The sequence below is a fragment of the Pseudarthrobacter niigatensis genome (assembly GCF_030812615.1).
GTDB lineage: Bacteria > Actinomycetota > Actinomycetes > Actinomycetales > Micrococcaceae > Arthrobacter > Arthrobacter niigatensis.
Genome location: NZ_JAUSTB010000008.1, coordinates 1 through 115343, shown reverse-complemented (window position 1 = coordinate 115343; position 115343 = coordinate 1). Strand labels below are relative to the sequence as shown.

104 protein-coding genes, 1 tRNA gene and 1 riboswitch (1 of these 106 running past the window's edge) are annotated in these 115343 nt (G+C 66.7%); of the genes, 70 read left to right on the top strand and 35 right to left on the bottom strand.

The window, feature by feature from the left end; translation table 11 throughout:
- The 3 genes from mmsB to J2T23_RS13265 all read right to left on the bottom strand — a co-directional run.
- Positions 1 to 493, bottom strand: the beginning of a protein-coding gene (mmsB, locus tag J2T23_RS13275; RefSeq protein WP_018761952.1) for a multiple monosaccharide ABC transporter permease. It extends 791 nt beyond the left edge of the window; the window shows 493 of its 1284 coding nt (coding positions 1-493); the start codon lies at positions 491 to 493; its stop codon lies off the left edge, out of view.
- 45 nt (positions 494 to 538) lie between these two features.
- On the bottom strand, positions 539 to 2098 hold the full coding sequence (gene mmsA / locus J2T23_RS13270) for a multiple monosaccharide ABC transporter ATP-binding protein (RefSeq protein WP_307360620.1): 1560 nt from the start codon (positions 2096 to 2098) through the stop codon (positions 539 to 541).
- Positions 2099 to 2229: 131 nt separating this feature from the next.
- Positions 2230 to 3420, bottom strand: a complete 1191-nt coding sequence (locus J2T23_RS13265) for an ROK family transcriptional regulator (RefSeq protein ID WP_141161231.1) — start codon at positions 3418 to 3420, stop codon at positions 2230 to 2232.
- Between the two features lie 228 nt (positions 3421 to 3648).
- On the opposite strand from J2T23_RS13265, the gene J2T23_RS13260 reads away from it, so the two are divergent.
- A complete protein-coding gene (locus J2T23_RS13260) occupies positions 3649 to 4506 on the top strand; it encodes a nitrilase-related carbon-nitrogen hydrolase (protein ID WP_307360617.1) in 858 nt (285 codons plus the stop codon).
- A 7-nt stretch (positions 4507 to 4513) separates the two neighbouring features.
- Here the strand turns inward: J2T23_RS13260 and J2T23_RS13255 are convergent, their stop codons facing one another.
- Complete coding sequence (locus J2T23_RS13255; RefSeq protein ID WP_307360615.1) at positions 4514 to 6118, bottom strand: PucR family transcriptional regulator; 1605 nt, start codon at positions 6116 to 6118, stop codon at positions 4514 to 4516.
- Between the two features lie 197 nt (positions 6119 to 6315).
- Here J2T23_RS13255 and J2T23_RS13250 point away from each other — a divergent pair, with 197 nt between their 5' ends.
- Together J2T23_RS13250 and J2T23_RS13245 are read left to right on the top strand one after the other, a co-directional pair.
- On the top strand, positions 6316 to 7842 hold the full coding sequence (locus J2T23_RS13250) for an amino acid permease (RefSeq protein ID WP_307360612.1): 1527 nt from the start codon (positions 6316 to 6318) through the stop codon (positions 7840 to 7842).
- Positions 7839 to 9575 carry a flavin monoamine oxidase family protein gene (locus tag J2T23_RS13245; RefSeq protein WP_307360610.1) on the top strand — a complete coding sequence of 579 codons (1737 nt, stop codon included), beginning with the start codon at positions 7839 to 7841 and terminating at the stop codon, positions 9573 to 9575. The genes J2T23_RS13250 and J2T23_RS13245 overlap by 4 nt, the downstream gene beginning before the upstream one ends.
- A 16-nt stretch (positions 9576 to 9591) precedes the next feature.
- Here the strand turns inward: J2T23_RS13245 and J2T23_RS13240 are convergent, their stop codons facing one another.
- Positions 9592 to 10110 (bottom strand): gamma carbonic anhydrase family protein, encoded by a 519-nt coding sequence (locus J2T23_RS13240; protein WP_141161227.1) that lies wholly within the window; start codon positions 10108 to 10110, stop codon positions 9592 to 9594.
- 81 nt (positions 10111 to 10191) lie between these two features.
- The gene (gene purU / locus J2T23_RS13235) at positions 10192 to 11052 is read right to left on the bottom strand and encodes a formyltetrahydrofolate deformylase (RefSeq protein WP_307360608.1); all 861 of its coding nucleotides are present in this window, start codon (positions 11050 to 11052) and stop codon (positions 10192 to 10194) included.
- 43 nt (positions 11053 to 11095) lie between these two features.
- Positions 11096 to 11181, top strand: a riboswitch (ZMP/ZTP riboswitch).
- A 147-nt stretch (positions 11182 to 11328) separates the two neighbouring features.
- Here purU and glyA point away from each other — a divergent pair.
- The 10 genes from glyA to J2T23_RS13185 all read left to right on the top strand — a co-directional run bounded on the left by glyA (position 11329) and on the right by J2T23_RS13185 (position 20282).
- Entirely contained in the window at positions 11329 to 12627 is a 1299-nt protein-coding gene (gene glyA, locus J2T23_RS13230; RefSeq protein ID WP_141181010.1) for a serine hydroxymethyltransferase, read from the top strand.
- Between the two features lie 3 nt (positions 12628 to 12630).
- Entirely contained in the window at positions 12631 to 13533 is a 903-nt protein-coding gene (locus J2T23_RS13225) for a bifunctional methylenetetrahydrofolate dehydrogenase/methenyltetrahydrofolate cyclohydrolase (RefSeq protein WP_307360605.1), read from the top strand.
- Positions 13534 to 13716: 183 nt separating this feature from the next.
- Complete coding sequence (locus J2T23_RS13220) at positions 13717 to 14862, top strand: sensor histidine kinase (RefSeq protein WP_307360602.1); 1146 nt, start codon at positions 13717 to 13719, stop codon at positions 14860 to 14862.
- The gene (locus tag J2T23_RS13215; RefSeq protein ID WP_307360600.1) at positions 14837 to 15502 is read left to right on the top strand and encodes a response regulator; all 666 of its coding nucleotides are present in this window, start codon (positions 14837 to 14839) and stop codon (positions 15500 to 15502) included. Before J2T23_RS13220 ends, J2T23_RS13215 begins: the two co-directional genes overlap by 26 nt.
- Positions 15503 to 15652: 150 nt before the next feature.
- Positions 15653 to 15985 (top strand): SHOCT domain-containing protein, encoded by a 333-nt coding sequence (locus J2T23_RS13210; protein WP_141161221.1) that lies wholly within the window; start codon positions 15653 to 15655, stop codon positions 15983 to 15985.
- An 87-nt stretch (positions 15986 to 16072) separates the two neighbouring features.
- Positions 16073 to 16636: a hypothetical protein gene (locus J2T23_RS13205; protein ID WP_141161220.1), complete on the top strand. Its 564-nt coding sequence runs from the start codon at positions 16073 to 16075 to the stop codon at positions 16634 to 16636.
- A 10-nt stretch (positions 16637 to 16646) separates the two neighbouring features.
- On the top strand, positions 16647 to 17480 hold the full coding sequence (locus J2T23_RS13200; protein WP_141161219.1) for an exodeoxyribonuclease III: 834 nt from the start codon (positions 16647 to 16649) through the stop codon (positions 17478 to 17480).
- 16 nt (positions 17481 to 17496) lie between these two features.
- Entirely contained in the window at positions 17497 to 18540 is a 1044-nt protein-coding gene (trpS, locus tag J2T23_RS13195; protein WP_141161218.1) for a tryptophan--tRNA ligase, read from the top strand.
- A gap of 4 nt (positions 18541 to 18544) precedes the next feature.
- Complete coding sequence (locus J2T23_RS13190; RefSeq protein WP_141161217.1) at positions 18545 to 19249, top strand: 2'-5' RNA ligase family protein; 705 nt, start codon at positions 18545 to 18547, stop codon at positions 19247 to 19249.
- Between the two features lie 109 nt (positions 19250 to 19358).
- Positions 19359 to 20282 carry a YihY/virulence factor BrkB family protein gene (locus tag J2T23_RS13185; RefSeq protein WP_141161216.1) on the top strand — a complete coding sequence of 308 codons (924 nt, stop codon included), beginning with the start codon at positions 19359 to 19361 and terminating at the stop codon, positions 20280 to 20282.
- Positions 20283 to 20315: 33 nt separating this feature from the next.
- On the opposite strand, the gene J2T23_RS13180 is transcribed toward J2T23_RS13185, so the two are convergent.
- From J2T23_RS13180 to sdhC, 5 genes are all read right to left on the bottom strand, one after another.
- The gene (locus J2T23_RS13180; protein WP_141181014.1) at positions 20316 to 21089 is read right to left on the bottom strand and encodes an alpha/beta hydrolase family protein; all 774 of its coding nucleotides are present in this window, start codon (positions 21087 to 21089) and stop codon (positions 20316 to 20318) included.
- Between the two features lie 131 nt (positions 21090 to 21220).
- Entirely contained in the window at positions 21221 to 22003 is a 783-nt protein-coding gene (locus J2T23_RS13175; RefSeq protein ID WP_141161215.1) for a succinate dehydrogenase iron-sulfur subunit, read from the bottom strand.
- Position 22004: 1 nt separating this feature from the next.
- Positions 22005 to 23804: a succinate dehydrogenase flavoprotein subunit gene (gene sdhA, locus J2T23_RS13170; protein ID WP_141161214.1), complete on the bottom strand. Its 1800-nt coding sequence runs from the start codon at positions 23802 to 23804 to the stop codon at positions 22005 to 22007.
- Positions 23805 to 23912: 108 nt separating this feature from the next.
- Complete coding sequence (locus J2T23_RS13165; RefSeq protein ID WP_141181015.1) at positions 23913 to 24374, bottom strand: succinate dehydrogenase hydrophobic membrane anchor subunit; 462 nt, start codon at positions 24372 to 24374, stop codon at positions 23913 to 23915.
- Positions 24375 to 24377: 3 nt separating this feature from the next.
- Positions 24378 to 24758: a succinate dehydrogenase, cytochrome b556 subunit gene (gene sdhC / locus J2T23_RS13160; RefSeq protein ID WP_141161212.1), complete on the bottom strand. Its 381-nt coding sequence runs from the start codon at positions 24756 to 24758 to the stop codon at positions 24378 to 24380.
- 274 nt (positions 24759 to 25032) lie between these two features.
- Here sdhC and J2T23_RS13155 point away from each other — a divergent pair, with 274 nt between their 5' ends.
- The 28 genes from J2T23_RS13155 to J2T23_RS13020 all read left to right on the top strand — a co-directional run bounded on the left by J2T23_RS13155 (position 25033) and on the right by J2T23_RS13020 (position 54358).
- A complete protein-coding gene (locus tag J2T23_RS13155; RefSeq protein ID WP_141161211.1) occupies positions 25033 to 26166 on the top strand; it encodes a mannose-1-phosphate guanylyltransferase in 1134 nt (377 codons plus the stop codon).
- 96 nt (positions 26167 to 26262) lie between these two features.
- Positions 26263 to 27480, top strand: a complete 1218-nt coding sequence (locus J2T23_RS13150) for an amidohydrolase (RefSeq protein ID WP_141161210.1) — start codon at positions 26263 to 26265, stop codon at positions 27478 to 27480.
- A gap of 124 nt (positions 27481 to 27604) precedes the next feature.
- Positions 27605 to 28039, top strand: a complete 435-nt coding sequence (locus J2T23_RS13145) for a MarR family winged helix-turn-helix transcriptional regulator (protein ID WP_141161209.1) — start codon at positions 27605 to 27607, stop codon at positions 28037 to 28039.
- Positions 28040 to 28083: 44 nt separating this feature from the next.
- Positions 28084 to 28515, top strand: a complete 432-nt coding sequence (locus J2T23_RS13140; protein WP_141161208.1) for an organic hydroperoxide resistance protein — start codon at positions 28084 to 28086, stop codon at positions 28513 to 28515.
- Complete coding sequence (locus J2T23_RS13135; RefSeq protein ID WP_141161207.1) at positions 28512 to 29528, top strand: NADP-dependent oxidoreductase; 1017 nt, start codon at positions 28512 to 28514, stop codon at positions 29526 to 29528. The genes J2T23_RS13140 and J2T23_RS13135 overlap by 4 nt, the downstream gene beginning before the upstream one ends.
- Before the next feature lie 264 nt (positions 29529 to 29792).
- Positions 29793 to 30905, top strand: coding sequence for a BMP family lipoprotein (locus tag J2T23_RS13130; protein ID WP_141161206.1), 1113 nt, complete (start codon positions 29793 to 29795; stop codon positions 30903 to 30905).
- 224 nt (positions 30906 to 31129) lie between these two features.
- Complete coding sequence (locus tag J2T23_RS13125) at positions 31130 to 32725, top strand: ABC transporter ATP-binding protein (protein ID WP_141181018.1); 1596 nt, start codon at positions 31130 to 31132, stop codon at positions 32723 to 32725.
- On the top strand, positions 32718 to 34115 hold the full coding sequence (locus J2T23_RS13120; protein ID WP_307360581.1) for an ABC transporter permease: 1398 nt from the start codon (positions 32718 to 32720) through the stop codon (positions 34113 to 34115). Before J2T23_RS13125 ends, J2T23_RS13120 begins: the two co-directional genes overlap by 8 nt.
- Positions 34112 to 35620: an ABC transporter permease gene (locus J2T23_RS13115; protein ID WP_141161203.1), complete on the top strand. Its 1509-nt coding sequence runs from the start codon at positions 34112 to 34114 to the stop codon at positions 35618 to 35620. Before J2T23_RS13120 ends, J2T23_RS13115 begins: the two co-directional genes overlap by 4 nt.
- 5 nt (positions 35621 to 35625) lie before the next feature.
- Complete coding sequence (locus J2T23_RS13110) at positions 35626 to 36069, top strand: cytidine deaminase (protein WP_307360577.1); 444 nt, start codon at positions 35626 to 35628, stop codon at positions 36067 to 36069.
- Positions 36066 to 37388: a thymidine phosphorylase gene (locus J2T23_RS13105; protein ID WP_141161201.1), complete on the top strand. Its 1323-nt coding sequence runs from the start codon at positions 36066 to 36068 to the stop codon at positions 37386 to 37388. The genes J2T23_RS13110 and J2T23_RS13105 overlap by 4 nt, the downstream gene beginning before the upstream one ends.
- A 6-nt stretch (positions 37389 to 37394) precedes the next feature.
- The gene (locus J2T23_RS13100) at positions 37395 to 38024 is read left to right on the top strand and encodes a DedA family protein (protein ID WP_141161200.1); all 630 of its coding nucleotides are present in this window, start codon (positions 37395 to 37397) and stop codon (positions 38022 to 38024) included.
- Between the two features lie 134 nt (positions 38025 to 38158).
- On the top strand, positions 38159 to 38884 hold the full coding sequence (locus J2T23_RS13095) for a DedA family protein (protein WP_141161199.1): 726 nt from the start codon (positions 38159 to 38161) through the stop codon (positions 38882 to 38884).
- A 53-nt stretch (positions 38885 to 38937) separates the two neighbouring features.
- A complete protein-coding gene (locus J2T23_RS13090) occupies positions 38938 to 40074 on the top strand; it encodes an adenosine deaminase (RefSeq protein ID WP_141161198.1) in 1137 nt (378 codons plus the stop codon).
- 79 nt (positions 40075 to 40153) lie between these two features.
- On the top strand, positions 40154 to 40744 hold the full coding sequence (locus J2T23_RS13085) for a MazG nucleotide pyrophosphohydrolase domain-containing protein (protein WP_307360715.1): 591 nt from the start codon (positions 40154 to 40156) through the stop codon (positions 40742 to 40744).
- Positions 40745 to 40862: 118 nt separating this feature from the next.
- Entirely contained in the window at positions 40863 to 42143 is a 1281-nt protein-coding gene (gene eno / locus J2T23_RS13080) for a phosphopyruvate hydratase (RefSeq protein WP_141161197.1), read from the top strand.
- A 149-nt stretch (positions 42144 to 42292) separates the two neighbouring features.
- Positions 42293 to 42973, top strand: coding sequence for an FtsB family cell division protein (locus J2T23_RS13075; RefSeq protein ID WP_141161196.1), 681 nt, complete (start codon positions 42293 to 42295; stop codon positions 42971 to 42973).
- 27 nt (positions 42974 to 43000) lie between these two features.
- Positions 43001 to 43672 carry a DUF501 domain-containing protein gene (locus J2T23_RS13070; RefSeq protein ID WP_307360569.1) on the top strand — a complete coding sequence of 224 codons (672 nt, stop codon included), beginning with the start codon at positions 43001 to 43003 and terminating at the stop codon, positions 43670 to 43672.
- Positions 43669 to 44616, top strand: a complete 948-nt coding sequence (locus J2T23_RS13065; protein WP_307360566.1) for a Ppx/GppA phosphatase family protein — start codon at positions 43669 to 43671, stop codon at positions 44614 to 44616. Before J2T23_RS13070 ends, J2T23_RS13065 begins: the two co-directional genes overlap by 4 nt.
- 3 nt (positions 44617 to 44619) lie before the next feature.
- Entirely contained in the window at positions 44620 to 46026 is a 1407-nt protein-coding gene (locus tag J2T23_RS13060; protein ID WP_307360563.1) for a S8 family serine peptidase, read from the top strand.
- A 34-nt stretch (positions 46027 to 46060) separates the two neighbouring features.
- Positions 46061 to 47527 carry an NAD(P)/FAD-dependent oxidoreductase gene (locus J2T23_RS13055; RefSeq protein ID WP_307360561.1) on the top strand — a complete coding sequence of 489 codons (1467 nt, stop codon included), beginning with the start codon at positions 46061 to 46063 and terminating at the stop codon, positions 47525 to 47527.
- A 114-nt stretch (positions 47528 to 47641) separates the two neighbouring features.
- A tRNA-Leu gene (locus tag J2T23_RS13050) sits at positions 47642 to 47715 on the top strand.
- A 247-nt stretch (positions 47716 to 47962) separates the two neighbouring features.
- Positions 47963 to 49195, top strand: coding sequence for a branched-chain amino acid ABC transporter substrate-binding protein (locus J2T23_RS13045; protein ID WP_141161191.1), 1233 nt, complete (start codon positions 47963 to 47965; stop codon positions 49193 to 49195).
- Positions 49196 to 49347: 152 nt separating this feature from the next.
- Positions 49348 to 50355 (top strand): branched-chain amino acid ABC transporter permease, encoded by a 1008-nt coding sequence (locus J2T23_RS13040; protein ID WP_141161190.1) that lies wholly within the window; start codon positions 49348 to 49350, stop codon positions 50353 to 50355.
- Positions 50352 to 51599: a branched-chain amino acid ABC transporter permease gene (locus tag J2T23_RS13035; protein ID WP_307360556.1), complete on the top strand. Its 1248-nt coding sequence runs from the start codon at positions 50352 to 50354 to the stop codon at positions 51597 to 51599. The genes J2T23_RS13040 and J2T23_RS13035 overlap by 4 nt, the downstream gene beginning before the upstream one ends.
- On the top strand, positions 51596 to 52591 hold the full coding sequence (locus J2T23_RS13030; RefSeq protein WP_141161188.1) for an ABC transporter ATP-binding protein: 996 nt from the start codon (positions 51596 to 51598) through the stop codon (positions 52589 to 52591). Before J2T23_RS13035 ends, J2T23_RS13030 begins: the two co-directional genes overlap by 4 nt.
- Positions 52578 to 53291: an ABC transporter ATP-binding protein gene (locus J2T23_RS13025; protein WP_141161187.1), complete on the top strand. Its 714-nt coding sequence runs from the start codon at positions 52578 to 52580 to the stop codon at positions 53289 to 53291. Before J2T23_RS13030 ends, J2T23_RS13025 begins: the two co-directional genes overlap by 14 nt.
- A 149-nt stretch (positions 53292 to 53440) precedes the next feature.
- A complete protein-coding gene (locus tag J2T23_RS13020; protein ID WP_307360552.1) occupies positions 53441 to 54358 on the top strand; it encodes a Bax inhibitor-1/YccA family protein in 918 nt (305 codons plus the stop codon).
- An 88-nt stretch (positions 54359 to 54446) separates the two neighbouring features.
- On the opposite strand, the gene galK is transcribed toward J2T23_RS13020, so the two are convergent.
- Together galK and galT are read right to left on the bottom strand one after the other, a co-directional pair.
- The gene (gene galK / locus J2T23_RS13015) at positions 54447 to 55628 is read right to left on the bottom strand and encodes a galactokinase (protein ID WP_307360549.1); all 1182 of its coding nucleotides are present in this window, start codon (positions 55626 to 55628) and stop codon (positions 54447 to 54449) included.
- Positions 55625 to 56782, bottom strand: a complete 1158-nt coding sequence (gene galT, locus J2T23_RS13010) for a galactose-1-phosphate uridylyltransferase (protein ID WP_307360547.1) — start codon at positions 56780 to 56782, stop codon at positions 55625 to 55627. The genes galK and galT overlap by 4 nt, the downstream gene beginning before the upstream one ends.
- Positions 56783 to 56884: 102 nt before the next feature.
- Between galT and J2T23_RS13005 the strand changes: the two genes are divergently transcribed.
- The 4 genes from J2T23_RS13005 to J2T23_RS12990 are packed head-to-tail and all read left to right on the top strand — an operon-like array spanning position 56885 to position 61107.
- Positions 56885 to 57847: an aldose 1-epimerase family protein gene (locus J2T23_RS13005; RefSeq protein WP_307360545.1), complete on the top strand. Its 963-nt coding sequence runs from the start codon at positions 56885 to 56887 to the stop codon at positions 57845 to 57847.
- Between the two features lie 36 nt (positions 57848 to 57883).
- Positions 57884 to 59227 (top strand): AI-2E family transporter, encoded by a 1344-nt coding sequence (locus tag J2T23_RS13000; RefSeq protein ID WP_307360543.1) that lies wholly within the window; start codon positions 57884 to 57886, stop codon positions 59225 to 59227.
- A gap of 3 nt (positions 59228 to 59230) precedes the next feature.
- Positions 59231 to 60469, top strand: coding sequence for a threonine ammonia-lyase (ilvA, locus tag J2T23_RS12995; protein ID WP_307360541.1), 1239 nt, complete (start codon positions 59231 to 59233; stop codon positions 60467 to 60469).
- Positions 60470 to 60477: 8 nt separating this feature from the next.
- Positions 60478 to 61107, top strand: coding sequence for a rhomboid family intramembrane serine protease (locus J2T23_RS12990; protein ID WP_307360538.1), 630 nt, complete (start codon positions 60478 to 60480; stop codon positions 61105 to 61107).
- Between the two features lie 111 nt (positions 61108 to 61218).
- On the opposite strand, the gene greA is transcribed toward J2T23_RS12990, so the two are convergent.
- Together greA and J2T23_RS12980 are read right to left on the bottom strand one after the other, a co-directional pair.
- Complete coding sequence (gene greA, locus J2T23_RS12985; protein WP_141161181.1) at positions 61219 to 61713, bottom strand: transcription elongation factor GreA; 495 nt, start codon at positions 61711 to 61713, stop codon at positions 61219 to 61221.
- Between the two features lie 151 nt (positions 61714 to 61864).
- Positions 61865 to 62323, bottom strand: a complete 459-nt coding sequence (locus tag J2T23_RS12980; protein WP_141161180.1) for a DUF4307 domain-containing protein — start codon at positions 62321 to 62323, stop codon at positions 61865 to 61867.
- 130 nt (positions 62324 to 62453) lie between these two features.
- Here J2T23_RS12980 and mca point away from each other — a divergent pair, with 130 nt between their 5' ends.
- Together mca and J2T23_RS12970 are read left to right on the top strand one after the other, a co-directional pair.
- Positions 62454 to 63359, top strand: a complete 906-nt coding sequence (mca, locus tag J2T23_RS12975; protein WP_141161179.1) for a mycothiol conjugate amidase Mca — start codon at positions 62454 to 62456, stop codon at positions 63357 to 63359.
- Between the two features lie 97 nt (positions 63360 to 63456).
- Positions 63457 to 63798 (top strand): hypothetical protein, encoded by a 342-nt coding sequence (locus J2T23_RS12970; protein ID WP_141181033.1) that lies wholly within the window; start codon positions 63457 to 63459, stop codon positions 63796 to 63798.
- A 28-nt stretch (positions 63799 to 63826) separates the two neighbouring features.
- Here J2T23_RS12970 and trhA read toward each other — a convergent pair whose 3' ends face one another.
- Positions 63827 to 64570: a PAQR family membrane homeostasis protein TrhA gene (gene trhA / locus J2T23_RS12965; RefSeq protein ID WP_370871397.1), complete on the bottom strand. Its 744-nt coding sequence runs from the start codon at positions 64568 to 64570 to the stop codon at positions 63827 to 63829.
- Between the two features lie 148 nt (positions 64571 to 64718).
- Here trhA and J2T23_RS12960 point away from each other — a divergent pair, with 148 nt between their 5' ends.
- Together J2T23_RS12960 and phoH2 are read left to right on the top strand one after the other, a co-directional pair.
- Positions 64719 to 65480 carry an isoprenyl transferase gene (locus J2T23_RS12960; RefSeq protein ID WP_141161648.1) on the top strand — a complete coding sequence of 254 codons (762 nt, stop codon included), beginning with the start codon at positions 64719 to 64721 and terminating at the stop codon, positions 65478 to 65480.
- A gap of 239 nt (positions 65481 to 65719) precedes the next feature.
- Positions 65720 to 67138, top strand: coding sequence for an RNA 5'-3' helicase PhoH2 (gene phoH2 / locus J2T23_RS12955; protein ID WP_141161177.1), 1419 nt, complete (start codon positions 65720 to 65722; stop codon positions 67136 to 67138).
- Positions 67139 to 67336: 198 nt separating this feature from the next.
- Here phoH2 and J2T23_RS12950 read toward each other — a convergent pair whose 3' ends face one another.
- Together J2T23_RS12950 and J2T23_RS12945 are read right to left on the bottom strand one after the other, a co-directional pair.
- On the bottom strand, positions 67337 to 67984 hold the full coding sequence (locus J2T23_RS12950; protein WP_141161176.1) for a GNAT family N-acetyltransferase: 648 nt from the start codon (positions 67982 to 67984) through the stop codon (positions 67337 to 67339).
- 42 nt (positions 67985 to 68026) lie between these two features.
- On the bottom strand, positions 68027 to 68821 hold the full coding sequence (locus tag J2T23_RS12945; RefSeq protein ID WP_307360531.1) for a hypothetical protein: 795 nt from the start codon (positions 68819 to 68821) through the stop codon (positions 68027 to 68029).
- A gap of 60 nt (positions 68822 to 68881) precedes the next feature.
- Between J2T23_RS12945 and J2T23_RS12940 the strand changes: the two genes are divergently transcribed.
- Positions 68882 to 69427 carry a prepilin peptidase gene (locus J2T23_RS12940; RefSeq protein WP_307360528.1) on the top strand — a complete coding sequence of 182 codons (546 nt, stop codon included), beginning with the start codon at positions 68882 to 68884 and terminating at the stop codon, positions 69425 to 69427.
- A gap of 42 nt (positions 69428 to 69469) precedes the next feature.
- Positions 69470 to 69940 carry an NUDIX hydrolase gene (locus J2T23_RS12935; RefSeq protein WP_141161173.1) on the top strand — a complete coding sequence of 157 codons (471 nt, stop codon included), beginning with the start codon at positions 69470 to 69472 and terminating at the stop codon, positions 69938 to 69940.
- Between the two features lie 129 nt (positions 69941 to 70069).
- On the opposite strand, the gene J2T23_RS12930 is transcribed toward J2T23_RS12935, so the two are convergent.
- The 5 genes from J2T23_RS12930 to J2T23_RS12910 all read right to left on the bottom strand — a co-directional run bounded on the left by J2T23_RS12930 (position 70070) and on the right by J2T23_RS12910 (position 75377).
- Positions 70070 to 71755, bottom strand: a complete 1686-nt coding sequence (locus J2T23_RS12930) for an MDR family MFS transporter (RefSeq protein WP_307360523.1) — start codon at positions 71753 to 71755, stop codon at positions 70070 to 70072.
- A complete protein-coding gene (locus J2T23_RS12925) occupies positions 71752 to 72417 on the bottom strand; it encodes a TetR/AcrR family transcriptional regulator (protein WP_141181036.1) in 666 nt (221 codons plus the stop codon). Before J2T23_RS12925 ends, J2T23_RS12930 begins: the two co-directional genes overlap by 4 nt.
- A 139-nt stretch (positions 72418 to 72556) precedes the next feature.
- Positions 72557 to 73984, bottom strand: a complete 1428-nt coding sequence (locus tag J2T23_RS12920) for a class II fumarate hydratase (protein WP_109863457.1) — start codon at positions 73982 to 73984, stop codon at positions 72557 to 72559.
- A gap of 87 nt (positions 73985 to 74071) precedes the next feature.
- Positions 74072 to 74686 carry a carbonic anhydrase gene (locus tag J2T23_RS12915; RefSeq protein WP_141161170.1) on the bottom strand — a complete coding sequence of 205 codons (615 nt, stop codon included), beginning with the start codon at positions 74684 to 74686 and terminating at the stop codon, positions 74072 to 74074.
- A gap of 10 nt (positions 74687 to 74696) precedes the next feature.
- Entirely contained in the window at positions 74697 to 75377 is a 681-nt protein-coding gene (locus J2T23_RS12910) for a DUF4245 domain-containing protein (RefSeq protein ID WP_141183300.1), read from the bottom strand.
- A 225-nt stretch (positions 75378 to 75602) separates the two neighbouring features.
- On the opposite strand from J2T23_RS12910, the gene glpX reads away from it, so the two are divergent.
- Together glpX and J2T23_RS12900 are read left to right on the top strand one after the other, a co-directional pair.
- Complete coding sequence (gene glpX, locus J2T23_RS12905) at positions 75603 to 76625, top strand: class II fructose-bisphosphatase (RefSeq protein ID WP_210411426.1); 1023 nt, start codon at positions 75603 to 75605, stop codon at positions 76623 to 76625.
- Positions 76626 to 76709: 84 nt separating this feature from the next.
- Positions 76710 to 77765, top strand: a complete 1056-nt coding sequence (locus J2T23_RS12900) for a lipid II:glycine glycyltransferase FemX (RefSeq protein WP_307360520.1) — start codon at positions 76710 to 76712, stop codon at positions 77763 to 77765.
- An 89-nt stretch (positions 77766 to 77854) separates the two neighbouring features.
- Here J2T23_RS12900 and manA read toward each other — a convergent pair whose 3' ends face one another.
- From manA to J2T23_RS12880, 4 genes are read right to left on the bottom strand one after another with little or no spacing between them, the layout of a single operon-like run.
- Positions 77855 to 79099 (bottom strand): mannose-6-phosphate isomerase, class I, encoded by a 1245-nt coding sequence (gene manA, locus J2T23_RS12895; RefSeq protein WP_307360518.1) that lies wholly within the window; start codon positions 79097 to 79099, stop codon positions 77855 to 77857.
- A gap of 42 nt (positions 79100 to 79141) precedes the next feature.
- Positions 79142 to 80788 carry an LCP family protein gene (locus tag J2T23_RS12890; RefSeq protein ID WP_307360516.1) on the bottom strand — a complete coding sequence of 549 codons (1647 nt, stop codon included), beginning with the start codon at positions 80786 to 80788 and terminating at the stop codon, positions 79142 to 79144.
- Between the two features lie 10 nt (positions 80789 to 80798).
- The gene (gene purE / locus J2T23_RS12885; RefSeq protein ID WP_141161164.1) at positions 80799 to 81383 is read right to left on the bottom strand and encodes a 5-(carboxyamino)imidazole ribonucleotide mutase; all 585 of its coding nucleotides are present in this window, start codon (positions 81381 to 81383) and stop codon (positions 80799 to 80801) included.
- Positions 81380 to 82576 carry a 5-(carboxyamino)imidazole ribonucleotide synthase gene (locus tag J2T23_RS12880; RefSeq protein WP_141181041.1) on the bottom strand — a complete coding sequence of 399 codons (1197 nt, stop codon included), beginning with the start codon at positions 82574 to 82576 and terminating at the stop codon, positions 81380 to 81382. Before J2T23_RS12880 ends, purE begins: the two co-directional genes overlap by 4 nt.
- A 174-nt stretch (positions 82577 to 82750) precedes the next feature.
- Between J2T23_RS12880 and J2T23_RS12875 the strand changes: the two genes are divergently transcribed.
- Positions 82751 to 83311 (top strand): GtrA family protein, encoded by a 561-nt coding sequence (locus tag J2T23_RS12875; RefSeq protein WP_141161162.1) that lies wholly within the window; start codon positions 82751 to 82753, stop codon positions 83309 to 83311.
- A 16-nt stretch (positions 83312 to 83327) separates the two neighbouring features.
- On the opposite strand, the gene J2T23_RS12870 is transcribed toward J2T23_RS12875, so the two are convergent.
- Positions 83328 to 84029, bottom strand: coding sequence for a TIGR03089 family protein (locus J2T23_RS12870; protein WP_141161161.1), 702 nt, complete (start codon positions 84027 to 84029; stop codon positions 83328 to 83330).
- Positions 84030 to 84418: 389 nt separating this feature from the next.
- Here J2T23_RS12870 and J2T23_RS12865 point away from each other — a divergent pair, with 389 nt between their 5' ends.
- From J2T23_RS12865 to J2T23_RS12855, 3 genes are read left to right on the top strand one after another with little or no spacing between them, the layout of a single operon-like run.
- A complete protein-coding gene (locus J2T23_RS12865) occupies positions 84419 to 84949 on the top strand; it encodes a WhiB family transcriptional regulator (protein ID WP_141161160.1) in 531 nt (176 codons plus the stop codon).
- A gap of 29 nt (positions 84950 to 84978) precedes the next feature.
- Entirely contained in the window at positions 84979 to 88350 is a 3372-nt protein-coding gene (locus J2T23_RS12860; protein WP_370871398.1) for a glycosyltransferase, read from the top strand.
- Positions 88343 to 90190 carry a DUF5719 family protein gene (locus J2T23_RS12855; RefSeq protein ID WP_307360510.1) on the top strand — a complete coding sequence of 616 codons (1848 nt, stop codon included), beginning with the start codon at positions 88343 to 88345 and terminating at the stop codon, positions 90188 to 90190. Before J2T23_RS12860 ends, J2T23_RS12855 begins: the two co-directional genes overlap by 8 nt.
- Before the next feature lie 39 nt (positions 90191 to 90229).
- Here J2T23_RS12855 and J2T23_RS12850 read toward each other — a convergent pair whose 3' ends face one another.
- Entirely contained in the window at positions 90230 to 90742 is a 513-nt protein-coding gene (locus J2T23_RS12850) for a metallopeptidase family protein (protein WP_141161158.1), read from the bottom strand.
- Between the two features lie 117 nt (positions 90743 to 90859).
- On the opposite strand from J2T23_RS12850, the gene J2T23_RS12845 reads away from it, so the two are divergent.
- From J2T23_RS12845 to J2T23_RS12830, 4 genes are all read left to right on the top strand, one after another.
- Positions 90860 to 91246, top strand: coding sequence for a DUF3499 domain-containing protein (locus J2T23_RS12845; protein WP_141161157.1), 387 nt, complete (start codon positions 90860 to 90862; stop codon positions 91244 to 91246).
- An 80-nt stretch (positions 91247 to 91326) separates the two neighbouring features.
- Positions 91327 to 91554 (top strand): Trm112 family protein, encoded by a 228-nt coding sequence (locus J2T23_RS12840; RefSeq protein ID WP_141181045.1) that lies wholly within the window; start codon positions 91327 to 91329, stop codon positions 91552 to 91554.
- A gap of 75 nt (positions 91555 to 91629) precedes the next feature.
- On the top strand, positions 91630 to 93096 hold the full coding sequence (gene ahcY, locus J2T23_RS12835; protein WP_141181046.1) for an adenosylhomocysteinase: 1467 nt from the start codon (positions 91630 to 91632) through the stop codon (positions 93094 to 93096).
- Positions 93097 to 93160: 64 nt separating this feature from the next.
- Positions 93161 to 94399, top strand: coding sequence for a L,D-transpeptidase (locus J2T23_RS12830; RefSeq protein WP_141161154.1), 1239 nt, complete (start codon positions 93161 to 93163; stop codon positions 94397 to 94399).
- 1 nt (position 94400) lies between these two features.
- Here J2T23_RS12830 and J2T23_RS12825 read toward each other — a convergent pair whose 3' ends face one another.
- Entirely contained in the window at positions 94401 to 95201 is an 801-nt protein-coding gene (locus J2T23_RS12825; protein WP_307360505.1) for an RDD family protein, read from the bottom strand.
- An 87-nt stretch (positions 95202 to 95288) separates the two neighbouring features.
- Between J2T23_RS12825 and J2T23_RS12820 the strand changes: the two genes are divergently transcribed.
- Positions 95289 to 96281 carry a stage II sporulation protein M gene (locus J2T23_RS12820; protein ID WP_307360502.1) on the top strand — a complete coding sequence of 331 codons (993 nt, stop codon included), beginning with the start codon at positions 95289 to 95291 and terminating at the stop codon, positions 96279 to 96281.
- Between the two features lie 124 nt (positions 96282 to 96405).
- Positions 96406 to 97593 carry a TIGR01906 family membrane protein gene (locus J2T23_RS12815; protein WP_307360500.1) on the top strand — a complete coding sequence of 396 codons (1188 nt, stop codon included), beginning with the start codon at positions 96406 to 96408 and terminating at the stop codon, positions 97591 to 97593.
- Here J2T23_RS12815 and J2T23_RS12810 read toward each other — a convergent pair.
- Positions 97584 to 99413: an AMP-dependent synthetase/ligase gene (locus J2T23_RS12810; RefSeq protein WP_307360495.1), complete on the bottom strand. Its 1830-nt coding sequence runs from the start codon at positions 99411 to 99413 to the stop codon at positions 97584 to 97586. The two genes, J2T23_RS12815 and J2T23_RS12810, sit on opposite strands and share 10 nt — an antisense overlap.
- Positions 99414 to 99480: 67 nt before the next feature.
- Positions 99481 to 101208, bottom strand: a complete 1728-nt coding sequence (locus J2T23_RS12805) for a dolichyl-phosphate-mannose--protein mannosyltransferase (protein ID WP_307360494.1) — start codon at positions 101206 to 101208, stop codon at positions 99481 to 99483.
- Between the two features lie 45 nt (positions 101209 to 101253).
- Between J2T23_RS12805 and rsmI the strand changes: the two genes are divergently transcribed.
- Positions 101254 to 102129, top strand: a complete 876-nt coding sequence (gene rsmI, locus J2T23_RS12800; RefSeq protein ID WP_141161150.1) for a 16S rRNA (cytidine(1402)-2'-O)-methyltransferase — start codon at positions 101254 to 101256, stop codon at positions 102127 to 102129.
- Positions 102130 to 102333: 204 nt separating this feature from the next.
- Complete coding sequence (locus tag J2T23_RS12795) at positions 102334 to 103833, top strand: NAD-dependent succinate-semialdehyde dehydrogenase (RefSeq protein ID WP_307360491.1); 1500 nt, start codon at positions 102334 to 102336, stop codon at positions 103831 to 103833.
- A gap of 58 nt (positions 103834 to 103891) precedes the next feature.
- On the opposite strand, the gene J2T23_RS12790 is transcribed toward J2T23_RS12795, so the two are convergent.
- The 3 genes from J2T23_RS12790 to J2T23_RS12780 are packed head-to-tail and all read right to left on the bottom strand — an operon-like array spanning position 103892 to position 108930.
- Positions 103892 to 106360 (bottom strand): transglutaminase TgpA family protein, encoded by a 2469-nt coding sequence (locus J2T23_RS12790; protein WP_307360489.1) that lies wholly within the window; start codon positions 106358 to 106360, stop codon positions 103892 to 103894.
- The gene (locus J2T23_RS12785; RefSeq protein WP_307360487.1) at positions 106357 to 107820 is read right to left on the bottom strand and encodes a DUF58 domain-containing protein; all 1464 of its coding nucleotides are present in this window, start codon (positions 107818 to 107820) and stop codon (positions 106357 to 106359) included. The genes J2T23_RS12790 and J2T23_RS12785 overlap by 4 nt, the downstream gene beginning before the upstream one ends.
- 9 nt (positions 107821 to 107829) lie before the next feature.
- Entirely contained in the window at positions 107830 to 108930 is a 1101-nt protein-coding gene (locus J2T23_RS12780) for an AAA family ATPase (RefSeq protein ID WP_307360486.1), read from the bottom strand.
- Between the two features lie 164 nt (positions 108931 to 109094).
- Between J2T23_RS12780 and J2T23_RS12775 the strand changes: the two genes are divergently transcribed.
- From J2T23_RS12775 to J2T23_RS12755, 5 genes are all read left to right on the top strand, one after another.
- Complete coding sequence (locus J2T23_RS12775; protein ID WP_307360483.1) at positions 109095 to 110000, top strand: TatD family hydrolase; 906 nt, start codon at positions 109095 to 109097, stop codon at positions 109998 to 110000.
- 259 nt (positions 110001 to 110259) lie between these two features.
- Positions 110260 to 111456, top strand: coding sequence for a resuscitation-promoting factor (locus tag J2T23_RS12770; RefSeq protein ID WP_307360482.1), 1197 nt, complete (start codon positions 110260 to 110262; stop codon positions 111454 to 111456).
- A 110-nt stretch (positions 111457 to 111566) separates the two neighbouring features.
- Complete coding sequence (gene rsmA / locus J2T23_RS12765) at positions 111567 to 112439, top strand: 16S rRNA (adenine(1518)-N(6)/adenine(1519)-N(6))-dimethyltransferase RsmA (protein WP_141181057.1); 873 nt, start codon at positions 111567 to 111569, stop codon at positions 112437 to 112439.
- Positions 112436 to 113395: a 4-(cytidine 5'-diphospho)-2-C-methyl-D-erythritol kinase gene (locus J2T23_RS12760; protein WP_307360478.1), complete on the top strand. Its 960-nt coding sequence runs from the start codon at positions 112436 to 112438 to the stop codon at positions 113393 to 113395. Before rsmA ends, J2T23_RS12760 begins: the two co-directional genes overlap by 4 nt.
- 32 nt (positions 113396 to 113427) lie before the next feature.
- Positions 113428 to 115254 carry an ABC-F family ATP-binding cassette domain-containing protein gene (locus J2T23_RS12755; RefSeq protein WP_307360476.1) on the top strand — a complete coding sequence of 609 codons (1827 nt, stop codon included), beginning with the start codon at positions 113428 to 113430 and terminating at the stop codon, positions 115252 to 115254.
- Positions 115255 to 115343 lie beyond the last annotated feature (89 nt).

Genomic DNA, 115343 nt, shown 5'->3' with positions numbered 1-115343 from the left:
CTACCTCAGGAAGGTACCCGGAGCCGAGGTACTGGAAGTCTTCCGGGACGGGAATGGTGTTGGACTTGCCCACGAACTGGTTGAAACCGCGGAACAGGAGCATGCCGGCCAAGGTGACGATGAAGGCTGGGATGCCGACGTACGCGGTCCACAGGCCTTGCCAGGCTCCGATCAGGGCTCCGAGCAGCAGGCCCAGGAGTACGCCCGCATACCAGGGGATTCCCCAGTCGCGGATGGCCAGGGCGACGCTGACCCCGACAAACGCCGCGACCGAACCGACGGAGAGGTCGATGTGGCCGGCGATGATCACCAGGACCATGCCGATGGCCAGGATCAGGATGTAGGAGTTGCCGTTGAAGAGGTTGATGACGTTGCCCGGAGTGAGGGTGCGGCCGTCGGTGAAGATTTGGAAGAAAATGATCAGCGCAACCAAGGCGAAGATCATGCCGAATTGGCGGGTGTTGCCGCCAAACAGCTTTTTGAGGGCGTTCATGGTGTCAGTCCTTGTGTCCGGAAGGTTCTGGGGTTTGCCAGAAGGTCAGGCGGCTTTTCGGGTAGCGGAGGTCATCAGTTTCATCAGGCTTTCCTGGCTGGCCTCGTCTTTGTTCAGGACACCGGTGATGGCGCCTTCGAAGATGGTGTAGATGCGGTCGGACAGGCCCAGGAGCTCGGGTAGCTCCGAGGAGATAACGATGACGCCCTTGCCCTGGTTGGCCAGCTGCTGAATGATCCCGTAGATCTCATACTTGGCGCCGACATCGATGCCGCGGGTGGGCTCATCCAGGATCAGCAGGTCCGGGTCCGTGAACATCCACTTGGCCAGGACCACCTTCTGCTGGTTGCCGCCGGAGAGCTTGGCGACGCCTTCCTCGACGGAGGGCGTCTTGGTGCGCAGCGACTTGCGGTACTGCTCCGCAACCGTGAATTCCTGGTTGGCGTCCACCACGAAGTTGTGGCTGATGTTACGAAGGTTTGCCGCCACGGTGGTGGTCTTGATGTCGTCAAGGAGGTTCAGGCCCAGTGATTTGCGGTCCTCGGTGACGTAGCCCAGGCCGGCGTCAATGGCATGCCTGACGCTCTTGAGGACCACTTCCTTGCCGTCCTTGTAGATGTGGCCGTCGATGAAGCGGCCGTAGGACCGGCCGAAGACCGAGCGGGCCAGTTCCGTGCGTCCGGCACCCATGAGCCCGGCGAACCCGACGATTTCGCCACGGCGGACGAAGAAGTTCGAGCCCTTGCAGACCAGGCGGTCCTGGATGGCCGGGTGGCCAACGGTCCAGTCCTTGACCTCGAAGAACACCTCGCCGATCTTGGGGGTGTGGTCCGGGAACCGGGATTCCAGCGTCCGGCCCACCATGCCCTTGATGATGCGGTCCTCGTCCACGCCGTCCTTCTTGACGTCCAGCGTCTCGATTGACTTGCCGTCGCGGATGATGGTGATCGAATCGGCCACCTGCTCAATCTCGTTGAGCTTGTGCGAAATGATGATCGAGGTGATGCCCTTGGCCTTCAGGCCCAGCATCAGGTCCAGCAGGTGCTGTGAGTCCGATTCGTTCAGCGCCGCGGTGGGCTCGTCCAGGATGAGGATCTTCACGGACTTGTTCAGTGCCTTGGCGATTTCCACCAGCTGCTGCTTGCCGACGCCGATTTCCTTGATGGGGGTGTCGGGATCGTCGCGCAGGCCGACGCGGGCCAGGAGGTCCAGGGACCGGAGGCGGGCCTCGGCCCAGTCGATGATGCCGCGCTTGGTGGGCTCGTTGCCCAGGAAGATGTTCTCCATGATGGACAGTTCGGGGATCAGCGCCAGTTCCTGGTGGATGATCACGATGCCGGCGTGCTCGCTGGCCCGGATGTCCCGGAACTGCTGGACCTGCCCCTGGTAGACGATATCGCCGTCGTAGCTGCCATACGGGTACACGCCGGACAGGACCTTCATGAGCGTGGACTTGCCGGCCCCGTTTTCGCCGCAGATGGCGTGGATCTCGCCTGCCTTCACCCGGAGGCTAACATTCGACAAGGCTTTAACGCCGGGGAATTCCTTGGTGATGGACCGCATCTCAAGGATGACCGGGTCCGCGTGCGTGGTCTGGGACGTCATGAGCCCTAACCCTCCAATGCAATGACTTCTTTGTCCGGCCGGCAAAGCGCAGGGCCGTCTGAACCAAAAGTAAACTGGATCACAGCTGTTGTCGTCAAGTCTTTAACGCAATTGCTGGATAACGAAATGGTCTAGGGCTTGCGGATACCGGCATGCTGGAACACCAGGGCGGCGGCGCCAAGGGCCTCCGCACGGTCGCCGAGCGAGGACATGGCGAGGGTGGTGGTCTCACCGATGACCGGTACCGCATGACGGACCAGGCCCCGCCGGATGGGGTCCAGCAGGATGTCTCCCAGGCCTGCCAGCGGGCCTCCCACCACGATGACCTCAGGGTTGATCAGGTTGGCCACATTGCCCAGGGCGCGCCCCACTGCGAGCCCCGCATCATCCACGACGCGCAGCGTTGCCGAGTCCCTGTTCAGTGCCTTGCGGACAATGTCCGCCGGTGTCATGGGCCGGTCCTCACCGCGGCTGAGGAGCTCGATCATGGTGGTGGTGGAGGCGATGGTTTCCAGGCAGCCGCGGTTGCCGCAGCGGCATACCAGCCCCTGTTCGTGGATGGTGGCGTGGCCTATCTCGCCGGTGATTCCCACGTTGCCGTAGTAGGGGGCGCCATTGAGGATCAGGCCGGCGCCGATGCCCGATCCGATCTTCAGGAACATAAGGTTGCTGACCCCCGAGTGCTGCCCCCAGGTCACTTCGGACCACGCGCCCAGATTGGCGTCATTGTCAACAAAGACGGGGATTCTCAAGGTTTCCTCAAGATGCTGCAGGATGTTGATGCCCACCCACTCGGGGAGGATTGCGCCCTGCGCCACCGTTCCCGTCCGGCGGTCTATGGGGCCCGGAATGCCGACGCCGGCCCCCACCACGGACGTGCGCTCCACGCCGCTTTCGCGCAGCAGTTTCTCCAGCAGGGACACCGCTGCCTGGATGCCGTCGTCCGCCTGGTGGCCCAGCGGGAGCATGACCGATTCTTCGGCTATCACGTGGTAGCTAAGGGAGGCCAGGACCACGCGCAGGTGCCGTCGGCCGAAATCGATCCCCACAGCCACGGCGCCGTTGCTGTTCAGCCGCACGTTCAACGCCCGCCGCCCGGAACTGGTAATCGGTTCGGTGGATGCCAGCCCCGAATCCAGCATGATCCTGACGATATTGGAAACAGTTGCCGTGGACAGCCCGGTCTGCCGGGCCAGCTCCGCCTGGGTGGACGGGCCGCCCATCAGGGTCTCAATGATCCGCTGCTGGTTCTGCTGCCGCAGGGCGGACTGCGATCCGGGGTTCTTAGGTTTGCTCCTCGTTGAGCGCGTAGTTGCGGACATGCTAAGAAGATTGCCCTACCGCTCCGCTTGTAGTCAAGAAGTTAACGCAAGGGTGGGTCGGGAAGCGGTGGAAGGAGCGGGGAGCACCGCCGTGCATTCCGTCCCGGCGTCCAGCGCTGCAGGTCCAAACGACCCGCCAGCCACCGCTTGCGGCTGGCTAGGCTGGAAGACGGAAACAACCCCTGCCCCTCCACCTCCACGTGGACAGGCACAACGAAGGTGGTAACGATGCTGCTGTCCGTCCTGCAGGCCAACGCCGTGGTCCTGGACATCGAGGCCAATCTCCGGACCGTGGACCAGGCTGCCCGCCAGGCCGCGCAGGCCGGCGCCCACCTGCTGCTCACGCCGGAGCTCTTTCCCGTGGGCTACGCTCCGCTGCGGCTGCGCCGCGACCTTGATCCGGCGGCGATCCCCGCGGTCCGCGAACGGCTGGCCGGGATCGCCCGCAGTACCGGGGTCGCGCTCGTGTACAGCCTGCCGGCCCCGGCAGGTGGTGAAATGGAGTCCGCCGGTGGCAGTGGATGGCACATTTCAGCCACCCTGGTGGATGCCGGAGGCAGGGAAATCCTCACCTACGCCAAGGTGCACCTCTTCGGCGATGAGGAACGCAAGGCATTCGTCCCGGCCTCGCAACCTCCGGCCGTGGTGGATTTCCACGGCATCCGCACCTCTCTGCTGATTTGCTATGACATCGAGTTCCCCGAGGCCGCGCGGGAGGCTGCTGCCCGGGGCGCCGAACTGGTCCTGGTGCCCACCGCGTTGTCCGCGGGCTTCGAGGCGGTACCGCAGGTGCTCATCCGCGCCCGGGCGCTGGAAAGCCAGCTCCACGTGGCCTATGCGAACCACTGCGGAAGCGAGGACGCCTACATCTTCGGCGGTGGAAGCGTGGTGGCGGGACCTGACGGTGCGCTTCTTGCCGAGGCGGGGGACGGCCAGGCGCTGTTGTTTGCCGAGGTGGGGGCGGAGGCGGTCCGCGCCGCGCGGGAGGTGGTGCCGTACCTGCGGGAACGCCGGCCCGGGGTGTACCGGGAGTGGGAGGCGGACCGGCCGCAGGAACGGGGCCTGCCCGGGAACGGCCGGCCCTAGGCTGCGGTCAGTCCGCTCGGGCCACGCCGTCTGCGTATTGCAGCGCGATCCACAGTTCTGCGCGCACCTGTGCCTGGTTAAGGTCCATCTGCAGCAGTTCGCCCAGGACGCCGATCTGCCGGCGGACACTGTTCCGGTGCAGTCCCAGCAGTTTGGCGGAGGCGTCCCAGCTGCCGTTCTCGCTGAGCCAGCCGCGGAGGACGGCCAGCAGTGGGTGGCGCCGGTCCGGTTCCAGTGCCAGGACCGGCTGGAGGAGTCGTTCGGCCAGCAATGTGCCGGCCTCACGGCCCAGCAGCCCGGTCACGGACCAGGACACCTCATCGGCCCGGACGGTCCGGCCGCTGCGCTGGACCTGGCTGCGCAGGGAGGTGGCGCGCTGGTACGCGGCAGACAATCCGGTGAGCTCGGTCGGTTCGCCGATCACCAGGCGCCACCCCAGCCTCTCCACATCTGCGAGCAGGGCATCGTCCACCTTGAGCCGGGTCACGGCGGCGAACCCGTAGTCGGTGACCTCCACGAGCTTTGTGTCAAGCATCCGGCGCCACTGCAGCAGCTCCCGGACCGGGCCGTCACCCGCAGGCCACTGGGGCGCCTCGACATTGATGCCCTGCACGACGCGCATGGGCGCGGACCGGGTGGAGGAAAGACTCTGTGCCAGCAGGTCCTTGAGGCCGTTGAGGTGCCGGGTGCTGCCCGCAGCGAGGCTTTCGGGGTGCAGGAGGACGGCGGTGGCCAGCTGGCTCGGCGCCAGCGACCCGCTGGTGCGCTGCCGCACCAGCAGCTCGAGCAGTCCGACGGCGGACTGGACCACATTGTTCTGCGCAGGCGTCAACGGAGCGTCGGAGCCGAGAATCAGGGCGCCGAGGTTGGCGTCCTTGGTACTGCGCAGGGGATGGCCCACCACCAATGCAGATCCCGGCTGGTCAAAGCCGTCCATCTCCACCCTCGGCCCCCGGCCGGACAGCAACCGATCGAGCATGGGTTCCAGGAGGGAAAGGTCGACGGCGGTGCTGCCGCCGGCACTGGTGCCCCGGGCCCGGACCCGGCCGTCCGCGCCCACCAGGACCGCCCACACGGGGACGCGCTGGACCAGCGCGGCCAGGAGTTCATGCTCAGGCCGGGGGGAGAGGACGGCGCGCATGAGTTGCCGGTTGGTCTCCGCGAGTTGACGGAAAACCCGGGCATTGTCGGTTTCCAGGAGTTGTGAGAACTGGAGGCCGATCGCGGCAAAAGGAAGGGATTCCGGCACCTCGAACAACGTGAGGTTGTGCCGGCGGCATGCCTCCACCACCACGTCGGGAACGGCATCGAAATAGGGCCGGATCCCGAATCCCAGCGCCGCCACCTTGGCCTGGACCAGCCGCCGGACATACGCATCCACCCGTGCCGGCGTGCCGCCCCCGCCAAGGAAGGGGAGTCCGGCGGTGAGCAGGAACTCACCCTCCGGAAGGTAGGGAGTGGGGTCCTCCAGCTCGCTGGGCTCCACCCAGCGCAGGAGACGGCCGCCACTGCCGCCGTCGTGAAGGAGTTTCAATAACGGCGGCAGCTGGTCAAGGAACTGCTGCAGCGTGACAAAACTCAGCGGTCCGGACTCCCCTGGCTCAACCGTCATGGGTGCCTCCGGCGCGGGCCGGATCCCGGCAGCCGCGGCCTCCGGCGGCCGCAGGTGCCGGATTGCGGGATCCGCCGCGCTTGTGCATAAAGTCTCACGATGGATCACTATAAGTCATTTTGCACCAGGTTGAGAGTTGGCTCACATGCGAGTGTTGGTGAGGGGAAACCGACAACTACTCTGAAGGGACGTCAACGGTGACTGTGCCTGTGACCACCGAAAAGCCCACTGCGCCAAGCCCGGTACGGCCCGGCCTCCAGGCCCAGCTGCTGCGGCGTAAACCGATAGGACAAATGGTCAGCGAAGCCGAAGGCGGCGAAGGCGCCCCAAGGCTGCTCCGCAGCTTTGGCGTCCTGCACCTGACCATGATCAGTGTGGGGGCCACCCTGGGGACCGGCATCCTGGTGATCCTCGGCGAATCGGTGCCCCTTGCCGGGCCCGCCATCTGGATCTCCTTTGTCATTGCCGGCCTTGCCGCCCTGCTCTCCGCCGTCTCCTATGCCGAGATGGCGGGCCTGGTCCCGGTGGCGGGCTCCAGCTATTCCTACTCGTACGCCACCCTGGGCGAAGGCATGGCGTGGATCTGCGGTTGGTGCCTCGTCCTGGAATACGCGGTGTCTGTGGCCGCCGTGGCGGTGGGCGCCGGCCAGTATGTCAACGAGACGCTGGCGGCGTTCGGGCAGGTGCTGCCCGACGCAGTAGCCCAGCCGCCCGGCGATGGGGGACTGGTCAACGTTCCGGCGGTGGCCATCGTGGTGCTGGCCATGGTCCTGCTGGTCCGCGGAGCCCGGGAGAGCGCCCGGATCAACACGGCCATTGTCATCGTCAAAGTGGGCATCCTGCTGTTCTTCTGCGCCGTTGCCTTCACCGCCTTCAATGCCGGCAACTTCCAGCCGCTCCTGCCCATGGGCGCGGCCGGTGTCTCCGCCGCGGCCTCCAGGGTGTTCTTCTCCTACATCGGCTTCGATGCCGCCTCCACTGCCGGCGAGGAAGCCCGGGACCCCAAGCGCGACCTTCCCCGCGCCATCCTGCTGTCCATGGTGATCGTCACCGGCATCTACGTCCTGGTGGCGGTTGCTGCCATCGGCGCCCGCCCCTGGGGCTGGTTCGACGGCACCGAGGCCGCCCTGGTCCAGATCCTGGAGGAGACCACCCACCAGCCGTGGATCGCCCTGGTCTTCTCCGTCGGCGCTGTCCTCGCGATCGCCAGCATCGTGCTCACGGTCCTTTACGGGCAAACCCGGATCCTGCTGTCCATGTCGCGGGACGGGCTGGTCCCCAAGGTCTTCGGCCGGGTCTCCCGGCGCACCGGCACCCCGGCCGCCGGAACGCTCATTGTGGGTACCGCCGTCGCGCTCACCGCAGGCCTGGTGCCGCTTGGAGCCCTGGCCGACGCCACCAGCATCGGAACCTTGTTCGCGTTCGCACTGGTGAACATCGCCGTCATCCACCTGCGCCGCAACCGCCCGGACCTGAAGCGGAGCTTCCGGGTGCCGCTGTACCCCATCACTCCCGTGCTGGGCACGCTCATGTGTGCCTACCTGATGGCGAACCTGGGAGCCGATACCTGGGTCGTCTTCGGGGCCTGGATGCTGGTGGGCATCGCCATCTACTTCGGCTATGGACGCCGGAACTCCAAGGTAGCGGCGCTGAGTGAGCTCGACTACCGTGAACTGACCGCCAAGGCCCCGAGCCAGGAACCTGTGAAAGCAGAACAACCATGACCATCGCCACCGAACTGCCTTCCTTCGACCCCTCCAGCACCTCCACGCCGCCGGCGGACGCGGCCGGACGCGGCGCAGGCGGGCAGGCAGCGCCCATCACCATGCTGAACCCCGATTTCCCGTTCAGCTACGACCACTACCTGGCCCACCCGGACGGCCTGGGCACCGTCCCGCCGGAGCTGTACGGCGCGGAGGTGGCCGTCATCGGCGCCGGGCTCTCCGGCCTGGTGACCGCCTATGAACTCATGAAACTCGGGCTCCGGCCGGTGGTCTACGAGGCGGACCAGATCGGCGGGCGGCTCCGAACAGCTGCCTTCCCCGCAGCGCCGGGAGTGGTGGCGGACCTGGGCGGAATGCGGTTCCCGGTCTCTGGGAAGGCGTTCTACCACTACGTGGACCTGCTCGGGCTGGAAACGCAGGACTTCCCCAACCCCCTCGCCGAGGCAACGTCCAGCACCGTAATCGAACTGGCCGGCAAGAAACACTATGCCGAAAAGCCAAGCGACCTGCCGCCGTTCTTCCGCGAGGTGGCCGACGCCTGGAAGGCAGCAGTCAATGACGGCGCCAAGTTCGTGCAGATGCAGGACGCCATCAAGGCGCGGGACATGCCCAGGATCAAGGAACTCTGGAACGAACTGCTCCCGCTCATGGATGAACAGACCTTCTACGGTTTCATCGCCGCCAGCGATTCCTTCAAGAAGGCAGGGTTCGCCCACCGGGAGGCCTTCGGCCAGGTAGGGTTCGGCACCGGCGGCTGGGACACCGACTTCCCCAACTCCATCCTGGAAATCCTTCGCGTGGTCTACACCGACGCGGACGACCAGCACCGGCTGATCCGCGGGGGAGCGCAACGCCTGCCCGAGGCACTCTGGCAGCACGCGCCGTCGGACCTGGTGCACTGGCCTGCCGGCACCTCCCTGGCCTCGCTGCACTCGGGCTCGCCGCGCGGCGCCGTGGGGAAGATCAGCAGGGACCCTGACGGCAACCTGCGGGTCCGGGAGCGCTGGGGCCGCGAGGCCAGCTACCCGGCCGTGGTGACCACCTGCCAGTCGTGGCTGCTGTCCACCCGGATCCACACGGAGGAGGCCCTGTTCCCGGCCGAGCTCTGGACCGCAATGGAGAAATCGCACTACATGCAGTCCTCCAAGACGTTCGTGATGGTGGACCGGCCGTTCTGGAAGGACATCGACCCGGAAACGGGCAACGAGGTCCTGTCCATGACCCTGACCGACAGGCTGAACCGGGCCACCTACCTGCTGGACAACGGCCCGGACCAGCCCGCCGTCATCCTGCTCTCCTACACCTGGAACGACGACGCGCTGAAGTGGCTGGCCCTGGACGCCGACGAACGCGTGGAACTGATGCTGCACTCGCTTGAACAGATCTACCCCGGCGTGGACATCGCCGGCCACATCGTGGGCCAGCCCATCACCGTGTCCTGGGAGGCGGACCCCAACTTCATGGGTGCCTTCAAGGCCAACCTCCCCGGCCACTACCGCTACCAGCAGCGGGTGTTCACCCACTTCAAGCAGGACAAGCTGCCGGAGTCCCAGCGCGGCATCTTCCTGGCCGGCGACGACGTCTCCTTCACCGCCGGCTGGGCGGAAGGCGCGGTCACCACGGGGCTGAACGCGGTGTGGGGCGTGGTGAAGCACCTGGGCGGGTCCTCGGCGCCCGGAAATCCCGGCCCGGGCGACCTGCTGGACGAGTTCGGGCCGATCAGCCTGGACTGATCCAGGCCGGACTTGGTCAGGCGTGGAGCTCGCGGTGTTTCGCCGCGAGCTCCACGTAGCGCGCCGCATTGGCGCGCACGCCGTCGAACTCTTCATCCGAGAGCCCGCGGCGCACCTTGGCGGGAACCCCGGCCACCAGCGAGCGGGGCGGAACCACCGTCCCTTCCAGGACCACAGCGCCTGCGGCCACCAGCGAGCCGGCGCCGATCACTGCCCCGTTGAGGACGGTGGCGCCCATGCCGATCAGGCAGTCGTCCTCCACGGTGCAGCCGTGCACGACGGCGGCGTGGCCCACGCTGACCCGCTGGCCCACCGTGCAGGGGAAGCCGGGGTCGGCGTGCAGCACCACATTGTCCTGCAGGTTGCTTCCGGCGCCCACGGTGATGGCCGCGGTATCAGCCCGGACCGAGACACCATAGAACGCGCTGGCGTCCGCGCCCAGGGTGGCATTGCCGATGATCGAGGCCGACGGGGCCACGAACGCTGATTCATGGACAGCCGGGGAATTGCCGGCGAAAGGGTAAAGAGGAGCCATGGCTTCACCCTAAGCCACCCCTCCACCGAACTGGGTAGCTCAGGTGTCGTTTGGCAGCCCCAAAACGGCACCTTCTGCTACCTAGTTGAAGACCACCGTGCGGTTGCCGTCCAGCAGCACCCGGTGCTCGGCGTGCCACTGCACGGCCTGCACCAGGGTGCGGCCCTCCACGTCCCGGCCCATCTGGACGAACTGTTCGGGCGTTCGCGCATGGTCCACGCGGATGACTTCCTGTTCGATGATCGGACCCTCGTCCAGGGCGGCGGTCACATAGTGCGCGGTGGCCCCGATCAGCTTCACACCGCGTGCGTGCGCCTGGTGGTACGGCTTGGCACCCTTGAAGGACGGCAGGAACGAATGGTGGATGTTGATGGCCTTGCCGGTCAGGTCGGTGCAGAGCTCATCGGAGAGGATCTGCATGTAGCGGGCCAGGACGGTGAGCTGGATGTCGTGCTCGGCGATGAGGGCGCGCAGCTTGTCCTCGGCCTGCTCCTTGGTGTCCCGGGTCACAGGGATGTAGTGGAACGGGATGCCGTAGAACTCGGCGAGGCCTGCCAGGTCCTGGTGGTTGGAAACGATGGCGGGGATTTCGATGGGAAGGGTACCGGAGCGCTGCTGGAAGAGCAGGTCATTGAGGCAGTGGGCCGAGGTGCTGGCCATGACCAGCGTGCGCACCTTGTCACCGACGGTGTCGAGGTTCCACTGCATGGAAAATGCTTCCGCCACCGGTTCCAGCGCGGCGCGCAGCTCGGACTTCGGAGCCGCCGTGGTCACTTCCACGCGCATGAAGAAGTTGCCGGTGGAAGGGCTGCCGTACTGCTGCGAGTCCATGATGTTGCACCCTGCCACGAGCAGGGCTCCGGCCACGGCGTGGACGATTCCGGGGCGGTCCGGGCAGGACAGGGTGACGACGTACGCTTGGTTCAGCTGCTCATGATTCACGCGTAACAGCCTACCCGCGCCGCGGGTGCCGGTTTTGGTACGCTGGAAGGGTCGCAACTGGCGTTGGGTGGCTAACCACCAGGGAGCGGCAATCACGAAGACCACGGATCGTACGCCTGGGCCGAGGGTCATGTTTTGCCGGAATTGGGGCTGCTCCTGCGTCAGCACAGCAGCACCATGCCGGGCTTTCACGCCCTGTCATCAACGCGGTGCGGAAGCGCGCCAGCCGGTAGCCTGACCTATAGCAGTGCCCGTATCCCCAGCCAGGAGTACTTCGTGACTACTACAGCCACCTCAACCACCGCCGTCAGCAACCAGCCGCTGGCTGAGCTTGACCCCGAAATCGCAGCAGTCCTTGAGCAGGAGCTTGGCCGCCAGCGCGGCACCCTGGAGATGATTGCCTCCGAGAACTTCGCGCCCCGCGCCGTGATGGAAGCCCAGGGCTCGGTCCTCACCAACAAGTACGCCGAGGGCTACCCGGGCCGGCGCTACTACGGCGGCTGCGAATACGTCGACGTCGCCGAGCAACTGGCCATCGACAGGGTCAAGGCCCTGTTCGGCGCCGAGTTCGCCAACGTCCAGCCGCACTCCGGCGCGCAGGCCAACGCCGCCGCGCTGTCCGCCATGATCACACCCGGCGACAAGATCCTGGGCCTGTCCCTGGCCCACGGCGGCCACCTGACCCACGGCATGAAGCTGAACTTCTCCGGCAAGCTGTACAACGTGGCCGCCTACCAGGTGGAGGAAGACAACTTCCGCATCGACATGGACAAGCTCCGCGAGCAGGCCATCGCCGAGAAGCCCCAGGTCATCATCGCCGGCTGGTCCGCCTACCCCCGCCACCTGGACTTCGCCGCGTTCCGCTCCATCGCCGATGAAGTGGGCGCGCTCCTCTGGACCGACATGGCACACTTCGCCGGCCTGGTGGCAGCCGGCCTGCACCCCAGCCCCGTCCCGCACTCCGACGTCGTCACCTCCACCGTGCACAAGACCCTGGCCGGTCCCCGCTCGGGCGTGATCCTTGCCAAAGAGCAGTGGGCCAAGAAGCTGAACTCCAGCGTCTTCCCGGGCCAGCAGGGCGGCCCGCTGATGCACGTCATCGCTGCCAAGGCCGTGGCCTTCAAGATCGCCGGCACCCGGGAATTCAAGGAGCGCCAGGAGCGCGTCCTGGAAGGCGCCAGGATCATCGCTGACCGCCTGAACCAGGCAGACGTCGCCGAAGCCGGCGTCTCCGTCCTCACCGGCGGCACCGACGTGCACCTGGTACTGGTTGACCTCCGCAACTCGCAGCTGGACGGCCAGCAGGCGGAGGACCTCCTGCACTCCGTGGGCATCACCGTGAACCGCAACGCCGTGCCGTTCGACCCGCGCCCGCCGATGGTCACCTCCGGCCTGCGCATTGGGACCCCGGCCCTGGCTACCCGCGGCTTTGGTGCCAACGAGTTCACCGAGGTGGCAGAGATCATCGCCACTGCGCTCAAGGCAGGCGCCAGCGCCGACGTCGAGGCCCTCCAGTCCCGCGTGGACAAGCTGGCTGCCGACTTCCCGCTGTACCCCCAGCACGAGCAGTGGTAACCCATGGCTGAAACCACAACCGCACAGATCCTTGACGGCAAGGCCACCTCTGCTGCCATCAAGGCCGAGCTGACCGAACGCGTGGCCGCACTCAAGGCCAAGGGCGTCACCCCCGGCATCGCCACTGTGCTGGTGGGCGCTGACCCCGCCTCGCAGCTGTACGTCTCCATGAAGCACAAGCAGTCCGTGCAGATCGGGATGAACTCCATCCAGCGCGAGCTTCCGGCGGACGCCACCCAGGAACAGGTGGAGGCCCTCATTGACGAACTCAATGCAGACCCCTCCTGCCACGGCTACATCGTTCAGCTGCCGCTGCCCAAGCACCTGGACACGGACGCAATCCTGGAGCGGATCGACCCCGCCAAGGATGCGGACGGGCTGCACCCCACCAACCTCGGCCGGCTGGTGCTCAACGTCAACAACAAGATCACCACGCCGCTGCCGTGCACGCCCCGCGGCGTCATCGAGCTGCTCGAGCGCAACGGATACAGCCTGGCCGGCAAGCACGTTGTGGTGGTGGGCCGCGGCGTCACCATCGGCCGCTCGATCGGCCTGCTGCTCACGCGGCGGGAGGTCAACGCCACCGTGACTTTGACCCACACGGGTACCACCAACCTGTCCGAACTGCTGCGGCAGGCGGACGTCATCGTGGGTGCCGCAGGCGTCAAGCACATCGTGAAGGCCGCTGATGTGAAGCCGGGCGCTGCCCTGCTGGACGTCGGCGTCACACGGGAGACCGATCCGGAGACCGGCAAGAGCCGTGTCTACGGCGACATCGATCCCGCCGCCGCGGAGGTGGCGGGCTGGATTTCGCCAAACCCCGGCGGAGTGGGCCCCATGACGGTGGCGCTGCTGATGACCAACGTGGTGGAGGCCGCGGAACGCGCAGCAGGCGTCGGAGAGTAGCACCGGCCCCGAACGCTCGACGGCGGCACGGCACCTTCCGTATGGAGGGCGCCGTGCCGCCGTCGGCCATTTAAGCGCAGCGCGGGGTAAGCCCGGCGCGGCCGTGCTTGTACTCCCGGGGGAGTACAAGCGGTACGCCGCCCACCTGACGACTTTCACCGTGCGCGGGAATAGGCTCGGACCATGCAGCGCCGTTTCCGGGGACCACCCACCGCCGTCATCGTGGTGGTGGTCGCCGTGATCCAGGTGGCGGGATCGGCGTTCGCCTCCCTGCGGCAGCCCGGACACGCGCCCCTGGACCCCCTGGCGCTCGCGTTGCTGCTGCTGGGGCCGGCCGCACTGGCTTTCCGCCGGCGCGCGCCGCTGGTGATGCTGCCCGTTGCCGCCGGGGCCACCGCAGCCTACCTTGCCCTGGGCTACGCCTGGGGCCCGGTGGTCCTCTCCTTCGCGATGGCCCTGATCCTGACGGCGGCGGCCGGGAAGCGCGCTGTGGCATGGTCGGGAGCCGCCGCGGGAATCCTCGCATTGTTTCTTGCCGCTGCGCGCAGCGGCGATGAAGCGGCGTTCGTCCGCGCCTTCGCCGGGTCCTCATGGCTGGCCATCCTGGTCCTGGTCGGGGAAGGGGTGCGGTTCCGCGGCGAACGGGTTGCCGAACGGCACCGCCAGGCGGCCGCGGCGGAACAGGCTGCCCGCGATGAATACCGGCTTGCCCTTGCGCGGGACATCCATGACGTGGTGGCCCATTCGCTGTCCCTGATAAACGTCCGGGCCTCGGTGGCGCTGCACCTGGGCGAGAAGGATCCGGCGCAGTTCCGCCCTGCCCTGGAGACCATCAAGGCAGCGAGCAGGGAATCACTGGCTGAAGTCCGCCAGCTGCTGGGCGTGCTCCGGGAAGATGCGCCGTTGAGCCCCACCAGCCGGCCCAGCCTGGCCCGGGTTCCGGAAATCGTAGAGAACGCGCGGCGGGCCGGGCTCGATGTCCGGCTCCTGGCCGGCCCCGGCAGTGACCACGTTCCCACTGCAGCCCAGGAAGCGGCGTACCGGATTGTGCAGGAGGCCTTGACAAACGTGGGCCGGCATTCCGGCGCGCGTTCGGCCCAGGTGTCCATCCACGCGGCGAAAGGGGAGTTACTGGTGACCATAGACGACGACGGCGCCGGGGCCGGCACAGCGCCCGAAGGTAACGGCATTACCGGCATGCGGGAACGGGTGGCAGCCTTGAGCTGGGGCCGGCCCACTCCGGTACGGGCTGGCGGGTCCGTGCGGTCCTCCCGCTGGCCGCCCGTGCAGGGCAGGAACCGGGATGATCAGGATCCTGCTGGCCGATGACCAGAACCTGATCCGGGCGGGCTTCCGGGCGTTGCTGGACGCCGAAGCGGACATGAAGGTCGTGGCCGAGTGCGGGACCGGGCGCGACGCGGTCCGGCTTGCCCGGCAGTGGCAACCCGACGTGGTCCTGATGGATATCCGCATGCCGGACGGTGATGGCCTGGAGGCAACGCGGCAGATCCTCTCCGACCCTGCGCTGCCAGGTACCCGGGTGGTCATGCTCACCACCTTCGAGCTGGACGAATACATCGCCGAGGCCGTGCGGGCCGGCGCCGCCGGTTTCCTGGTCAAGGACACTGAACCGGCCGAGCTCCTGCGCGCCGTCCGCATTGTGCACGACGGCGATGCGCTGCTGTCGCCCTCGGTGACCCGGCGGATCATGGCCCAGTTGGCGCGGCACTCCCGCGCCGCCGAACGGCCGGTGGCACTGGACCGCATCACCGACCGGGAGCGGGAAGTCCTCCAGCTTGTGGGGGAGGGTTTGAACAACGCGGAAATCGCCGGGCGCCTGTTCATCACCCCGCTCACGGCAAAGACGCATGTCTCGCGGATCATGGCGAAGCTGATGGTCAGGGACAGGGCGCAGCTGGTGGTGCTGGCCTACGAATCCGGACTGGTCCGGCCGGGCTGGGCAGGCTGAGGCCCGTACCAGGTGCAGCCGCAGGCCTCCCGGGGGAGTACGTGGCCCGGTGAAGGTGACTCCCGCCGCCGGACGCGCCGGCCGGCTGCGGCAACGACACTCGATACAAGGCCGGATCCCCGGCCGGTCGAGAGAGTCTGGAGAACGAAAATGTTGCCATCACTGACCACCGCGCTGTCTACTGCGGGCGTGTCCACCGCAGCCCTGACCGCCGCTACGCAGGTGCCGGCCGATACGGTCGTCTACGGCCCCTGGCACGGTGCCTTTTCCCCCTGGTTCCTGTTGTTCCCGCTCTTCTGGATCCTGGTGATCGCGCTGTTCATCTTCGTGGCCCGAAGGACCTGGCGCCGGAACCAGCACTGGGCAGCCGGCCAGGGGGCCGAAGGCGTGCTGCGCGAACGCTACGCCCGGGGGGAGGTGGACGAGACCGAGTACCGGCAACGGCTGGAGGTCCTCCGCAGCGGGGACCGACGGCAGACGTGACCGGACCCGCCGGAGCTGAACGCCGGAGCTGTTCGCCGGGGGTGGAAGGCGGCCGAAGCACAGGCCGGTGTTTGAGACAATAGCTGCATGCGAACTTTGGGCAGCTCCTCGTCATCCGCCAAACCCGCCAGGGCCGGTTTCTCGATGTTCCGGATCAGCGGGCCGGGCCTGATGGTCCTGGTGACGGCGTTCGTTGTTGCCGTCATCTTCGCCGCCAACCAGAACGACGTCGTGGGCTGGGTTGTTGCCGTCATCGCCGCCTTCTGGCTGGCACTGGCCCTGTTCGTGGTCTTCAGCATCCAGCGGGCCGCCAAGAAGGCCGGCGCCAAGCTGTCCGAGGCTCAAAGCGCCTTCCACACCGCAACCGGCCGGGCCCCGGTGCAGGCATCAGCGGACCATGGGGGCACCCGGGTGGTCTACGAACGGACCGAGGCCGACGAAGTGCGCGACCTGAAACTGGACCACTCGTTCAAAATCGTCCAGGTGCAGATCCGCGTAGTGGAAGAGGAACGGGCCAAGGGCGCCGCGGCCAACCAGGACACCATCAACCGCGCCCTCGAGACGATTGAGATCACGGCCACCAACGCCCGGGACATGATCAAGTCCTCCGGCGGCAGCGGCGAGCCGGTGACCGGAACCATCATCGACTAGAGTGGAGCGGGTGAGCTCGGCATTGAACAAGGACCACCTTCGCATCGCATCAGTCAACGTCAACGGCCTCCGGGCTGCCTACAAAAACGGCATGGCGGCGTGGCTGGAGCCGCGCGAAGTGGACATCCTCTGCCTGCAGGAAGTGCGCGCCCCCGACGCGATCGTCCGGGAGTTGCTCGGGGAAGGATGGCACATCCTGCACGCCGAGGCGGAAGCAAAAGGCCGTGCCGGCGTCGCCATCGCCTCCCGCCAGGAGCCGCTCGAAACCAGGAACGGCATTGGGGACGACTACTTCGCCACGGCCGGGCGCTGGGTGGAGGCTGATTTCCGCGTTCCGGACGCCGCCGGGAACCCCGTCCAGCTCACCGTTGCCAGCGCCTACGTGCACTCCGGTGAGGCAGGGACACCCAAGCAGGACGACAAGTACCGCTTCCTTGACGTCATGAGCACCCGGCTTCCGGAGCTGACCAAGCACAGCGACCACGCGCTGGTGGTGGGGGACCTGAATGTCGCCCACACGCCCCGGGACATTCGGAACTCCAAGGGCAACCTCAAGAAAGCCGGCCACCTGCCGGAGGAACGCGCCTACTTTGACCGTTTCTTTGGTGAGGAAATCGGCTGGCATGACGTCCACCGGAACCTTGCCGGCGACGTCGACGGGCCGTACACGTGGTGGTCCTGGCGCGGCAAGGCGTTCGATAACGACACCGGGTGGCGCATCGACTACCACATGGCCACCCCCGGACTGGCAGCGTCCGCCATTTCGGCCGTTGTTGACCGTGCAGCCTCCTGGGATACCCGCTTCTCCGATCACGCCCCGCTGGTAGTGGACTACCAGCTCTGAGCCCGAAAGTTTTTCCATGACCACCCAGACTTCCTCCACTGCCAAGAAGCGCATCCTTTCCGGCGCCAAGCCCACCGCGGATTCCCTGCACCTGGGCAATTACATCGGCGCTGTGCGCAACTGGGTGGACATGCAGGCGGAATACGACGCCGTCTTCTTTATCCCGGACCTGCACGCCATCACGGTGGATTTCGACCCCGCCGAGCTGGCCAGGCGCACCCGCATCGTGGCGGCGCAGTACATTGCCGCCGGCATCGACCCGGACAAGAGCATCTTCTTTGTCCAGTCCCATGTCCCGGAGCACGCGCAGCTTGCCTGGGCGCTGAACTGCATCACCGGCTTCGGTGAGGCGTCCCGTATGACGCAGTTCAAGGACAAGACCCAGAAGTCTGGCGCTGACGCCGCAACGCTGGGCCTTTTCGCCTACCCCACGCTGATGGCCGCCGATATCCTCCTCTACCAGAGCGACCTGGTGCCGGTGGGCGAGGACCAGCGGCAGCACCTGGAGCTGACCCGGAACCTCGCGCAGCGTTTCAACACCCGGTTTGGCCACACGTTCACGGTTCCGGAGGCCACGATCGTGAAGGAAAGCGCCAAGATCTACGACCTCCAGAATCCCAGCGCCAAGATGTCCAAGACGGGGGAGTCCCCCAACGGTGCCATCCAGCTGCTGGAGGATCCCAAGATCGCCGCAAAGCGCATCAAGTCGGCAGTGACCGACGCCGGCACGGACATCCGCTTCGACGCTGAGGAGAAGCCCGGGGTTTCCAACCTGCTCACCATTTACTCGTCCCTCACCGGAAAGTCCGTGGCGGACCTTGAAGCCGAGTACCAGGGGAAGATGTACGGGCACCTCAAGGTGGACCTCGCCGAGGTGGTGGTGGACTTCATCACCCCGCTCCGCAACCGGACAAACGAGCTCATGGCCGATCCCGCCGAGCTTGACCGGCTGCTGGCCCTCGGCGCGGACCGGGCCCGGGAGATCGCCTCGGCCACCTTGGGCCAGGTGTACCAGCGCATGGGTTTCCTGCCGTCCCTCAGCCTCGCAGGGGTCCGCTAGCGCCATGTCTTCGAGAAACGTCACCGCCAGGGGAGGTGCCTGCTCTGCCGGCCAGGTGGAGCGGACCCTGGCCGACCGCTTCGAAGACGAGTCCGGCCACGCTGCGGCTGCTGACCATGAGCCGGCCCGCAGCGATGAGATCAGTGTGGGCGTCATCCTGGGCTTTCCAGACGAGATTGCCGGGGAACTGCAGCGCTGGCGGGCGTCCTTCGGCGATCCCCTGGCCGAAGTGGTGCCCGCGCACATCACGCTGGTGACCACCACCCCCACCCAGGACTGGGAGGCCACCCGCCGGCATGTCCGCGAGGTGGCCCGCTGCCAGAGCCCCTTCATGGTCACCATCGCCGGGACCGGAACCTTCAGGCCCGTTTCACCCGTGGTCTTCATCCGGGTGGAGGACGGGTTCGAGCACTGCGTGGACTTGCACCGCAAGCTGCAGCAGGGACCCCTCCACCGTGAACTGCCCTTCCCTTATCACCCACACGTCACCATCGCCCACGATGTCGCCCCCGAAAGCCTGGATGAGGCCGAAACGGTGCTCAAGAACTATAAAGCCACCTTCCCGGTGGTTAGCATGGGACTCTATGAGCATGATGCCGAGGGCATCTGGCAGCTACGGGAAGAGCTGGATTTTGGGACCGAAACTGACAACCACGACGGCACCCGATTCACGGACGCTGCCGCGGACACCACAACCGAAGGCGCCTGACCAGCAGCCGCTGCCCACTGAGCATGCCCAGCTTAAGCTGGCCGCCATCCAGAAAAGGATGGCCTGGGGCAAAGCCAGGAGATCCGGCGTCGGGCTGTTACCACGCCTGATGGCCATGATCCTGTGGCTGCAGGCCAAGCTCAACACCCTGCGCCCGATGCGCGCGTTCCAGCATTACAACCTCCAGCACGGCCCCTTGCTGAGCGCCGGCATTGGCTTCCGGATGTTCTTCTCCATCACCGGGCTCCTGACCACCGGCTTCTCGGTTGCGGGACTTGTCCTGAGGGGCCAGCCGGCCCTGCTTGACACCATCATCAGCAGCGTGGCAACAAGCGCCCCCGGACTTTTGAAGGTCAACGGCGGGGAGGGACTGGTGGATCCCAAGGACCTGCTCGATCCCAACGGACTTGGCTGGACTGCGCTGATCAGTGCCGTGGTCACGGTCGTCACGTCCCTGGGATGGATCAACGGGCTCCGGGACGGCCTCCGCGGCGTGCTGCAGCTGCCGCCGCTGATGGTCAACCCCATCCTGATGAAGCTGCGCGATTCCGGCACCCTGCTGCTGCTGGGCACCGCCCTGGTCATCAGTGCCGGCGCCTCCCTGGTCTTCGGCACCGCTGCCGGATGGGTCTCGGACTTCCTGCACCTCAGCGATGCCCTCGCCGGCCCCCTCACCACGTCCGTGAAGATCGTCGTGCCGCTGGTCCTGAACTGGGTCACGGCACTGGTCATGTTCCGGCTGGCCGCGGGGCTGAAGCTGTCCCGCCAGGCGCTGCTGGAAGGGACCATCCTGGCCGCCGTCGGCACCACCGTCCTGCAGATCTTCAGCACCGAGCTGCTTGGCGGCGCCAGCCGCAATCCCATCCTGGCGCCGTTCGCCATCATCATCGGCCTGCTCATCTGGTTCAACCTGGTCAGCCAGGTCTACCTTGTCTCCGCGGGGTGGTCCGCCGTCCGCGAGGCCGACCTGGAGTCCGGCTCAGCCCCGCGGAAGGCAATCCTCGGGGCCCGGCGGGCAACGCCCCAGACCTGACCCGCAGCCATTCTGAGGCGGGGGGCGCTTGGGTCAGGCGGAGGCCGCATCAAGGTACTGGTCGGCCCAGGCTGCGATGATCCTCGCTGCACGGGCAGCCTGGCCCTTCCCGGTCAGGAGGTGGTCGCTTCCCTCCAGGGAGACGAAATTCCGGGGGTGCCGGGCGGTCTGGAAGATGGTGCTCGCATTCTCGATCCCCACGGTGTTATCGGTGGGGGAGTGCAGGACCATCAGCGGCTTATGCAGTTGCCGGATGCAGTCAGTCAGGTCAGCGTTCTCCAGGTCCTCCACGAAGTGCCGGCGGATCTCCACCCGCTTGCCGCCCAGGTCCACCTCGGCGCTGCCCTCATTCAGGATCCTGTCCAGGGCGGCATCGAACACGTGGGCCACGTGCTTGGGCGAGAACGGAGCCCCCACCGTGGCCACGGCATCGAGTTCGGGAATGTCCCTGGCAGCGGCAAGGACGGCCGCGCCGCCGAATGAATGGCCCACCAGCAGCGAGATTTCCTTGCCCTCACCGCGCATGAACTCCGCAGCCTTCACCGTGTCAGCCACCTTGTGGCTGAACGATCCCGCGGACCATTCCCCGGCGGACCCGCCGAGGCCCAGGTTGTCGAAGCGCAGCATGCCGATTCCGCTGTCCGCCAGCGCCTTGCACATCCTGGAGGCGGAGGGGCTGTCCTTGCCCAGCGTAAAGCCGTGCGAAAACACCCCCCAGCCCTTGACGGGCCCTTCGGGAAGGTCAATGATGCCGGACAGCATTTCGCCGGTGGAGCCGGCGAAGGACACTTTTTCGGTGCGGGACATGGGGCCCTTTCTGCGGGCGGACAGCTTGCTGATAGAGCATCCGGGGTGAATAGGTGTTGAAAACGAACGACGGCGCCCTCCACCACGTGTGGTGAGGGACGCCGTCGGCCGTCTACCTGGAGTTGAAGGTGCTAGATCTTGCGGGCCAGGATGGCCTGCTTGACCTCCGCGATGGCCTGCGTGACCTGGATGCCGCGGGGGCATGCCTCGGAGCAGTTGAAGGTGGTGCGGCAGCGCCACACGCCTTCCTTGTCATTGAGGATTTCCAGGCGCATGTCGCCGGCGTCATCACGGGAGTCGAAGATGAAGCGGTGTGCGTTCACGATTGCGGCGGGGCCGAAGTACTGCCCGTCCGTCCAGAACACGGGGCAGGATGACGTGCACGCGGCGCAAAGGATGCACTTGGTGGTGTCATCAAAGCGCTCACGGTCCTCTGCGGACTGCAGGCGCTCCCGGGTGGGCTCGTGGCCCTTGTTGATGAGGAAGGGCATGACTTCGCGGTACGACTGGAAGAAGGGCTCCATGTCCACGATCAGGTCCTTCTCCACCGGAAGGCCCTTGATGGGTTCCACCGTGATGGGCTTGGACGTGTCCAGGTCCTTCAGCAGGGTCTTGCAGGCCAGGCGGTTGCGGCCGTTGATGCGCATGGCATCCGAGCCGCACACGCCGTGTGCGCAGGAGCGGCGGAAGGACAGGGTGCCGTCCGTTTCCCACTTCACCTTGTGCAGGGCGTCAAGGACACGGTCCGTGCCGTACATGGTCAGGTGGAAGTCGTCCCAGGTTGCTTCCTCCGAAACCTCCGGGTTGTAGCGGCGGACGCGCAGGTGGACGTCGAACGAGGGGATTTCCCCGGCCCCGCCAACGCCGGCAGGAAGTTCAACCTTTGAGGCTGGCTCAGCGATTTCAGCGGTCATCTTAGTACTTCCTCACCATCGGCTCGTAGCGGGTAAAGACAACCGGCTTGGTGGCCAGGCGGATACCGGCGATTGATTCCGCCGATCCGTCAGCCGGCGCATGGTCATCCTTGTACGCCATGGAGTGCTTCATGAATTTCTCGTCGTCACGCTCGGGGAAGTCCTCGCGGAAGTGTCCGCCGCGGGATTCCTCGCGGTGCAGGGCGGCCACGGTCATCACCTTGGCCAGTTCCAGCAGGAAGCCGAGTTCAACGGCCTCGAGCAGGTCCAGGTTGAAGCGCTTGCCCTTGTCCTGGACGTTGATGCGCTTGTAGCGCTCCTCGAAGGATGCGATGTCGCGCAGCACCTGGTTCAGGGTGTCCGCCGTCCGGAACACCTGCATGTTGGCGTCCATGGTGTCCTGCAGTTCCTTGCGGATCTGGGCCACCTTTTCGTCGCCGGTGCCGTTGCGGGCAATGTCCAGCAGTTCGGTGGTGTAGCCCAGCGGGTTCTCCGGCAGTTCCACGAACTCGGCGGTCTTGGCGTACTCCGCGGCGGCGATGCCCGCACGCTTGCCGAAGACGTTGATGTCCAGCAGCGAGTTGGTGCCCAGGCGGTTGGAGCCGTGGACGGACACGCAGGCCACTTCACCGGCGGCGTAGAGGCCCGGGACCACGGTGTCGTTGTCCTGCAGGACCTCGGCGCTGATGTTGGTGGGAATGCCACCCATGGCGTAGTGCGCGGTGGGGAACACCGGCACGGGCTCCGTGTACGGTTCCACACCCAGGTAGGTGCGGGCAAACTCGGTGATGTCCGGGAGCTTGGCGTCGATGTGGGCCGGCTCCAGGTGGGTCAGGTCCAGCAGGACGTAGTCCTTGTTCGGGCCGCAGCCGCGGCCTTCGCGGACCTCGTTGGCCATGGAGCGGGCCACGATGTCGCGCGGCGCCAGGTCCTTGATGGTGGGGGCGTAACGTTCCATGAAGCGTTCACCCTCGGAGTTGCGGAGGATTGCGCCTTCACCGCGGGCGGCCTCGGAGAGCAGGATGCCCAGTCCGGCAAGGCCTGTCGGGTGGAACTGGAAGAACTCCATGTCTTCCAGGGGGATGCCGCGGCGGAACGCGATGCCCATGCCGTCGCCGGTCAGGGTGTGGGCGTTGGACGTGGTCTTGAAGACCTTGCCGGCGCCACCGGAGGCGAACACCACGGACTTGGCCTGGAAAACGTGCAGTTCACCGGAGGCGAGGTCGTAGGAGACGACGCCGGCTACGCGCTTTTGCTTGTAAGGGGTGCCGTCTTCGCGGACAGCGTCCTCTTCAACCGTCAGCAGGTCCAGCACGTAGTACTCGTTGTAGAACTCGACGTTGTGCTTGACGCAGTTCTGGTACAGGGTCTGCAGGATCATGTGGCCGGTGCGGTCGGCGGCGTAGCATGCGCGGCGGACCGGAGCCTTGCCGTGGTCGCGGGTGTGGCCGCCGAACCGGCGCTGGTCGATGCGGCCTTCGGGCGTGCGGTTGAAGGGCAGGCCCATCTTTTCCAGGTCCAGCACGGCGTCGATGGCTTCCTTCGCCATGACCTCGGCAGCGTCCTGGTCAACCAGGTAGTCGCCGCCCTTGACGGTGTCGAACGTGTGCCATTCCCAGTTGTCTTCCTCGACATTGGCAAGGGCTGCACACATGCCACCCTGCGCCGCACCCGTGTGCGAGCGGGTGGGGTAGAGCTTGGTCAGTACTGCTGTGCGCGCGCGCTGACCGGATTCGATCGCGGCGCGCATGCCAGCGCCACCGGCACCGACGATGACGACGTCGTACTTATGGACCTGCATACCAGACGCTCTTTCTCTCAAAATTCGCTATAAAACAACGGGGCGGCTTTGCCTGCTCCGCAAAACAGGGCCCGCGGATAAGCCCGCGGGCCCGGGGATGTGCCAGTGCTAGGCAGGGCAGAAACCACCCGGAAGGGCGACGCCGTTCACCACGGGGCACGGGTTGAAGGTGAAGATCACCAGGGTGCCCAGGAGGATGATGACCACTGCGGCCGCGTAAAGAACGGTCTTCAGCCAGCGCCGGGTGGATGTCTTCTCGGCGTAGTCGTTGATGATGGTCCGGACGCCGTTGCTGCCGTGCAGCATGGCCAGCCAGAGCATGGCCAGGTCCCAGAACTGCCAGAACGGATCCGCCCACTTGCCGGCCACGAAGCCGAAGTCGATGGCGTGGATGCCCTCGCCGACCATGAGGTTCACGAACAGGTGGCCGAAGATCAGCACCACGAGCACCACGCCGGAAAGGCGCATGAACAGCCAGGCGATCATCTCGAAGTTGCCCTTGGAGCCGCCGCTGCGGCGGTACTGGGGAGCGACCCGGCCGCTGCGGGGGCTCTCGATCGTTGCAGTCATGGCTTAGTGACCTCCGAGGGCGAGGGACAGGTGGCGGATGGAGAAGGCAAGCATGGTCACAACCCAAAGGGCCAGGACTGCCCACAGCATCTGCCGCTGGTACTTGGCGCCCTTCTTCCAGAAGTCGACCGCGATGATCCGCAGGCCGTTGAAGGCGTGGAAGACGATGGCGGCGACAAGGCCGGTCTCACCCAGCGCCATCAGCGGATTCTTGTAGGCGCCGATCACGGCGGTGTAGGCCTCCGGTGACACACGCACCAAGGAGGTGTCCAGGACGTGGACCAACAAGAAGAAAAAGATCACTACACCGGTAATACGGTGTCCTACCCAGGACCACATGCCTTCACGGCCGCGGTACAAGGTGCCAGCTGGTTTTGTCGGCACTGATAAACCTCCCTGCAACACAGCGGCGCTGGCATGAGATCCATGCGGGGGGAACGCCTGCTGCGAGAGCACTCGTAGCTCAGGCCTAAATCTAGGCTTCGCTAACAGCTTATTCAATTTAGTCGTTTGTTGGTGCCCAGTACTGGAGCGGATTTTGCAGGGAAATGAGACGAACGCCACATCATTGCAGGCGCCAGGGCACGTGGGCAGCCCAAAGCAGCGCCCATCCGCCGCCACAGGAGCGGCCGGCGGCCCTTCGGCTAAAGTAGCCGTGATGAGTACAGACAAAGTGACAAGCCCGGCTTCACCCATTGACCGCTTCATTGCGGTGATTCCGGCAGGCGGAGTGGGGACCCGCCTCTGGCCCCTGTCACGAGCAGCAGCTCCCAAGTTCCTTCACGATCTCACGGGATCGGGCAGCACCTTGCTGCGCGCCACCTACGACCGGTTGCACCCCCTCGCGGGCGACCGGATGCTGGTGGTGACAGGGCAGGCCCACCGCGCAGCAGTGTGCCGCCAGCTCCCTGAGGTCCGCGACTCGGACCTGGTCCTGGAATCGGAACCCAAGGACTCGGGTGCGGCGATCGGCCTCGCGGCCGCAATCCTGCACGAACGCGATCCCGACACCATCATGGGGTCCTTCGCCGCCGACCAGGTGATCAGCCCGGATGACCTGTTCCAGCAGGCAGTCCGGGAAGCGATCCACACCGCTGCTGCCGGCAAGATCGTGACCATCGGCATCAAGCCCACCCACCCGTCCACCGGCTTCGGCTACATCCGTTCCGGCAAGGCCCTGCACATCGACGGCGCGCCCAGCGCCCACGACGTTGTGGAGTTCGTGGAAAAGCCGGACGAGACTGTGGCGCAGCAGTACGTGGACAGCGGAGACTATGTCTGGAATGCCGGCATGTTCGTGGCGCCCGTGTCGCTGATGCTCAAGCACCTCGAAGCCAACCAGCCCGAACTCTTCCAGGGCCTCCAGGAAATCGCCCGGGCCTGGGATACACCCCAGCGCGACGAGGTAACGGCCCGGATTTGGCCCACCCTGCCCAAGATCGCCATCGACTACGCCGTGGCCGAGCCCGCCGCCGAAGCCGGGGACGTCGCCGTCGTGCCCGGTACTTTCCGCTGGGACGACGTTGGCGACTTCGCCTCGGTTGGGCGCCTCAACAGCGCCAAGGAAGTGGATGACGTCACTGTCCTTGGCGAAGGTGCCCGCGTGTTCACCGAGAACTCCAGCGGCGTTGTTGTCACCGACACCAAGCGCGTCATCGCGCTGATCGGCATCCAGGATGTTGTCATCGTGGACACGCCGGACGCCCTCCTGGTGACCACCATGGCCAATTCCCAGCGCGTGAAGGCTGCCGTGGATGCGCTCAAGGCGAGCGGGGACACGGACGTTCTCTGACCGGAATCCTGCGGGCGCCATGGTGCCGGCAGGACCGGAATGTAATGCGCCGTCAGGGATGGGCGCTAAACCCGCCACCCTCGCTAGAGTGAAACAGTGCGCAATTACACTACTGAAGCCGAGCCCACCGCCCTGGTGGCCCCCTGGCTCGAACCGCTCCTGCCGGACCTGATCGAATTCCGCCGGGACCTGCATGCGCACCCGGAACTGTCCTTCAAGGAGTTCCGCACCACCGACAAGCTCGCCGAACGGCTCGAAGCCGCAGGGCTGAGCCCCCGCCGCCTGGAGGGCACCGGCCTGACGGTGGACGTGGGCGAGGGACCCATCGCCACAGCACTTCGCGGCGACATCGATGCCCTGCCCATCATCGAGGAGACGGGCCTGCCCTTCGCTTCGAAGAACCATGGTGTCACGCACGCCTGCGGCCACGACGTGCACACCACCACCATGCTGGGCATTGCCCTGGTTTTGCAGCGCATGCACCAGGAATCGCCCCTTGGCGCCACCGTCCGGATCATCTTCCAGCCCGCCGAGGAAACCATGCCCGGCGGCGCGCACGCGTGCATTGAGCAGGGCGTGCTGGACGGCGTCCCCCGGATCCTCGCGCTGCACTGCGACCCCCGCATCGAAGTGGGAAAGGTTGGTACCCGGATCGGGGCCATCACGTCCGCGTCGGACACCATCCGGATCGAGCTGTCCGGGCGCGGCGGCCACACGTCCCGGCCGCACCTCACCGAGGACCTGGTGTTCGCGCTGGCGCAGATCGCCGTCAACGTTCCGGCCGTCCTGTCCCGCCGGGTGGACGTCCGCAGCGGGGTATCCGTGGTGTGGGGCCAGATCACCGCCGGATCGGCGCCCAACGCCATTCCCGGCTCGGGCTACATGGCCGGAACCATGCGCTGCCTGGACCGGGACGCCTGGCATGCCGCCGGTGAACTGCTGGACGAAGTGGTGCACCAGGTGGCCGCGCCCTACGGCGTGGACGTCCACCTGGAACACACCAGGGGAGTGCCGCCCGTGGTCAACTCCGAACACGAGACAGCCATCATCGAAGCGGCCGCCCGCGCTGAAATCGGCGAGAGCGCCGTGGTCCTGACACCCCAGTCCATGGGCGGCGAGGACTTTGCCTGGTTCCTCGCCGAACTTCCCGGTGCCATGATGCGCCTTGGCACCAAAACGCCCGGCGGCGAGGATTACGACCTCCACCGCGGCGACTACATCCTGGACGAGCGCTCTTTGGGCCTCGGCATCAGGGTGCTCACCGCGGCAGCCCTGCGCACCATCCGCGACCTGGAGCCGGCACCGCTTTCCTAGCGCGAAAGACGGGCCGGCGCGGCGGTGCCGGACCGCCGCCGGTAAGTACGACGACGATGCTTGCCTTAAGTGCCGCCACCATTGATAAGTTGTGCACAACTTAGTTGTGCGCTATTGTAGTTCCATGACCGAAGCACCCCGCCTGGACCGGCAAGTATGTTTTGCGCTCTATTCGGCATCCCGGGCCGCCACCGCCGTTTACCGGCCGGTGCTGGACGAGCTGGGCCTCACCTATCCGCAGTATCTGGTCATGCTGGTGCTGTGGGAGAGCGAGCCGCGGGGCGTCAAGGAACTTGGTGGGGAGCTCGGCCTTGATTCGGGCACGCTGTCGCCCCTCCTCAAGCGCCTGGAGTCACTCGGGTTCGTGGAACGCCGGCGGTCCGGCGAGGACGAACGCCGGGTCGCGATCCACCTCACGCCGGCCGGGCGGAGCCTCAGCGAACCTGCCCGGGCCATCCCGCAGCGGTTGGCAGACGCTGCCGGGCTCTCCCTGGACGAACTGGAACAGCTCCGCTCCACCCTGGGCAAGCTCACCTCCGCGCTGCATGAATCCCTCTGACCGCTGAACCAGGCACCATTCCATCTACAGGACGGACTATTTTCGTGAAGACCCTTTATACCGCCGAGGCGCTGGCTTCAGGCGAAGGCCGTGACGGCACCGCACGCAGCAATGACGGCAAACTGGCCGTGGACCTTGCCAGCCCCGCCGAACTCGGCGGCAGCGGACAGGGCACCAACCCCGAACAGCTCTTTGCCGCCGGCTATGCCGCCTGCTTCCATTCCGCACTGCGGCTGGTTGGCCGCAAGGCGGGCGCAGACCTCACCGACTCGGCCGTAGCGGCGAAAATCCACCTTGGGCAACTGGACGGCGGCGCCGGCTTTGGGCTGGCAGCCGAGCTGGAAATCGCCCTCCCCGCCCTGGACTTGGCCACCGCGGAAGACCTGGTGGCCAAGGCGCACCAGGTCTGCCCCTATTCGAATGCCACCCGCGGCAACATCAATGTCGACCTCAAGATTCTGGAGTACGCAGCATGAGCACAGCCCTCGCAACCACTACCCGGGAAATCCGGCTCGCGTCCCGCCCCGTGGGGCGCCCTTCCGGTGACAACTTCGAACTCGCAGAGTCGCCGCTGCCCGCGCTCGAAGACGGCCAGATCCTGGTGCGCAACCTCTTCATGTCCGTGGACCCCTACATGCGGGGCCGCATGAACGACGTCAAGTCATACTCCGCGCCCTTCGCCGTGGGCAAAGCGCTCGACGGCGGCGCAGTAGGTGAGGTGATCGCATCCCGTTCGTCGGCACACCGGGAGGGCGACGTCGTCGTCCATGCCCTGGGCTGGCGGGAGTACGCGGTGGTGGATGGCAGCGCCGCAACCCCGGCCCGCACCGACCTGGCCCCGGCTTCCGCCTTCCTTGGTGCCCTGGGCATGACCGGGCTGACCGCCTATTCCGGCCTCTTGAAGGTCGCCGACTTCAAGCCGGGGGACGCGGTGTTCGTCTCCGGTGCCGCCGGCGCGGTGGGTTCCCTGGTGGGCCAGATCGCCAAGGCGATGGGCGCTTCACGGGTCATCGGCTCGGCCGGTTCGCCTGCCAAGGTGGCGCGCCTCCTGGAGCTCGGCTTCGACGCCGCGTTCGACTATCACGAAGGTCCGGTCGTGGAGCAGCTGGCGAAGGCGGCGGGCCCGGCCGGCATCGACGTCTACTTCGACAACGTTGGCGGGGAACACCTGGAGGCCGCCCTGTCAGTCCTCAACGTTGGCGGCCGGGTGGCGATGTGCGGCGCAATCGCGCAGTACAACTCCACCGAACCGACTCCGGCGCCCCACAACCTGATGCAGGCCATCGGCAAGCAACTGACGCTCCGCGGCTTCCTGGTAGGCGGTCAGCGGCAGCACGCGGCGGAGTTCGCGGAAAAGATGGCAGGCTGGCTCGCGGACGGGACCGTGCGGTACGACGAGACAATCGTGGACGGCCTGGAGAACGCGCCGCAGGCCTTTATGGACCTCCTGGACGGGGCAAACACCGGCAAGATGCTGGTCCGGTTGTAGCCTGGCGATCATAACCACAGAACAAACAGCAGTAGGGGCGCCTCCTTTGGGGGCGCCCCTACTGCTTGGTAACAACTTGTAAACAATCTCCGGGGCCAGCTCCCGCCGTGCTATTGGGACGTGGCGCAGGCCACTAAAGTAAGTGCCATCAGTGCGCTCCGGCGCAGTGCTGCGTGCCTTCAGTGAAAACAGAATTTCAGCGCCGAAACGGACACTCATTGAATTCCAGCCCGTAGTGCCACTCGCATCACCCCTGGAGGAAAATTGAAGAAATCACTGCGTGCCGGCTTCAAGCGCGGTTCAATGGCCGGTGTGGCCACCCTCGGTGCGTCCGCCTTGCTGCTGACCGGCTGCGGGGCCGCCCCGTCCGCGTCCGGCCCCTCGGGTTCAGCCACCGCCTCGGACTACACCGCCTGCATGGTGTCCGACTCCGGCGGATTCGACGACAAGTCGTTCAACCAGTCCGGCTACGAGGGACTGCAGGGCGCCGTCAAGGACCTCGGCATCCAGGAGAAACATGTCCAGTCCAAGGCTGACACCGACTACGACCCCAACCTCCGCTCCATGGTCCAGCAGGGCTGCAAGCTGACTGTGACCGTCGGCTTCCTGCTCGGCGACGCCACCAAGTCCATCGCAACGGCCAACCCGAACAGCCACTTCGCGATCATCGACTACAACGACCCCGCATTCCCCAAGAACGTCAAGCCGATCGTCTACGACACGGCCCAGGCCGCGTTCCTGGCCGGCTACCTGGCAGCGGGCACCTCCAAGACCGGTAAGGTCGCAACCTTCGGCGGCATCAACATCCCCACCGTCACCATCTTCATGGACGGTTTTGCCGACGGCGTGAAGTACTACAACGAGAAGAAGGGCAAGAGCGTCCAGCTCATCGGCTGGGACAAGGACAAGCAGGACGGCACGTTCGTCGGCGACTTCAAGCAGGTGGACAAGGGCAAGGTCCTGACCCAGGGCTTCCTTGACCAGGGCGCAGACATCGTCCTTCCCGTGGCCGGACCCGTCGGCGGCGGCGCGGGCAGCGCGATCCTCGACGCCAAGTCCAAGGGCAAGGACGCCAAGCTCATCTGGGTTGACTCCGACGGTTACCTGACGGCCCCGGACTACAAGTCAGTGATCCTTTCCTCCGTCCAGAAGACCATGTCCACCGCTGTGGAGACGGTCATCAAGGACGACAAAGACGGCAAGTTCGACGCCTCGCCGTACATTGGAACCCTTGCGAACGGCGGCGTGGCCCTGGCTCCGTTCCATGATCTCGATTCCGCCGTACCGGCAGACCTGAAGAGCGAACTGGACAAGCTCAAGAATGACATCATCTCCGGAACCGTTAAGGTCGAGTCGAAGTCCAGCCCCACCAAGTAAGGACCGAACTGCGGGGCGCGCTGCCCTTCCGCCGCTACCGGCCGGAGGGCAGCGCGTTCTGTTTTGCTGGCAACGCACGGCCGCCAGCGCCATGCCGGCGGTCTTTTTTGCCGCCTGCGCGCCCTGCCCAGGAACCACCCGTGACACTAGGCTGGGACTACCCGCTGCCCTGCCGCCGACAGCGCGCCGGAGCAGATCCATACACACACAGATTGGTTGGGGTTTTGAAACTCGAACTGAAGGGGATCACGAAGCGATTCGGGTCCCTGGTAGCCAATGACCACATCGATTTGGTCGTCGAACCGGGGCAGGTGCACTGCCTCCTGGGCGAGAACGGCGCAGGGAAATCCACCCTGATGAACGTGCTTTACGGCCTGTACGATCCGACCGAAGGCGAAATCCTGGTCGATGGCAAGCCCGTCGTCTTCAAAGACCCCGGCGAGGCCATGGCGGCCGGCATTGGAATGGTCCATCAGCACTTCATGCTCATCCCGGTCTTCAGCGTGGCCGAGAACGTGGCGCTGGGCAATGAGACCACTAAAGCTGCCGGCCTCCTCAATCTGGAAGCCACGCGCGAGAAGATCCGCCGCATCTCGGACCAGTACGGGTTCGACGTCGACCCCGACGCCATGGTGGAGGACCTGCCCGTCGGGGTCCAGCAGCGGGTCGAGATCATCAAGGCACTGGTTCGCGACGCCGAGGTGCTCATCCTCGACGAACCAACCGCCGTGTTGACGCCGCAGGAGACCGATGAACTCCTGGACATCATCCGGCAGCTGAAGCGCGACGGTAAGTCGATTGTCTTCATCTCCCACAAACTGCGTGAAGTCAAAGCCATCTCGGACACCATCACGGTCATCCGCCGCGGCAAGGTAGTGGGTCAGGCGGATCCCACCGCTTCCCCCACCGAACTGGCGTCCGCCATGGTGGGCCGCACCGTGAGCCTGACACTCGACAAGGCACCGGCGAAGACCGGCGAGGTGACCTTCAAGGTCCGCAACCTGACCGTGACGGACCACAACGGCCAGCACGTGGTCGATGACCTGTCATTCGACATCGCCAAGGGCGAAGTGCTCGCCATCGCGGGTGTGCAGGGCAACGGCCAAACGGAGCTGACCGAGGCGATCCTTGGCGTGCAGCCGCACGTGGCCGGGTCCATCACGCTCGACGGCGAGGAGCTGCTGGGCAAGAGTGTCAAGCATGTCCTGGGTGCGGGCGTGGGCTTCGTCCCCGAGGACCGCACCCTTGACGGCCTGGTGGGAACATTCACCATCTCCGAGAACATGGTCCTGGACCTCTACGACAAGGCACCCTTCGCCCGTGGCGTGAGCATGAAACCGGGCGTTATCGCGGAGAACGCCGCCAGGAAAGTCGAGGAATTCGACGTCCGCACACCTTCCGTATCCGCCGCGGTGGGCACCCTCTCCGGCGGCAACCAGCAGAAGGTTGTCCTGGCCCGTGAGCTTTCCCGGCCACTCCGCTTGTTTATCGCCTCCCAGCCCACGCGTGGGCTGGACGTCGGCTCGATCGAATTCGTCCATAAGCGGGTCATCGCTGAACGCGACCACGGAACGCCGGTCATGATCGTGTCCACGGAACTTGACGAAGTGCTTCAGCTGGCAGACCGGATCGCGGTGCTCTACCGCGGCCGGCTGGTGGGGATCGTACCCGCCACGACGTCCCGCGACGTCCTGGGCCTGATGATGGCCGGTGTCCCGGCCGCAGAAGCCGAAGTCAACGCTTCCGCCCATGCTTCCGGCGCAACGGCCGGAGCGACGGTATCGGAGCCTGCCGGCCACGAAGGAGAAACCCATGTCTGAGAAGACAACCCCGGAACCGCAGGCCATAGGCCACAACGGGGCCCCGGAGCCCGCCCCGACCCAGGTGCCCGGTGGCACCACCTCCGAGGCCATCGCTTCCGACGTCGTGCTGGACACCGCCGGCGGCCAGATGCCGCCGTCCGCCGTTCCGGCGGCCACCCAGCTGCGCGGCCGGGACCATGACCCGGACGGCGGCGGATCCGTCCTGCACCAGGTCTTCACCGGCAACGCCATGGTCTCCTTCCTCTCCGTGCTGCTGGCCATCGTGCTCGGCGGCATCCTGATGGCGGTGACCAATCCGAAGGTCGCCGTCACGGCCGGCTACTTCTTTGCCCAGCCCGGAGACCTCCTGACCGAGGTCATCCGCCCCTACACCGCCCTGGTGCAGGGGTCCATCTTCAACTGGGCCGGCGCCGACCTGGCCGCCCAGCTGTACCCGATCACCGAGACCCTCACGGTCGCAACTCCGCTGATCTGTGCTGGTCTCGGCGTCGCGCTGGCGTTCCGTGCCGGCCTGTTCAACATCGGCGCCCAGGGGCAGATCATCTTCGGCGCGCTCTTCGGCGCCTACGTCGGCTTCGCCTGGCACCTGCCCATCGGCCTGCACCTGCTGGTCGTGATCCTCGCCGGCCTGGTTGGCGGGGCCGTATGGGGCGGCGTCGTGGGCCTGCTGAAGGCGCGGACCGGCGCACACGAGGTGATCGTGACCATCATGCTTAACTACATCGCCAACTTCCTGCTGCTGTTCCTGCTCACGACCCCGGCTTTCCAGCGCAAGGGTTCCACCAACCCGATCTCCCCGTTCCTTGACTCCACGGCATTGTTCCCCGAGCTGCTCGGACCGCAGTTCCGCCTGCACGCCGGCTTCCTGGTCGCGATAGCGGCCACCGCCTTCGTCTGGTGGCTGCTGAACCGTTCCACGATCGGTTTTGAGTTCCGCGCCGTTGGGGCAAACCCGAGCGCGGCCCGCACCGCCGGCATCAACGTTGCCCGCAGCACCATCCTGGTGATGGCGATCGCGGGTGCGCTGGCCGGCCTGGCCGGCGTCGCGCAGGTGTCCGGCACGGAAAAGTACCTTTCCGGCGGTGTCGCCGCCTCCATCGGTTTTGACGCCATCACCGTCGCACTGCTGGGACGCTCCACGCCGTGGGGAACCTTCTTCGCGGGCCTCCTGTTCGGCGCCTTCCGCGCCGGCGGTGTGGCAATGCAGGCACAGACCCAAACCCCCATCGATATTGTGCTCGTCATCCAGTCCCTCATCGTGCTGTTCATCGCAGCACCGCCGCTGGTCCGTGCGATATTCGGACTCAACCCCCGTAAGAAGAAGACCACCACAAGTGGGACCGCAGGTTCGCGTACCGGCGGCGTCAAGAGCGGAGCGGCAGCATGAGCGCCACCACACAATCCCCCGCCAGCAAACAGCCGGGCGCCGGAAAGGCACCCCGGGCCAACAGCGCCGGAGGCCGGGCCGGGACAACGGAACTGGTGAGCTGGAAGGCCGGCGTTGGACTGGGCCTGCTCGCCATCCTGGGCACCGTGCTGTTCGGCTTCCTGGCCAACACAAAAGCAGCCGGTTTCCGGATCGCCGAAGCCCGGGACCCGAACGCCTCCTCCACCGCAGCATGGATCACCCTGGCCGTGGCGTTGGCGGCCGCCGCCTACCTCGGCTACCGCTGGATCAACCAGCGCCGCGGGGGCGGGGGAGTGGACCGCTGGATTCCCGCCACCACCATCGCTGCCGTCGTCGTCCTGGGCCTCGCCGCCCTCGGCGTTGCCCACGTGGAGAAGATCACCGTGCCCTCGATGGTCTTCGGCTGGATCTGCGCGGTCCTGCTGCTCGCCATGGCAGCGTACGCCATCCTGCTGACCGTGCAGCGGCGCCGCACCCCCGGCTGGCTGGGCGGACTCTTCGCCGTCGTCTTCCTGGCCGGGTTCATGATCTGGATCGTCGCCGGCGGCCGTGACTCCGAACCGTCCATTTCCCTGGGCGGGTTGATGGCAGGTGCGGTGACGCTGGCCGTACCGCTGGTGTTCGGCTCGCTGTCCGGCGTGCTGTGCGAACGGGCCGGTGTGGTCAACATCGCCATCGAAGGCCAGCTCCTGCTCGGCGCATTCTCCGCCGCCGTCGTCGCCACCGTAACCGGCAACGTCTACGTGGGACTCATCTCGGCGGCGGTGGCCGGTGCACTCGTGTCCCTGGTCCTGGCCGTGGTGAGCATCAAGTACCTCGTCAACCAGATCATCGTCGGCGTGGTCCTCAATGTCCTGATCAGCGGCCTCACCAGCTTCCTGTTCTCCACCCTGCTCACGGCGGACCCGGAACACCTGAACAAGCCCGGCCGGCTCCAGGCGGTGGATATCCCGTTCCTCGCCGACATCCCGATCATCGGACCCATCCTGTTCCGCCAGTCCCTGGTGGGCTACCTCATGTACGTGGCCGTGATCGTGGTCTACATCGGCCTGTTCCACACCAAATGGGGCCTGCGGGTGCGCGCCGTCGGCGAACACCCCCAGGCGGCGGACACCGTGGGCATCAACGTCAACCGCACCCGCTTCATCAACGTCCTGATGGGCGGCGCGATCGCCGGAATCGGCGGTTCCTTCTTCACCCTGGTGTCAGTGGACGCTTTCAGCAAGGACATGTCCGGCGGCCGCGGCTACATCGCCCTTGCCGCCATGATCTTCGGGCGCTGGAATCCCATCGGGGCCTTCCTCGCCGCCCTGCTCTTCGGATTCGCCGACAACCTGCAGAGCATCATCACCATCATTGGCTCGCCCGTGCCCAGCCAGTTCATGGCGATGCTTCCTTACGCCCTGACCGTCATCGCCGTGGCAGGCCTCGTGGGGCGGTCCCGTCCGCCCGCGGCCGACGGCATCCCGTACGTCAAGGGGTGACCAAGGTGACAGAAACCGGAGTCCCCGGCAACCAAGGCAGGCCCGGCCGCGGTACCGGCGTCGATTGGGCGGCCCTCGAGGCTGCCGCCGTGGCCGCCATGAAAAATGCCTATGCGCCGTATTCCAACTTCGCGGTGGGGGCAGCCGCCCTCACCACGGACGGCCGGATCGTCAGCGGCTGCAACGTCGAAAACGCCAGCTACGGCCTCACCCTCTGCGCCGAATGTGCCCTGGTAGGCAACCTTCACATGACCGGCGGCGGCCAATTGCGCGCCTTCTACTGCGTCGACGCCGCCGGCACGGTCCTGATGCCGTGCGGCCGCTGCCGGCAGCTGCTCTACGAATTCCGCGCCCCGGAGATGGAAGTCATGACTACCCAAGGCATCAGGACGATGGACCAGGTGCTGCCCGACGCATTTGGCCCCCAACATCTGGAGGAGACCCGGTGACCCAAACCACCAGCAACGCCGAAGCATTCGACGCCGTCGACATCATCCGCACCAAGCGGGACAAGGGGAAGCTCAGCCCGGAACAGATCGACTGGACCATCGATGCGTACACCCGCGGCGCCATCGCGGACGAGCAAATGGCAGCCCTGAACATGGCCATCCTGCTCAATGGGATGGACCGCGCCGAAATCGCCCGCTGGACGGCTGCCATGATCGCCTCCGGTGAGCGGATGGACTTCTCCAGCCTCCGGCGTCCCGACGGCGGCCTGAAGTACACCACGGACAAGCACTCCACCGGTGGCGTGGGGGACAAGATCACGCTCCCGCTGGCCCCGCTGGTGGCGGTGTTCGGCGTCGCCGTCCCGCAGCTTTCCGGCCGGGGGCTGGGGCACACGGGCGGCACCCTGGACAAACTGGAGTCCATCCCGGGCTGGCGCGCGGACCTCAGCAACGAGGACATGCTCGCCCAACTGCAGGAAGTCGGTGCAGTCATCTGCGCCGCCGGTGCAGGCCTGGCCCCGGCAGACAAGAAGCTCTACGCGCTGCGGGACGTCACCGGAACGGTAGAGGCCATCCCGCTGATCGCCTCCTCGATCATGAGTAAAAAGATCGCGGAGGGCACCGGATCGCTGGTGCTGGACGTCAAGGTAGGCAGCGGCGCCTTTATGAAGGACGAGGCCCGTGCCCGCGAACTCGCCGAAACCATGGTGGCGCTCGGCAAGGATGCAGGGGTCAACACCGTTGCGTTGCTGACCAACATGAACACGCCCCTGGGCCTGACTGCCGGCAACGCGATCGAGGTTGAGGAGTCCTTGGAGGTCCTGGCCGGCGGCGGCCCGGAGGACGTTGTTGAACTCACCGTCCGGCTCGCCGAGGAGATGCTCGCCTGTGCAGGGGTGCACGACGCCGACCCCGCAGCGGCACTCAAGGACGGCCGGGCCATGGACGTGTGGAACCGGATGATCACCGCCCAGGGCGGTGACCCCCGCGCCGCCCTGCCGGCGGCCAGGGAATCGGACGTCGTCTACGCTCCCGCCGACGGGGTGCTGGTGGAACTGGACGCGCTCGCCGTCGGCGTGGCCGCCTGGCGGCTTGGTGCGGGGCGCGCCCGCAAGGAGGACACCGTCCAGGCCGGGGCGGGTGTGCGCATGCACGCCAAGCCCGGGGCCACCGTGCGGGCCGGGGAACCCCTGATGACTCTGCTTACGGACACCCCGGAACGGTTTGCCCGCGCCCGGGAAGCCCTGGAACACGCCGTGGTCATCGCTCCGGAAGGGTCGCGGCCCGCCCAGCAGCTCATCATCGACCGCATAGCGTAGGGACCCATGCAGGCCATCAATGACTTCATCCTCGCCGCGGCGGGCCAGCCGTGGGTGCTGGTCCTGGTGCTGGCCTGCTGCATCATTGACGGATTCTTTCCGCCCGTTCCCAGCGAATCCGTGGTGGTGGGCCTCGCCGCCGTAGCCGCCACCGCGGATGTTCCCCATCCGCTGCTGCTGATACTGGTCGCCGCGGCGGGAGCCTTCCTCGGCGACAACATCGCCTACCTCCTGGGCCGCCGGGTGGGCACCCGCCGCTGGGCGTGGATGCGCGGGCCCCGCATGCAAAGCGCGTTCCGCTGGGCCGGCCAGGAGCTGCGCAAGCGGCCGGCGTCGCTGATCCTGGTGGCCCGGTTCATACCCATCGGCAGGGTGGCGGTCAACCTGACCGCCGGCGTCACCCACTACCCGCACCTGCGGTTCGTGGGCCTCACCGTCCTTTCGGCCAGCCTGTGGGCCGGCTATTCGGTGGCGATCGGGCTTTTCTTTGGGCAGTGGTTTGAGGACAACCACGTCCTGGGGGCGGCAATTGCCATTGTCTGCGCTGTAGCGCTGGGCATCCTGGTGGACCTGCTGATCAACAAATTCCGCGGCAAACCCAACGTGGTGGAGCGCATCCGGGAACCCGGGACATAACCTGCGCGTTTAGGGAGGTAATTCCGGGCATTGGGGCGTAGCGGACAGGGCCCGGCGCGTGGGACACTTAGGAACGATTTCCGCTTTGGCTGCGGCACTTTGGCTGTGTCATTTTTATACAGGAGCAACACCGCGTGGAGTTTATTAATGAGGCCGTGCTCCATGCAGCGGGCCAGTGGTGGATCTACCCGGCACTGCTGGTGTTCTTCTTCGTGGACGGCTTCGCCATGGTGGTCCCCAGCGAGACCCTCATCGTTGCCCTTGCGGCCTTCTCGCGGCACAGCGGCGAACCCAACCTCTGGATCCTCGGCCTCACTGCGCTGGTCGGGGCCATCTGCGGCGATAACATGGCCTACCTGCTGGGCCGCAAGATCGGCCTGGACCGATGGGGGTGGATGCGCCGGCCCAAAGTCCGGAAAGTCTTTGCCTGGGCCCGCTACGAACTCGAAAAGCGCGGCGCTGTGCTCATCTTTACCGCCCGCTACATCCCCTGGGGCCGCGTGGCCGTCAACTACGTGGCCGGAAGCACCGGATTCTCGCACCGCAGGTTCTTCGTCTTCGACGCCTTTGCCTGCGTGACCTGGGTGGGCTACTCCCTTGGCATCGGTTTGCTGGCCAGCTCGTTCCCGTGGCTGCACCACAATCCGCTGCTGAGCGCCGGCATCGCCGTCGTGTTCGCCATTGTCCTGGGCGTCGCCATCGACCACCTGCTCCGCTGGTGGCACAAGCGGCTGGGCCGCCACGATGAACCGGAGACGGACGAACCGACAGACGAATCCTCCGCTTCAGCAAAGGACGGCAGGCCCGGCACGCAGGCCCTCGTGGTGCCCTCGGCAAAGGCCGGTCCCGCCGCCAAGTAACGGCCGGCTTCCAACGGCTGGCTTTGGACTGCGGCCCACCCTAAGGTGGGAACGTGACTGAGCCTATTGTTGACGCCGCCCCTGCCATCGATTTCGACCTGAAGAGCCTGCCCAAGGTTTCCCTCCACGACCACCTGGACGGCGGACTCCGGCCGGCCACCATCATCGAACTGGCGCAGGCAGTTGGCCACACGCTCCCCTCAACGGACCCCGTCGCCCTGGGGCAGTGGTTCCGCGAATCTGCCGACTCCGGATCCCTAGTCCGCTACCTGGAGACGTTCGACCACACGGTGGCCGTCATGCAGACGTACGACGGCCTGTTCCGGGTGGCCAAGGAATTCGTCGAAGACCTCGCGGACGACGGCGTGGTGTACGGCGAAGTTCGCTGGGCGCCGGAACAGCACCTCCAGAAGGGGCTCAGCCTCGATGAGGCCGTGGAGGCGGTCCAGGACGGACTGGAGGCCGGCGTCGAGGCCGTCTCCGCGACCGGACGCGAGATCCAGGTGGGACAGCTGATCACCGCCATGCGCCACGCCGACCGCGGCCAGGAGATCGCCGAACTCGCAGTGCGCCACCGCAACCAGGGCGCCGTGGGCTTCGACATCGCCGGCGCCGAGGACGGGTTCCTGCCCAGCCGGTTCAGGGACGCCTTCACCTACCTCGCCCAGCACAATTTCCCCGCCACCGTGCACGCAGGCGAAGCAGCCGGGCTGGAGAGCATCCAGTCGGCGCTGGTGGACGGCCGCGCCCTCCGCCTGGGCCACGGTGTCCGCATCGCCGAGGACATCATGGTGGAATTCGACGACGACGAGGAAGCCGGCGACACCGTTGGCCTGGTCACCTTGGGCGACCTCTCCAGTTGGGTCCGCGACCGTGGCATCGCACTGGAAATCTGCCCCTCCTCCAACCTGCAGACCGGCGCAATTGCGGAGTTTGGTGAAGGTATTGAAAGCCACCCGCTGGACATGCTCTACCAGTTGGGCTTCAACGTCACCATCAACACCGACAACCGCCTGATGAGCGGCGTCACCCTGACCGACGAGTTCAACCTGCTCGTGGAAACCTTCGACTACGACCTTGACGACCTGCTGGAGCTGACCCTGAACGCCGCCGAGGCATCCTTCCTGCCCCTGGAGGAAAAGGAAGCGCTGGTGGAGTACATCAACGACGCCTACGCCAACCTTGGCTGATCCGGATTTCCGGCCCGGCAGTCCTGCAACCGAAGAACTGCTGGGCCAAATTGCCCAACTGCGCGAACACTGCCCCTGGATGGGCGCCCTGACGCACGCTTCGCTGGTGGAGTACCTCCTCGAGGAGGCCTACGAAGTGGCCGAGACCATCGAGGAAGGCCACCCCGATGCCGAACTGCAGGGCGAGCTGGGCGACGTGCTGCTCCAAGTGGTTTTGCACGCCCGCCTTGCGGAGGAGCGCGGCGCCTTCACGTTCGACGACGTGGCGCGCGGCCTGGGAGCCAAGATGGTCCGCCGGAATCCCCACGTCTTCCGGCCCGACGGATCCCTGCAGGATACGTTCCCGGCAAGCGTGGCGGAGATCGAGCAGAAGTGGGATGCCGTCAAGCGGGCAGAAAAGCCGGAACGGCAGGACCCCTTCGAGGGCATCCCGCAGGCACTCCCGGCGCTGGCCAGGGCGCAGAAGTCACTGGACCGTGCAGCACGCGCCGGGCTGGAGCTCCCCGAGGGGGCTCCCGTGCATGGAAGCGAGGAGGAGCTCGGAGACCTGCTGCTCGCCGTCGTCCGTTCTGCCCGGGACAGCGGGATGGACGCTGAGCGCGCCCTGCGGGACGCTGTCCGCCGCTACCGGCGTGGCCAGTGGGGCGAAAGTGACCCCGCGCCATCATGACGTCCCGGCCTTGACCGGTTTGAGTAACCCGGAGCACTCTCGACTAGGCTGGACCCTGACGAGTACGTCGAGTTTTCTGCCTGATTCCCCCCGTTAATCGCCCATAAGGAGCAAATTCATGGCGCTTATCGATGCCATCCACGCCCGCGAGATCCTCGATTCCCGCGGCAACCCCACCGTCGAAGTTGAAGTCCTGCTGTCCGACGGCCAGATCGGCCGCGCCGCGGTTCCATCCGGCGCCTCCACCGGTGAGCACGAGGCCGTCGAACTGCGCGACGGCGACAAGGGCCGCTACCTCGGCAAGGGCGTGCAGAAGGCCGTCGACGCCGTCATCGACCAGATCGCCCCGGCACTGACCGGCTTCGACGCCACTGACCAGCGCAGCATCGACCAGGCCATGCTGGACCTGGACGGCACCCCCAACAAGGGCAAGCTCGGCGCCAACGCCATCCTCGGCGTCTCCCTGGCCGTCGCCAACGCAGCCGCAGCCTCGGCCGACCTGCCCCTGTACAAGTACCTGGGCGGCCCCAACGCCCACGTCCTGCCCGTGCCACTGATGAACATCCTCAACGGTGGCTCCCACGCCGACTCCGACGTCGACATCCAGGAATTCATGATCGCCCCCATCGGTGCCGAGACCTTCTCCGAGGGCCTGCGCTGGGGCGTCGAGGTCTACCACAACCTCAAGTCGGTGCTGCAGCAGAAGGGCCTGTCCACCGGCCTGGGTGACGAGGGCGGCTTTGCGCCCAACCTGCCGTCCAACCGCGCAGCCCTGGACCTCATCACCGAAGCCATCAAGAACGCCGGCTACACCCCGGGCAAGGACATCGCCCTGGCCCTGGACGTTGCCTCCTCCGAGTTCTACAAGGACGGCGCCTACCAGTTCGAAGGCAAGTCCCTGTCCGCCAGCGACATGAGCGCCTACTACGGCGAACTTGTTGCCGACTACCCGCTGGTGTCCATCGAGGACCCGCTGGACGAGAACGACTGGGAAGGCTGGAAGACCCTCACCGACGCCATCGGCGACAAGGTCCAGCTGGTGGGCGACGACCTCTTCGTCACCAACCCGTCCATCCTGCAGCGCGGCATCGACACCAAAACCGCCAACTCCCTGCTGGTCAAGGTCAACCAGATCGGTTCCCTGACCGAGACCCTGGACGCCGTCAGCCTCGCCCAGCGCGCCGGGTACACCACCATCACCTCGCACCGCTCCGGCGAAACCGAGGACACCACCATCGCCGACATTGCTGTGGCCACCAACGCAGGCCAGATCAAGACCGGCGCACCTGCCCGCTCCGAGCGCGTCGCCAAGTACAACCAGCTGCTGCGCATCGAAGAGGAACTGGACGACGCCGCACGCTACGCCGGCCGCAGCGCGTTCCCGCGTTTCAAGGGCTAGTAACCGGCTAATCCCTTCAGCGGTGGCTATGGTTGAAAGACCATAGCCACCGCTGTTGTTTACAGCAGCATCTGTCCCAGCAGTGTTTGCCTGCCGGGACTGTCCAGCACAGATAGTGGCGGCCCGGCAGGCTGCGTTTCAGGAGTGTCATGGCTACCCGCCGCCCCAAAGTTCCCAAGGTCGCCCCCACCCGTCCAGCCAAGGAAACGGCCGACGACGGATCCTCCGCCGGCGCCGAGGTCATCCGGGCGGATTTCCGGCCGGCCAAGGGCAGTGCCGCCGCGGCCCCTGCACCATCGACGGACCGGCACGGGCGGACAACCGCCGGGCAGCGCGCTGGGACGGCAGGGGAGGCCAGATCCCCGAAGCCCTCCGCCGCGCGCAAGGGCAGCAGTCCCGTTGACGGCAAGGATCCCGGCCGCGCCGACGAGGAACAGCATCCCGTCCCCGCCAAGGCGTTTTCCGGCCGCATGCTGGCTCTGGCTGTCGTGATGGTGGCCATTACCATCATGCTGGCGCCCACGGTCAAGATTTTCTTCGACAAGAAGGCCGAAATCGACGCCCTGAATGCCGACATCGCTGCACGCCAGGCCGAGGGCGATGCCCTCCGGCAGCAGGTTTCACGCTGGCAGGACCCCAACTACGTCAAGCAGCAGGCCCGTGACCGCATTAACATGGTTATGCCGGGCGAAACCGGCTACTGGGTTTTTGGCAGCGATGAGCCGGCCGGAGAAAGCAGTAGCCCCGCCGGCGCAGCAGCACAAGACCCCGCCGATCTGCCGTGGGTGGATTCCCTGTGGGAGTCCATCAGGCGCGCGGCCACAGACTGAACCGCACAGGAAGGACGGCCCGCGACAGTGGAACACAACACGGCAGCCGCCCGGGACGAATCCCGCCAACCAACAGCACACGACCTTGAAGTACTGAGCAGGCAGCTGGGACGCCCCGTCCGCGACGTCGTGGAGATTCCGGCCCGTTGCGTCTGCGGCAACCCGCTCGTGGCGGCCACCGCACCCCGCCTCAGCAACGGCACACCGTTCCCCACCACCTTCTACCTGACGCACCCGGTGATCACGTCCGCGGTTTCCAGGCTTGAAGCTGCCGGGGTCATGAACAGCATGAACGACCAGCTGGCCGGTGACGACAGGCTGGCCACGGCCTACAGGGCAGCCCACGAGGAGTACCTCGCCGCCCGCGAAGCCATTGGGCAGCGTTCGGGCATCGGCCCGGTGCCGGAGATCGACGGCGTCTCCGCCGGCGGTATGCCCACCCGCGTCAAGTGCCTGCACGTCCTGGTCGGCCACTCCCTGGCCGCGGGCAGCGGCGTCAACCCCCTGGGCGACGAAGCGATCCGGATGATCAGCGAGTGGTGGACTGCTGACAAGTGCTACTGCGACGGCGCCTGGGACACCGCCGGTGAGGCACCTTCCCGCGACCTGAGCCGCCACGGGCCCCAAGGGCTGCCGGAGATCGTGGGCCGTCCCGCCCCGGTCCGGAAATCCGCCGGAACCACGGGGGTGCCAGAGTGACCCGCGTGGCCGCCATCGACTGCGGCACCAACTCCATCCGGCTCCTGATCGCCGACATCGACCGCAGCAACGGCAGCACGGTCCTTACCGACGTCCACCGCGAAATGCGCGTGGTCCGGCTCGGGCAGGGCGTGGACGCCACCGGCGAGCTGGCCCCGGAGGCGTTGGAGCGCACCCTCGCCGCAACAGCCGATTACGCCCGCCTCATCGAGGAGCACGGCGCAGGGCGGATCCGCTTCGTTGCCACGTCCGCCAGCCGCGACGCGCGCAACCGGGATGTTTTCGTGGACGGCGTCAGGGAACTGCTGGGCGTGGAACCGGAGGTCATCTCCGGGGCCGAGGAAGCGGCATTGTCCTTTGCCGGGGCCAGCAGCGTCCTGCCCGTCCTCGACGGCCAGCAGGTGCTCGTGGTGGACCTCGGCGGGGGAAGCACCGAGTTCGTCCTGGGCACCGCCGCAGGCGTCACGGCCGCCAAGTCCGTGGACATTGGCTGCGTCCGCCTGACCGAACGGCACCTGCGCAACGATCCGCCCACCGCTGGACAGATTGCCGCAGCGGAAGCCGACGTGGACGAGGCCATGGCCCGCGCCGGCCGTGACGTGCCGCTGGAACGCGCCACCGCCGTCGTCGGGGTGGCCGGCTCCGTCACCACCATCACCGCCCATGCGCTCCGCCTGCCGGAATATACGCCGGAGGCCATCCACGGCGTGGCGCTTCCCATTCGGAAGATTGGCGACGCCGCCACCGACCTGCTGGACATGACCCGCGCCGGCCGGGCAGCCCTGCCGTACATGCACCCCGGGCGGGTCGACGTCATCGGTGCCGGGGGACTGGTATGGCGGCGCATCCTGGAACGGATGGGGGAGCTGACCGGCGGAAGGATCACCGCAGCCACGGCAAGCGAGCACGACATCCTTGACGGCATCGCACTGAGCATCGGGTAGTCCATGCATTCCACCCCAGCTTCAACCCCGCTTGTCTCCCGTGCCGTGGCCGCCGCAGTGGCGGTCCTCCTGGCCGCCTGCTGCCTCTGTGCCGGCCTGTTTACCGCCCCGTCCGCGCGTGCCGACGAATGGCGGGACAAGGAGTACTGGCTGGCGGACTCGGGCATCACCAAGGCCTGGGAGGTGTCGAAGGGCGCGGGCGTGAAAGTGGCTGTCATCGACAGCGGCATCGATGCCCAGCACCCGGACCTGAAAGGCTCCGTTGTGGGCGGCTACGACGCGTCCGGCTCGGGCCAGCCGGACGGCCAGAAGAGCGTCGGCTCCAAGCCGGAACACGGCACCCTCGTTGCCACCATGCTGGCAGGGCGCGGGCACCAACCCGCCAGCGCCAGTCCCAGTCCCAGCCCGGGACCGGCCGTTCCTCCGGACGGCATCATGGGTGTGGCACCCGAAGCGCAGCTGCTCTCCGTCTCAACCTGGCTCGGTTCGGCCAACCCGTCCGGCAAAAGCGACCAGGACCAGATTCCGGAGGCGGTGCGCTGGGCGGTGGACAACGGCGCCAAGGTCATCAACATCTCGCTCGGCAGCACCACGCCGCAATGGCCGCAAAGCTGGGATGCCGCCTTCCTTTACGCCGAACAGAAGGACGTGGTCATCGTAGCCGCCGCCGGAAACCGGGTAGGCGGCAACACCCAGGTGGGCGCCCCGGCCACCATTCCCGGCGTGCTCACCGTCGCCGGCCTGGACCGCAAGAACGTGGCCAGCGTGGACGCGTCATCGCAGGGCATCAGCATCGGGGTGGCTGCACCCGCCGAGAACCTCCTCGGCGGCCTCCCCGGCGGCGGCTACGCGGAATGGGCCGGTACGTCCGGATCCACCCCCATCGTGGCCGGCGTGGCCGCCTTGATCCGGTCCAAGTGGCCGGACATGAGCGCCGAACAGGTCATCAACAGGATCGTCTCCACCGCCCAGGACGCCGGGGCCCCGGGCAAGGATCCGTTGTACGGCTACGGGATCCTCAATGCCGAGGCGGCGCTCAAGGCCGACGTTCCGGAGGCCACCGTCAATCCGTTGGGCACCATCGCCGAGTGGATCCGCGTGCACAGGCGCGGCAACGCCGCGCCTGCAGCCCCGCTCCCAACCGCAACGCCAGTGCCCAGCGCCGCGCCCACGCTGCCGGAAGCCACCGTTCCCGCCGCCAAGGCCCCGTCACAGCGGGACAGCGCCATTGGCGCCGCCGTCGTGATTGGTTTTGCCGTCCTTTTCGTGGTGATCATCGCGGCCGCTGCCATCCAGCTCCGCAGGGCTGGCCGCAACGGCTCCCTGGCCGTTGAAGAACCGGATACCGGGGTGATGGAAAGCGTGCAAGCACCCCGGAACCAGCAGGTTACGGAGGCGTCCGACGGCTAGTGAAGATTTTCACAAACTCCTGTATCCTTGAACAATGGCAACCACCCCACAGCTCCAGGACCGTCCCAGGGTACTCGTCGTCGGCGGCGGGTACGTCGGCCTGTACGTAGCACTGAAACTGCAGAAGAAGATCGCGAATGCAGGTGGCATCGTCACCGTCGTTGATCCCCTGCCCTACATGACTTACCAGCCCTTCCTCCCCGAGGTGGCAGGTGGCAACATCGAAGCCCGCCACGCAGTGGTCTCCCACCGCCAGCACCTCAAGCAGACCGAGCTCATCCAGGGCCGCGTCACGTCGATCGACCACGTCAACCGGACGGCTGTGGTGGCTCCTGCCGACAGCGGCGAGAACTTCGAGGTTCCCTACTTCGACGTCGTCCTCGCAGCCGGCGCCATCACCCGCACGTTCCCCATCAAGGGCCTGGCGGACAAGGGCATCGGCCTGAAGACCATCGAGGAAGCCGTTGCGCTGCGCAACAAGCTCCTGGAGCGCATCGAGGTCGCCTCCACCATGACGGACCCCGCGGCACGCGCCCGGGCGCTCACCTTCGTGGTGGTCGGCGGCGGCTTCGCCGGCATCGAGTGCATCACGGAAATGGAAGACCTCGCCCGCGCCGCCGTGCGCAACAACCCCCGCATCAAGCAGGAGGAAGTCCGCTTCGTCCTGGTCGAAGCCATGGGCCGCATCATGCCCGAGGTCACCGCCAAGCAGGCCGACTGGGTGGTTGAGCACCTGCGCAGCCGCGGCATCGAGGTCCTGCTGAACACCTCGCTGGACAGCGCCGAAGGCACCCTGAAGCTGATCAACCTTCCGGACAAGACCCCTGCCCAGGAGTTCGAGGCAGACACCCTGGTGTGGACCGCCGGCGTGCAGGCAAACCCGATGGTGCGCTCCACCGACTTCCCGCTCGAACCCCGCGGCCGCGTCCGCGTCCTGCCGGACCTGCGCATCGCAGGCGACGAAGGCATCGTGGAGAACGCCTGGGCAGCCGGCGACATCGCCGCAGTTCCAGACCTCACGGGCAAGGGCCTGCCGGACGGAACCTGCGTCCCCAACGCCCAGCACGCCCTGCGCCAGGCCAAGCGCCTCGCCAAGAACCTGTGGGCTTCCCGCTGGGACAAGCCCCTGGCGGACTACAAGCACAAGAACCTTGGTGCAGTGGCCGGCTTCGGCGAGTGGAAGGGTGTTGCCAACATCAACCTGCTGGGCCGGATCGGGCTCAAGGGCGGCCTCGCCTGGCTGGCCCACCGCGGCTACCACGGCATGGCCATGCCCACGGTGGAGCGCAAGTTCCGCGTCATCCTGAACTGGATCATCGGCTTCTTCGCCGGACGCGACACCACGCAGCTGATGGACCTGGACAACCCGCGCGGTGCCTTCGTCTCGGCGGCCACTCCCGCCCCCAAGCCAGCCGCTGCGCCCGCAGCAGTGCCGGCTGGCGGCTCCAGCGCCACGGCCACCGCCGCTCCCAAGGAAACCGTGGCGGCCAACGCCAAGTAGCGCATTTGTTCCACCACGCTTGACACCGTCCGACGGCGGCCGTCCCCTTTGCAGGGAACGGCCGCCGTCGGCGTTTCCAGCCAACGCGTCCCGGGCAGGTACCATGGACCCGGCGCCCCAGTAGCCCAATTGGCAGAGGCAGCGGACTTAAAATCCGCGTGTTGTGGGTTCGAGTCCCACCTGGGGTACACCTTGTTCCTTCCGGCGCCCTGAGGGTTTGCACACCGGGAAGCCGCCTGCACAGCAGGCGGCTTCCTGCGTTTAATTCCGCATAGGCAACGACTGTTATAAGGCTGTGACCTCTGTCACTCAGTTTCGCTGCTGTCTATGCACTAGCTTGAACCTAAATCAGGAATTCCTGGTCCCATTCCGGGCGCCGAAGCGCCCCATTGATCCGCACGCGCATCGCATGGCCCTGTTTCGGAAGGCAGACAAATGTACCGAAAGAAAGTCCTCACCTCGTTGGCAGCAGCAGCCACATTCAGCATGCTGCTGTCGGCCTGTGCCAACCAGGCGGGCCCCGGCACCACGGAAAGCTCAGGCTCGTCCGGCAAGGTGAACATCCCCGCCATTTCGAAAGTCGATGTCCCTGCCGGTGCGGTAAAGCCTGCCGGCGACGGGAAGGCGACCTGCCCCTCGACCACCACTCTCGCCTACGCAGGCGCGCAGACCGGCCCCAATGCCCAGCTCGGCGTCAACATCTTCAACGGCATCCAGCTGGCCATCGACCAGCACAACAAGTCCAACCCGGGGTGCCAGGTCCAGTTCAAGAAGTTCGACACTGAAGGTGACCCCAACAAGGCCACCGGCCCCGTTACCCAGCTGGTGAGCGAGTCTGACATCGTGGGTGTGATCGGCCTGCCGTTCTCCGGTGAATCCAAGGCCACGGGCAACATCTTCGAGCAGAAGGGCCTTGTCCACATCACCCCGTCGGCCACCAACCCCGGCCTCACCGGCAACGGCTGGACCACGTTCTTCCGGGGCCTCGGCAATGACGCCGTCCAGGGCCCCGCAGCCGCCAAGTTCCTCACCGGGAAGCTCGGCGCGAAGAAGGTGTACCTGGTCCAGGATGACTCCGACTACGGCATCGGCCTGGGAACCTCCACTTCCGCCGGCCTGGGCAGTGCCCTTGCCGGGACGGAAAAGGTGACCACAGGGCAGAAGGACTTCTCGGCGGTCATCTCCAAGATCATGAATGCCAAGGCAGACGCGGTGTTCTACTCCGGGTACTACGCCGAGGGCGCCCCGTTCGACCAGCAGCTGGTTGGAAAGGGCTTCACCGGAACGTTCGTGGCACCTGATGGCGTCAAGGACGACCAGTTCATCAAGCAGGCCGGTGACGCGTCCAACAACGCGTACTTCACCTGCCCGTGCCTCCCGGGTGAGCTGATTCCGGAATTCGCATCGGCCTACAAGGACGTTTCCAAGGGAGCCGAGCCCGGAACGTACTCCATCGAAGGCTACGACGCCGCAACCGTCCTCCTGTCCGGTATCGACGCCGGCAAGCAGAGCCGTGCTGACCTGCTGGCCTGGGTCAAGGCTTATGACAAGGACGGACTCAGCAAGCACTACAAGTGGGATGCCAAGGGCGAGCTCCAGGCCCCCACGGTTTACGGCTACAAGGTGGAGAACGGAAAGATCGTTCCGGTCGGTCCCATTGGGGACTAGCAACCACGCATGAACCGGCTGTGGGGGCCAGCATCAGCGGGCCCCCACAGCCTTTTCTTCGCTTGGCGCAGCCCAGGACCAAGCAACGTCAATAGACACAAGTCCCACGGCCGGGCCCACAAGGCCGCGTGCAACTGGATCAGGATGTTCCCATGCTTCCCTCTCTTGTCCCACTACTCCCGACGGAAAACGACTGGATCACCTTCGACATACCGTCCCTGGCCCAGAACTTCTGGAGTGCCACCTTTGACGGCCTTACCTTCGGGGCCATCTATGCGCTCGTGGCGCTGGGGTACACCCTGGTTTACGGCGTCCTGAACCTGATCAACTTCGCGCACTCGGAAGTGTTCATCGTTGGCTGCTACGCCGTCTTCTTTACCCTCAGCAGCCTTGGCTTCGGCCCCTCAGCTCCCCGGCTCGACATCTGGGCCATCATCCTGAACCTGCTGTTGGCGCTGGTCCTGGCCATGCTGGCATCCGCCGTGACAGCGTTCCTGCTGGAGCGGATCGCCTACAAGCCCCTGCGGCAACGGAACGCGCCCCGCCTGGTCTTCCTGATCACCGCCATTGGTGCTTCCTTCACCATCCAGTACCTTATTTACCTCTGGCGCGGTCCCAGCCCCGAACTGGCCCTGACCATGTTCCGGCCCACCCCCATTTTCGACGTCTTCGGCACCATCATCGATTCGCAGCAGCTGGTGATCATCATCGCCGCCGTGATCATGATGGTGGGCATCGACAGGTTCATCAGCAAGTCCCGCACCGGCCGCGGCATCCGGGCCGTTGCCCAGGATCCTGATACCGCCACATTGATGGGCGTCAACAAAGAGCGGATCATTATCACCACCTTCGTCATCGGAGGCCTCCTCGCAGGAGCCGCCGCCTTGTTCTACGTCATGAAAATTCCGTCCGGTGTCCAGTACAGCGGTGGCTTCGTCCTGGGCATCAAGGCCTTTGCCGCCGCGGTGCTCGGCGGCATCGGCAACGTCCGGGGGGCATTGCTGGGCGGCCTGCTGCTCGGCCTGATCGGCAACTACGGCCAGATCCTGCTGGGCAACTCGCAGTGGACCGACGTCGTGGCGTTCGTGGTGCTGGTGCTCGTGCTGCTGCTGCGGCCTGAAGGCATCCTGGGCACCTCCCTTGGAAGGAGCAAAGCATGAGTATGACGGACGGCCCCACGCCGCTGCAGACAGCTGCCGCCCAGCAGGCAGCCGAGGAACGTGAAGCTTCCGAGAAAGCCGCAGGCAAGAGCGACCACCGCCCAAGCGGAAAGCGCAGGACCGGTTACCTTTCGGACCGCTGGCACGCCCTGTCCCGCCAGCAGCAGTGGGCCTTCCTGGTGGTCGTCGTGGTACTGGCCTACCTGCTTCCGCTGCTCAACCCGCCCATCATCACCACGGAGCCCGGCAACAACTTCGCGCTGGCCTGCTTCGACATGGCCCGGTTCGCGCTCATCGCCGTCGGCCTCAACGTGGTGGTCGGTTACGCCGGCCTGCTGGACCTTGGGTACGTCGCATTCTTTGCGGTGGGTTCGTACGTCGCCGCCATGCTGACCAGCCCGGATTCGCCCTACCTGCACATCCCCTACCTCTGGACGCTTCCGGTGGCCATGGCAGTCACCATGTTCTTCGGCGTCATGCTGGGCGTGCCTACACTCCGGCTCAGGGGCGACTACCTCGCCATCGTGACGCTCGGCTTCGGGGAGATCATCCGCATCCTGGCCACCATCATTCCTGCGATGAAGGGCCAGGTGGGTTTCCAGAACGTCGGCCACCCGCCGGGTGACGGTGCTGATGGAACGCCGATCTTCTCCAACTCAAACGGTGTGCCCTGGTACTGGCTGACCCTGACCATCATCATCATCGTCACCCTCCTGGTGGGCAACCTGGAACGCAGCCGGGTGGGCCGCGCCTGGATTGCCATCCGCGAAGATGAGGACGCGGCGGAAATCATGGGTGTTCCCACCTTCAAGTACAAGGTGTGGGCCTTCGCCATCGGCGCTGCAGTCGGCGGGCTTTCCGGTGCACTCTTCGCCGGGCAGGTGGGGTTCGTCAACAACCAGAAGTTCGACGTCACCACCTCCATCCTGTTCCTCGCCGCCGTCGTCCTGGGCGGTGCCGGCAATAAGGTGGGCGCCATCCTGGGTGGAGCACTGGTCAGCTACATCCCGTTGAGGTTCACGGCCATCGCCGAGTACAAGTACCTGATCTTCGGGATCGCGCTGGTGCTGATCATGATCTTCCGCTCCCAGGGGCTCCTGCCCGCGCGGCAGAGGCTGCTTGCCTACGGCAGGACGGCGCTGAACAAGGTCACCAGCCGTGAAGGTTCGGCGCCGAAAGACAAACACAATCCACCGGCCGGCCCCGAAGCACCGGTGGCCGGACAGAGAGGAGCGGAGGCATGAGCTCCGAGGAAAGGCACGCGGGCTCCGGCAGGGTCGAGGAGCAGCCGGCGCAGCAAAGCCCGGGCCGGCACAGCGCGGACCAGGCCGGCCAGGTTCAGGAAGATTCGGTGGCACCGATCGCGCCGGAGCTGGACATGGACGCCCTTGCCGAGGCCGGCGTGGACCAGGAACTGGCTGAGAAGGTGGCCCCGGACCGCGACATCGCGGTCAAGGTGGGCGACAACATCGTGGAGGTGCAGAACCTGACCATCAAGTTCGGCGGCCTGGTGGCCCTGGACAACATCAGTTTCAACATCAAGCGCGGCGAGATCCTGGGCCTCATCGGGCCCAACGGCGCCGGGAAGACCACCTGCTTCAATGCCATGACCGGCGTGTACAAGCCCACCAGCGGAAAAGTGGTGCTGGAGGGGCAGGTCCTGAACGGCATCAAGCAGCACAAGATCACCCGGCTGGGCCTGTCCCGCACGTTCCAGAACATCCGGTTGTTCGGTGAGATGACCGCGCTGGAAAATGTGGTGGTGGGCCTGGACGCGCGGCACCGGACCAGCGTCGGCGGAGCGCTGCTGCGCCTGCCCACCCACATCAAGGAGGAAAAGTCGGCCATCGAGCGCGGCATGGCCCTGCTGGACTTCGTGGGCATCGGCAGCCATGCCCATGTCCTGTCCCGGCAGCTGCCCTACGGCTACCAGCGCAGGCTTGAGATTGCCCGGGCCCTGGCAACTGACCCGAAGGTCCTCTGCCTGGACGAGCCCGCAGCCGGCTTCAACCCGGCCGAAAAAGAGGAACTGATGGCCCTCATCCGCACCATCAGGGACGAGGGCTACACCGTGCTGCTGATTGAGCACGACATGAAACTCGTCATGGGCGTGACCGACCGGATCGTCGTGCTGGAATTCGGGAAGAAGATCGCGGACGGACTGCCCCGCGAAATCCGCGAAGACCCGCGTGTTATTGCTGCTTACCTAGGGGAGCCTGAAGATGACGTTGCTTGAACTTGCGGGAGTTTCAGTCCACTACGGCCGCATCCAGGCCCTCAGGGACATCTCCTTCACCGTCGACGAAGGCGAAGTGGTGGCGCTGATCGGTGCCAATGGTGCCGGCAAGACCACCACCATGCGGACCATCTCGGGCCTGCTGAACTGCTCCGAGGGCAGGATCACTTTCGAGGGCCAGGACATTACCAAGATGAAGGCCCACATCCGGGTGGTGCACGGAATCTCCCAGGCCCCGGAAGGACGCGGCATCTTCCCAGGCATGACCGTCATGGAAAACCTCGACATGGGAACGTTCGGGCGGAAGGACAGAAGTGGAGTGCCCAAGGACCTGGACCGGGTCTTCGACCTGTTTCCGCGGTTGAAGGAGCGGGAGAAGCAGTACGGGGGAACCATGTCCGGTGGTGAGCAGCAGATGCTTGCCATCGGGAGGGCCCTTATGTCCAACCCGAAACTGCTGCTTCTCGATGAGCCCTCCATGGGCCTTGCGCCACAGTTCATCCGCCAGATCTTCAAGATCATCAAGGAGATCAACAACCAGGGAACCACCGTCCTTGTGGTGGAGCAGAACGCCAACCAGGCCCTTGCCGGAGCACACCGGGCATTCGTGCTCGAGACGGGGGAGATCACCCACAGCGGCACCGGCAGGCAGCTGTTGGAGGACCCCTCCATCAAGGAGGCGTACCTGGGCGTGGGTTAGCCCTCCTGATGGGGTCCGGGTACCAACCGTGGCAACGGTCACGGTTCGGTTGCAACCGGGCCCCATGGGAACTTTCGCGTCGCCCCCCACGTGGGAATTGGTAGCGTAACAAAAGCTCATCACCCACACCCACATGGAGGAATCCCGCAATGGCACTTGGCGGCAACCCGATCTTCAACGGAAAGAGTTTCCGTGGAGCCACCCAGGCACCGCCTGTCCCGCAGGCTCCCTATGGCGCTTCCTACGGCCAGCAGCCGTACGGCCAGGTTCCCTACGGCCAGCAGCCGTATCCCCAGCAGGGCTGGGGCACCCAGCCGCAGAGCATGACGGACGAACAGCTGCGGCAGATGTACAGCCAGCCGTCGGCAGGCCCCGCGGACACCGGCCGGATGACGTTCGACGACGTCATCATGAAGACCGCCGCCTGCCTCGCCGCGGTGATCGCCGGCGCAGCAGTCACCCTGGTGGTGGCGCAGGGGCTGGCTTCCATGCTGATGCTCGTCGGTGCCCTGGGCGGGTTCGTCCTGGCACTGGTCAACACCTTCAAGAAGCAGCCCTCGCCGGCACTGATCCTGGCCTACGCTGCCCTGGAGGGCCTGTTCCTGGGCGGCCTGACCCGGATCCTGGACGGCATGTTCCCCGGTGTCGGGCTGCAGGCCGTGATTGGCACACTCTCGGTGTTCGCCGTGACCCTGGTCCTCTTCAAGAGCGGCAAGGTCCGGGCCACCCCGAAGGCCATGCGGTTCTTCATGATCGCCCTTATCGGCTATGCCGTGTTCGCGCTGATCAACATGGTCATGATGTGGACAGGCGCCGTGCAGAGCCCGTTCGGCCTGCGCACCTCCGTCGAGATCTTCGGCATCCCGCTGGGCGTCTTCATCGGCCTGCTGGCCATCGGCCTCGCCGCCTTCTCGCTGATCATGGACTTCACCAGCATCGAGGCGGGCGTCCGCAGCGGCGCCCCGCAGCGGTTCTCCTGGACGGCAGCGTTCGGCCTCACGGTCACGCTGGTCTGGCTGTACGTGGAGATCATCCGCCTGCTGGCCATCCTGCGCGGCGACGACTAGGCACCCCGGCAACTTCCGCCGTCGTACTCCAAAGGACGTGGGCCCCACCGAACCGGTGGGGCCCACGGCCATTTAACGCGAAGCCCGCCTAGGCGATGCGCATGGCTCCGGCTGCAGGGAAAACCGTGAAGATGTCCGGGACCGCAAACCCGGCGTCCGCGAAAGCCTTCACGACGGCGTCACGCACCTTTTGTTCGGCTTGCACCGGCGTGAGGGCAATGGCTGCCCCGCCGAACCCGCCGCCGGTCATACGGGCCCCGATGGAACCGTTGGCCCGGGAGGTGTCCACGGCCAGATCCAGTTCAGGGCATGAAATCTCAAAATCGTCCCGCATGGATGCATGGCTGGCGTCCAGCAGGGGGCCGATGGCGCCTGGGCCGGGGCCGCCCAGCAGCTCCACGGCCTGGACCACCCGGCGGTTCTCGGTGACCACGTGCCGCACCCGGCGGAACGTGACCTCGTCCAGCAGCCCGCTTGCCTCCTCAAGGTCCACTACCTCCAGGTCCCGCAGGGCCTTCACCCCCATGACCTCGGCGCCGAGCTCGCACGATGCCCGCCGTGAGGCGTAGCCGCCGTCGGCGTGGGAGTGCGACACCTTGGTATCGATCACCAGGAGCACCAGGCCTGCGGGTTCGGTTTCAAACGGGACCAGGCGCGCCGCCTGGTCCCGGCAGTCCAGGAAGACTGCATGGCCCTTTGAGCCGCGCAGGGACGCGGACTGGTCCATGATTCCGGTGGGCGCACCCACAAAGTCGTTCTCCGCGCGCTGGGTCGCCAGCACCATGTCCTCGGCCGCCAGCCCGGCGCCGGTGAGGTCGTTGAGTGCGGTGATGACAGCGCATTCGATGGCGTGCGACGACGACAGGCCCGCACCCAGCGGGACGTTCGAGTCGAGGAGCAGGTCCAGGCCCGGGACGTCGATGCCCCGTTCCCGGAGGGCCCATATGACGCCCAGGGGGTATTTGGTCCATCCCTTGGCGGTTCCGGGCTGCAGTGACTCCAGCGAGGTGGTGACCAGGCCCTGGTCGCCGTAGGTCGACAACAGGCGGACGGCGGAGTCCGGCCGGGCTGCCACGGCCACCCGGGCGGTGCGGTCGATGGCGAACGGCAGCACGAAGCCTTCGTTGTAGTCCGTGTGTTCGCCGATGAGGTTCACCCGCCCCGGCGCCTGCCACACGCCGTCGGGAGCGGCGCCGAACTCCTGTTCAAAACGGGCCGCCAGCTCCCGTGGCGCGGCGGCTCCGGCATCGGGGTGGTTTTGGGGGCTCACGCATGCGCTCCTTCCGTGGTGGCCGCAAGGGCGGCAGCAGGCGTGGACGACGGCGGGACGGCAACAGTGCGCAGCCGTTCCGCCACGATTTCGGGGGTGGTGTCGTTGATGAAGGCGCCCATCGCCGCTTCCGACCCGGCCAGGTACTTCAGCTTATCGGCTGCCCTGCGCGGGGATGTCAGCTGGAGGTGGAGGTAGCCCGCCGGGCGCAGGACCGCGTCCAGCGGCGCCTGGTGCCACGCCGAGATGTACGGGGTGGGGGTGGGATACAGGGCGTCAACCCGCTTGAGCAGGTCCAGGTAGACATGGGCCAGTTCATCCTTCTCCTCCCCGCCCAATGCGGCGAGGTCGGGGACCTGGCGGTGCGGAACCAGATGGATCTCCAGCGGCCACCGGGCAGCGAAGGGTACATAGGCGCTGAAGTGCTTTCCTTCCACCACCATCCTGCTGCCATCCTCCCGCTCAGCGCGGAGCAGTGAGCCGGTGAGGGTATCCCGGCCGTCCTTGGCGTCGTAGTACCTCCGGGCCGCGGCGCCCAGGACACCGGCGCGCGGCGTGACATACGGGTAGGCGTAAATCTGTCCGTGCGGATGGTGCAGGGTCACGCCGATGTCCGCGCCGCGGTTCTCGAACGGAAACACCTGCTGGATGCCCGCCATGGCGCTAAGGGCAGCGGTGCGCTGCGCCCACGCCTCGACCACGGTCCGGGACCGCTCCTGGCTCAGCCCGCTGAAGGCCCCGGTGTGGTCCGGGGTGAAGGACACCACCTCGCAGCGGCCATAGGCAGGGCCCTTGGTTCCCCAGGCGGCATCCTCCGAAACCGGTCCCAGCGCCGGTCCCAGGGAGGGGAACCGGTTTTCGAAGACCACCACGTCATAGTCGGCGGCAGGGATTTCGGAAGCATTCCCGGGGGTGGTGGGGCAGATGGGGCACTGGTCCGCCGGCGGCAGGTGGGTGCGGGCCTGGCGGTGCGCTGCGATGGCCACCCATTCGTCGGTCAGTGCGTCGAAACGGACTTCGCCGGGTTCCGCCCGTGGCGGCAGGCCGCGGTGGTCGGTCGTCAAGTGAGCCGCACGCGGGACACTGGTGCCGGCGTCGTCGAAGTAGAACAGCTCCCGGCCGTCGGAGAGATTGGTGCTGGTGATCCCTGTCATGAAAAAAGTTTGGCATAAACGATCAAGAATGAATAGTTAAGAACAAAAAGTAACAGAGTGGCGGGATGGAGGTGCCCGGCCGCCCGTTGTACGGTAATCCCCATGACTGCCTTTTCCAAAGGGGAAGCCACGGCCCCCGCCCCAGCCCGGCCCTGTGCCACAGGCCGGCAATTCGAGCTCCGCCGCGGCGACGCCGTAGCCGTAGTGACCGAACTCGCCGCCGGCCTCCGTTCGTTTAGCCGGGGCGGGGTCCTCCTGACCGAGACCTACGGCGATGACGAGATTGCACCGGGCGGGGCCGGCATCACGCTGGCTCCCTGGGCCAACAGGGTGGAGGACGGACAATGGTTCCTCGACGGCAAGAAGCAACAACTGGACATCACGGAAGTGTCCCGGAACAACGCCAGCCACGGCCTGCTTCGAAATGCCGGCTACGTCCCGGTCGGGGAATCCCCGCACGCTGTGGCGCTGGAGGCCACCGTGTTTCCGCAGCACGGCTACCCGTTCCTGGTGCGGCACCGGGTGGAGTACCAGCTTTCGGAAGACCTCGGGCTGCAGGTCCGGCAGATACTCACCAATGACGGTGCGGCGGCCGCCCCCTTCGTCCTCGGCGCGCACCCCTACCTGCGCGTCGGTGACACTCCGCCCGGGGACCTGCAGTTGACAGTGTCTGCCGGCACCCGCCTGGTAACCGATGAGCGCCTCATCCCGCGCAGTGCCACTCCGGTGGACGGGGACGTTGATTTCCGGGCCGGCCGGCAGATCGCGGACCTTGCGGTGGACGTAGCCCTGACGGACCTCCGCTTTGAGGACGGTGTGGCCAGGCATACCCTGGCCGCGGGGGACGGCAGCAGCGTCTCGCTCTGGCAGGACGAATCCTGCCAGTACGTCCACGTCTTCGTGAGCACGGTCTATCCGGGCCGGACGCGGGCGGTCGCCGTGGAGCCGATGACGGGACCGGCCAATGCCTTCAACTCCGGCGAGGGCCTCCGGTGGCTGGCGCCGGGGGAGTCCTTCAGCATGGAATGGGGAATCGACTACACCCCCGGCACGGCAGGGCAGTAGTTTCCCATTGGAGCGGCGCTGGGGAAGTATTGGTACATGACGCCACAAGAGGACGACGTTACCTTTGCCCATCCAGCACCGGTGCCCCCGGTGCCGGCACCTGCCACCGCCGCGGCCCCCCTGCGGGTCCTCACAGACCGTGAACTGGACAAGGACATCCCGTACGGCATCCGCATCGCCGCGTCCTGGTCGTGGCGGCTGGGCCTGATCCTCCTGATGGCCGGGACGCTGGTGTGGCTGCTCAGCCACATCACCCTCCTGATTATTCCCATCATGGTGGCAGCACTCCTTGCCGGGCTGCTCAGCCCAGTCACGTCATGGCTGAAGCGCCGCGGGCTGCCCGCAGGACTGGCCGTCGCAGTGACCGTGATCGGTTTCATCGGCGTCATCGCCGGCGCGCTGGCACTGGTGGGCAGGCAGCTGGTGGTCGGTTTCGGCGAACTCTATTCCCAGGCCCTCGAAGGCGTCCGGCAGGTCCAGGACTGGCTGTCCAGCGGGCCCCTGCACCTGACCGCCACCCAGATCGACCAGTACGTCAAGGACGCCACCGACGCACTGCAGAACAACAGCAGCAGCATCCTCAGCGGCGCCCTGTCCTTTGGCAGCACTGCCGGACACTTCGCCGCCGGCATGCTGCTCTCGCTGTTCATCCTGATCTTCTTCCTCCTGGAGGGGGACCGGATCTGGGCCTTCCTGGTCAGGATGCTTCCACGCAAGGCCCGGGCAGCAACCTTCGGTGCCGGCCACAAGGGCTGGGCATCCATGGTCAGCTACGCCCGCATCCAGATGTTCGTGGCCGCCGTCGACGCGCTGGGCATCGGCGTGGGCGCCGCCATCATCGGCGTCCCGCTCGCTCTTCCCCTGGGCGTGCTGGTGTTCCTCGGCTCCTTCATCCCCGTGGTGGGCGCCCTGGTGACCGGCGTCGTAGCCGTCCTCCTGGCCCTGGTGGCCAACGGTCCCGTGAATGCCCTGATCATGCTGGGCATCGTCCTGCTGGTCCAGCAGCTCGAGGGCCACATCCTGCAGCCCCTGGTCATGGGCAAGGCAGTGTCGCTCCATCCGGTCGCCGTGATCCTCAGCGTTGCGGCAGGCTCGTACCTCGCGGGCATTCCCGGCGCGCTGTTCTCCGTGCCGATTCTCGCCGTAGCAAACTCGGCCGTTCGCTACATTGCCGCCAGAACGTGGGAACATGAACAAGTGCCGGTAATCGCCGGGAGGCCCATCACAGCCGGAGCGGGCGGGGACAACACCATCGAGGACGTTGAACCGCCAACTGCATCCGACGCCGGGAACGGCCCGGAAACCGGCACGTCATCCGAGCACCGTGATGCCCGCGCCGCCTCTCCGGAGGGCACCGGGGCAAAACCCAGAGGAGAGTAGTCCGTGAAGATCCTTGAAACCCTTCCCGTCACACTGGACGATGTCCTTGAGGCGCAGAAGCTGCTTGACGGGATCATTGCGCGCACCCCCGTTGAATCGTCCCGGGCACTGGGAGGAATGGTGGGCGGCGACGTCCATTTCAAATGCGAAAACCTGCAGCGTGCCGGTTCCTTCAAGGTCCGGGGCGCCTACGTCCGCATGGCCCGGCTCTCCCAGGAAGAGAAAAAGCGGGGCGTCGTGGCAGCTTCGGCCGGCAACCACGCCCAGGGCGTTGCAGTTGCCGCCAAAAGCCTTGGCATCAAAGCCCGTATCTACATGCCGCTGGGCGTGGCGCTGCCCAAGCTCGCCGCCACCCGGAGCCATGGTGCCGAAGTCATCCTGCACGGGCACAACGTGGACGAGGCGCTCGCCGAAGCCCAGCGCTACAGCGATGAAACCGGCATGGTCTTTGTCCACCCGTTCGACAATGTGGACGTCGTGGCAGGCCAGGGGACCGTAGGCCTGGAAATCCTGGAGCAGGTCCCCGACGTCGACACGGTCCTCATGGGCGTGGGCGGCGGCGGGCTCCTGGCAGGAGTCGCGGTGGCCATTAAGGCCCGCGCCAGGGAACTCGGCCGGGAGATCCGCATCATCGGCGTCCAGGCGGAGAACGCCGCCGCCTACCCGCCCTCACTCGCCGCTGATGCACTGGTGCCCCTGAAGAAGGTCTCCACCATGGCGGACGGCATCGCCGTGGGACGTCCGGGACAGCTGCCCTTCAGCATCATCCGCGAACTGGTTGACGATGTGGTCACCGTCAGTGAAGACTCCCTGGCCCGCGCCCTGATCTTCCTGCTCGAGCGGGCCAAGATGGTGGTGGAACCCGCCGGGGCAGTGGGTGTCGCCGCACTCATGGACGGCAAGATTGAAAACCCTGGTTCCACCGTGGTGGTCCTTTCCGGGGGAAACATCGACCCGATGCTGATGCTGAAAGTCATCCAGCGCGGCCTTTCCGCTGCCGGACGCTACATGACCGTGCGGATGATGCTCGACGACCGCCCCGGTTCGCTGGCAACCATCGCCCGCATCATCGCCGAAAACGACGCCAACGTCACCGGCCTGGACCACACCAGAGTGGGCGGCTCCATCAGCATGGGCGATGTCTCCATCACCGTAAACCTCGAAACCAAGGGCCACCAGCATGGCGAGCAGGTCCTCAGTGCACTTCGCGCCGAGGGTTTCCAGCCGATTGTCGTGCACTAGGAACGGCCATGGCCGGGCTGTGTAACGGACTGGGGAGCAGCGGGCGCGGCCCGGACCGGCAGACAATCGCGACGCGCGCCAAAGCCGGACTGCTGGTGCTTGGCGGATTCGTGGCACTCCTGTTCGCCATCGAAGTGGTGAACACGATGATGCTGGGCGCCCTTACGCGCACCTTCGGGCTGCGGCCCAGGAGCGCCGACGGACTGCTGGACATCTTCACCTTCCCGCTGCTGCACGCCAACCTGAACCACCTGCTGTCCAACAGCCTGCCTCTGGTCATCTTCGGGTTCCTGGTCTTCCTTTCCGGGCTGCGGGTCTTCCTCACGGCGCTGGCCTTCAGCTGGCTCGGCAGCGGAGTGGCCGTCTGGCTCATCGGCGACGGTGTCACGGTGGGCGCATCCGGGCTTGTCTTCGGGCTCTTTGCCTTCCTCCTGGTCCGTGGGTTCTTCAACCGCAGCTGGCGGCAGATACTGCTCGCAGTTGTCCTCTTCATGGGCTATGGAAGCATCCTGCTGGGCGCCCTTCCCTTTGTAGCGGGCTATGTCAGCTGGCAGGCGCACCTGGGTGGCGCTGCCGGCGGAGTAGTGGCGGCGCTGCTGCTGCGTCCCCGCGTCCCCGTGCTTCCGCGGGAGGCCTGACTCCGGTCCCGCCTCCCCACGGCACACCGTACGCACATAAAAGCGGCGGCCGTCCCCTGGGGGACGGCCGCCGCTCTCTGCAGGACCGGCTTCGTGCCGGTCCCGGCGGTATTAGCCGGCGTAGGGCTTGGCGGAGAGAATCTCCACCTTGATGTCCTTGCCGTTGGGCGCAACGTAGCTGAGGGTCTCGCCCTCCTTGTGTCCCAGGATGGCCGCACCGAGGGGAGACTTCTCGCTGAACACATCCAGGTCAGAGTCGCCCGCGATTTCGCGCGACCCCAGCAGGAACGTCTCCTCATCGCCGGCAATCCTGGCAACCACGATCATGCCGGGCTCCACGATGCCGTCATCGGCAGGCGCTTCACCCACGTGGGCGTCCCGGAGCAGTACCGTGAGCTGGCGGATGCGGGCTTCGATCTTGCCCTGCTCCTCCTTGGCCGCGTGGTAGCCCCCGTTTTCCTTGAGGTCCCCCTCTTGCCGCGCTGCTTCAATCTTCTGGACGATCTCCGCCCGGCCTGCGCCGGAAAGGTGGTCCAGCTCTGCCTTCAGGCGGTCAAAAGCTTCCTGGGTGAGCCAGGCTGCAGATGCGCTGTTGGTGGTAGACACGGACTTCTCCTCTAGTGGTCCTACATGCAAAAGACCCCGCCACGGTGGCCACTTGTGGAACAGTAACCAGCTCAGCGGGGTAAAGGTATCTCTCCATTGTAGTCAATCCTCTGGAGATAACCCAACAAGCAAGCGTCGCGCATCACATCCTTTACGACGCTCCGGCGGGAATCCAGCAGCTGTCCACCACGCCCGACACGGACGCCGACTCCGTACGCAACGTGACGCGCTGAGCCACTGTCCTGCCGCCGTCGGCCGTCCTGTCCGCTGCCGACGGCGGAATGTCCACCACCTTCCAGCCCACCACCGCGAACTTGGAGTCCAGCGCCTTCACGGCACACTTGACGGGGTTGGCCGGTTCCCTGGTGACCTGGAAGTCCACTTCCGCCAGCGTGGCATCGGTGGTGCTGTATCCGACGTCCTTGTACGTCACCCCTGACAGCGAGTTGGAAGTGGTCACCCATGCCAGGAAGCCGATTCCGACAACGAGCGCGGCGCCGATCGCAGTCCGGGCGGCTTTGGGGGAGAGCCGGCGCTTTTTAGCACCATACCGATTGGCTAGGCTAGTGTCTGCGGGCGCGGATTGGGCCGGCTGGTCCGGGGAAGTCACCAGACCAGTTTAGTGCCCTTTCCGCCGGGCTCTTCGCGGCGGCTGCGGCTGCCGCCCGGGCCAATGCACCCCGACCAACAACCATAAGCTGCCACAAGCCGCGCACAACGAATAAGGAGCCGTCCCCTCCATGACAGCGTCCAGCAACTCCCAGGTTCCGCTCCGGCTGCTCGCGGTCCACGCCCACCCGGACGACGAATCCAGCAAGGGCGCTGCGACCATGGCGATGTACGCGTCAGCCGGTGTCGACGTCCTGGTGGCAACCTGCACGGACGGGTCCCGCGGTGACATCCAAAACCCCGCCATGGAAGGCGTACCGCACCCCAAAAGGGACATGGCCGGCGCCCGGAGGCTCGAGATGCAGCAGGCCGCCGCAATCCTGGGCATTAAGCAGCGGTGGCTTGGTTTCGTTGACTCCGGCCTCCCCGAAGGGGACCCGCTTCCGCCGCTTCCCGCCGGATCCTTCGCCACCCTTCCGCTCCAGCAGGCAGCGGCGCCCCTGGTCCGACTGGTGCGGTCCTTCAAGCCCCACGTAATCCTGAGCTATGACGAGAACGGCGGCTACCCCCATCCGGACCACATCATGGCCCACCGGGTAGCCGTGGAAGCGTTCGAGGCAGCGGGCGATCCCGAACGCTACCCCGGGGCGGGGGAGGCCTGGGAGCCAAGCAAGCTCTACTACGACCGTGCCTTCAGCCCGGAAAGGTTCCGGGCGCTGCACTTCGCCCTCGAAGAAGCGGGGCTGCAGTCTCCCTATGCGGAGCGCCTGGCGGCCTGGCTGGAGTCGGATGCGGAGGGCCACACGCCACCCCCTGCCGCGCACCCCACCACCACCCAGGTGGACTGCGGCGACTTCTTTGAAATGCGCGACGACGCACTGCGCGCCCACCGCACCCAGGTGGACCCCCTGGGGTTCTTTTTTGCGGTGTCACCGGACATGCAGCGCAGGGTCTGGCCCTGGGAGGACTATTCCCTGATCCACTCGCGGGTGCCCTCCGAGCTCCCCGAGAAGGACCTGTTCGCCGGGCTAAGATAGACTCGCAGGCTATTTCTATCTTGCGTAGAAGACAGGCGCGGCGAGGGGCCGTTTCCTCTGCGACCTGCTGCATCCGTTCCACCAGAAGGTATTCACCGTGCATTCTCTGCTCTTGAGCCTGGCCACCACGCCGAGCCCGCTGCCCACTCCGACGCTCCGGGACGGAATTTCCGAGGACCAGGTGACGCCGGGCCTGCTGGGCTTCATCATGACGGCGTTCTTCGTTGTGGCCACCGCCCTGCTCATCGTGGACATGGTGCGCCGCATCCGCAGGGTCCGCTACCGCGCCCAGGTGGAGGAAGAACGCCTGGCGGCCGCTGCCGAGGCAGACATCGACGCAGCGGACGCGCAGGACGGGCTCGACGGCGGCACGCGCCAGGGAGCGCCGAAGGCCGACGGAACCGGTCCCGCCGACGGGCTTTCACGGCCCCGCGAGTAGGGAAGGCCCGGCGGCGGTTCGGGCGAATCTACGCAAGGACCGCCAGGGCAATCGCCACGAAGTGGGCCGCGAAGGCAAACACTGTCAAGGCGTGGAACAGTTCGTGGAAGCCGAAGTGGTGGTAACTGAAATTGGGCTTCTTCAATGCGTAGAACACAGCGCCCGTGATGTAGAGGACCCCGCCTACGCACACCAGGACGGCTGCCGGCATGCTGGCCTGGAAGAACTGCGGCAGGTAGAAGAGCGCACCGCAGCCCAGTGCGATGTAGATGGGAACGTAGAGCCAGCGCGGTGCGTCGGTCCACAGCAGCCGGAACAGGACGCCGAGGATGGCTCCGGCCCAGATGACCCAGAGCAGCACCACCGCCTGCTGCCGCTCCAGCAGGGTCCAGGCCAGCGGAGTGTAGGTTCCGGCGATCACCAGCATGATGTTGGTGTGGTCCAGCCGCTTCAGGACCAGCTTGACCCGCGGGGACCAATTGCCGCGGTGGTAGACGGCGCTGACTCCGAAGAGCAGGACGCCCGTGGAAGCGTAGATGGCCGTGGTGATCCGCCGGTCCGGGGTGGGGGCAAGGGCAACCAGGAGGATCCCGGCGGCCAGTGCCAGCGGGGCCGTGACCGTGTGGATCCAGCCGCGCCATTTCGGTTTGATCATCAACAGTTCCGCCAGGCGGACCGCGGCGTCATCCACTGCGCTGGGCTCCGGATCCGCACCGGCGTTCCTGTCCTCCGGCCGGGGTGCCGGGGAGGCCTGCGGAGAGTCGCTGTTCATGGCACCAGAATAACTTACGGACCGGTAAGTTACCGCCGGGTAACTTCCTGCGAACGCCTCTCGCGCCGTGCCGCCTGTCCCGGGGGACGGCTGGCGGTAGCCTAGGATGTGGATGTACGTACGGCAGGAAAGTCAGGTGAGTGGACGCGTGGAGTTGCCCGGGTTCCTCTATGGCTATTACGAGCGCCGGCTGCTTAAGGATCTGCCCCGCGACCGCATTCCCCGGCACATCGGTGTCATGGTGGACGGCAACCGGCGCTGGGCCAAGCAGTTCAACGCCCCCACCGCCCAGGGCCACCAGGCCGGTGCGGACAAGATCCACGAGTTCCTGGGCTGGTGCCAGGAGCTGGGCGTCAAAGTGGTGACGCTGTACATGCTCTCCACGGACAACATGAACCGCTCCAGCGAGGAACTGGACCTCCTCATGGGCATCATCGCCAATACCCTGGACAGGCTGGACGAAGACGCCAATATTTCCGTCCATGCCATGGGTGCCCCGGAGCTGCTGCCGGACTACCTGGCCGAGAGGCTGAACAAGCTCACCGCCAGGACCCCGGTCCGGGAAAAAATCCACGTGAACGTGGCCGTGGGGTACGGCGGGCGCCGGGAGATCGTCGACGCCGTCCGGGAACTCCTCCATGATGCCGTGGCCAAGGGCATGGACATCTCCAAGCTCGCCGATGACCTGTGCGTCGATGACATCTCACGCTTCCTCTACACGCGCGGCCAGCCCGACCCTGACCTGGTCATCAGGACATCGGGGGAGCAGCGGCTCTCCGGGTTCCTGATGTGGCAGAGCGCCTACAGCGAGTTCTACTTCTGCGAAGCCTTGTGGCCTGCCTTCCGCAAGGTCGATTTCCTCCGCGCCCTCCGGGACTACGCCGGCCGGCAGCGGCGCTTCGGCGCCTGAAACCCCCGGTTCATCACGAGTTCATAGATCCGCCGGAGAAATCGCCGTCAAATAGTTGCGGAAATGGGCCGCCGTGGATTTACGTTATATCCATCAGCAGGCAAAACCGCCGGCTGATCGGGGAGGCCAATACATGGAGCGGAACATCGCGCCGGTTGTATGGGAGGCCGGACCCGGCCTCGTGGCCGAGCCGCCTCACCAATAACAATTCCGGGCTGGCGCCCGGGGCTGGAGTCGATGTGGCTACTTCTGAACAACTGCCCGAGGTCCTTGTTGGACAGGGCGGAAAAGCTACCTCTCGCGCCGAGCGAGCCACCTCTGAGGCCGGCGCAGCAACTGATGCTGCGGCCGGTTTTGCTGTCTCCGGAAGGGAAGCCGACATCCACACCTTCGTCATTGACACCTCCGTCCTGCTCTCCGACCCGCGGGCACTCCTGCGGTTCGCCGAACATGAGGTGGTGGTCCCCGTCGTCGTCATCACCGAGCTCGAAGCCAAGCGGCACGATCCGGAACTGGGATACTTCGCCCGCAATGCCCTGCGCCTCCTGGACGACCTCCGGGTCAAGCACGGCGGCCTGAACAAGCCGCTTCCCATCGGAGACGAGGGCGGCACCCTCATGGTGGAGCTGAACCACATCTCCGCGGAGGTGCTGCCCCTGGGGTTCCGCAGCGGGGACAACGACAGCCGCATCCTTGCCGTGGCCAAGAACCTGGCCAACGAGGGGCGCAACGTCACGGTGGTCTCCAAGGACCTGCCCATGCGCGTCAAGGCCTCCGCCATGGGCCTCACGGCCGATGAGTACCGCAATGAGCTGGTCAAGGACTCCGGCTGGACCGGCGTCGCGGAAATCGACGCGGACGAACAGGAGATCGCCACCCTTTACGGCCACGAGCCCGTCTTCATCCCCGCCGCCGCCGAACTGCCCGTCAACACCGGGCTGGTGCTGCTCTCCAACCGCGGGTCCGCACTCGGCCGGGTGGGCGCGGACAAGCAGGTGCGCCTGGTCAAGGGCGACCGTGACGTCTTCGGCCTCCACGGCCGGTCCGCCGAACAGCGCCTGGCCATCGATATGCTGATGGATCCCGGCGTCGGCATCGTGTCCATCGGTGGCCGGGCCGGCACCGGCAAGTCCGCGCTGGCCCTCTGCGCGGGCCTCGAGGCCGTGCTGGAACGGCGCGAACACCGCAAGGTGATCGTCTTCCGGCCCCTCTATGCGGTGGGCGGCCAGGAGCTGGGCTACCTGCCGGGCTCGGAGTCCGAGAAGATGAACCCGTGGGCGCAGGCTGTCTTTGACACCCTCGGCGCCCTGGTCAGCCAGGAAGTGGTGGAGGAGGTCATGGACCGCGGCATGCTCGAGGTCATGCCACTCACCCACATCCGCGGACGCTCCCTCCACGATGCCTTCGTCATCGTGGACGAGGCCCAGTCCCTCGAAAAGAACGTCCTCCTCACGGTCATGAGCCGCATGGGCCAGAACTCCAAGATCGTCCTCACCCACGACGTCGCCCAGCGCGACAACCTCCGCGTGGGGCGCCACGACGGGATTGCCGCCGTCGTCGAAACCCTGAAAGGACACCCCCTCTTCGGCCACGTCACCCTCACCCGCTCCGAACGCTCGCCCATCGCAGCCCTGGTCACGGAACTGCTCGAAGGGTAGGTCGCTTAGTGAGGGGCCGTGGCCGGGTTCGCCGGGCCACGGCCCTTCGTGCCTTTCGGTGGCTGGGTACGTCCGCCCCAAGCCCTTCGCCGTCGCTTAGACACCTCCCGGCGCGGTGCTTCGGTCGCTGGGCGACCTGCGCAACGCTCTGGTCGGCGATGCGCTCCTACGCGAAGGACTTGGGCCGGTCTCGTGCAGTCAAGTCACCTTAAGGAACCTTGCCACTGCCTCGTGGCCCTCGACCTGCAGCTCCCAGTCGGGGCGGTTGAAGGTTTCCGGGGTGAGGCGGACGTGCTGGAGTGTTTCGACTTTGGTGCCCCAGGCTCTGCGGGTGGTGCCGTTCAGTTCGTAGCCGAGGGAACGGGAGACGCCCAGGGAAGCGCTGTTCCAGGCCGCGGCTTCGGACTCGGCCACTTCGGCGCCCAGCCTGTCAAAGGCCCAGAGCACGACGGCGGCACGCATCTCCCTGCCCAGCCCGCGGCCCTGGACGGACTGCTTAAGCCACGAGCCGGTGGTGACGGTCTTCCGGACCGCAAACTCCTTGGCACCCACATCCTGGCACCCGATGAACTGCCCCTCATGCCAGATGCCCAGGAGCAGCGTCCAGTCCTCGGGGGTGAACCCGCCGCGGCAGCGCCAGTACCAGCGGGCCATGTTGGGGCCAAGCTCGTCGTCGGGCAGTTCTGTCCACGGCGTGCTGAAAGGGTTCCTGGCGGCCTCGTGGATGCCGCTGCGGGCGGCGGCGACCGCCGCCGGGATGTCCTGGTCAGTGATGGGTCGGAGCTCCAGCCGGGGCGTGGCCAGCCGGAGGTCGAACAGGGGCCAGAGTGTGTTCAGCGTGGTCATCCGCGAAGCCTAGCCGACGGGCGCGGACGGAGCCTGTCACGTTCAGGCCGGTATGTCCCAGCTGATGTGCCGGCGGACATCGGTGAGGTTCATGGACTGGGCCAGGAACAGGTCATCCAGCATGTACTCGTCCACGGCGATGATCCGGATCCAGTGGCCATATCCCTCCGTTTCCGCTTCCAGCGACTGGCTGGACACACAGACGCCGGTGTCCATGTCCACGCGGAGGAGGGACTTGCCGGGCAGGCACAAGGGAGCGGCAGGATCGGCGGGACGGTACGCAGGGTTGGGAACCACCACGGCTTCAAGGACTGGCCTGCCTTCGTGGTCGGCGTACCGCGCCTCCCGGATGTCCAGCGCGTTGCTGCCGGGAAATTCGATGGGCACCGGTGCGTTGCCCGCAAGCTCCACGGGATCCAGGGCGGCCGAGAAGCGTCCGTTGCCGAAGCCGGGCTCGCCGTAGGCTGCCTCGGGGCGGCGCCGCACCAGCCCGCGGTCGTCATAGACGGGCGTGACCAGGTGCGGAGGGAGGAGCCAGGATTTGCGTGTGGCGCTTACATAGAAAACGTCGCGGGAATCGTTAATGCCCGTGGTGCTGTGGAGGATCAGCCGCTCAGGGCTTTCCAGGCGGAGCGCGCCCGGACGTCGCAGCCAGGCGCGGATGAAGGGTGCACCCGGGGCAGGGGCTGAGGCGAAGGCCTGGTCCCAGTACTCGAACCGCAGCGACTGCCACTTCCAGGGGGAGGACCGGCACAGGTTCCGGAACACAGCGACAAGGTCCGCCGGGGCGGCAGGAGAGTCCGGAGCCGGGCTGCGCCGGGAGTCCCAGGTCGACATATCCACATTTTACGCGGCAGCGCTACGGCGGGAATGGGGGGATCCAGTAGCATCCGAGGGGTGATCGGACGACTCGGTGAACTCTGGCAGCACAGCCCGCTTGCCTTCTGGCTGGTTCTGGCGGCCTGCCTCTACTTCGCGGTGATGGCGGTCCGGCTGACCATCATCGACGTCCGGCACCACCTCCTGCCCAACCGGATCGTCTTTCCGTCCTATGGCGTGGCCGGGGTGCTCCTGCTGGCGGCAGCAGCCATCGCCTGGGCCAGCCCGCTTCCGGATGCGGGGGGCGGCACCGGCTTCCTTTCCACCCCGGCCGTGCGCGTGGTGGCGGGGGCAGGAATCCTGTGGCTCTTCTACTTCGTCCTCCGCTTTGTGTACCCGCCGGGCATGGGGTTCGGCGACGTCAAACTCGCAGGAGTGCTCGGCATGTACTTGGGTTACCTGAGCTGGGGGCACCTGTTCGCGGGAACCTTCCTGGCTTTCCTGCTCGGCGGCCTGTGGTCCCTGACCCTTCTGGCAGCCCGGCGTGGGACCTTGAAATCGTCCATCCCGTTCGGACCGTTCATGCTTGCCGGAGCCGCGGCCGCCATGCTGCTTCCCGCATGACCGCGGGGTATGCAGCCCCCGGGGGTTGGATAGGCTGGCCCTATGCCTGCCCCTGAGTATGTCCTGAAGCTGCGCAAGAAGATCGGCAACGATCCCATCTGGGTTCCTGGCGTGCGCGGCGTGGTGGTGGATGACGCCGGCAGGATCCTGCTGGCCCAGCGGGCTGACAACGGCCAGTGGGCCCTGGTCAGCGGCATGCTTGACCCCGGCGAGCAGCCGGCACGCGGGCTGGTCCGGGAGATCTTCGAGGAGACGGCCGTGGTGGCCGAGGCTGAGCGGGTGGTGTCCGTGGGCGCGGTAGGCCCGGTCACGTATCCCAACGGTGACGTCTGCGAATTCCTGGACGTGGTGTTCCTGTGCCGCTACGTCTCCGGAGAAGCCAGGGTCAATGACGACGAATCCCTGGCTGTCGGCTGGTTTACCCTTGACGACCTTCCCGAGCTGATGCCCGGCCACCTCACCAGCATCCGGCAGGCGCTGGCCCCCACAGCAGCGGTCCACTTCGAGCCGTAGCGGCGGGACGCTTAAAGAAACAGGGGCGCCGCAACCCCCAAAGATTGCGGCGACCCTGTTGGTCACTTCCCCCCGCCCAGCGTGCGCCTGGCACACAGCCAGCCGGGGCAAGCGGGGCGTTCGACGCCGTCAGCGGGCCTGGGAAACCAGCTCGCCGTCGTCGTCCTTCACAACGTCCCCGTCACCTGCGGCTTCCACGTCCCCGGCAGTGGTGCCGGGAAGCCCGGCGGCGAGCCGCTCGGCCTCCTCGCCGCCCACGGCCTCACCACGGGCCACCATACCGGCGGTGTCCGACAGCGGGATCTGCTTCAGCGTCAGGGCCAACAGCAGCGCGACGGCGATGAAGGGGAGCAGGTACCAGAACACGGGCGCCAAGGAGTCCGCATAGGCGTTTACGATGGCATCGCGCAGCTGCTCGGGGAGCTGGTTGAGTGCCTGCGGGTCCAGGGTCCGGGTGGACTGCCCGGCCTGCTCGGCGGAGGCTCCCGCGCCGGTAAAGGCGCTGGTCAGGGCCTCGGAGAGGCGGGTGGTAAAGATGGACCCGAAGACGGCCACGCCCATGGCGGCGCCCACTTCGCGGAAGTAGTTGTTGGTGCTGGTGGCGGTGCCGATTTGGTCGGCCGGTACCGAGTTCTGGACCACCAGGACCACCACCTGCATGATCAGGCCCAGGCCGGCTCCGAAAACGAACAGCTGCAGGCAGATGACCCAGATGGGGGTGCTGGCCGCAAGGGTGGTCATCCAGAGCATGGCCGCCATGGTGAAGACGGCGCCCAGGATGGGGAACATCTTGTACTTGCCGGTCTTGGAGATCCTGATGCCGGAGTAGATTGAGGTGCCCATGAGGCCGGCCATCATGGGGAGCATGAGGAGGCCGGATTCTGCAGCGGACGTGCCGGAGGACATCTGCAGGAACGTGGGGACGAACGCGATGGCGGAGAACATGCCCAGGCCCAGGGTGAAGCCGATGGCGGTGGCGTTGATGAAGATCCGGTTCCGGAACAGGCTCAACGGGATGATCGGGTCCTCGGCGCGCCGCTCCACCATGACGAACGCGGCGGCAGAAACCAGCAGGCCCGCGCCAAACGCCCAGGTGAGGGGTGAATCCCAGCCCTCGTCCTTCTTGCCGCCGAAGTCGGTGAAGAAGATCAGGCAGGTGGTGGCGGCGGAGAGCAGGACGACGCCGAGGACGTCGATCCGCTTCTCCGCTTTCTTGTTGGGCAGGGTCAGCGCAAACCAAGCGATGGCAAAGGCGGCAAGGCCAACGGGGATGTTGATGTAGAACGCCCATTCCCACGTCAGGTGGTCCACGAAAAAGCCGCCCAGCAGCGGGCCGGCCACGGCGGAGAGGCCGAAGATTGCACCGAGCGGACCCATGTACTTCCCGCGCTCCTTGGCGGGAACAATATCGGCGATGATCGCCTGCGAGAGGATCATCAGGCCGCCACCGCCCAGGCCCTGGACGGCGCGGAAGATGACGAATCCCCAGAAGTCGGTGGCCAGGGCGCAGCCCACCGACGCGAGGGTGAAGAGCGCGATGGCCACCAGGAACAGGTTGCGGCGGCCCAGGATGTCACCGAACTTGCCGTAAATCGGCATCACGATGGTGGTGGCCAGCAGGTAGGCGGTGGTGATCCACGCCTGGTGCTCCACGCCGCCGAGCTTGCCCACGATGGTGGGCATTGCCGTGGAGACGATGGTCTGGTCCAGGCTGGAGAGCAGCATTCCGGCGATCAGCGCGGAGAAGATGATCCAGATGCGTTTTTGCGTCAACAGCAGGGGTCCTGCCGGCGGCTTGGCGGTTGCGGTGCTCATTGGTTTCCTTCTGCGGCGGTGGCCGTGCTGTCGAATGGCTGGGAGAAAAGGAGGCTGGCGGCGGAAATGTTCTCCAGCAGCAGGTCCGGATAGCTGCGGGTATTGCCGTCGGAGAAGTAGGCCATGCTGCTCTTGCGGGCGATGGTGCTGAGCAGGACCACTGCCATCTGCACCACTGGGTGGTCCGGCGCCACGCCCTCACGCCTGGCGACGTCCCGGGCGAACTGGGCTTCGCGCTGTTCCGTGACCCCGATGATTTTCAGGATGAGCTGCGGCTCCTTTTTGACCACCCCGATCAGCTGCCGCGTGTCTTCCTCGGACTCCGTCATGCCCTCGGCCAGGCGGAGGGAGAGCCGGACCAGGTCGCTGAACAGGGTGGGCGAAATTTCGCCGGGGCGGGAGCCGGCGGCACCGGCCACGAATTCCTCGATGGCATCGGCCGGAACGTCGTCCTCGGCGTGGCCGATGATGGCGTCTTCCTTGGTGGGGAAGTAGTTGAAGAAGGTCCGGCGCGAAATCCCGGCCACCTCGCAGACCTCCTCCACGGTGTAGCCGTTGAGGCCTTTTGCGGAGGTCAGGGCGCGGGCGGCAGAGGTGATGGCGGTCCGGGTGGCTGTCCGCTTGCGCTCGCGCAGGCTGTCAGAAGTTGCACTATCAGTCACAAAGTACATTTTTGCACTAAAAACCATACAGTGCAAACTCGATGGCTGGCGGGCAGTTGCCTTAACGAGCGACGGCGGCCGGCGCCTTTCGTGCGAAAGGTGCCGGCCGCCGTCGGGCGTTCCCGAAGTGGTGGCGGGGTTAGGCCTTGTGGGCCGGGGCCGTCATGGTGGTGACGTCCAGTGCCTTGTCGAGGTCGGCCTCGGAGACCTTGCCGTCGCCTTCGCCGACAAAACCGAGCTGCTCGGTGGCCTGGCGGATGGTCAGGCCCTCCTTGACGGCGGTCTTGGCGATCTTGGCGGCGTTCTCATAGCCGATGTACTTGTTCAGCGGGGTGACGATCGAGGGGGAGGCTTCGGCCAGGAAGCGGGCGCGCTCCACATTCGCGGTGATGCCGTCGATCATCTTGTCTGCCATGACGCGGCTGGTGTTGGCCAGCAGGCGGATTGACTCGAGCAGGTTGGCAGCCATCACGGGAATGCCGACGTTCAGTTCGAAGGCGCCGTTGGTGCCGGACCAGGCGATGGCGGTGTCGTTGCCAATGACCTGGGCAGCGACCATGATGGACGCCTCGCAGATGACCGGGTTGACCTTGCCGGGCATGATGGAGGAGCCGGGCTGCAGGTCCGGAATCGCGATCTCGCCCAGGCCCGTGTTGGGGCCCGAACCCATCCAGCGGAGGTCGTTGTTGATCTTCATGAACGAGATGGCGATGTTGCGCAGCTGGCTGGAGGCTTCGATCAGGCCGTCGCGGTTGGCCTGTGCCTCGAAGTGGTCGCGGGCCTCGGTCAGCGGCAGTCCGGTGTCGGTGGCCAGCAACTCGATGACGCGCTCCGGGAAACCGGCGGGGGTGTTGATGCCGGTGCCCACGGCGGTGCCGCCCAGCGGAACCTCGGCGACGCGGGGGAGCGAGGCGTTGATGCGCTCGATGCCGTAGCGGACCTGTGCGGCGTAACCGCCGAACTCCTGGCCCAGGGTGACCGGGGTGGCATCCATGAGGTGCGTGCGGCCGGACTTGACCACGTCCTTGAACTCAACGGCCTTGCGCTCCAGCGACTCTGCCAGGTAGCCCAGGGCGGGGATGAGGTCGTTGATCAGGGCGGACGTGGCGGCAACGTGCACGGACGTGGGGAAGACGTCGTTGGAGGACTGCGAGGCATTGACGTGGTCGTTGGGGTGGACCACCTTGTCGCTGCCCGCGGCCTTCAGCGCACGCGTGGCCAGCTCTGCCAGGACCTCGTTGGTGTTCATGTTCGAGGACGTGCCGGAGCCGGTCTGGAAAACGTCGATCGGGAAGTCGCCGTCGTACTTGCCGGCAGCCACCTCATCGGCAGCGTCTGCAATCGCCTTGGCCAGCTCGCCGTCGAGCACACCCAGTTCAGCGTTGGCCTGGGCGGCAGCCTTCTTGACCCGTGCCAGCGCCTCGATGTGGGTGCGCTCCAGGGTCTTGCCGGAGATGGGGAAATTCTCTACTGCCCGCTGCGTCTGCGCGCGGTACAGTGCGTTCACGGGGACGCGGACCTCGCCCATCGTGTCATGTTCAATGCGGAACTCTTCAGTGGAAGTCATGGGGCTAGCTTATGGCTCCCGGGCGCCCCATCGAAAACCGTTAAGGGAGCCATGCCGGCGGCCCGCCGGGCCGCCGGCACGGAGTTCTCAGAGCTCGCCGATTCCAGAAACAAGGTCGGCGCGGCCCTCTGCCAGGCGGTAGGAGAGGCCAATGACCGCGGTGCGGCCTTCCTCGATTGCGGTGGAAATCACACGCGAGCTGTCCGCGAGGCGCTGGGACATCTGCTTGACGTTCTCCACCACCATGTCGTTTACCTCGGGCTGATTGTTCCGCAGGGAGGTCAGGACGGAGGGGGTGATGCGTTCCACGAGGTCGCGGATGAAACCTGCCGGCATTTCGCCGGTCTCCACGGCGTCCCTGGTAGCGGTGACCGCGCCGCAGTTGTCATGCCCCAGCACCACGATCAGCGGCACCCCCAGCACGGCGACGCTGTATTCGAGCGAGCCCAGGACGGCGTCGTCGATCACCTGCCCGGCGGTCCGGACCACGAAGACGTCGCCCAGGCCGACGTCGAAAATGATCTCAGCGGCAAGCCGGGAGTCGGAGCAGCCGAAGATCACCGCGAACGGATTCTGGGTTTCCACCAGCGACGAGCGCCGTGAAGCGTTCTGGTTCGGATGCGAGGACTCGCCGTTGACAAAACGTTCGTTGCCTTCGCGCAGGCGGCGCCAAGCCAGGGCAGGGGTGAGGTTAGTAGCCATGCTTACCAGATTAAGGCGCGGCAGGGCTGGAAGGGGAAACTGTGACGGCCGGGCCGGCGTCCAGGGAGCCCACGACGGCGGCCGCCAGTGTGGCGAATTCGTCCAGTTGCGCTGCGCCCGAGAGGACCACGGTGCTGCCCCGGTAGTTCAGGACCATCGACTTTTCGCCCTTGCCGGTGTCCCGCAGTTCCCATTCCCGGCCGCCGGCATTCCGCGAGCCGGTAACGGGGGCGTTCTTGGTCTGCTGGAGCAGCCAGGTGGGGTTGGCCTGCGTGGTCTGCACCAATGCGATGAACGAAGTCTTGGGGGTGACGTAGCCAACCTCCCAGGTGGGAACCCCGCTGCCCGTCCCTGCTTCCCACCGGGCATAATTCGCGCGGAAGGCGTTGCCGGTATCCGGTGCAACGGGTGTGAATCCCGCCACATCAGCCGCGTTCCGTGCCACGGACGCCACGTCGATGTCCGGGCGGTAGCCCTCGCTCTTCGGCTGCGGGTTCATGAGCACAACAGGCAGGAACGCCGCGATGCTCAGCACCAAGGCAATGATCATGCCGATCACCGAAGCGTTGGCGCGCTTGGCCGCCGCCGCCGGAATGACGGGCTTCACGGGGGTGTCAGCGCTGCTGTCCGCGGCGCCTGGCCGGCCGCTGGGGCGGGCCGGGCCGGAGCTGGGACTGGTGGCTTCCTGCATGTCGTTCACCCCTCTATAGTCGCCTATCCCGGAGCTTGACTTCCATTCGGCCCCGGCCGGCGGTCCGCCCCGGGCTGCCATCCACATTGCGGGGTTGCGTCACGGGCCGCCCCCGTCGCGGCGCCGCGACTATGATCGGTAACAGAGGAATCACCGTTCTGCTGCACCGGCGGGCGGGTTCAATGATCGCCACTCGAAGAAGAGGTTCACGTGTCACCAGCGTCCATGACCCAGAAGTACTCCACGATTTCGCCGTCGCTTGCCGTGGGCCACGACGAGCCGGACCGCAACCTTGCCCTTGAACTTGTCCGCGTCACCGAAGCCGCGGCCATTGCCGGCGGCCACTGGGTTGGCTTCGGCGACAAGAACACCGCCGATGGTGCCGCCGTCGACGCCATGCGCTCCTTCCTGCAGACCGTCCACTTCAACGGCGTCGTGGTGATCGGCGAGGGCGAGAAGGACGAAGCGCCCATGCTGTTCAACGGTGAGCGCGTGGGTGACGGCACCGGCCCTGAGGTGGATGTCGCCGTCGACCCCATCGACGGAACCCGCCTGACCGCCCTGGGCATCAACAACGCACTGGCAGTACTGGCCGTTGCCGAGCGCGGCTCCATGTTCGATCCCTCCGCCGTGTTCTACATGGAAAAGCTGGTTACCGGCCCCGAGGCCGCCGACATGGTTGACCTGCGCCTGCCGGTCAAGCAGAACCTGCACCTGATTGCCAAGGCCAAGGGCGTGAAGGTCAACCAGCTCAACGTCATGATCCTCGACCGCGACCGCCACCGCCCGCTGGTGGAGGAAATCCGCGAAGCCGGTGCCCGAACCAAATTCATCATGGACGGCGACGTCGCCGGCGCCATTGCCGCGGCCCGCTCCGGAACCGGCGTTGACGCGCTGATGGGCATCGGCGGCACCCCCGAAGGCATCGTGGCGGCCTGCGCCATCAAATCCCTGGGCGGCGTCATCCAGGGGCGGCTGTGGCCCACCAGCGACGAAGAGAAGCAGAAGGCCATCGACGCCGGGCACGACCTCGAGCGGGTGCTTTCCACCAACGACCTCGTCTCCAGCGACAACTGTTACTTCGCCGCCACCGGCATCACGGACGGCGACCTGCTCAAGGGCGTCCGCTACTCCAAGGACAAGGTCCTGACCCAGTCCATCGTGATGCGTTCCAAGTCCGGCACCATCCGCTTCGTGGACGGCGAACACCAGGCCAGCAAGTGGGAAGGCTACGCCCGCAAGAACTGACCCGCGGCCCCCGCTGACCGAAAGCCCCTGGCGCACCACGCGCCGGGGGCTTTGGCGTTAAAGCCTTGGTATAGGGTTTAAGCCATGATTCCTGCTGTTGTGCCCTGTACTGACCGCGCCCTCTGGGACGAGCACGTTGACCGGTTCCAGGGGCATCCGCAGCAGCTGTGGGGCTGGGGCGAGACCAAGGCCGCGCACGGCTGGTCAGTGGACCGGGTCCTGGTCAAGGACGGCGACGAAACCATCGGCTGCGCCCAGCTCCTGGTCCGCAGGCTTCCCGTCCCCTTCCGCGCACTGGTCTACATTCCCCGGGGCCCCATGTGCTCGCCCGGCAACGCGCAGGTGGTCCTGAACCGGCTGGCAGAGCATGCCGCACTCCGCCACCGGGGCGTTGCCCTGAGCATCGAACCGGACTGGGACAAGGACTCCGCCTTTGCCGGCGCCGTTGCCGCCGCCGGTTTCCGCGAGTCCACCAACACCGTCCTCATCCCGCGCACGCTCATCCTGGACCTCACCCGGTCCGACGACGAGCTGATGGCGGAGATGTCCAAGTCCACGCGGGCCAACATCCGCAAGGCCATGCGCAGCGACGTTGAATTCCGCAAGGTCAAGAACGAAGCCGAGCTGGAGCAGGTGCTGGCCATCTACCACCAGACGGCCGAGCGGGCAGGCTTTGGCATCCACGAGGACCAGTACTACCGGGACATCTTCCGGAACCTGGGCGACTCTTCCCCGATCATCGCCGCGTTCGACGGCGAGCAGATGCTGGCCTTCACCTGGCTTTCGCGCAGCGCAGCCACTGCGTTCGAGCTCTACGGCGGCGTCTCCGCCGAAGGGCAGAAGCAGCGGGTGAACTACGGCGTGAAGTGGGCGGCACTGCAGGCCATGCGGGAAGACGGCTGCAGCCGGTACGACTTCAACGGCCTCCTGAACGACGGCATTTCCGATTTCAAGAAGCAATTCGCAAAGCACGAAAACATGCTCCTGGGAACGTGGGAAAGGCCGCTGTCGCCGTTCTACCCTGCCTACGCCAAGGCCATGCCGCTCGCCCGCAAGGGTCTCCAGCAGGCGCGCCGGTTGCTGAAAGGCGCGGCCGGGCAGGTCCGCCCATTGGTTCGAAAGTTGCGTCCGGGCAACTAGCCGCCGCAACTAAACCGGTCAAAGGCAAAGGGCGACGACGGCACTCACCAGAGTGCCGTCGTCGCCCTTCCTGCTGCTATGGCGCCGGACTAGAGTCCGGTGGTCACCGCGAAAGCCAGGGCCTGCCCGGTGCTGCCGGCCACCCGGTGGACGTTGACGGGGGCCTCGGCCGCGGCAATGAACGCACTGCCCCCCTGCTCCAGCTCCAGGTCGCCCTTGGGGGAGTCGAGGTACACGGCGCCGGCCACCACGATGACCACTGCCGCGCCTGCCTGCGCCAGCGGGACGGGACCGGAGTCCGGCCCGAGCTCAATGCGCTGCAGTTGGAACTCCCCGAACGGGGGCCGGAACAGTTCCTGGTCCAGCACGGAAGTTTCCGCGGTGAGCATCGGAACGGCCACCGGGTGGAAGTCGATGGTCTTCAGGAGCTCCGGCACATCGATGTGCTTGGGGGTCAGGCCGCCGCGCAGGACGTTGTCCGAGGACGCCATGACCTCCACGCCCAGGCCGTGCAGGTAGGCGTGCACGTTTCCGGCGGGAAGGTAGACGGCTTCCCCCGGCTTCAACGAAATCCTGTTCAGCAGCAGCGAGATCAGGACGCCGGGGTCGCCGGGATACTTTTCGTTGAGGCTGATGACGGTGCCCAGCTCTGCCTGGAAGGGCTCGAGGGAAGCACCGGACACCAGGGCCGCCACCACCAGCGCTGTTTCCTCTGAAACGCCCTGGCCGCCGGTGATCAGCCGCTCAAAGGCGCGCCGGAGTCCTGCGCCTTCGTCCGAGGCGGTGAGATCCTCAAGGAGGGCCTGGAGCAGCGCAGGGACCTGCGCGGGCCCGGGAAAGGCATCCGCGATGTGCTGCAGGATCACGCGGGTTTCGGCGGCGGGCCGGAACCCACAGAGGGCCTCGAACGGAGTGAGCGTGAAGATCATCTCCGGCTTGTGGTTGTCGTCCTTGTAGTTACGGTGCGGCGCGTGCGGATCCACTCCGGCTGCGTTTTCCCGGGCAAACCCCTCACGGGCCTGTTCCAGGCTCGGATGCACCTGGAGGGAGAGCGGCTGCGCGGCTGCCAGGACCTTGGCCAGGAAGGGCAGCCGGGGCCCGAAAGCGGCCACGGAGTCCGCGCCCAGGAAATGCTCCGGATCGGAAGCGATCAGGGAGTCGAGCGGGCTCCGGGTTCCGTCCTCGGGCAGGTGCGCCACCGACGGCGAATCAGGGTGCGCACCGATCCACAGTTCGGCCTCCGGACGCCCCGACTCAGGGCGTCCCAGCAGCGAGGCGATGGCCGTCGTCGAACCCCAGGCGTAGTCACGCAGGACGTTCTCAATCTCGTACAAAACCGTTCCATTCCTTGGTGGGTGGGAGCTGGCGGGCGGCCGCTACAGCGGGGCGCACTGCCCGTTGGTGGCCACGAGCTGGCGGATGGCCTCTTCGTTGCCCTCCAGCTTGAGCTGGGTCAGCATCTCTTCGGTGATCGGCTCACCGTCGGGCGTGGTGGTCACAGGCGTAAAGTCCGACGGCGAGGGCTGCTGGACGGCGTTGCCCGCGGCCGGCAGGGTAGCCGGGACGGTCCCGGCGGCCTGGACGTGTCCGGTGCCTGCCTGGGGAAGGGCCATTATGTCGTCGGCGATGCCGGCCGACTGTGCACCCTTGGCGGAAGCCGATGCCAGCAGCTGGTCCACGCGTTCGTGGATCTGGTCGAAGTCGGGGTTCGTGGAAAACGACGCGTCAAAGTCAGGCGGCCCGATGGTCAGCCGCTTGACGTCCTTGCCCCTCGCCTTGATGGCCAGGTCAAGGAAACTCCCCAGCTGGGCGGAGGAGATGTTGGACTCCACCACCTTGGTCCCGGCGCCGGCGATGTCCTCGAACTTGGACAGCAGGGTGGCGGGATCCAGCTGTTTCAACATGGCCTGCTGGACACACTGCTGGCGCTGGATGCGGGAGTAGTCGTCAACGTATTCGCGCGACCGGCCGTACCAGAGGGCCTGGGCGCCGTTGAGGGTCTGGTCCCCGGCGGGAATCCAGCCAAGCGGCATGCCGTGGGTCTTGGTGGCCTCGTCGAAGTAGCCGCTCATGGGAACCCAGCCGCCGGCCTTGATTTTGATGCCGCCCATGGCATCGATCAGGGTGGAGAATCCCTCCATGTCGACCAGGACATAAGCCTGGATCTGCATGCCCAGGGTGCCGGAGACGGCCTCCATGGTGGCCTGCGCGCCGGGGTCTGCCACGCCCGGGTACAGGTCCGCGTGTTCGTTGGTGACCTCGGTGTTGATGGCGTTGATCAGGCACTCGTCACCGCAGTTGTAGCCGTCCGGGTAGAGGGCACGCATGGGGGAGCCTTCGCTGAACTGGGCGTTCTGGAAGTTCCTGGGCACGGAGATGATGGCGGTCTGGCCCGTTTGGGCATCCACGCTGAGGATGGAGAGGCTGTCTGGCCGGCGGCCGGTGCGGTCATCGCCGGCATCGCCACCCATCATGAGGAAGTTGTAGCGCCCGTCCACCGGCTCGATGGCCGGCCCGGATGAAAAGATGTTGCCGATCGCATTGCGGCCCACGTTCAGCAGGTAGGCGGCGTACCCCATTGAGCCACTGCCCAGGACCAGGGCCAGGACCAGGGCAATGCCGACGGCGGGCCGGGCCCGCGGTGCCAGCAGGACAGGGCGGATGAGCCGCAGGGTATTCAGGAACAGGAAGGCCCAGCCGAGGGCCAGCGCGGCGAGCACCACTACCAGCAGCAGCGACGTGATGGGGTTGGTCACGATGTTGATGACCAGGCTCCGGTTCAGCAGCAACAGGACCAGGGCCAGGAGCAGGACCGCCCATACGGCGAGCGTGACGCGGAGCGCCGTCCGGCCAAGCTTGCGGTCGCCTGCCACGAGCTGGGCGCTCCCGGGCACCAGCAGCGTCAGCAGGACCAGGACGAAAGCCCGCTTGGTGCGGACTTCGGGAGACGCACTGACCGGGTAGCGCACCGGGTCCGACAGCGACGGGCCGGAGCCGGTGTGGAGGACGCTGCTGCTGGCCATGCCGGGCGCCCTAACGGCTGCCCCGAAGGGGGCTGGACCCGCCGGGGAAGACTTCGCTGACCTTTTGGCGAAGGTTCGCACCCTTTCGGGTCGCCACTGCGTTCAGGTCGGCGGCGAAGTCGATCAGGTCCGCCCGCAGCGAGTCGGCGAGTTCATCGGTGCCGGAGGCCAGCATCCGCACAGCCAGGAGCCCGGCGTTCCGGGCTCCGGCGATGGAGACTGTGGCTACCGGGACGCCTGCCGGCATCTGGACGATGGAGAGCAGGGAGTCCATCCCGTCGAGGGTCTTCAGCGGAACGGGGACGCCAATCACGGGCAGTGGCGTGACGCTGGCGAGCATTCCGGGCAGGTGGGCTGCGCCGCCCGCCCCTGCGATGATGACCCGAAGGCCACGCTCGTGCGCCGTCTGGCCGTACCGGATCATCTCGGTGGGCATCCGGTGGGCGGAGACGACGTCCGCCTCGAAGGGAATGCCGAATTCGGCCAGGGCGTCCGCCGCGGCCTCCATGACCGGCCAGTCTGAATCGGAGCCCATGACCAGGCCCACCAGGGGGCCCGCGGCGGTACCAACTGCTGGGGTGGCTTCGGCGCTCATGCGTTCTCCTCGAAAATCGCGGACGGTTCGTCTGTTGTGACCCGCCCGTCGCGGATGATGCCGGCCACGGCCGTGGCGCGGCGGCGGACCGAATCAACCTCTGCCGTGGAACTGCCTGTCAGGTTGACGTGGCCAATCTTGCGTCCCGGCCGCACCGACTTGCCGTAGCAGTGGACCTTGGCCGCGGGTTCGGCGGCCAGTGCCATGGGGTAGGCGGCGTACAGGTCCTGGTTGTCGCCGCCCAGGAAATTTTTCATGACGGTAACGGGAGCCAGGGCATCGGTGGCGCCCAGCGGCAGGTTCAGGACCGCGCGAAGGTGCTGCTCGAACTGGCTGGTGATGGAACCGTCCTGGGTCCAGTGGCCGGTGTTGTGCGGCCGCATGGCCAGTTCATTGATCAGGAAGCCGGCACCTGAACCAGGTGTTTCGAACAGTTCCACGGCGAGCACGCCGGTAACGTCCAGCTCGGCGGCGATGCGCAGTGCCGCATCCTCCGCGGCGGCGGCGACCTCCAGGGGGATCTCGAGCGCGGGCGCAATCACCTCATCGCAGACGCCATCGACCTGGATGGTGTGCACCACGGGCCACGCCCGTGCCTCGCCATCCGGAGTCCGCGCCACGAGCGCGGAGAGTTCGCGGGTAAATTCGACCTTCGCTTCGGCCAGCAGCGGGCTCATGGAGGCAAACCAGTCCGCGGCCTCCGCGGCCTCTTCCGCAGATGCGACGATTCGCACTCCCTTGCCGTCGTAGCCGCCCCTGGGGGTCTTGAGCACCACGGGCCAGCCTGTCCCGTCGCCGAAGCGGACCAAATCATCAACGTCAGCCACCGACGCCCATGCCGGGTTGGGCAGTTCCAGCCGGTCGATGGCGGCACGCATCACCAGCTTGTCCTGGGCGTGGACCAGGGCGTCCGGCCCGGGCTGGACGTTGACCCCCGCGTCCTGCAGGGCGCGGAGGTGGCCGGTCGGTACGTGCTCGTGGTCGAAGGTCATGACGTCCAGGCCTTGGGCGAAGTCCAGGAGCGTCTGCAGGTCCTTGTAGTCGCCCACTGGAGTGGCGGGTACGGCCGACACCGCCGACACGTCCTCGCCCTCGGCGAGGACACGGAGTTCAAAGCCGAGTGCTGTAGCGGCAGGGGCCATCATTCGCGCGAGCTGGCCGCCGCCAACCACGCCTATCACTGGAAAAGTCACATGTGCCAGCCTACCGAAGACGGGCCCAATCCCGCTTTTGCAACCCGGCATGCCACCGCGGTTTCCGCCCCGCAGAGCCCAGGGTGACCAAGTTCTCCCGGGCAGCTCAAAGGTTTGGGGGCTAAAATGGAGCTTTGGCCACGTGGCCCACAGTTCGTCAGGCCATGGAGGGTCATGTTTAGCTCACTTGCAGATCGTATCCGGGGGCTCGCCTCACTTTTTTGGCGCGAGGTGGCCAAGTTCGGGGCGGTGGGCGGTGTGGCGTTCGTCATCGACAACGGCTTGACCTACTACCTCATGCACGGCCCCATGTCGGACAGCGAGGCGAAGGCACGTTTTGTCGGCGCCACCGTTGCCACCATCTTCTCGTGGGTGGCCAACCGTTTCTGGACCTTCCGCCACCGCCGCCAGGCCAACGTGCTCCGCGAGTTTGTCATGTTCGTCATCATCAACGGCATAGGCATCGGCATCTCCACCGGTTTTACGGCGTTGGCAAAGTACGGAATGGGAATCGACAACAAGAACCTGCTGTTCCTGGCGGGCGTGGCCGGCATCCTGGTAGCCACGGTTGTCCGTTTCTTTGCCTACCGCTTCCTGGTCTTCAACCAGGAGCTGGACCAGGAGCCGGAGTTCTCCCACGACCACGAGATCATCGAAGCCCATCCGCACCGCGAGTCCGCCCGCGCCGCGGAGCGTCCAGCTTCCACCACCGTGGACGGCGGCCCGCAGGCCTAGCAGGCGTACGTGGAGGTCAGCTGCCGTGGATGCGTTCGTCCGCCCGCAGTTTGTCGGTAAGCGCCACTCCGGGATGGGTCAGCACCACGGAGCCGTCCCGCTGCCAGGCCCCCAGCGCACTGGACAAAGCTGATTCGAGCCCGCGGTCCGCGGGGACATGCACCCTGGCACCCTCCTCGTGTGGAACGGCAAAGCCGGTCAACAGCTCCCGGTGGGGGACAGTACGCCCTTCGCTGGTGCGGACGGCGCATCCTTCCGGATCCGGGTCGGTGTGCGCCATGAACACGTCCCCGTGGGAACGCACCTCGGCAGCATAGTCAAGGCAGCCGGCGGGAAGCTCCCCGGGCCACCGCATGGCCAGTGCCGGGAGTGCAACGGCAATGACGGCGGCGTCCTCTCCCGTGGCCCCGGAAGGGTCGTCCGTGGCGAGGAAGTCCGCCGGACCGCCGTCGAGGACTGTTTCCAGGCCAAGCTGCCAGGACGCCAGCGCCCACACGATCGCTTTCCAGTGCGCCGGAAGGGCGAGGCGCAGCCGCATGCCGGGTTCGGCGTCCAGCTCATCCTGCAGAAGGTTGCTGGTCTTTGCCACCCAGTTGTCCAGGACCCGTCCCGAGAGCTCCACCCGCTCTGCATCGGGTCCGTACCAGGTGAGCCGTGGTGACGTTGAGTTGCCTGAGCGCAGGGTGCCCATTAAGTCAATTGCGGGGGTAGTGGTCATGGGTTCATCCTGCCACTCCGCAATGACAGGGTCATCCGGCGATGGCTTCGGTTGCATGCCGCGGAAGCGTGAGTGATGTTAATCACTACAGGTGCTAAGTTTGCTTGCTATTTTGCCGGAGACCGGGTATTTTCCCCGCCAGCCCTGCGTTTTGACGGGTTTTTGGTACACCTTCGGCCGGTTGCGCCCCGCGCCACGCCCGGGCCGGTAAAAATCCCGGGCGTGGCGTGCGCAAACTTCTGAACAAGGACTGTCTATTATCCCGGCAACGGCTTGACTAGCCCTAGTTACACACGTGTAATTAGGTAACTAAAGCAATTGCGTAAATACCGGCACACAACCGAGTGTCCACGTATCCAGGCAATGGCTGAAACATCAGGAGGGTCGCCGTGGGGCAAGCAGAGCGTATCCAGGAAGATGCCGTCGTGGCCGGCCAGGCAACGGCAAAGTACCGTGCGCGGGGGGTGCCCAGCGACTGGTACGTGGATCCCGCAGATCCTGATGCTGCGGAGAGGTACACCAGGAATTCCACCAGTGTCCTCGAGGACCAGGCCACCGCGTTCCTCGCGGCCCATGAAGCCCTGTTGGACGGGGGCGCCGAGCCGGAGGAGGACCTGGATCCGCCCATGGAGTTGGCCGCCGGGACTGTCCAGCCGGTATGGATTGGACTTCCTCTGCAGCAGGACTTCGATGACGAAGGCGAGCTCGGCTGGCAGACTGACGCCTTGTGCGCCCAGACCGACCCGGAAGCATTCTTTCCCGAAAAGGGCGGCTCAACGCGCGACGCCAAGAAGGTTTGCGGCGCCTGCAATGTACGGTCCCAGTGCCTCGAATACGCGCTGGCCAATGACGAACGGTTTGGCATTTGGGGAGGCCTTTCCGAGCGTGAGCGCCGGCGGCTTAGGAAGCGAGCAATCTAATTCTTCAGGATGTCCATGTCACTGCCGTTGTGGTTGCCCACAACGGCAGTGCCTATCTGCCCAGAACCCTTTCGGCACTGGCCGCCCAAACGCGCCCGGTTGACCGCGCTGTCGGCGTTGACGCTGGCTCCGGCGACGATTCCTACAGCCTCCTCAGCCGGGCCTTGGGGGAGGCCGCCGTTGTCAGCCATTCGCGGGGCAAAGGCGGCATGGGTTCCGCTGTCTCCGCAGCGCTGGCAGCGCTCGTGCCCTTCGATGGAGATGCCGGTTCCGGCCGGACGGAGTGGATCTGGCTCCTGCACGACGACGCGGCGCCGGCGCCGGAAGCCCTCGCGGAACTCCTGGGCGCCGTGGAGCGGGCCCCATCTGTTACGGTCGCGGGCTGCAAGCAGCTGGACTGGCATTCGCCGCGGAAATTGATGGATGTGGGTCTTTCCACCAGCCGCTGGGCCGAGCGGCTTACCCTCATCGACGCGGACGAGATGGACCAGGGCCAGTACGACGGCCGCACGGACACTTTCGCGGTGAATTCCGCCGGCATGCTGGTGCGGCGGGATGTCTGGGAACAGTTGGGCGGCTTCGACCCCGCACTGCCGGGCAGCGGAGACGACGTCGACTTCTGCTGGCGGAACCGACTTGCCGGCCACCGCGTTGTGGTGGTTCCCGCGGCCCGGATGTTCCACGTGGCGCACCGGCCCCATGCCCTGGGGAACCCGTCAGCCGCCCGAAAAGCGCAGGTCCACCTCCGCCTGAAGCACAGCCCGCTCTGGATGGTGCCCGTCCACGGCATCGGCGCGTTGCTCGGCAGCCTCTTCAAGCTGCTCCTGAGCATCGTCGTCAAAGATCCCGGGCATGGCATTTCCCAGCTCCTCGCCACCTGCGCGGCGCTGGGCCGGCCCCGGGCCGTGGCCAAGGCCCGCAGGGCGGCCAAACGCACGCGGCGCATCCGCCGGTCGGTCATCCGCAAGCTCCAGACGCCCCGCCGGGAGGTGTGGAGCCACCGCCGGTCATTGATGGAGGCGCTGGGATCGGACGGGTCAGGCGCGGACCACCTTGTCCAGGACCCGCTCGCACACCAGCCCACCGGCGACGCCGCGGACGACTTCGCGGCCCTGGCCACCAGCAAGCGCGGCTGGGTGGGCAATGGCGCCCTTGCCGCCGTCATCATCGCGTCAGTGGCCTCGCTGCTGGCGCTGGCAGGACTGTTCCGTGCCGCCGCCGTCTCCGGCGGTGCCCTGATCCCGGTCTCCGCAGGCCTCGGGGATATCTGGCACAACGCCTCCAGCTGGTGGATCAGCCTCGGAGCGGGCCTTCCCGGCCGCGGCGATCCCTTTGACTACGTCCTCTGGATTATCGGCCTCGCGGGCGGAGGCGATGCCAACGCTGCCATGGCCTGGCTGCTCCTGCTCGGTGCCCCGCTGTCCGGACTCACCGCGTGGTTCGCCGCTGGCGGAGTCACCGAACGCCGGCGGCTCCGTTTCGCAGCCGCCCTCTTCTGGGCTGCGGCGCCGGCACTCCAGGCCGCGCTGAACCAGGGCCGGGCAGGTGCCCTGATTGCCCACATCATGCTGCCGCTGGTGGTCCTGGGCCTGCTGCGGGCCACGGGTTCGGCCATTGGCCACGGACGGTTCGGCGCCACTACGGCGCCCGGCTACCCGGCCGGTGAGCAACTCCCGGCGAAGGCGGGCATCAACGGTGTGCCGTCGTGGACGGCCGCTGCTGCTGCGGGCCTGGCGCTGGCGGTCACCACCGCCTCGGCGCCCTCCCTTCTTCTTCCCGCGACCCTGGTCATCGTGCTGTGCGGCGTCCTGCTGGGAGGGCGCGGACGGACCGTGTGGTGGGCCCTGCTGCCCAGCGCGGCCCTGTTCGTCCCGTTCGCGCTGTCCACCCTCGACAGGCCACGCGCGCTCCTGGCAGACCCGGGCCTCCCGCTGGGATTCGAGGCAGCGCCACTGTGGCAGCAGTTCATGGGCCAACCCCTGTCGTTCAACCCCGCCGGTGGCCTCCATGGACTGTCGGCCTTCGCGGGCGGCCCGGTGCCATGGGCCCTGCTGCTCGCCGTGCTCATTGCCGGGCCGGTGCTGGTCCTTGCCGTCGTGGGAATCTTCAGCGCAGGACGCCGGGCGCGGACTGCCAGGTGGTTCTGGACCGCTGCGATCATCGCCCTGGCCAGCGGCTGGTTCGCGGGCCACGTTGCCACGGGACTGAACACGGATGTCATCGTGGCGCCGTTCCCCGGACCTGCCGTGTCTGCCGCTTCCTTTGCCCTCCTTGCAGCGGCACTGCTCGGTTGGGAGCAGCTCCTGGCCGCTGCGGACCGGACCTCCGGTGCCGGGGCGGGAACCAGGACTGCGGCCCGCGCCGGCCTGGCCGTTGCTCTGGTGCTGGTGCTGGCTGGCCCGCTGGCAGGGATGGCCGCCTGGTCCGCGCAAAACCTGCTGCGTCCGGCCACCTCGGCAGCTGCCGCACCGGCAGCGCAGGGCCCTGCGGCCGGCACATCTCCTACCGCTTCGGCGGACGGGGGAGCGCTGGGCGTTCCGCGGCTCGTGGACGCTGCCACCGGCCGCTCCCTTCCCGCCACCGCTGTTGACCGCGGTACCGGACCCGAGCAAACGCGGACCCTCCTCCTCGGCACCGGTGACGACGGGACCTTCAACGCCTCGCTCATGCGCGGGGCAGGCACCACGCTGGACAGCCTCTCCGCCATCGCCTCCGCCAGGAACATCATCGGCGGACCCGGTTCCGAAGAAATACGCGGCGACGACGACGTCACCGCAGCCGTCCGCCGCGTTGTTGCCACCATGGTGGCCGGGCAGGGCGTGGACCCCCGTTCCGACCTCGAACAACTCGGCGTCGGCTTCGTGGTCCTGCGCTCCGCCGACACCGCAGCCCAGCTGACCGCAAGCCGCATGGACGCAGTCCCGGGCCTGGTGGCCGTGGGACAGACTGACGTCGGTTGGCTGTGGCGCATCAGCCCCCTGAACCAGCGCGGCACCCAGGCCGCTGATGTGGCCCACCGGGTCCGTATTGTCGACGCAGGCGGTACGGCCACGGCATTGGTGGCATCAAATGCTGAAGGCGTCGATATCGCAGTGCCCGCCGGGCCGGAGGGCCGGCTGGTGGTCCTCGCCGAGCGTGCCGATCCCGGTTGGACAGCCTGGCTCGACGGCCGGAAACTGACCTCCACCACCTCAGGCTGGTCACAGGCCTTCACCCTGCCTGCGTCCGCCGGCCAACTGACGGTCCGCTACGAGAACCCTTGGTCCCTTTGGGCTGCAGTCGGTCAAATCACGGTGATCGGGCTGACTGTCATCCTGGCAATCCCCATGCCGGCCCGGCGGCCACGGACCGGCCTCTCACGGGACGAGGGCTCCCTGCGTAAGGAACACCAACATGCATGAGCACACCCCACCTGCCGGCAAGGCTGATGCCAATGCCAATGCCAATGCCAACGCCGACGCCGGAATCCGGGACACCGGAATCCCGCACGCCGGGACGCCTGGGACCGGGGCAACGGAGACCGGGACGGCGGACGCTGCCGGGCAGCCCCTGGCTGGCGGGCAGGCGGCGGCAACAGAAGAGCCCGGTTTTGGCGGCAAACCCAGCGCGGGCGTGCACAGAACCGGGAAGGGGCCGAGAGGCTCTCGCCGCGGCGCTACGCGGCTGCCGGGCGGTAAAGGCCGGGCGGCCTCGATCGCCGGGGTGGCCGCAGGCGTGCTGATCCTCGCCGGCGCCGGGGCCGTGGTCACGGCTGGATCGCTGGTGGCGGAACCTGCATCAAGCCGCACAGTGCCAGCAGCCAAAGCAGCCGTCCCTGCGGGGGCCAGCGTTGGCGTATGCCCCGGCCCTGCGCGGTTGCTGGAAGGCACGGACGCGGGGACGGACGCCCAGTTCCGGCCGGAGTCGGCCACGGCCGCAACCAGGGTCAGCGCCGCAGTGCTCAGCGCCGGCGGCGTGCTGCCGGGCAGCCGGCTGGCGCACCTGGACGGAACGGCCGCCGTCGAAATTGCCAAGGATCCGGGGCCGGCCCCAACTGCCGCGGCCCCGCAGGAACTCCTCGCCGGAGTGGTGGCAGACCGGACCGTGGACCAGGTGAACGTCGTGAGTGCCAACGCCGTCGCGAACCAGAACGCGTCGGCCGCCGGGGCCATGAAATATACGGCCACAGACGGTGACCTGCAGGGCAGTGCTGCCGCAACCTGCGGGCAACCTTCGAATGACCAGTGGCTGGCTGGTGCCAGTACCACGGTGGGCCGCACCTCCGTGCTCGCCCTGACCAACGCCTCCAGCACACCAGCTACCGTGAGCCTCGAATTGTTCGGGGGCCGCGGCCAGATCCAGGCGCCCGGCAGCCGCGGCCTGCTGGTTGCCCCCGGCACCACCCGCAGCGTGGTCCTCGCCGGGCTCGCCCCCAACGAGTCCCAGCTCAGCGTCCACGTCCGCAGCGCCGGTGGACCGGTCGCAGCCTCCATCCAACAGAGCTTCCTGCGCGGACTCACTCCCGGCGGCGTGGACTACATCAGCCCGGGGACTGCCCCAGGGGTACGCCAGGTGATGACGGGAGTGGATATCCAGGACCCTGCCGGGCTGGCTTCCCTGACGGCACAGCCCGGCTACCGGGATGCAGGCCCCGCCCTGGAACTGACGGTGCCCGGCGCTTCTGACGCCGTGGTGGAGATCAAGCTGTACGGACGCGACGGCCAGCACGCGCTTCCGTCCGGCGGCGTCATCACCGCAAAAGCCGGTTCAACAACTGAGGTTTCCCTGGCAGGGGTACCCGCCGGCCAGTACACGGTTGCTGCCTCTTCCGACGTCTCCTTCCTTGCCGCCGCCCGGATGACCCGCGGCCTCCAGGCCGGTCAGCCCTCGGATGTGGCCTGGGCAGCATCAGCCGTTCGGCTGGGCAGCCAGCACGTGGTCCCGGTTCCCAAGGGCGGCCAACGCCAGCTGGTGTTCGGCGTCCTGGACTCCAGGGCCACTATCACGTATTCGCCCATCACAGCCGATGGAAAGGTACGCGCCGCGGCCACTGCGGACATCGCCGGGGGAACCACAGCCTCCATCAGCATTCCCGACCAGGCCGGGGGGGCCGCCGTCGTTGGCTACGTGGTGTCGGCGTCCGGGGATGCCGCCTACGGTTCGGTGCTCGTGGGGCAGGAAGGCCGCAACGACGTTTCCTCCCTGGCCTTCCTGGCCGCTGCAGCCGGGCAGGAAACCGTCCCGGTCAGCCTGGGCTACTAGTAAAGGCGACTCAGGCAGCCCGCCGTGCGGGCCGGCTCCTCAGTAGCGGCGGCGGTAAACCGGGTCCAAAGTTTCCGGCGCCACGCCAAGCATCTCCGCCGTGTGTTCCACCACCACGTCGTGGACCAGGTCCTGGAGTTCTTCGACGCTGGAGCACGCCTGCTCCACCACCCGCCGGTACACCGTAATCGTGGGGCCATCCCCGTCCGCGGCCGGCGTGTAGGAGCCCATGGGCGGGGTGGACGCAGTCGCCGCCAACTGTTCCAGCTCCGGCGGGATTTCGTCCACGCCGAACCGCACCCCGTCCAGCGTCTTGCCCCAGATGTCGTGCAGCCGCTGGGCCGAGTCCAGCACCATGTCGTCAAAGCGGTCGGCGCGGGTCCGGTAGCCGGGATGGGTTGGCAGCATCACCTCGCCGCGGAGGCCGCGCCCGTGGCGGTTCCGGCGCCGCCGGGAGAAGCTCCTGCCACTGGTTTCCGCACCCATCGCCGCGGTGGCATCCGGGTCAGCCAACCGGACCGAAAAACCTGATTCATGGTTCGATGACTGCATACATCGACTGTAAACCCGGGGGAGGATTTACGCGATACATCCGCTGTGCCCCGCGGGCGCGTCGGCCGGAGCGGCAATGCGCGGCTTTTCGCCGACGAAGGGGTAGTCTGTGATGTCGTGGGAGCTATCCGTCAATGTTCAAGGTCTGCCTGCCGCCAGTCGGCGGTAGCCACCCTGACGTACGTGTATGCCGACTCCACCGCCGTCCTGGGTCCGCTGGCCACCTACGCCGAACCGCACTGCTACGACCTCTGCGAGCAGCACGCTGATTCGTTGACAGTTCCCCGCGGCTGGGAAGTACTGCGGCTGGCCATGCCGTCCACCCCGCAACAACCTGGTCCCGACGACCTGCTGGCCCTTGCCAACGCCGTCCGCGACGCCGCCGCCCTCCCCGCCGAGCCGCAGGCGCCCGCCCAGCGGGCACACCACTCCGCCCTGGAAGCGCCAGCCGGCACCGAAGGCGCACGCCGTGGACACCTGCGGGTCCTTCGGGAACCGTCCTGAACCCCATCTGGCGGTAGGCTGGAACCTGCACATCTTTTCCGCCACCGGCGCGAGCGCGCCCGCCAGGGGAGCATGAACAAATGCCAAAGATCAGTCCCGAGCTGTTGTCCGTCCTGCGTTGCCCCGTGACCGGCTCGCCCCTGGTGCAGGAGGGGGACGAACTGGTGGCCACCGCCGCCGGGGACACGGGCATCAGGAACCGGTACGCCATCGAGGACGGGATCCCTTTGCTGCTGCCTCCGGAGCTGCTGGCGGCAGCCGCCTCCGCAGGTTCGGACCAGCATGATCCCGCTGCGGCAGGGCTCTAGTTCACCTGCCTCCGCACGCACAAACACAGCAGCACGGGGACTGGACCAGGACCCGGACCAAGCAAAGGACCACCCATGACTTTTGACTACAAAGTTGCCGACATCTCCCTGGCCGAAGCCGGCCGGCACCAGATCCGCCTCGCCGAGCACGAAATGCCGGGCCTAATGTCCCTCCGCGAGGAGTTCGGGGCCTCCCAGCCGCTCAAGGGCGCACGGATTGCCGGCTCCCTGCACATGACGGTCCAGACCGCCGTCCTGATCGAGACCCTCACTGCGCTGGGCGCCGAGGTCCGGTGGGCGTCCTGCAACATCTTCTCCACCCAGGACGAAGCCGCCGCAGCCGTGGTGGTGGGCAAGGGCACCGTCGAGGATCCCCAGGGCGTGCCCGTGTTCGCCTGGAAGGGCGAGACCCTTGAGGAATACTGGTGGACCGCCGAACAGATCCTCACCTGGCCGGGCGCCGAGGCCAACCCCGAGCTTGGCCCCAACATGATCCTGGACGACGGCGGCGACGCCACCATGCTGGTGCACAAGGGCGTGGAGTTTGAAGCCGTGGGCACTGTTCCCTCCACAGACCCCGAGGACTCGGAGGAATACGGTATCTTCCTTGACGTTCTGCGCCGCTCCCTGGCTGCAGACCCGCAGAAGTGGACCCGCACCGCCGCCACGATCAGGGGCGTCAGCGAGGAAACCACCACCGGCGTCCACCGCCTCTACCAGCTCGCAGACCAGGGCAAACTGCTCTTCCCCGCCATCAACGTCAACGACTCGGTGACCAAGAGCAAGTTCGACAACAAGTACGGCATCCGCCACTCCCTGCCCGACGGCATCAACCGGGCCACGGACGTGCTCATGGGCGGCAAGGTCGCCGTCGTCTGCGGCTATGGCGACGTCGGAAAGGGCGCCGCCGAGGCTCTTCGCGGCCAGGGCTCGCGCGTGATCGTCACCGAGATCGACCCCATCTGCGCACTGCAGGCAGCCATGGACGGCTACCAGGTGGCCAGGCTGGAGTCGGTCCTGGCGCAGGGCGATATCTTCATCACCACCACCGGCAACAAGGACGTCATCCTCGCCGAGCACATGGCCGGCATGAAGAACAAGGCCATCGTGGGCAACATCGGCCACTTCGACAACGAAATCGACATCGCGGGCCTTGCCCGGATCCCCGGCGTGAAGAAGGTTGAGATCAAGCCGCAGGTCCACGAGTGGGTCTTCGATGAGGGACAGGATGCCGAGCGCTCCATCATCGTCCTCTCCGAAGGCAGGCTGCTCAACCTCGGCAACGCCACCGGCCACCCGTCGTTCGTCATGAGCAACTCGTTCGCCAACCAGACCATTGCCCAGATCGAACTGTGGACCAAGCGGGACCAGCACGAGTACGACAACAAGGTCTATGTCCTGCCCAAGGTCCTTGACGAGAAGGTGGCCCGGCTGCACCTTGACGCACTGGGAGTTGAACTCACTGAGCTGAGCAAGGACCAGGCTGAATACCTGGACATTGACGTCGCAGGCCCCTACAAGCCCGAGCACTATCGTTACTGAGACGTAAGGGCCCGGGCGCGCAACGTGCCCGGGCCCGTTATTTTCTGCACGTAGGATCGAAAACATGGAGCCTGATGTAAAGCCCCGCCGCCGGGGGACTGCCAAGAAAATCATTGCCGTGGCTGCCGTTTGTATCCTGGCTGCCGTGGGCGGGGTTTTTGCCGCCGTCGCTCCGGGACTCGCAGGCGGGCCCCTTGAATCGGAAGCAGGCTCCGCGCTGCGCACATCCCCGGGCATCGCATCGCCCGTTGTCCCGCCGGTAAAGGTCGACGCCGCACCCGCCGACGGCGCCAAGCAGGTCAATCCCGCCGCGCCGGTTTCCCTGAAGGTGGGCAACGGGACCATCCAGCGCGTCACCCTGGCCAGCATCGCGGGGAAGAGCATCGACGGAAGCATCGACGCCGGCGGGACCTCATGGTCCGCTACCGCGCCTCTGGAATTCAACACCGGGTACAGCTACACCTATGTTGTCAAGGACAGTGCAGGGCGGGAGACCAGCACCACCCAGTCCTTCAACACCGTCTCCAGCTCACATGAGGCGGATGCCGCCATCTACCCCCTGAACGGCATGAAGGTGGGCGTCGGCCAGCCCCTCCAGATCATCTTCAGCGAGCCGGTGACCAACCGCGCCGCCGTGGAAAAGGCCATCAAGATCACCACCACGGCGGGACAGACCGGGGCGTTCCACTGGTACAGCGACACCATGGTCCGGTACCGTCCCGAGAACTTCTGGGCGGCGAACTCCACCGTCACCATGGACATGCAGCTCTTCGGCGTCGACCTTGGAAACGGCCAGATCGCCAACTTCAATAAGAAAGTCAACGTCAATATTGGGGACAAGAAGGTGGCCATCGCGGACGCCACGGCCCACACGTTCACGCTGAGCGTCAACGACCAGCCCGTCAAGACGCTGCCCGTGAGCATGGGGGACAAACGCTTCCCCTCCGCCAAGGGATATGCCGTGCTCATGGAGAAAAACCGCTTTGACCACTTCAGGGCGGCAAGTATCGGCCTGAAGCCGGACGATCCCGCGTACTACGGTGAGGCCGACGTCGAATACACCATCCGCCTGACCCTCAGCGGGGCCTACATCCACCAGGCACTGGAGTCCGCCTATCCGTATATCGGCAACGCGAATGTGTCCCACGGCTGCATCGGGTTCCTTCCGGACGGGGCAGCCTGGGTGTTCGACAACATGGGAACCGGCGACGTCGTCCAGATCATCAACACGGAGGGTGACTACGCGGCGAACACCGACGGATATGGCGACTGGAACATTCCGTGGAGTGAGTACGACAACTGAGTCACTCGGCGAACGGCAACCGTTGCAGCCGCTGTCCCATCTCCGTGTTCCGCCGGCGTGACTGCGACAACCTGGTGAACTCCCTGTTCCGTCGTTCAGCGACGACGGCGGCCAGATAGTCATCCGGGCCCGTCCCCGGCGGTGGCGGCGGGGCCACATGGGCTGACAGTTCCCCGGCGATCGCCTGCGCCATGCCGGCCCTCGAAAGCGGAGCCATCCGGCCCGCCTGGCGGATGAACTGGGCAGCCCTGCGCGCCGTGGCGTCAGGGATCCGCCCGATGTCCGCCGCGGCCGCCCACGCCTGAAGGTAGGGCGGCACGAAAACCCGGAGGGCCGCTTCTGCAGGAACCCTGCTTCGCACGGCGTACGTGCCGGCGAGCAGGTCGCCGAGCCGCTTGGATTTGTCGTTGAAGAGTGCGACGGCGAGGGCAAGCCCCCCGAACGTCAGGTAGATTTCAAGGAATCCGGTGAGTCCCCGGATCACGGCATGCCGGAACCGGATGGCACCGCCGTCCTCACGCACCACCCGCAGACCCGTGGCCAGTTTCCCCAGCGACCGGCCCCGGGTCAGGGTTTCCATTCCCACGGGCACCACCACCAGGCAGAAGACGACGGCGGCCAGGCCAAGGGCGCGCGCGGCCGCGGCGTCCAGGTCCCTGCCGGCGGCGGCCAGGCCAAGCATGATCAGCACGAGCAGGACCACGTGGAAAACGGCGTCGATGGCCAGGCCCAGTGCCCGGGCCGCAAAGCCCGCGGGCCGAAGCTCGAGGACCACGGCCTCGCCGGTGATGATCTGGCTCATACTGCGTCCTTTCCCTCCGCGGCTGATGATGTGGACCATCCGACGGTGCGGACGGTCAAAGTCTAGTGCGGCCGCTAGGCTGTAGCCGTGGACATGGATGCCTTCGCCGCCGTTAATGCGGACAAGTGGGCGCGGCTGCAGGAGCTTGCGGGCAAACGGAGGCTCACCGGCGCCGAGTCGGACGAGCTGTTGACCTTGTACCAATCAGCGTCCGGCCACCTGTCGCTGGTCCGCTCCATGGCCCCGGAGGGCGGCCTGTCCGCTTCCCTCTCTGCCACGCTGGCGCAGGCGAGGACCCGCTTTACCGGGGCACGGTCCAACGCGATGGCCGACCTCGCCAGGTTCTTTGTGGTGGCGCTGCCCGCCGCGCTGTACCGGCTCACGTGGCTCACCCTGGCGTGCGGAACGGCTTTCGTGCTCATCGCCGCCGCGTACGCGGCCTGGATCGGGACGTCACCGGACGCCCTCAGGGCCGTGGCGTCCGAGACCGCGGCCGCCCAGTACGTGGACCAGGACTTCATCAACTACTACTCGGAAAACCCGGCAGCGTCCTTTGCCGGCGCAGTGTGGACCAACAACGCGTGGATCAGCGCACAGGCCGTGTCCCTGGGGATCACCGGGGTCTGGGTGCCGATGATCCTGTTCGGGAATGCCCAGGGAGTGGGCGTTGCTGCCGGAATCTTCGCCGCCGCTGGTAAGTCCGACATTTTTTTCAGCTACATCCTGCCTCATGGGCTGATGGAGCTGACCGCCGTGTTTGTCGCCTCTGCGGCGGGGCTGCGGATCTTCTGGGCCATGGTCTCGCCTGGTCCGCAGACCAGGGGACGGGCGGTGGCCGAAGAAGGCAGGTCGCTGGTAACGGTGGCCCTTGGACTGGTCCTGGTCCTGTTCGTCTCGGGGCTGGTGGAAGGGTTTGTCACCCCCAGCCCGCTCCCTGCCTGGGCCCGGATAGGCATTGGCGCGGCGGTCCTCGGGGCGTACTGGACATACGTCCTGGTGTGGGGCAGGCGCGCTTTCCTCGAGGGGGAACGCGGAGACCTCCGCCGGGAGGATGCCGGGTACACGGAAATCGCTGCCTGAATCGTTGTAATCCAGCCGGGGTGGTTCCTCGCCCAGCGGAAGTTCCGGACGGTAGGCTCGTCAGCAGAATGAATCGCGCCGGCGGAATGGAACCGGCGCGGAACCCAACGGAAGTGACGCTGCTGTGAATGACGAAACACCGGTCCGCGCCAAAAGCGCTGCGCCGCAGCCGGAGCCTTTGCTGGATACGTCCGGGGATTCCGACGAGCCCGCGTTCTCCTGGCTGACGCCTGCTGACGCGGACACGAACAGTGGGGAAGAGCCCCGCGGGGACAAACTTGGTGGGGAAGAAGCCGGCCGGGACAAGGCGGCCCGCCAGGAACCTGCGGCAGAGGGCAAAACCCCGCAGCCGGAAACCCGGGCCCACCGCAAGGCCGCCGAAGCCGCCGTCGAAACCTCCGCTCCCGGAAGCAACACAGCCGGACGTCCGGGCGCCGCATCGTCGGCTGCCGCCTCTTCAGCGGACGAGCCGGCCGGGAGCCCCGGTTCGCCGGTGTTCAAGGAACCCCTTCCTACCTCTGCGCTCCACGTCCGTCCTCCCGAAGAGGAAGTGGAGCGCCGCAACGCCCAGCGTGAAAGCGCAGCGAACGCCAAGCCTGTGGCGCCGCGCTTCATGCAGGTCCTGCTCGCGATCATCTACCCGTTCATCCTCCTGATCGTGGCCGTCCGTGCGGTCACCACCCCGCTCTTCCTTTGGGTGGAGTACAACCGCCCAGGGTTCCCGGGCGACGGCTACGGATTCAGCACCGACGACAGGATGACCTACGGCTCCTACGCCGTGGATTACCTCCTCAACTGGGCCGGCCCCAGGTACCTGGGCGACCTGGTGCAGCGGAGCGGGGAAAAGCTCTTCAAGGACGGCGAAGTCAGCCACATGGCTGACGTCAAGGCCGTCATCCTCTCCACCGTCGGCGCGGGTGCGCTGCTGCTGCTCCTGGCGTTGATCGCCATCCTGTACCTGCGCAGGCGCAGCACCGGCGGGGTCCGGCGAGGGCTCTTCGCAGGCTCCATCATCACGCTGGTCCTGATCCTGGGCCTGGGCACACTGGCGGCCCTGGGCTGGCAGCAGTTCTTCACCGAATTCCACCGCGTCTTCTTTGCCGACGGGTCCTGGACCTTCAGCCTGGACGACACGCTGATCAGGCTGTTCCCGAGCCAGTTCTGGATCGACGCCGGCATCGCCATTGCGGGCCTGGTTCTCCTGGCGTCCCTCGTGACGCTGGTGCTCACGTGGCCCACCCGGCGCCGCCGCGGCGTTGCGCCGGAGGCCCGGGAGGCGTTGGCGGAGCAGGAATTGGTGGATCAGCCGTAAATTTTGGCGATTTCCGCCTGGTACTCCGTCACCACGGCGGCCCGCTTCAATTTGAGCGACGGCGTCAGGTGCCCGGACTCCACAGTGAACTCGGCGTCAAGCAGCCTGAAGGTCCTCACCGACTCGGCCTTTGACACCGTCCGGTTCGCAAGGTCCACCGCCTCCTGGAGGGCGGCCAGTATCAGGGGGTCGCCGGCAGCTTCCGTGAGGGGGAGCGGGGGCAGGCCCCGCTCTGACCGCCAGTTGGCAACCCCTTCCGGGTCCAGGGTCAGCAGGGCTGAGATGAAGGGCTTGCCGTCGCCCACCACCACCGCATGGCCTACCAGCTGGTGGGTGCGGATCTTCTCCTCGAGGGGTCCGGGCGCTACGTTCTTGCCGCCGGCGGTCACCAGCAGGTCTTTCTTCCTGCCCGTGATGGTCAAAAAGCCGTCCTTGTCCAGGGCGCCCAGGTCACCGGTGCGGAAGAACCCGTCCACGAACGATTCAGCATTGGCTGCCGGGTTGTTGTGGTAGCCCTTGAACACGCCAATTCCCTTGACCAGGATTTCGCCGTCCTCGGCCACCCGGATGGTGGTCCCGGGCACGGGGATCCCCACTGTTCCCACTTTGGTCCGGGACGGAGTGTTGGCTGTGCAGGGCGCTGTGGTTTCGGTCAGCCCGTAACCTTCGAGGACGGGAATGCCTGCGCCGCGGAAGAAGTGTGCGTCATCGGAGGCCAGGGGGCTGGCGCCGGAGACGGTGTATCCAACCTCTCCGCCCAAAGCCTGGCGCAGGCGGGGATACACCAGGCGGTCATACACGGCGTGCCGGGCCCTGCTGAGCAGGCCGGGGCCCGGACCGTCGCCGCGGCTCTGCCGGTCCTGTTCCCGGGAGTACCCGATGGCGGCGGCCGCCGCGGCATCGAACAACTTTCCCTTGCCTGCGACGGCGGCCTTGTGCGCGGCCGTTGCCCGGACCTTTTCGAAGATGCGGGGCACCACCAGCAGGAAAGTGGGCCGGAACGACCCAAGGTCGTCCAGGAGCTGCGCCGCGCCCGGGGTGTGCCCCAGGGTTGCCCCCGCTGCGAGGCACACCACCTGGACGGCCCGGGCCAGCACGTGGGCCAGCGGCAGGAACATCAGGGTGCGGGCCTGGTCCTTCTGCAGGATTTCCGGCAGGAACGCAACGATGTTCCGGGCCACCAGGGCGAAGTTACCGTGCGTGATCTCGCACCCCTTGGGTTTGCCAGTGGTGCCGGACGTATACACGAGCGAGGCGAGATCGGCCAGCCCTGCGCGGCTCCGCTGGCGCTCCAACTCGGCGTCGCTGACGCCCGTGCCCGCAGCGGCGAGGCTGGCAAGGTCCGGGGCCTCGCCGTCGTAATCCATCCGCACCACGTTGACCAGGCGGTCGCTGAGCTCGGCGGAACCTGCCACCACGCCGCTGACGAGCTGTACAGTGGCGCGGTCGCCGGCGAACACGCGGCGGACTCCTGCGTCCTGGATGATCCACTGCACCTGGCTTGCGGAGGACGTTTCGTAGATAGGTACGGTGACGCCGCCGGCAAACCAGATGGCGAAGTCCACCAGAGTCCACTCATAGGAAGTTCGGGACATGACCGCCACGGTGTCGCCGGGCTCCAGGCCGCCGGCGATCAGGCCCTTGGCCAGGGCGCTGACGTCCTGCAGGAATTTCTGCGCGGAAATGTCCACCCAGCCGTTGGGCCCCCTCCGCCGGTACAGGGCGTGGGCCGGGTTGGCGGCGTGCTGCTCCAGCAGCAGGTCAGTCACGTTGCTGTTGGCGTCAACCTCAACCAGCAGTTCCGTGCTCGCTTCTCTCACAGCAGGTCTCCGTTTCCGCTGCCACGCCGCGGCAGCGGCTCCTTCAGGTCTCCCTTGCCATCCTGCCCTAGATCCAGGATGGCATCCACATCCGCACCTTCCAGTCGACGTACGGGATCACTTCGGCGGTCCAGATCGGGTAGAAAAATGCCGACAGCAGGACTGCCGCCGCCAGGAACAGCACCACCAGGTACAGGCCCGAGCGCCGGCGCCACGGGGGATCCGAGGACCGGCCCAGGACCAGGCCGAGGCAATATACCAGGGCAAGGACCAGGAACGGTTCGAAGGACACCGCGTAGAAATAGAACATGGTCCGCTCGGGATACATGAACCACGGCAGGTAGCCCGCGGCGACTCCGGCGAGCACCGCCCCGGCACGCCAGTCCCGGCGTCCGGCCCACCAGAACAGCAGGACCAGCAAGGCAATGGCGGCTGGCCACCAGACCAGCGGGTTTCCCACGGACAGGATGGCAGAGGTGCATTTCTCCACATTGCAGCCGGGGGTGCCCTGGGGCGGGGACTCATAGAAGAAAGACGTGGGCCGCCCCATCACCAGCCAACTCCAGGCGCTGGCCTGGTAGGGGTGCTCGGAGCTCAGGCCCTGATGGAATTTGTACGCTTCCAGGTGGTAGTGGATCAGGGACCGTACGGAGTCCGGGAGCCAGCTCCATTCCGCCGCCGGGTTGCTTTCCGCCCAATGGCGGAAGTAGGCGTTGTCCGACAGGAACCAGCCTGTCCAGGTGGCCGAGTAGACGATCCCTGCCACGGGGACCATCCCCAGGAAGGCCGGGATCCCGTCCCGGATAGCTCCGCCGCTGATCCAGCCGCGGATGCCCGCCACACGCCTGGCATTGAGGTCCCACAGCACCGTGAGGATGCCGAACCCGGCCAGGAAGAACAGGCCCGACCATTTTGTTCCCACGGCCAGTCCCATGCAGACCCCGGCGGCAACCCGCCACCAGCGCACGCCCAGCCATGGTCCGGCCAGCAGCGCCGCGGCCGGGGGCTGGCCGCCGTTCGCGGCAGCGGCGCGGGCCAGCCGGTGGGCCAGGCGGCGGCGCCCGTCATCGCGGTCCATCAGCAGTGCCCCAAAGGCGGCGAGGACCCAGAACGTGAGGAAGACATCCAGCAGCGAGGTGCGGGACATGACAAGGTGGTGGCCGTCGACGGCGAGGAGCAGCCCTGCGGCGCCGGCCAGTGGAAGCGAGCGGAACAGTTTCAGGGCGATCAGTGAGACCAGCAGCACGGTCAGGGTGCCCGTGAGGGCCGCCGCGAAGCGCCAGCCAAAGGGGTTCTCCGGCCCAAAGAGCCACATGCCGGCCGCGATCATCCATTTGCCCACCGGCGGGTGGACCACGTATTCGGGGGTGTTCAGCAGGACGTCCGGATTTCCGGCGTTAAAGGAATCGTTGGCCTTGTCCGGCCAGCTGCGTTCGTAACCGCTGATGAGGTAAGAGTAGGCATCCTTGACGTAGTACGTCTCGTCGAAGACCAGCTTGTGCGGCACTTCCAGGCGGACGAAGCGGAGGAGGCCGGCGACTACCGCCGTGAGGGCCGGAACCAGGATGAACCAGAGCCGGAGTGATGCCGGATAGTCGCGCCACGAGGTGGCGGTGCCGATGAGCCTCGCCTTGAGCGCTTCGACGGTGAACGCTTCGTCCGGCCGGCTGATCCAGGCCCGGGAAGTCGTCCCGGCCGTCTCTTCCGCAGTGGCGCCGGTTCCGGTGGAGGATGCCGCCGGGCTGGGTTTCCCGGCCCCGGCGGGCCGCGTCGAGGTCTGCGTCACGAGCCCCATGCTACCTTTTGCGGCTGGAAGACCCGGCAGCAGTAGGCTTGGTGGGTGGACCCGAACCCCAGCACCCTTCCCGAGCCCGGCCCTGCGACGGCAGGGCGGATTGTCCTTGCCGCCACTCCCATCGGGAACACGGGCGATGCCTCCGCCCGGCTGGTGGAACTGCTGGGAACGGCGGACATCGTGGCGGCCGAGGATACCCGGCGCCTCCACCGCCTGGTCCAAAGCCTGGGTGTCGCGGTTGCCGGCCGCATCATCAGCTACCACGAGCACAACGAGGCCACCCGGACGGCCGAGCTGCTGGACCAGGTACGTGCAGGCAGCACGCTGGTGATGGTGACCGACGCCGGGATGCCTGCCGTCTCGGACCCCGGGTTCCGGTTGGTGGAGGGGGCCATCGCAGCCGGACTCCCCGTCACCGCTGTTCCGGGGCCATCCGCCGTGCTCACCGCCTTGGCGCTCTCCGGCCTGCCCACGGACCGGTTCTGCTTCGAAGGATTCCTGCCCCGCAAGGCAGGCGAGCGGGCCTCCCGCCTGGCTGACCTGGCGGGGGAGCGGCGCACCATGGTGTTCTTCGAGGCCCCGCACCGGCTCGAGGCAATGCTGCGGGCCCTGCGGGAAAGGTTCGGCCCGGACCGCCGGATCGCAGTGTGCCGCGAACTGACGAAAACCTATGAGGAAGTCATCCGCGGCACGGTGGGCGAACTCCTCCAGTGGGCCGAGGACAACGAGGTCCGCGGCGAGATTGCCGTGGTCCTGGGCGGCGCCCCCGAACAGGCGGCAGGCACCCCGGAAGACCATGTGGCGGCGGTCAACGAACTGGTGGCCCAGGGCATCCGGCTGAAGGAGGCGGTCGCCGCCGTCGCCGAAGACGTCCGCGTCAGCAAGCGGGAGCTCTACTCAGCGGTCCTCGCCGCCCGCTAAGGCCCTAACAGGACGCCCGGCAGCCAACTCTGGAAGCATGGTGCCGTGCTGTGCAGCTGCACAGCACGGCAGCGAATCCGCAGTGCGCAACGGCGTAGACCATGGCAGGGCCCCGCAGTAGTCTGGCTGTTAATCAGCCCCATGATCCCGGTCACTCCGGCCGCGGCGACGGGCTGCCACAACCCTACCGACGAGGGAGTCATCGTGACTGTCACTGCACAGCCGGCCGTTACCGCCGAGCGCGAAACCCGGCTTTTGGCCTCCGTTCCCACCGGGCTGCTCATCAACGGTGAGTGGCGCGACGCCGCTTCAGGCAAGACGTTCGACGTCGAGGATCCCGCCACCGGGAAGGTGCTGCTGAGCATCGCCGACGCCGGCCCCGAGGACGGTGCGGCGGCCCTGGACGCTGCCGCGGCAGCCCAGGAGTCCTGGGCCAAGGTCCCGCCCCGCGAACGAGGCGAAATCCTCCGCCGGGCCTTCGACCTGGTGACGGAGAGGGCCGAAGACTTCGCCCTCCTGATGACCCTGGAAATGGGCAAGCCGCTGGCCGAAGCACGCGGCGAAGTGACCTACGGCGCTGAGTTCCTGCGCTGGTTCTCCGAGGAAGCAGTGCGTGCCTTTGGCCGCTACTCCGTTTCCCCCGACGGCAAGTCCCGCCTCCTGGTCACCAAGAAGCCGGTGGGTCCGTGCCTGCTGATCACCCCGTGGAACTTCCCGCTGGCCATGGCCACCCGCAAGATTGCCCCCGCCGTCGCGGCCGGCTGCACCATGGTGCTGAAGTCGGCGAACCTCACCCCGCTGACCTCCCAGCTGTTCGCCGCCGTCATGCAGGAGGCCGGCCTGCCCGCCGGTGTCCTCAACGTCATTCCCACCTCCACGGCCGGGGCTACCACCGGACCCCTCATCAAGGACTCCCGCCTCCGCAAGCTGTCCTTCACCGGGTCCACCGAAGTCGGCCGCCGCCTGCTGGCCGATGCCTCAGGGAACGTGCTGCGCACCTCCATGGAGCTCGGCGGCAATGCCCCGTTCCTGGTCTTCGAGGACGCCGACCTGGACGCCGCCGTTACCGGCGCCATGGCGGCGAAGCTCCGCAACATGGGCGAGGCCTGCACCGCTGCCAACAGGTTCATCGTCCACGAGTCCGTCGCGGCCGAATTCGCGGAGAAGTTCGCCGCGAAAATGAAGGAGATGACCACGGCCCGCGGCACTGAGCCAGAATCCAAGGTGGGGCCGCTGATCGATGCGAAGAGCCGGGACAAGGTCCACGAACTGGTCTCCGACGCCGTCGCTTCCGGCGCCAAGGCCGTCCTGGGCGGCGGACCGGTGGAGGGGCCGGGCTACTTTTACCAGCCCACCATCCTGTCCGGAGTCGCCGAGGGAACGCGCATCCTGTCCGAGGAAATCTTCGGCCCGGTGGCCCCGATCATCACCTTCGGCAGCGAAGACGAAGCTGTCCGCCTGGCCAACAACACCGAATACGGACTGGTTGCCTATGTCTTCACCAAGGACATCAACCGGGGTATCCGGATGGGCGAAAAGCTGGAGACCGGCATGCTCGGGCTGAACGCCGGCGTCATCTCCAACGCTGCGGCGCCATTCGGCGGCGTGAAGCAGTCTGGCCTGGGCCGTGAAGGCGGGCTGGAAGGCATCGAGGAGTACCTCTACACGCAGTACATCGGTATCGCCGACCCATACGCCGGCTGATTCCGGCTGGAGACCAGCACAGTGCCGGCCGGGAAATTTCCCGGCCGGCACTGCGCGTTCAGCCGCCGCGGGACCTGCTGCCGGCGTCGTCCGTTGCTGGCTCCGCCCGCCCCCCGGGACGCGGCAGGTGCCGGATGGTGCGGCCCGCTGCGCTGAACGGCATTCCCAGCAGCAGCCCCAGGCGGCGCATGACGGACCGGGGGAGCCATGAGGCCGCCCACCGCCTGGACCGGGTAGCGTTCGCCTGGAGGGACTCCTCCACGGCGGCAACCCCGGCAGCAAAGTCCTCGCCCGCCGGCCGTTCACTGCCGGGACGGCCGTACCTGTGCTGTTCGAAGCCTGCGGTAAGGGATGCCACCGCCACGTGGGCGTCCCGGTCCATACCGTCCGGCTCGCCCAGCAGCGCGCTGCGGAACCGGGCCGCATAGGTCCTCGGCGTCTCGCTCTCTCCGGGTGGCAGCCCATAGTCGGTGCCGAGGTCCCTCAGTTCGCTCCACGCCAGGGGGACTGCCAGGTCCGGACGCTTGGGGTGCAGCCGTCGCGACCGGGTGCCGGCGCGGACCATATGCGGGGCGCCGGCCAGGAGCAGCAGGGCGCCGGCTCCGGCCGTGCCGAGGAGCCAAGGCAGCAACTGCGGGCCGTCGCCGGTGCCGCTGCCGCCTGCGCCGGGTACGGGCTGTGCAGTTGCCGTGCCGGCCGGTGAGGGCACCGGGGCAATATCAGGAATGAGTCCGTCGTTGTTGCCCAGGGACTCGGCACCGGATGATGCCGAAGCCTCGGTGGCGTAGTCGGGAACAACTCCACGGGAGGGCGTTGGTTCGAACGCCACCCAGCCAAGCCCCTGGAAGTACAGTTCGGGCCAGGCATGGGCGTCGCGCGCATCCGCCTCGTACTCCGGGAGCGAGCCCTGCCCGGCCACCGTGATGCTGGCCCCGGTCAGCCTGCCCGGCGCGTAACCCACGGCAATCCTGCTCGGAATGCCTTCCAGCCTTGCCATTACCGCCATCGCGGAGGCGTAGTGGATGCAGTACCCACTCTTTTGCTGCAGGAAGTCGGCCAGGACCGAGAGCCCGTTGCCGTCGTAGCCGCCCTGCACCGGTGATTGGAGCGAGTAAGTGAACTCGGAGGACCGGAGGTACTTCTGGATGGCCATGGCCTTCTGGTATGGAGTCCCCGCGCCTCCAGCCACGCTCTGCGCCGTGGTTTTCACAATGTCCGGCACATTGCCCGGGACCCTGGTAAACACGTCGGCGATGCCCCGGGCCTGACCCGAGGATTGGGCCAGCAGGGCTGAAGTGAGCTTGGGCACCGCGGAGGTCACCAGGTATTCCTGCCGCCGGGTGGTGGTGTCAGTGCCCTTGATGCTCAGCGTGGCGGGATCCCAGGTCCACTGGCCGCCCAGGCCGCTGACGGTTTCCGGCGCATAGGGGACCGGGAGGTACGGGCTCGTGAAGGACCCGGCGTCGATGGCGGTGACAAGGCGCACCTGCTCGTCGGTGAGGACCGGATAGCCGGGGTCGATCCGGCCGTCCAGCGGAACCCTGGAGCCGGTACGGTCATCCGGGCCCCAGGAGTCGCCGTCGAAATTCTCCACCGTCACCGAGCGAAGGTAGAGAGGTACGGGCGAATTGGTGGCGTACGTGATCCTGCCGCTTCCGTCAGGGGTGCGCAGGCTGCTGCCCAGCGTGATCATCGGGTTGAGGCCGGTGGAGCTGCCCCACGGGTTCAGCCGTGATCCCTGCGGGAAGGTGCCACGGTCGAAGCCGGGAATGGCCAGGGGCAACACCAGGGTGGCGGCCAGGGCTACGGCGCCGGTGACGGCAGCCCGCCGCATCAGCCCCGGGCTGCGTGCCGACCCGCCCTGCACCCTGCCGTCCGGTGCGAACCACTGGCTGCAGGCAAGGATCAGCAGGTACCCCGCCGCCGTGGCAACGAAACTCCAGGCGCCCACACTCTGGGGTTTGATCATGGCCGGGACCACCAGCAGGGCCAGCAGCCCGACGCCGGAAGCCGCGGGCATGCCCAACGGCACCGCGAGGGCATCGACCAGGATGACGGCCAGGCCGAGAATGGCGCAGACCACCATGACAATTCCGGCGTTCGGCGCCACGGGCGCTGTCTCGGCCAGGACTGTTTCGCTGGCGCGCTGGATCAACTTGTCCAGCTCAGGCAGTGAGGCTCCGGTGGGGAAGACCCAAAGGAAACTGGAACTGCGGAAAAACGTCAGGGTCAGCACCCCGCCCAGGGCCACGAACCCGCCGGCGGTCACCAGCAGGGGCTGGGCGCGGACGGAACGGAGTGCTGCCATGGTGAAGGCCACCGCCACTACCGTGGTCATGGCGGCCCAGTACCAGTTCCAGCCGCGAAGGACGCCGTTCAGGGACAGGGCAGCGCCGCAGGCCGCCGCCGCAATGGCTGCCGCCATGGCCCAGGGATAGGCCCCCGGGCCCGTTCGCCGGGCAGGCACCCCGGGATTGTCGTGCGCTTGCTGCCCCTCACCCGTTGGCCGGGCCGGTGCCATGGTCATTTGGCCACCCCCGCTCCCCGGCGGACCTCCGACGCCGGCGCCACCGGGAGGGCCGGCTCCTGCCCGAACTGGCCCCACACCGCAGAAAGCCGGGTGTTGGGCCCCGCGGCCACTGCCCGCCAGCCGCCCTGCCGGAGTACCTCCAGGACATGCTGGAACTCCGCGGGACGTTCCACCGCCAGGAGGGCGAATGCGTCCGTGCCATATGCGGCAGCCGGAGCCAGGGCCGCCGCTTCCTCGCCGGTAATCCGGCCCAGCACTGCAATCAGCGGCCCCCGCATCCGGTGGGCGGAGAGCTTGTCCATCAAGTGGTCGTCAAAGGCCGGCGGCCCCTGGTCGATGCCCGGATGCGTCCGCGTTCCCGCGGCCCGGTGCTCCGCGGCACGCCCGCCTTTGTCCGGGAGTACGCCGTCCCGCCGTGGGTGGAGCGGGCCGGAGAGGTGGATCGCAGCCAGGCTTTCGGCGATCGACTGCAGGCCGGACGGGCCGCTGTACTCCTCGGCCGCCGGCTCGGGCGAAGAGGGCGAGTGCAGGAACGCTGGTTCGCCGCCGGCATCCAGCAGGCGAAGGCCGTAATTGCGTTCGGCCAGGTGCGCGCTGACGGACATGGCAGCAACAACCGACCATTCAAACGTGTCGCTGGTGGCCGGCGCATGCCCGTCGTGGCCCCGCAGCCCCGGGGACGAGGTGCCCGGCCCACCTGCGAACGCACCGGAACGGTGGTCCAGGATGATGGTCGCCTCCGGCGTAGTCACGGATTCCTCCTGCCGGACCATCAGGGCCCCGTGCCTGGCCGTGGCAGCCCAGTGGACCCTCCGCATCGGGTCGCCGTGGCGATATTCGCGGGTCATGACGTCGTCATCGCTCGGGTTCGCCCGGACCCGCGTGGCGGTGACGCCGTCGTTGCCCCGGGCTCCTGCCAATCCAGTGGCAGGCAGGACGACGGCGGCAGGCGTCACGGTGAGGACGTCGCCGTCGTCAATGGACCGCCGGTGCAGCGACAGACCGAAGGGGTCGGTGAACTCGGCCGTGACCGGTCCAATCCTGAACTGCCCGCGATACCTGGACGTGAGGTGGTATTCGTAGCGGCTGGTGCCGCCGGTGGCGGCGCGGGACGGGAACCGGAAGGCGGGTGGGTGGCCGAACTGCGCCGGGAGCCGCTCCTCCATGACCACCTGCCCGCTGCCCGGGCCGGTCCTGGCCACCGCGAGGGAGACCACCGCCGGCGCCGAGGTTTCCACCGGAGAGGGGTTGAATTCCCGGTAGACCCGGAAACGCGGTTTGACGAGGCGGACGCCGGCAAGGGAGACAAGGGGCAGCAGAAGCAGCAGCAGTGCCAGGGTCAGGAGGTCACGGCGTCCCATGACCTGGGCCGCAGCGAGCGCGAAGGCGCCTGCTGCCAGCATGCCCCACCCGCGCCTGGTGAACAGGTGCCGCGGGAGCTTGTCCAGGAGGGCCATGGCATCCGCCTAGCGGTTCCTGCTGCCGGCGGCGGCCCCGGCCCGGTCGGGCTGCCCGGCGGCAGCCTGCGGCACGGGCAGCCGGGACAGGATGCCCCGCAGGACGCTGTGCGGTGTTTCGCCGGCGCCGGCAGCCTTCCGGTCAAGGATGATCCTGTGCGCCAGGACTGCCTCTGCCACGTCGCCTACATCGTCCGGAAGGACAAAATCGCGTCCGTCCAGGGCTGCCGTGGCCTTGGCGGCGCGCAGCAGCTGCAGCATGGACCGGGGGCTCGCGCCGAGCCGCAGCAGCGGGCTTTCCCTCGTGGCCCTGCCCACTGACACCGTGTATTCCTTCACCGGCCCGGACACGAACACCTGCTGGACGCTGGCAATCATGGCGGCGACATCGCCGGCTGTGACCACGGGGGAGACGTTCGCCAGCGGCGAGACCGCCTGATGGGTCTCGAGCATCTCGATCTCGGCGTCCTTGTCCGGGTAGCCCATGGAAATCCTGGCCATGAAGCGGTCCCGCTGTGCCTCGGGCAGCGGATACGTCCCTTCCATTTCGATGGGGTTCTGGGTGGCCACCACCATGAACGGCTCATCGAGTTTGTAGGAGGTGCCGTCCACCGTCACCTGGTGCTCCTCCATGCATTCCAGGAGTGCGGACTGGGTCTTGGCGGATGCCCGGTTGATTTCGTCGCCGATAACAATGTTGGCGAACACTGCACCGGGCCGGAATTCGAAGAGCCTGGAGGCCTGGTTGTAGATGGACACCCCCGTGACGTCGGAGGGCAGGAGGTCGGGGGTGAACTGGATGCGGTTGACGGTGCAGTCAATGGTGCGGGCAAGGGTTTTTGCCAGCAGGGTCTTTCCGACGCCGGGCACGTCCTCCACCAGCAGGTGGCCCTGGGCGAGGAGGACAGTGAGCGCCAGCTTGGCGGCATCGGATTTGCCGTCGATGACCGTGTTGACGGTGGTCAGGATGCGTTGCGCGGCTGCGTGGAAGGCCCCGGACTCCATGGGTGCCGGCCTGTGGCCGTTCAGGTGGCTGACGGGATCGGCGACGCCGGCCAGGTTGAGGTTCGGTGCGCTTCCATTGTTGGCAGTGCGTCGGTGGGGTTCCATCGGCAACCTTTCAGCCCGGGTTTCACCTGGACGTGACAGCAAGCCTGCCTTCGCCCCTCGGTGGGCGTGCGCGTGTGTTCGTTCCAGACTACTAACACAACTGCCCTGCCTGACAGAGAGTTCCGGCAAATATGGGGGAGTCATGTGGCCGCTAGGCTGATTGGATGTGCGAATCGTCCATTCCCCCCGCCTACCGGGCGCCTGCCGCAGATGCAACCACGGATCCCGGCGCAGGACGCCGCAGGGATTTCCCGCCAGCGCCGGAACCGTTGCCGGTCCCGGTCATGGACAACCACACCCACCTGGACTTCCCGGAAGGAAAGGGCCCGGTAGGGGTCAAGGCTGCCCTCGACGCAGCAGAGGCCGTCGGGGTGCTGGGTGCTGTGCAGGTTGGCTGCGACCTGGAGTCCTCGCGGTTCACAGTGGAAGCGGTGGACCTGGACGAACGGCTCCTGGGAGCGGTGGCACTGCATCCCAACGATGCCCCGCAGTACGCGGCCCGGGGTGAACTGGAAGCGGCCCTTGCCGAGATCGAACAGCTCGCCGCGCATCCCCGCATCAGGGCCATCGGCGAAACCGGGCTGGACTTCTACCGGACGGAAGGGGCGGGGCTGCGGCACCAGGAGTACTCGTTCCGGCGCCACATCGATATCGCAAAGCGGCTGGACCTGACCCTGCAGATCCATGACCGGGACGCGCACGGTGACGTGGTCCGGGTACTCCGGGAGGAAGGGGCGCCGGAACGGGTGGTGTTCCATTGCTTCTCCGGGGATGAAGACCTTGCCAGGACGTGCAATGAGCAGGGCTGGTGGATGTCCTTCGCCGGCACCCTGACGTTCAAGAACGCTGCAAACCTGCGGGCCGCGCTCGCGGTCGCTGACCGGGAGCTTGTCATGGTGGAAACGGACGCCCCGTTCCTCACGCCGCACCCGCACAGGGGGCGTCCGAACGCGAGCTACATGGTCCCTTACACCGTGCGGGCCATGGCAGAATTGACAGGCTCCGACCTTGCCGCCCTGTGCACCGCAATCAGCGAAAATACCGTACGGGCATACGGATCCTGGTCCTGATCGCTGCCTGCCGCACCACCGCCGGCCGTATACCTGGTATGCAAAAATGTTGGCTGCTTTATAACGCTACGGTTACAGTGGACAACTATTAGCCGGGGTCGGGGAAGGCCAACGGGTAATTTCACTCCACTTGCAGCCGGCCCGGCTTGACCAATATCCGGCCATTCAGCTGTGCGGAGTGTGGCGGCGCACCGGTGCCCGGACCCTCCTTTCTTTCGAGGTTGCTCCGGGCATTTTATTGCGCATTCCCCGTGCCCGGATGGACCGAGAGTTACGGGCAATCGTGATCAAGTTCTTCACATCGGACGGCAAGTTCAGCTTTATTAAGGTTGGCGCCCAGCTGCTGGTGCTTTGCGGCCTGGTCGCAGGCCTCGTAGCCTTCGTGGGCAATAACAAAACAGTCACGCTCAACGTGGACGGCCAAGCGTCGTCCGTGCAGTCCTTTGGTGGAACAGTGGCACAGGTGGTCAAGAGCGCCAACCTGGACCTGAAGCCCGGCGACCGCGTCTCGCCCTCCCTGGACGCCACCGTTCAGGACGGCACCATCATCAACATCAACCAGGCCAAGGAAGTCAAGGTCAGCCTTGACGGGGCCGAGAAGACGGTCAACACCACGGCGCAGGACGTCGAGGACCTGGTGACCGAACTCGGTGTGGCCAGCGCCTCCTCCGTGTCGGCGCCGAAGGATGCCACCCTTGCGCTGGCTGGTTCCTACGTCGCCATTTCCACGCCCAAGACCGTCAGCATCGTTGCGGACGGCAAGGTCAACACGGCCACCACCACCGCCCCCACAGTGGGCAAGGTCCTTGAAGACTCCGGAGTGACCCTCGGCGCCAACGACCGCACCTCGCAGCCGGCCAACGCCAACGTGGTGAACAACATGGTCATCAAGGTTTCCCGGGTGGACACCGGCCAGACCGCGGTCACCAGCGAGGACGTCCCCTTCGATACGGTCACCGCCGAAAGCGCTGACATGCTTAAGGGTGAGAAGCAGGTGACCCAGGCCGGGACCGCTGGGAAGATCGAGCGCACCTTCAAGCTGGTGCTCGTGGATGGCCGGGAGGCCTCCCGCACCCTGGTGTCGGAGAATGTCGCAGTCCAGCCCGTCACCGAGAAGGTCACCGTGGGCACCAAAGCCAAGCCGGCCGTCCAGGCCGCGGCGGCCCCCGCCGCTGCAGGTGCCAACACCGGCGCGGCAGCACCGGCCATGATGAACGAGGCCATGTGGGACAAGATCGCCCAGTGCGAGTCCACCGGCAACTGGAGCATTAACAGCGGCAACGGTTATTACGGTGGCCTGCAGTTCGACATCCAGACCTGGATCGGCGCCGGCGGCGGCGCTTACGCGCCGAATGCAAGCCTCGCCACCAAGGCCCAGCAGATCGACATCGCCAACCGCGTTTATGCGCAGCGCGGCCTGTCGCCGTGGGGCTGCGGCTGGGCAGCCAGCCGCTGATCCGCACGGCACAAGCGCAGCTGACGGCAATGGCCGGCCCCGGGTACTCCGGGGCCGGCCATTGCCGTTAGCCGGAAGGGCCGGCGTGCCGCGCGGGATAGGATACCTAGGTGACTGAACCGATCCCCGCCGTGCCCGCACCGCTGTTCGGTGCCTCCGACATTCGGCGGATGGCAGCGGAAATCGGGGTCAGGCCCACCAAGACCCTGGGCCAGAACTTTGTCATTGACGGCAACACGATCCGCCGCATTGTTGCGGCCGCGGGCGTGCGGCCGGACGAAACGGTGCTTGAGGTCGGTCCTGGCCTCGGCTCCCTGACGCTGGGCCTGCTCGATGCCGCAGCGGCGGTCGTCGCCGTCGAGATCGATCCTGTCCTCGCCGCAAAGCTCCCCGAGACCGTGAAGGAATGGCGGCCCGCCGCCGCCAACGCCTTCCACCTGGTGCACGCCGACGCCATGAAGGTCACCGAACTGCCGGTGGAACCCACCGCCCTGGTGGCCAACCTGCCGTACAACGTGGCCGTTCCCGTGGTGCTGCACCTGCTGCAGCATTTCCCCAGCCTGAAGCACGGACTGGTGATGGTTCAGGACGAGGTAGCGGACCGCCTGGCCGCCGGGCCGGGATCCAAGACCTACGGTGTGCCGTCCGTCAAGGCCGCCTGGTACAGCCAGATGCGCAAGGCCGGTGTGATCGGCATGAACGTCTTTTGGCCGGCCCCGAAAATCCACTCGGGCCTGGTGGCCTTCACCCGCCGCGAACCACCGGCCACCACTGCCACGCGCGAGCAGGTGTTTGCCGTGGTGGATGCTGCGTTTGCGCAGCGGCGCAAGACGCTCCGTGCGGCACTGGCCGGCTGGGCCGGCGGAGCACCGGAAGCCGAACGCTGCCTGCTCGCGGCGGGCGTGGACCCCACCGCCCGCGGCGAAGTCATCGACATCGCCGCATTCGCCCGGATCGCCGAAGCCAGGGAAAACCGCCCGTGAGCGCGGCAGGGCGGTTCGCTGCCAGGACCGTCCGGGTCAAGGCGCCCGGCAAGGTCAACGTGTCCCTGGCAGTGGGGCCGCTGCGGGCGGACGGCTACCACTCGGTGGCCAGCGTCTATCTCGCGGTGTCCCTGTACGAGGAAGTGGCCGCCACCAGTACCGCTGCCCCCGGCATCACCATCAGCCTCAGTCCGGAAAGCACCCTGGACCTCGACGACGTCGACATCCCCCTGGACAGCAGCAACCTGGCCTACAAGGCGGCCGCCATCATGGCCGACGTCTCCGAACACGCCACCGGCGTGCATTTGGAGATCACCAAGCGGGTACCGGTGGCCGGCGGCATGGGCGGTGGTTCCGCCGACGCCGCTGCCACCCTCCTGGCCTGCGACGCCCTCTGGAACAGCGGGCTGTCCCGTGAGGAGCTGGCCCACCTCGCAGCGGAACTGGGCGCTGACGTGCCGTTCTCGCTCCTGGGCGGAACCGCCGTCGGCCTCGGCCTGGGGGACGAACTGTCTCCGGCCCTGGCCAAGGCGCAAACCCACTGGGTGCTGGTAGTGGCGAATTACGGCCTCTCCACGCCCGAGGTGTACCGGACCCTGGACCGCCTGCGCGGGGCCGGGGGAATCGACGCCGAAGAACCCACCGGGGTTGATCCGCAAATCCTCGCGGCCCTGCGGGGCGGCGACGCCGAGTCCCTGGGCCGCGTACTGGTGAACGACCTGCAGCGTGCCTCCATTGAACTCGCGCCTGCGCTGCGCGATACGCTGGGAATCGGTGAATCCCATGGCGCCATCGCAGGCATGGTCTCCGGATCCGGTCCCACCGTGGCGTTGCTGGCCGAGGACTCCGTTGCGGCCGCTGCCCTGGCAGAGGACCTGCAGCGCTACGGCCTGACGGCGCTCCCTGTCCACGGCCCGGTCCCGGGCGCGCGCATCATCTCCGACACCCTCCTTTAATACTTCCAGTCCGGCAGCAGAAAGCAGTTCCCTTGGCACACCTTCTTGGCGGCGAGAACCTCACGGTTTCCTACGCGACCCGCACCGTCCTGGACGGCATCACCCTGGGATTGGAGGAAGGGGACCGGATCGGCATGGTGGGCCGCAACGGTGACGGCAAGTCCACCCTGATGCGGCTGCTGGCCCTGCGCTCCACCCCGGACTCCGGCCGCGTCACCAAGCGCGGCGACGTCAATGTCGGGTACCTGGACCAAAGCGACGTGCTCGACGGCGACCTGACCGTCGGCGCCGCGATCGTGGGCGACCAGGCGGATTATGAGTGGGCGCGGAACCCGCAAATCCGCGAGATCATGGGCGGGCTGGTGTCCGACGTCGACTGGCATGCCAACGTGCACGCCCTCTCCGGCGGCCAGAAGCGGCGCGTGGCCCTGGCAAAGCTCCTCATCGAGGACCACGACGTCATCATGCTCGACGAACCCACCAACCACCTCGACGTCGAAGGTGTGGCCTGGCTGGCCCGGCACCTAAAGACGCGCTGGCGGCCCAACCAGGGCGCCTTCCTGGTGGTCACCCACGACCGTTGGTTCCTCGACGAAGTCTGCACCAAGACGTGGGAGGTGCACGACGGGATCGTGGACCCCTTTGAAGGCGGTTACGCCGCCTATGTGCTGGCCAGGGCCGAACGGGACCGGATGGCCTCCGTGGTCGAAGGCAAGCGCCAGCAGCTGGTCAAGAAGGAACTGGCCTGGCTTCGCCGCGGCGCCCCGGCCCGCACCGCCAAGCCGAAGTTCCGGATCGACGCAGCCAACGCGCTCATCGCGGACGTTCCGGCTCCGCGCGACTCGATGGCCCTGAGCAAGATGGCCACCGCGCGCCAGGGCAAGGACGTCCTGGACCTCGAGAACGTGTCCCTGAACTTCCAGGGCGATGAGGGCAGGAAGCTCTTCGACAACATCACCCTCCGCCTCGCACCGGGGGAGCGGCTCGGCCTGGTGGGCGTCAACGGCGCCGGCAAGACCACCCTCCTGAAGCTGCTCAACGGCGAGATCACGCCCGACGCCGGCCGGCTGAAGCGGGGAAAGACCGTGGTCACCGCGGTCCTCACCCAGGAAGTCAAGGAGCTCGACGACGTCGCTGACCTGCGCGTCATCGAGGTCATCGAGCGGGAAAAGCGTTCGTTCAACGTGGGCGGCAAGGAATTCACGGCCGGCCAGCTGGTGGAGCAGCTCGGATTCACCAACCAGAAGCAGTGGACACCCGTGCGCGACCTCTCCGGCGGTGAGCGGCGACGCCTGCAGCTCCTCCGGCTGTTGGTGGGTGAACCCAACGTGCTGATGCTCGATGAGCCCACCAACGACCTCGACACCGATACCCTCGCCGCCGTGGAGGACGTCCTGGACGGCTGGCCGGGCACCTTGGTGGTGGTCAGCCACGACCGCTACCTGCTGGAGCGCGTCACCGACCACCAGATGGCCCTGCTCGGCGACGGAAGGCTCCGCGGCCTTCCCGGCGGCGTGGACCAGTACCTCGAACTGCGTGAAGCGGCATTGGCCGGTTCAACCGTCACGGGCGGCGGAAACCCCGTCACCAGTGCAGCCCAGGCCGCGGCAGCAGCGACTGGCACGGGCCCCTCCGAGGCGGAGAAGCGGGAGGCCCGCAAGGCCCTCAACCGGATCGAACGGCAGCTCAAGAAGCTCGACCAAGACGAAAAGAAGCTTCACGACCTGATGCTGAAGACCACTGAAGCCGGCGACTTCGACAAGCTCGCCGACCAGAACAAGCAGCTCAAGGACCTCACGGACGAAAAAGACGCCCTGGAACTCGAGTGGCTGGAGTCCTCCGAGCTCCTGGGGGACTAGGGCGTGTCTCCTAAACCCTGCTTGGCTTAGCCGGGATGCTTGAGGGGTGTCTCGTACTTCTGTTTTGACTGATGGGCAGTGGGCCCGCA

What these genes read in the sequence shown, in the direction of transcription:
- mmsA (WP_307360620.1), bottom strand. Translation starts at nt 2,098, where the DNA reads ATGACGTCCCAGACCACGCACGCGGACCCGGTCATCCTTGAGATGCGG.
- J2T23_RS13265 (WP_141161231.1), bottom strand. Translation starts at nt 3,420, where the DNA reads ATGTCCGCAACTACGCGCTCAACGAGGAGCAAACCTAAGAACCCCGGA.
- J2T23_RS13260 (WP_307360617.1), top strand. Translation starts at nt 3,649, where the DNA reads ATGCTGCTGTCCGTCCTGCAGGCCAACGCCGTGGTCCTGGACATCGAG.
- J2T23_RS13255 (WP_307360615.1), bottom strand. Translation starts at nt 6,118, where the DNA reads ATGACGGTTGAGCCAGGGGAGTCCGGACCGCTGAGTTTTGTCACGCTG.
- J2T23_RS13245 (WP_307360610.1), top strand. Translation starts at nt 7,839, where the DNA reads ATGACCATCGCCACCGAACTGCCTTCCTTCGACCCCTCCAGCACCTCC.
- J2T23_RS13240 (WP_141161227.1), bottom strand. Translation starts at nt 10,110, where the DNA reads ATGGCTCCTCTTTACCCTTTCGCCGGCAATTCCCCGGCTGTCCATGAA.
- J2T23_RS13225 (WP_307360605.1), top strand. Translation starts at nt 12,631, where the DNA reads ATGGCTGAAACCACAACCGCACAGATCCTTGACGGCAAGGCCACCTCT.
- J2T23_RS13220 (WP_307360602.1), top strand. Translation starts at nt 13,717, where the DNA reads ATGCAGCGCCGTTTCCGGGGACCACCCACCGCCGTCATCGTGGTGGTG.
- J2T23_RS13215 (WP_307360600.1), top strand. Translation starts at nt 14,837, where the DNA reads ATGATCAGGATCCTGCTGGCCGATGACCAGAACCTGATCCGGGCGGGC.
- J2T23_RS13210 (WP_141161221.1), top strand. Translation starts at nt 15,653, where the DNA reads ATGTTGCCATCACTGACCACCGCGCTGTCTACTGCGGGCGTGTCCACC.
- J2T23_RS13205 (WP_141161220.1), top strand. Translation starts at nt 16,073, where the DNA reads ATGCGAACTTTGGGCAGCTCCTCGTCATCCGCCAAACCCGCCAGGGCC.
- trpS (WP_141161218.1), top strand. Translation starts at nt 17,497, where the DNA reads ATGACCACCCAGACTTCCTCCACTGCCAAGAAGCGCATCCTTTCCGGC.
- J2T23_RS13190 (WP_141161217.1), top strand. Translation starts at nt 18,545, where the DNA reads ATGTCTTCGAGAAACGTCACCGCCAGGGGAGGTGCCTGCTCTGCCGGC.
- J2T23_RS13185 (WP_141161216.1), top strand. Translation starts at nt 19,359, where the DNA reads ATGGCCATGATCCTGTGGCTGCAGGCCAAGCTCAACACCCTGCGCCCG.
- J2T23_RS13180 (WP_141181014.1), bottom strand. Translation starts at nt 21,089, where the DNA reads ATGTCCCGCACCGAAAAAGTGTCCTTCGCCGGCTCCACCGGCGAAATG.
- J2T23_RS13175 (WP_141161215.1), bottom strand. Translation starts at nt 22,003, where the DNA reads ATGACCGCTGAAATCGCTGAGCCAGCCTCAAAGGTTGAACTTCCTGCC.
- sdhA (WP_141161214.1), bottom strand. Translation starts at nt 23,804, where the DNA reads ATGCAGGTCCATAAGTACGACGTCGTCATCGTCGGTGCCGGTGGCGCT.
- J2T23_RS13165 (WP_141181015.1), bottom strand. Translation starts at nt 24,374, where the DNA reads ATGACTGCAACGATCGAGAGCCCCCGCAGCGGCCGGGTCGCTCCCCAG.
- J2T23_RS13155 (WP_141161211.1), top strand. Translation starts at nt 25,033, where the DNA reads ATGAGTACAGACAAAGTGACAAGCCCGGCTTCACCCATTGACCGCTTC.
- J2T23_RS13145 (WP_141161209.1), top strand. Translation starts at nt 27,605, where the DNA reads ATGACCGAAGCACCCCGCCTGGACCGGCAAGTATGTTTTGCGCTCTAT.
- J2T23_RS13135 (WP_141161207.1), top strand. Translation starts at nt 28,512, where the DNA reads ATGAGCACAGCCCTCGCAACCACTACCCGGGAAATCCGGCTCGCGTCC.
- J2T23_RS13120 (WP_307360581.1), top strand. Translation starts at nt 32,718, where the DNA reads ATGTCTGAGAAGACAACCCCGGAACCGCAGGCCATAGGCCACAACGGG.
- J2T23_RS13115 (WP_141161203.1), top strand. Translation starts at nt 34,112, where the DNA reads ATGAGCGCCACCACACAATCCCCCGCCAGCAAACAGCCGGGCGCCGGA.
- J2T23_RS13100 (WP_141161200.1), top strand. Translation starts at nt 37,395, where the DNA reads ATGCAGGCCATCAATGACTTCATCCTCGCCGCGGCGGGCCAGCCGTGG.
- J2T23_RS13085 (WP_307360715.1), top strand. Translation starts at nt 40,154, where the DNA reads ATGGGCGCCCTGACGCACGCTTCGCTGGTGGAGTACCTCCTCGAGGAG.
- eno (WP_141161197.1), top strand. Translation starts at nt 40,863, where the DNA reads ATGGCGCTTATCGATGCCATCCACGCCCGCGAGATCCTCGATTCCCGC.
- J2T23_RS13075 (WP_141161196.1), top strand. Translation starts at nt 42,293, where the DNA reads ATGGCTACCCGCCGCCCCAAAGTTCCCAAGGTCGCCCCCACCCGTCCA.
- J2T23_RS13060 (WP_307360563.1), top strand. Translation starts at nt 44,620, where the DNA reads ATGCATTCCACCCCAGCTTCAACCCCGCTTGTCTCCCGTGCCGTGGCC.
- J2T23_RS13055 (WP_307360561.1), top strand. Translation starts at nt 46,061, where the DNA reads ATGGCAACCACCCCACAGCTCCAGGACCGTCCCAGGGTACTCGTCGTC.
- J2T23_RS13045 (WP_141161191.1), top strand. Translation starts at nt 47,963, where the DNA reads ATGTACCGAAAGAAAGTCCTCACCTCGTTGGCAGCAGCAGCCACATTC.
- J2T23_RS13040 (WP_141161190.1), top strand. Translation starts at nt 49,348, where the DNA reads ATGCTTCCCTCTCTTGTCCCACTACTCCCGACGGAAAACGACTGGATC.
- J2T23_RS13035 (WP_307360556.1), top strand. Translation starts at nt 50,352, where the DNA reads ATGAGTATGACGGACGGCCCCACGCCGCTGCAGACAGCTGCCGCCCAG.
- J2T23_RS13030 (WP_141161188.1), top strand. Translation starts at nt 51,596, where the DNA reads ATGAGCTCCGAGGAAAGGCACGCGGGCTCCGGCAGGGTCGAGGAGCAG.
- J2T23_RS13025 (WP_141161187.1), top strand. Translation starts at nt 52,578, where the DNA reads ATGACGTTGCTTGAACTTGCGGGAGTTTCAGTCCACTACGGCCGCATC.
- J2T23_RS13020 (WP_307360552.1), top strand. Translation starts at nt 53,441, where the DNA reads ATGGCACTTGGCGGCAACCCGATCTTCAACGGAAAGAGTTTCCGTGGA.
- galT (WP_307360547.1), bottom strand. Translation starts at nt 56,782, where the DNA reads ATGACAGGGATCACCAGCACCAATCTCTCCGACGGCCGGGAGCTGTTC.
- J2T23_RS13005 (WP_307360545.1), top strand. Translation starts at nt 56,885, where the DNA reads ATGACTGCCTTTTCCAAAGGGGAAGCCACGGCCCCCGCCCCAGCCCGG.
- J2T23_RS13000 (WP_307360543.1), top strand. Translation starts at nt 57,884, where the DNA reads ATGACGCCACAAGAGGACGACGTTACCTTTGCCCATCCAGCACCGGTG.
- J2T23_RS12990 (WP_307360538.1), top strand. Translation starts at nt 60,478, where the DNA reads ATGGCCGGGCTGTGTAACGGACTGGGGAGCAGCGGGCGCGGCCCGGAC.
- mca (WP_141161179.1), top strand. Translation starts at nt 62,454, where the DNA reads ATGACAGCGTCCAGCAACTCCCAGGTTCCGCTCCGGCTGCTCGCGGTC.
- trhA (WP_370871397.1), bottom strand. Translation starts at nt 64,570, where the DNA reads ATGAACAGCGACTCTCCGCAGGCCTCCCCGGCACCCCGGCCGGAGGAC.
- J2T23_RS12950 (WP_141161176.1), bottom strand. Translation starts at nt 67,984, where the DNA reads ATGACCACGCTGAACACACTCTGGCCCCTGTTCGACCTCCGGCTGGCC.
- J2T23_RS12945 (WP_307360531.1), bottom strand. Translation starts at nt 68,821, where the DNA reads ATGTCGACCTGGGACTCCCGGCGCAGCCCGGCTCCGGACTCTCCTGCC.
- J2T23_RS12935 (WP_141161173.1), top strand. Translation starts at nt 69,470, where the DNA reads ATGCCTGCCCCTGAGTATGTCCTGAAGCTGCGCAAGAAGATCGGCAAC.
- J2T23_RS12930 (WP_307360523.1), bottom strand. Translation starts at nt 71,755, where the DNA reads ATGAGCACCGCAACCGCCAAGCCGCCGGCAGGACCCCTGCTGTTGACG.
- J2T23_RS12920 (WP_109863457.1), bottom strand. Translation starts at nt 73,984, where the DNA reads ATGACTTCCACTGAAGAGTTCCGCATTGAACATGACACGATGGGCGAG.
- J2T23_RS12915 (WP_141161170.1), bottom strand. Translation starts at nt 74,686, where the DNA reads ATGGCTACTAACCTCACCCCTGCCCTGGCTTGGCGCCGCCTGCGCGAA.
- J2T23_RS12910 (WP_141183300.1), bottom strand. Translation starts at nt 75,377, where the DNA reads ATGCAGGAAGCCACCAGTCCCAGCTCCGGCCCGGCCCGCCCCAGCGGC.
- glpX (WP_210411426.1), top strand. Translation starts at nt 75,603, where the DNA reads ATGACCCAGAAGTACTCCACGATTTCGCCGTCGCTTGCCGTGGGCCAC.
- J2T23_RS12900 (WP_307360520.1), top strand. Translation starts at nt 76,710, where the DNA reads ATGATTCCTGCTGTTGTGCCCTGTACTGACCGCGCCCTCTGGGACGAG.
- J2T23_RS12890 (WP_307360516.1), bottom strand. Translation starts at nt 80,788, where the DNA reads ATGGCCAGCAGCAGCGTCCTCCACACCGGCTCCGGCCCGTCGCTGTCG.
- purE (WP_141161164.1), bottom strand. Translation starts at nt 81,383, where the DNA reads ATGAGCGCCGAAGCCACCCCAGCAGTTGGTACCGCCGCGGGCCCCCTG.
- J2T23_RS12875 (WP_141161162.1), top strand. Translation starts at nt 82,751, where the DNA reads ATGTTTAGCTCACTTGCAGATCGTATCCGGGGGCTCGCCTCACTTTTT.
- J2T23_RS12870 (WP_141161161.1), bottom strand. Translation starts at nt 84,029, where the DNA reads ATGACCACTACCCCCGCAATTGACTTAATGGGCACCCTGCGCTCAGGC.
- J2T23_RS12855 (WP_307360510.1), top strand. Translation starts at nt 88,343, where the DNA reads ATGCATGAGCACACCCCACCTGCCGGCAAGGCTGATGCCAATGCCAAT.
- J2T23_RS12850 (WP_141161158.1), bottom strand. Translation starts at nt 90,742, where the DNA reads ATGCAGTCATCGAACCATGAATCAGGTTTTTCGGTCCGGTTGGCTGAC.
- J2T23_RS12840 (WP_141181045.1), top strand. Translation starts at nt 91,327, where the DNA reads ATGCCAAAGATCAGTCCCGAGCTGTTGTCCGTCCTGCGTTGCCCCGTG.
- ahcY (WP_141181046.1), top strand. Translation starts at nt 91,630, where the DNA reads ATGACTTTTGACTACAAAGTTGCCGACATCTCCCTGGCCGAAGCCGGC.
- J2T23_RS12830 (WP_141161154.1), top strand. Translation starts at nt 93,161, where the DNA reads ATGGAGCCTGATGTAAAGCCCCGCCGCCGGGGGACTGCCAAGAAAATC.
- J2T23_RS12825 (WP_307360505.1), bottom strand. Translation starts at nt 95,201, where the DNA reads ATGAGCCAGATCATCACCGGCGAGGCCGTGGTCCTCGAGCTTCGGCCC.
- J2T23_RS12805 (WP_307360494.1), bottom strand. Translation starts at nt 101,208, where the DNA reads ATGGGGCTCGTGACGCAGACCTCGACGCGGCCCGCCGGGGCCGGGAAA.
- J2T23_RS12790 (WP_307360489.1), bottom strand. Translation starts at nt 106,360, where the DNA reads ATGACCATGGCACCGGCCCGGCCAACGGGTGAGGGGCAGCAAGCGCAC.
- J2T23_RS12785 (WP_307360487.1), bottom strand. Translation starts at nt 107,820, where the DNA reads ATGGCCCTCCTGGACAAGCTCCCGCGGCACCTGTTCACCAGGCGCGGG.
- J2T23_RS12780 (WP_307360486.1), bottom strand. Translation starts at nt 108,930, where the DNA reads ATGGAACCCCACCGACGCACTGCCAACAATGGAAGCGCACCGAACCTC.
- J2T23_RS12775 (WP_307360483.1), top strand. Translation starts at nt 109,095, where the DNA reads ATGTGCGAATCGTCCATTCCCCCCGCCTACCGGGCGCCTGCCGCAGAT.
- J2T23_RS12770 (WP_307360482.1), top strand. Translation starts at nt 110,260, where the DNA reads ATGGACCGAGAGTTACGGGCAATCGTGATCAAGTTCTTCACATCGGAC.